A 105,395-nucleotide genomic window follows, 5' to 3' on the forward strand; every position below is an offset into this window, starting at 1 on the left:
TGGACTGCGGGGGCAGCGGTGGATTTCCCTCCGATGGCTGCCATCAGCGCCGGCAGTTCGGATGCCGGCAGCGAGAACGCGGCATCAGCAGCGGAGGGGAGCAGGGCTTCATTACTAATCCCCTGATAGCTCAGGCCGGACAGTGCAAGTGTTGCGGCACTGGTATGGGCGGAGGTGCTGCCTTCCACCTTGAAATGTGCGGTGCTGCTGGACACGCGGTTAGAGCCGTGCGTCAGAACCGCATTGTTCCATGTGATGTCATACCCACCGCCGGCTTTCAGGGTTGCTGCGGCAGTTTGCCCCTGCTGGGCCAGCCAGTCTGAGCACGCGGCGTTGTGGCGGCCGGTGATGGCGGACATCAGCAGCAGCGAGGCCGCGTCAGCCTGATCATGTGCGGCATCGGCCGAGCTGCCGGTGAAAGTCATCTTCCCGGCGGTCAGCCCGCTGCTGCCATCAGGTGTGCGCACGACCACGTTCTCATACGTCACGCCATGCGCGCTGTCCTGTGCGGAACCGTGGGTAATCACGGCGCAGGCGGCGGGAGGAGCTGCGGCGTGTGTTGCCCGTAACGGAACAACGGCGGCGCAAAGACCAAGGCTCATAAGCATGAGCCCAGCGGGGGAAGGAATGGTGTTGTGTTTCATTTGATCGTAAAGGTGGCGTATGCGGGTTCCGGGTGCAATCCGGATCTTAAAAATAATACAGATTTCACGCGTCCGATCCAAAAGCGCGTGTCACATTAAAAAGAGCGCAGCAGATGTTCAGACTGGACCCTTTCCTCATTGGCCTGCTCTGCACCATTTTTCTGGCGACGGTCTTGCCGTGCCATGGTGCAGCCGTGCCGGTTTTTCAGTGGCTTGCCATTCTTGTCATTGCCCTGATGTTTTTCCTGCAAGGCGCGCGCCTGTCCCGCAAGGCGGTCGTTGATGGCGTAATGGCCTGGCGGCTGCACCTGATTATTCTGGCCTGCACATTTGTTCTGTTCCCGCTGCTGGGGCTGGCCGCACATGCTCTGATGCCGGGGCTGTTGCAGAATGATGTCTGGCTCGGGGTGCTGTTCCTGTGCTGCCTGCCGTCCACTGTGCAGTCTTCCATTGCGTTTACCTCTATTGGCGGGGGCAATGTGCCAGCGGCTGTCTGTGCGGCCACGGCGTCCAATATTGCAGGGATTTTTATCACGCCATTTCTGGTGGGACTGGTGCTCAGCAAGCATGGCGGGGCCTCTGGCAATGTGATGAATATCGTTTTCCAGCTACTCCTGCCGTTTCTTCTCGGGCAGCTGCCCCAGCCATGGATCGGCAAGTGGGCGCACCGGAACAAGAAGCTGCTTTCCCTCACGGATCGCGGGTCTATCCTGATTGTGGTCTACACGGCCTTCAGTGAGGCCGTGATGCAGGGCTTGTGGCACCGCCTGCCGCTGAGCCAGCTTGCTCTGATCGCACTGGTGGATTTCCTGCTGCTGGTCTGCGTGCTGGTAATTACGGCTTATGGCAGCCGTCTGGCAGGCGTGCCGCTGCGTGATGAGATTGCCATTGTGTTCTGTGGTTCCAAAAAAACGCTGGCGTCTGGCGTGCCGATGGCCAACGTGCTGTTCCCCGCAGCCTCTGTCGGGCTTATCGTCCTGCCGCTGATGATCTATCACCAGATCCAGTTGTTCGTCTGTGCGGTGCTGGCCAGAAAATTTGCCCGCATGACGCAGGAAAACGCGGAAGGCCTGCAGGCGGCAGGAGGGCCGCAAAAGGAGTAAAACGTGGCGGGGCTTGATCCGGAAAACTGGGACGCATTACGGGCGCTGGGGCACCGCATGCTGGATGAAATGCTGGACAACGTGCAGAACGTGGGCTCCGGCCCGGTCTGGCAGCCCATGCCAGATACCGTCCGGCAGGGCTTTCGGGATGCAGCGCTGCCCACGCAGGAAACCTCTCTGACAGCACTTTATGACCAGTTTTCTCAGTCTGTGACGCCCTACGCGACTGGCAACCGCCATCCGCGCTTTATGGGATGGGTGCATGGCGGCGGTACGGCACAGGGAATGCTGGCCGAGCTTCTGGCCGCTGGTCTGAACGCCAACCTTGGTGGCCGGGACCATGCGCCGATTGAAGTGGAGCGCATGGTCATTCGCTGGGCCGCGACCATGCTGGGCTTTCCGGAAACCGCGACGGGTGTGCTGGTCACGGGTTCTTCCATGGCCAATTTTATCGCCATGATTACGGCAAGTCGCGCTGTGAATGGTGGTCTTGAGATGAGGAGCGCGGGGCTGGCAGGCCGCAAGCTGGTTGGCTACGCGGCTCAAACGGCCCACGGTTGCATTGCCCGCGCCTTTGATATGGCAGGCCTTGGCACGCAGGCGCTGCGCCGGGTACCGGTCGATGCAGATTTCCGGATGGATATGGCGGCCCTGCGGCAGATGGTGGCGGCAGACCGGGCTGCCGGGCTGGAACCGTTTGTGGTGGTGGGCACGGCAGGGACGGTTGATACTGGCTCGATTGATCCGCTCACGGCTCTGGCGGGTTTTGCTGAGGCCGAGAACCTCTGGTTCCATGTGGATGGGGCATTCGGTGCTATGGCACGACTTTCTCCAGACTACGCTCCGGCGCTGGCTGGCATGGAGCGGGCCAACAGCATTGCGTTCGATTTCCATAAATGGGCGCAGACCCCTTACGATGCCGGGTGCGTTCTGGTGCGCGAGCCGGGGCGTCAGGCTGCGGCCTTTGCGCAGTCTCTGGCTTATCTGTCGCGGGAAGATCGTGGGCTGGCTGCGGGAGCACCGTGGTTTTGTGATCTGGGTCCGGATTTGTCCCGTGGTTTCCGGGCTCTGAAGGTCTGGTTCACGCTGGCCTCGTTCGGAACCGAACGGCTGGGCGGTGTGGTGTCGCAGTGCTGTGCGGCGGCGCAGCATCTGGCCAAACGGGTTCAGGCAACGCCCTGCCTCGAATTGTTGGCGCCTGTTACGCTCAACATCGTCTGCTTCCGGGTTATTGCATCAGACACGGATGAAGACAGCCTGAACGGCGAACTGGTGAAAGACCTGCAGGAAAGTGGCGTGGCTGCGCCTTCTACCACAATCGTGCATGGCAAGCGTGCCATTCGGGCTGCGATCGTCAACCACCGCACGGTGGAAGCCGATGCAGACCTTATGCTTGAGACCCTGCTGGATCTGGCGGAAAAACGGCTTGGCCAGAAGCTGGAGCGTCAGACAGCCTGAGTGATTTTCTTAAGGCAGCCCGAGGGGGCAGCTTCACCCTTCAGCGCAGATGCTGGTATTTGTGTCTGCGCTGAAGTCTGACTGCACAAAAGCGGGGTTTTACCGCCGTCTGGCTTTGCCGGGGCGGCCGGGGCGGTTTTGTTTTTCATCAAACAGACCAGAGAGGGCTTGCAGCATGGTGCCGCCCAGTTCTTCCGCATCGGTGAGGGTCACAGCGCGCTGGTAATACCGGCCCACGTCATGCCCAATCCCGATGGCGGTCAGTTCGACCGGGCTGCGTTCTTCAATCTGATGAATAACGGCGCGGAGATGGTCTTCCAGATAGGAGGCCGGATTGACGGAGAGCGTGCTGTCATCCACCGGCGCGCCATCTGAAATCACCATCAGGATTTTGCGGGATTCAGGCCGGCCCTTCAGGCGTTTCCATGCCCAGAGCAGGGCTTCACCGTCGATGTTTTCTTTTAAAAGCCCTTCACGCAGCATCAGGCCGAGATTGGGGCGAGCGCGCCGCCAGGGCATATCGGCAGCTTTGTAGATGATGTGGCGCAGATCGTTCAGGCGTCCGGGTTCTGCCGGTTTGCCGTCTTTGACCCATTGCTCGCGGCTTTGGCCACCTTTCCACGCACGGGTGGTAAAGCCGAGGATTTCCACTTTCACGCCACAGCGTTCCAGCGTGCGGGCCAGAATATCCCCGCAGGATGCCGCCACAGAAATGGGACGGCCCCGCATGGAGCCGGAATTATCAATCAGCAGCGTGACAACCGTATCGCGGAATTCCGTCTCCTGCTCACGCTTGTAGGAGAGGGAAAGCATGGGGTTGACCACAATGCGGGAAAGACGCCCGGCATCCAGAATGCCTTCTTCAAGGTCAAACTCCCACGCGCGCGTCTGCTGTGCCATCAGGCGGCGTTGCAGCTTGTTGGCCAGACGGGAGACGACCCCCTGCAAGGTTGCCAGCTGCAGATCCAGTTGATGCCGCAGGCGGTTCAGTTCTTCCGGGTCACACAGTTCTTCCGCTTTGATTTCTTCATCAAAGGCGGTGGTGTAGGCGTGGTAACCGCCAGCGGTTTCTCCCGGTTCGTGCTCAGGGGGAGCACTGGGGCCTGCAGCTTCACCCGTGCCATCTGCACCGCTGCCCTCGCGGTCTTCTTCCATCGCTTCCGGGGAGGATTCACCGCCACCACCCATCAGTTCCGGCTGCGGGACCGGGTCGGAAGACGAGTCCGGCTCAGGCGGAACATCTTCTTCCTGCGCTTCCGGTGGCGGGGCGTTGCTTTCGTCTTCGTCGGCGGCAGAATCGGAGCCGTTATCATCGGCTTCCATCTCGTCAGATGGAGAGTCATCTTCCGTCAGAGAGCACGCTGCCAGAAGTTTCCGGGTCGCTTTGGCGTAGGCCGCCTGATCATCCTGACTGAGAGCCAGATTTTCCAGAGCCGTTTGCGCCTGCGGGGACAGGGCAGCCTGCCATTTGCGCAAGATAGATTGAGCAGAGTCCGGGGCTGGTTCGCCCGTCAGGCGTTCCCGTGCCAGCAGTTCCAGCGCGACGGCTGGAGAAAGGTCATCAGGATCAGTCATCCGGTCCAGACCGGCAGCCTGACAGTCCTTTTCCAGTCTGTGGCGCAGGTTTGCCGCCACGCCACGCATATGCCGTGCCCCAACGGCCTCAATGCGGGCCTGTTCCAGAGCGTCATACACGTCCCGTGCCACGGTATCGTCTGGCTGGCGGGCGCGGTGCAGGTCAAAGTCATGGTGTTTCAGCCGGAGCGCCTGAGCATCCGCGACCCCACGGATACGCTCAATTTCTTCCTCATCCATATGGCGGGAAGGCTGGGGAAGGCGGATTTTTCCAGCAAGGCTGATTGGCCCCACAGGCATGTTGCCTGTGTGGAATGAAACCTCTGCCTCCCGCTGGCCGCCGATAGCCCGCAATGTTGCCGCGGTGGCCTGCTTGAAGGCGTCAACCCGGTTGGTCTGCTCGGACTCGCTGGCTGGCCGGTTATGGCCAGACGGTGGAGCGTGCGCTCCCTTCCTGCTGTCAGCCATTGATAAAGCCGCTCTCCGTTTGTGCTTCAGGCGCCCTTATTTGGACAGGGGACTTTTGTTGAAGCAGCGCTGATAATATTCGGCCACCATGCCGCGTTCGGCCTCATCACACTTGTTGAGGAAGGTCACGCGGAAGGCGAAGGCCGTATCCTTGAAAATCTTCTCGTTTTCAGCCCAGGCGATCACGGAGCGCGGGGACATCACGGTGGACAGGTCGCCCGCCATAAAGCCGGCACGGGTAAGTTCCGCCAGTGCGACCATGCTCTCAATGGTGCGGCGGGCTTCTCTGTCATCCGGGCTGATACCCATGCGGGAGAGCACAATGCCCACTTCCTGCGCATGCGGCAGATAGTTCAGGGAGGTTACGATGTTCCAGCGGTCCATCTGGCCCTGATTGATCTGCTGCGTGCCGTGATACAGGCCCGTGGTGTCACCCAGACCAATGGTGTTGGCTGTGGCGAACAGGCGGAACCACGGGTGCGGTTTGATCACGCGGTTCTGATCCAGCAGCGTCAGCTGGCCTTCCACTTCCAGCACGCGCTGGATGACGAACATCACATCCGGGCGGCCTGCATCATATTCATCAAATACCAGCGCGCAGGGGTGCTGGAGGCACCAGGGCAGCAGGCCTTCCTGAAATTCCGTAATCTGCTGGCCGTCCCGCACCACAATGGCGTCCTTGCCGATCAGGTCGATACGGGAGACGTGGCTGTCCAGATTGATGCGCACGCACGGCCAGTTCAGGCGGGCAGAAATCTGCTCGATGTGGGAAGACTTCCCGGTGCCGTGGAAGCCCTGCACCATCACGCGGCGGTTGAACGCAAAGCCTGCCAGAATGGCCAATGTGGTATCGTGGTCAAACAGATAGGCTGGGTCGATCTCCGGCACATGCTCGGTGCGGATGGAGAAGGCCGGAACCGTCAGGTCAGAATCGATACCAAACACCTCGCGCACAGAAACCTGAAGATCAGGCGCAGAAAGAGCTGAAATCGGGGGAAGATCGCCTGGGGTGGTCAGGCTGGCAGAATCAGTCATTCTTTATCCGTCTGGTAGGTGGGCATTCCGAAAGGACAGTCAGACACGCGCCGGTGTCAGGGCTGCCTCTTTATAATGCAGGCAGCATGGCATGGTTACCCGGCTTTTTCGAGGCCTTCTGCCATAAGATGTGCCCTGAGAGCCGTGAACGCAACATTGATGCTTTTCAGCCGCTCTTCCGAGCGCCGGTCACCATTGTTGGCATCCGGGTGATGCTTGCGGGCCAGCGAGCGGTAACGCGCTTTTGCATCGTCCAGTGTTACGGGCCAGGGCAGGCCGAGTGTTGCCAGAGGTTCACGCAGGGCTTCCGGTGCGCCGGGGGTGGCTCGACTTTTCGCGCGTTCCGCACGGGAGCGCCGGTTCTGGCCAAGGATATCAAGCGGGTCCAGCACGTCTTCTTCATGAAACGTCTGTTTGCCGGGCTTCCCACTCTGGCCAAACGCCCAGGATGGCCGATCCCATGCGATATCGGCACGCAGATGCGCTTCAATCTGGCCGGGTGACATCCCTTTGTAGTAATCCCAGCGTGCGTTATACTCCCGCACATGCTCGAGACAGAACCAGTAATACTGGTTAAGGGTCTCGCGTGAGCGGGGGGCACGATAGCCTGCCGGCTTTTCACAATCAGGCATGTCACAGCAGCGCTGGGGCGCATCCGGATCCGGATCGAACGCCCGGTGACGGGTATTCCTTCGCTTCATCATCAGGGTTATGTGCGTGCTGGTGTGTTCTGTGCAAGAGGGAACGTAGGATGACGCAACGCAATTCAGCTTCCACGCCTGAGGCAGACGGCATCCGTGCCCGCCGGGTGAGAGATGCTCTGACTGCTGCCTTCAAGCCGACACGGCTTGAAATTCTGGATGAAAGCAGCCGTCATGCCCATCATGTGGCTATGACGCGTGGCCCGGAAGCCGGGGCGACAGAAACGCATTTTCGCGTTTATCTGGTCAGTCCTCTTTTTGAGGGTGTGAACCGGGTGAATCGCTCCCGCATGGTGCATGATGCGCTGAGCTATGAATTCGGTAGCGGTTTGCACGCACTGGCGCTGACGCTCCGCACGCCGGAAGAAGAGAGCGCTCTGGCATGACACAGCTGGGAAGACCTCCGCGGTATCAAGCGGCCTCAGGTCTGACGCGCCGCAGTCTGGTGCTGCTGGCACCGGTTTTTCTGGCAGCCTGCGCCACCGGGCAGGGTAATCAGACGGCCCCGCAGGCCAGTGATACGGGCCGTGTTGAAGCATGGCTGCGGGCCGCAAAGCTGGAAAATGTGCCCTTTACCCAGACATGGCCGAATGGATCCACCGGTGGCGGGGTACTGACCTATCACGCTGGCTATCTGCACCTGAATTATACCGTGCCGCATAGTATGGACCTCGAGGCCTCAGGCACGCATGCCGTGTTCAAGGACAGCCAAACCGGGTCTGAAACACGGATGGGGCTCGCGCATAATCCGCTGGGTGTGCTGATGGGCAATCCCATTACGCTCTCCGGGCCGGTGACAGTGACCGATATTCAGAAACCGTCGGGGATCCTGCAGATTTCGCTGGCCCGTACGGAAAATCCGTCACAGGGGCTGGTGACGCTGATTTTCCGGGATGGCGGGCGTATTCTGGACCTTTATGAAATCCGCATTCTGGATGAACGGCAACGCACGTTGTTCATTCGTCTGGGAGGGGTGTGAGCGCAGAGGGTGTGCTGCCAAAAACAGCCTGCCAGCTTTCCGCGAGCGCGGCATCCAGCTGCGCCATCGTGACATTCAGCCCCAGCTTTTCAAAGCTGGTGACGCCGAATTCCCGAATGCCGCAGGGCACAATGCCCTCAAAATCGGACAGGCGGGGATTGAGATTGATGGACACTCCGTGCCAGCTCACCCAACGTGAGACGCGAACGCCGATGGCCGCAATTTTTTCTTCCTGACCGGTGCTGGGGTCAATGACCCATACGCCGACACGTCCCTCGCGACATTCTCCTTTCAGTCCGAATATTGCGAGGGTGCGAATCACCCATTTTTCCAGCCCATGCACGTAAGACCGCACATCACGCGCCCGGACCTCGCCGTGAGCATTGTGCAGATCCAGCATCACATAAGCGATTCTCTGCCCCGGTCCGTGGTAAGTCCATTGCCCGCCACGGCCTGCGTCATAGGTAGGGTAATGGTGGGGGTTGAATAAATCTTCCGCTTTTGCGGATGTGCCTGCGGTAAAAAGAGGTGGGTGTTCCAGCAGCCAGACCCGCTCTGCGGCCTCATTGGCCCGGATTTCCCGCGCCAAAGTTTGCATGCGCGCCAGTGCGGCAGGGTAGGGAACGGGCTTTTTGCTAATTTCCCATAAAAAACGTGCGTTGGTCATTGCCGCGTGATCCCGGTTCGGTTATAGGGCTTCTCACCAAACGGTATCGCCTTTCAGATGCTGGTTGTCACGTGCGGTCGTGGCGGAATGGTAGACGCGCAAGCTTGAGGTGCTTGTGGGGGAATACCCCGTGGAAGTTCGAGTCTTCTCGACCGCACCATTTTTTCAGCTCTCACAAAAATCAGTTTTAAAATTGTTCTGGTTTCTGTGAGAGCTGCTTTTTCTCAAAATATTAAATTTTTAACGGCTTATGGCTGCAAATTGGCTCATTTGGCCATATTCAGGCCCAGCTTTCCCGGTTTAAAAGCAAATAGAGCTAGTGTTGCCGTATGGGTCACACTTTTCTGCGTGTTTGCGCAAAGCACTCTGTTGTTTTGCCGGTGGGCAGGATTGATTTGACGAACGGGCGTCCCCGCGATTACGAGCGACAGAGTTCACTTTTGTTGTAACTTTTTTAAGGTGTCGTATTCGTGTCCAAGCCCAAGCCTTTACGTAAAGCAGTCCTGCCGGTTGCAGGGCTAGGTACACGCTTCCTGCCGGCGACCAAAGCCATGCCGAAGGAAATGCTGACAGTCGTCGACAGACCTCTGATTCAGTACGCGATTGATGAAGCGCGTGAAGCTGGGATTGAAGAATTCTGTCTGATTACGGGCCGTGGCAAAGATTCCCTGATCGACTACTTTGATATTGCCTATGAACTCGAAGCGACACTGCGTGAACGCAACAAACTGGACACTCTGAAGGCGCTTGAACCGACCAGCATTGAAGCAGGTTCGCTGGTGGCCGTGCGTCAGCAGGAACCGCTGGGGCTTGGTCATGCCATCTGGTGCGCCCGCAGCTTTATTGGTGATGACCCGTTCGCCATCCTGCTGCCGGATGATATCGTGAAGTCTGGCACCTCCTGTGTGAAGCAGCTGGTTGATGCCTATAACCAGACAGGCGGAAATGTTCTGGCGGTAACAGAAGTGCCGCGTGAACAGACCAACCGTTACGGTATTCTGGACATCGGCAAGGACGATGGCCGTCTGGTGGAAGTGAAGGGCCTTGTTGAAAAGCCCAAGCCGGAAGATGCTCCGTCCAACCTGTCCATCATTGGCCGTTATGTGCTGACCCCGGATGTGATGACGCATCTGTCCAAGCTGGAAAAAGGCGCGGGCGGTGAAGTGCAGCTGACGGACGCCATGGCAAAAACCATTGGTCATGTGCCGTTCCATGGCCTGCGCTATGAAGGTGAGCGTTTTGACTGCGGGAATAAGATCGGCTTCCTGGAAGCACAGATTGCATTCTCTCTCGAGCGCCCCGATCTTGCCGACGATGTGAAAGCATTCCTGAAAAAATATACGTCTCAGATCTGATGACGTTTACGCACACGTTCAACCCGACCAGTCTCCGCGAATATGATATTCGCGGGATTGTCGGGAAAAGCCTCACGTCTGAAGATGCCTTTGCCATTGGGCGGACGTTTGGATCTGTTGTCGTTCGTCATGGCGGCAAAACTGTTGTGACCGGTTATGATGGCCGCCTGTCTTCCCCGGATCTGGAAGATGCGCTGGTTAAAGGGCTGGTTGCCTGCGGGTTGAATGTTGTGCGGGTGCGCTGTGGCCCGACCCCAATGCTGTATTTTGCGTCTGTCTCCCTGCAGGCTGATGGCGCAGTAATGGTAACGGGGAGCCATAACCCGGCAGATTATAACGGCTTCAAGATGATGCTGGCCGGGAAGCCTTTTTTCGGGCCTCAGATTCAGGAGCTTGGCGTTCTTGCTAAAACCGGCGATGTCGTGCCCTCTGCACACGGGGCGATACGCGGGCTTGATTTACGTACCGACTACGTGCGCCGTTTGCTCAAAGACTGGGATGGGGGCGAGAAACCTCTTAAGGTTGTCTGGGACAACGGGAACAGTGCTGCAGGAGATGTCCTGCAGAAACTGGTTGCCGGGTTGCCCGGTGAACATACCGTTCTGAATGGCGCGATTGACGGCCATTTCCCCGCCCATCATCCAGACCCGACCGTTGCGAAAAACCTTGAACAGCTGATTGCGGAAGTTCGCAGGCAGAAGGCGGATGTTGGTCTGGCCTTTGATGGCGATGCAGACCGGGTTGGCGTGGTGGATGATCAGGGGGAAATCCTCTGGGGGGATCAGATCCTGATTCTGCTGGCGCGGGATGTTCTGAAAACGCATCCCGGTGCGACAATTATTGCTGACGTTAAAGCCAGTCAGGTTCTGTTCGATGAAGTCCGCAAGGCCGGGGGCAAGCCGCTGATGTGGCGAACCGGACATTCTCTCATCAAAACCAAAATGGCAGAAACAGGGTCTCCGCTGGCCGGTGAAATGTCAGGCCATATTTTCTTTGCCGATAAATGGTACGGGTTTGATGATGCCCTGTATGCCGCAGTGCGGCTGCTTGGTATTCTGGCGCGCCAGGACAAGCCCCTTTCCGCCATCAGAGAGGCGTTACCCCGCACCGTTTCAACTCCTGAAGTGCGCTTTGATTGCGATGATACGCGCAAGTTCAAAGTGATTGAGGAGGTTGCGGCTCGTTTGCGGCATGAGGGCGCGGATGTCTCCGAAATTGATGGTGTGCGCGTCAATACGCCTGATGGCTGGTGGCTACTACGGGCATCCAACACACAGGCTGTTCTGGTCGTACGTGCGGAAGGGCCGGATGAGGCTGCTCTTGAGCGCCTGAAGCAGGCTGTGGTGGCGCAACTGGCGCAGTCTGGCCTGTCCGCACCAGATTTTTCCGGGAATAACGCCGGGCATTAAGAAAACCCTGCCGGCTTGAAGTTTATGGCCGGCATGACCACTTTGGGTTTCGACAAAACGTTTCCTTCCGACTATATAGAGGACCTATGTTGTCCGGTTTAGTGGACCCCGCGGGGCGCCGCATCTCCTATCTTCGTGTTTCGGTCACAGATCGCTGTGACATGCGGTGTACGTACTGCATGTCCGAACGCATGACGTTTTTACCGCGCGCAGATGTTCTGGATTTTGAGGAGTTGCTGCGGCTGTGCCAGGTTTTTGTGAAGCATGGCGTCAAACGGTTGCGGATTACCGGGGGCGAGCCTCTGGTGCGACGGGATATTGGTCCGTTTTTTGAAACGCTGGGCCAATGGCTGCACCATCCCGAACAGGCGGGATCTCTCGACGAATTAACCCTGACGACCAATGGCAGCAGACTGGCGTTGTATGCCGAGACGTTGTTTCGCGCCGGGGTGCGGCGGGTCAATGTCAGTCTGGATACGCTGGATGAAGAGCGTTTTGCCAGCATAACGCGGCGGGGAAAACTGGCTGCCACGCTGGACGGCATCAAGGCTGCACGAGATGTCGGTCTGGCGGTGCGGGTCAATGCCGTGGCGATGGCTGGCGTGAATGATGATGAATTTGACGCCATGCTCGCATGGTGTGGAGAAATTGGCGCTGATCTCTGTCTGATTGAAACCATGCCAATGGGGGATACGGGGGAAGATCGCACAGCCCGCTATCTGCCGTTATCAGAGGTCAAGGCTGATCTTGCCAGACGGTGGACGCTGGAGCCGGTGGCAGATCGCTCAGGTGGGCCCGCGCGCTATATGCGTGTTGCGGAAACCGGGCAGCGCATTGGTTTTATCACCCCGATGAGCCATAATTTCTGTGCGACCTGCAACCGTGTGCGTCTGTCCTGCACCGGACAGCTTTATACCTGCCTCGGGCATGAGGATGGCGTAGATTTGAGGGCTATTCTGCGGTCTGGCGGGGATGACGCTGCTATTCTGGCCGGCATACAGGCAGCTATTGATCGCAAGCCGACGGGGCATGATTTCATGCTGGGAGCAAAGCCAGGAGAAGTCTCCGGGCCTGTGCGTCACATGAGTGTAACAGGCGGCTAAGAACGCTTGCTATCGGTGGGTGATTCAGTCTGAGCAGCGTCAAGAACACTCTCCAGCGTATGTGTAAAGGCACCGGGTTTTAAAGGCTGCTGCTGGGTAGGTGAGGGAGCCCAAGCCGTCAGAATAGCCATATGCAGCGGCATGGCGAACGTATCCGCTTCATTCTGATTCAGTTCAGCCGCAGCGGCGGGGAAGAGGAGGCGCGGCGGCACAGTCCTGCTCCGCAGAGCCAGAGCGTTTGTCTCTCCTGCTGCGCGTAAATCCCGCAAAAGCGCCATGAGAGAGCGGTAACGTAAATCCAGCTTTTCCGTATCCACAACCGGCAGGGCAAAGCCTGCACGCTGGAGCAGGTGCGCGCAGCTTTGTTGCGTTGGCAGCGGCGAGACACGCGGCGAGATCCCGTCAGATAATGCCAGCTCGGCATCATCCAGAGCCTGCCTGAGCGGGCGCAGGGTTGGCAGGATTGGCATGCTGGCGAGGAACAGACCGTCCTGCTTCAAAATGCGGCAAATCTGGCTGAATGTGCCGGGGAGGTCATTAATCCAGTGCAGGGAGAGGCTGGCGGTCACCAGATCAAAGCTGTGCGGGGCAAAAGGGAGCGTTTCTTCATCCGCGCAGATGGCGTGTTTGGGAGCGCACGCCGCCATGGCGGGAGAAAGATCGGATGAGATGACAGGAATGCCGCGTGCCGTCAGCCGTTGCGCCATAACTCCGCGACCGCCCAGATCAAGCGCACAGGTAAAATGCCGGGTGACATCATCAAGCCGGTCCATCAGAATATCCGCAGCGGCATCCAGAATAGGCATGACTGAGGTTTGCAGTCTTGCTGAGCGGGTTCTGTGGGCTTTGACCGCCTTGCGATCAAAAATGACGGGGGCATCCATAACGGGAGACGCTGCGCGTTTCAGGTTGGTTTGCCAAGGGGAGGCGTGGCCAAAACATATGCTGCACGAGGCTTTGTGATGGTGGGGAAATATGCCCGGAAAATAGGGACGGCAGCGCTGGACGTGCTGTTCCCGCCCACGTGCCTGTTATGCAATGCGGATGTCGCGCAGGCAGGACTGGTCTGCACAGACTGTTTCGGGCGACTGCATCCTGTTGTGGCCCCCTGTTGTGATGCGTGTGCCACGCCACAAACTGCTCAGGCTTATATTGGGGTAGATGGGTTATGTCCGGCCTGTGAACGCCATCATCCGCTCTGGGCGCATGCTCGTGCGGCATTTTTATATGATCAGGCAAGTCGGGACCTGATCCTGCAACTGAAATATGCGGACCGGCTCGAAAATGCCCGCTTTCTGGCAAACCGTATGGTGCAGGCCGGACAGGATCTTTTGGTCTCGGACGCCGTGCTGGTGCCTGTGCCGGTGCATCGCTGGCGCCTGATAGGGCGGCGTTACAATCAGGCTGCGATTCTTGCCTGGGCGCTGGCGCGAAGAACCGGATTGCGCTGTGTGCCAGATGCTCTGGTGCGCAGAAAAGCAACGTCACGTCTGGCAAGCTTTTCGCCGCAGGAGCGAAAGGCTGAAATGGTGGATGCCATAGCCGTGCATGGGGGACGCCTTTCAGAGTTTGCAGGACGATCCGTAGTGTTAGTGGATGATGTGCTGACGACTGGGGCAACAGCAACGGTCTGCACGCAGGTCTTGCTGGATGCCGGTGCGGCCTCGGTTAGCCTGCTGGTGGCGGGGCGGGTGCCTGCGCAAAAAGAAGTTGATCTTGATTTTCCAGTCATGGAAACGACTATGTGAAGAGAAGTGTAGGCATGCCGGATTTGGCTGCCCTATAAAAATGAGGAAAACGGCAGGATGCCAGCAATAGAAATTTATACGCAGCCCGGTTGCCCATATTGCGTGCGCGCTGTGCGGCTTCTTGAGAGCAAGAATGTGTCGTTCAAGGAAATTAATGCTCCCCCAGGCACGCCGGAACGGGAACAGGCATATGAGCGCTCAGGCGGCAGCTCCACTGTGCCACAGACATTTGTGGATGGGCGGCCTCTGGGGGGCTGTGATGATCTGATGCGTCTGGAACGGCAGGGGCAGCTGAACGCCGCTCTTGGGCTGGCGGACTGATCCGGGAAGGCGAGGAATGATCTGCTACCGTTTGCGCTGTGCTGCCGGGCATGAATTTGAAGGCTGGTACCGTGACAGCGCAACTTTTGCGCAGTTACAGGCTGGTGGCTTTCTGTCCTGCCCTGAATGCGGCCACGCGGACGTGCAGCAGGCGCTGATGGCCCCCGCCATTTCCAAAAAATGCTCAGACAGCCCCGCCCCTCGTCAGAGTCCTGAGAGCTCGGTTGAAGGTGCTACGGAAAAGGCTGCCAGTGCAGTTTTGCCCGACCAGATGGTCGCAGCCTTTCAGAAAATCAGGCAGGCCGTGGAAACCGGGTGTGAAAATGTGGGAGATCGCTTTGCTGAGGAAGCCTTGCGGATGCACCACAAGGAAGCCCCGGAACGCGGGATCTACGGTCAGGCCTCGGAAGAGGATCGTTCCATGCTGGCGGACGAAGGCGTGGATGTTTTGAGTATTCCATGGGTGCGCCGTGCTGATGGCTGAATGTTGAAGGGCTGGCTGTAACGTGGCATGACCACCAGCTGGTTCCAGCCCGTACCGCCCTTCTGCTGGCGTGTCTGAAAAGGGAGAAGAGCAGCGTGATTCTCAAAAACGCGTGGATGACGGCGTTTCTCAGCTCGTTTCTGCTCTGTGCCGCAGTGATAGCGCCAGCTTATGCGCAGGCAGCTGAAGCGCCGGAAAGCGTCTTTATGGGCTACTGGCTCAGCCAGGGGCATGACGGCGTTTTTAAAATTGGGATGTGTGGCGATACCGTCTGCGGTCAGCTCGTCGGGCTGAGCTATCAGGGTGACGATGTGCCCAAAGACCATAAGGGGCAGTCCGAATGTGGCCTTCAGATGCTGACGGACTTCCGTCAGTCGTCCGACGATAAAAAGCGCTGGAACGGCAAGATCCTCGATCCGGATAGCGGGCATGTCTATCAGGCTCAGATCTGGTCTCCTCAGAAAGATGTTCTGAAGTTGCGCGGCTATATAGGCCTGCCACTTTTTGGTGAAACACAGACCTGGACGCGGTATGAGGGGACACTGGGGCCAGTTTGCAAAATGCCCTGAAATAAAAATAATAAGGCGATAACAGTATGACACACTCCTTTTCCCGACGTATTTTTGGTCTGGGTAGTTTTGCGGGTGCTTTGACTGTCGCCCTGCCTGCGAAGGCGGCGGATGATACAGCAAAAGCGCCTTCGCAGGATGAAAAACCAACCCGGCGGACCATCTGTTACATTGGCGGCTACACGAAGCACGGGCCGCCCGGTGGGAATGGAGAAGGCATCAGCGTTTTCGAGATGAATCAGAAAACGGGTGCGCTGACTAACCTGACAACCTTTACTGATATCGCCAGCCCTTCTTACATCACGCTCTCACCCGACCGGCGTTTTCTGTATGCGCTGAGCGAGATTAATGACTTTGACACCTCGCACAGCGGGTCCGTAACGGCTTTTCTGGTTGATCAGGAAACGGGTGGGCTGAAAAAGCTGAATACGGTTGCCTCTGGTGGGGCTGATCCTGCCCATCTGAGCGTTCATCCCTCAGGCCGGTTTGTCATGGTGGCGAATTACACCGGTGGCACCATTGGCATTCTGCATGTGCTGGCTGATGGGTCTCTGGGGCGCATGACGGACCTTATCCATAATTCCGGTCCCCGGATGCCCGACCGCGCTGCCGATAACCCACCCGGTAACTTTGCCGTGAGCGACCATTCCTCCGCGCATCCGCACATGATCAAGACCGATCCGAGCGGCAAATTCGTGCTGGTTATGGATGCCGGGCTGGACCGTGTGTACGTCTGGACCATCAATCTGGAGACTGGCAAGCTTTCTCCCGCTGCCGTTCCCTTTACGACCATGACTCCCGGTTCCGCACCACGCCACTATGTCTTTGGCTCTGAAGGTAAGAAGATTTATCTGCTGTGTGAGCAGGATTCCAAGGTGGTGGTGGCGGATTTTGACCCGCAAACGGGCAAAATTTCCCCGCAGCAGACTGTCAGTTCTGTCACAGCCCACTTTCGGGGTAGCACACTGGCGGCTGGTATTCTGCTCTCCCCGGATGAGCGCTTTTTGTATGTTTCAAATCGTCTGGGGGATTCGCTGGCAGTCTTTCAGGTGTCCAAAGATGGCAGCCTGACTCTGGTCGATGAAATCTGGACCCACGCCGATTATGGCCGGTCTCTGATGTTCGATCCGTCTGGCAGCTATTTGTATGTTGCAAACCAGAGGAGTGATTCCATCACGTCATTCCGCGTGGATAAGACAACCGGCAAGATCAGCTTCACGTGGGACTTCACACCAGTTGGAAGCCCCACATGTTTTGAGTTTATGACAATCGCAGCAGACCCGACGGACGTCAGCCCTTCCTGAAGGCTGCGATGTAATTCACGCTCAGGTCCCGGCTCTCTTTCCACCCGGAAAGAGAGGGGGACATGCCGGCAAGAGCCTGAATGCGCAGGTCGGCCTCCCGGCCAAAACGCCCCAGCTCTGCCGGGGTAAGAAATTTGCGCCATTCATGCGTGCCGATAGGCAGCAAACGCAGCACATATTCCGCGCCGATTTTGCCCACCGCCAGAGAGCGCAGGGTCCGGTTCATGGTGGAAACAATCACAATCCCACCCGGCTCAACCAGATCAGACAGCATCTTCATAAATGCTTCAGGATCAGTGACATGCTCGATGATTTCTAAGGCGACGACGGCGTCAAATTTCGCCTTTTCTTCCACCAGTTCTTCCGCACTGCCAACCCGGTAGTCCAGCGTGCCGGAGCCTTCTGGTAGGGGGTGGGCTTCCAGATGCGCACGGGCGGCGGCAATGCCGTCTGCCGAGGCATCCAGCCCCAGAACATCGTGGCCGGCTTTGGCCAGAGCCTCACTGGCAAGACCCGCGCCGCAACCAATATCCAGCACCCGCACATGGCGCGTGGTGCGGCCCCGCATAGGGAAGTGGCGGCAGGCCCAGCTAATGCGCAGGGCGTTCATGGCGTGCAGTGGCCTCATGGGGCCGGTCGGGTCCCACCACTGGCTGGCCAGTGCGCTGAAGCGGGCGATTTCCTCAGGAGAAACGGAAGAGGCAGCGTCTCGGCTGGAGGGATGCATGGAACAAAATTCCTTTCCTGCTGATCTCCCCCGCTGGACGAGAGGGGGCCGGGAAGGGTATGTGACGCGCCTTGTGAAGCTTCGCAACCATTTGCAGCCCGTCTGGTGGAGAAAAAAATTATGCCCGGTTCCGTCCCTCGGATCGTCATGAAGTTCGGTGGAACATCCGTGGGGGATCTTGAGCGCATTAAGGCCGTGGCCGAGCGTGTCAAAAAACAAAAGGAAGCCGGCTGTGATGTGCTGGTGGTTGTCTCGGCCATGGCCGGGGAAACCAACAAGCTTGTCGGCTACTGTCAGAACCTGTCTGACCTGCATGATGCCCGGGAATATGATTCCATTGTGGCAACAGGTGAGCAGGTGACAAGCGGCCTGCTGGCCATTGCACTGCAAAAGCTGGGCGTGCCCTCACGCTCCTTTGCTGGCTGGCAGGTGCCTATCCGCACCGACTCGGCACATGGCAAAGCCAGTCTGGACACGATTGATGGTGAGCGCCTGCTGGGCTGCATGGCCGAAGGCATGGTGCCGGTTGTCGCAGGCTTTCAGGGCGTGGGGCCTGATGGGCGCGTGACGACGCTGGGGCGCGGTGGGTCCGATACGTCCGCTGTGGCTCTGGCTGCTGCCATCAAGGCGGACCGATGTGATATTTATACCGATGTGGACGGGATTTACACGACAGACCCGCGCATTGTGGCCAAAGCCCGTAAGCTTGAAAAAATCACCTATGAAGAAATGCTGGAACTCGCCTCGGTAGGGGCCAAGGTTCTGCAGACGCGCAGCGTGGGGCTTGCCATGCGTGAGCAGGTGCGTGTTCAGGTGCTTTCAAGCTTTGTGGATGGCCCGGCGATGGTTGAAGGTAAACTGCCCGGCTCTCTTGTGGTGGATGAGGACGAAATCGTGGAAAAGAAACTGGTAACCGGCATTGCGTATTCCCGTGATGAAGCAAAGCTGTCGGTCAGGCGTATTCCTGATCGTCCGGGTATTGCCGCGGCCATTTTCGGCCCGCTGAGCGAAGCCAACGTGAATGTGGACATGATTGTGCAGAGCACGGGTGCTGATGGCACAACGAACATGACATTCACCACCAGCAAGACCGATCTGCCGCGTGCTATCAGCACGCTGGAATCTGTGCGGGATGCCGTGCAGTATGAAGAGCTGGCAACAGACGATGATGTGGTGAAAATCAGCGTTGTCGGCACAGGCATGCGCTCGCATGCTGGCGTAGCTGCCACCATGTTCCGCACGCTGTCTGAACGGTCTATCAATATTCAGGTGATCTCTACCAGCGAGATCAAGGTGTCCGTCCTGCTGTCTGCCGAATATGCAGAGCTGGCCGTGCGCGCCCTGCACACAGCCTATGGACTGGACAATGTCTGACATGCTCGCTCTCGACCTGAACGCCCCGCCGACCGAGGCTGAAAAAGCCCGCGCCCGGAAGCGCTTTGACCATTTGTGTCGGCGCGGCACGGAGTTTCTCGGCACGGACTACGCCATTCTTGGCGGTGCGATGTCCTGGGTGAGTGAGCGGAATCTGGTTTCAGCCATTTCCAACGCAGGCGGGTTTGGCGTGATTGCCTGCGGTGCGATGCAGCCCGAACGGCTGGCGGAAGAAATTGCCGCCACCCGTGCGATGACGGATCGCCCGTTTGGCGTGAACCTCATCACCATGCATCCGCAGCTGGATGAGCTGGTGCAGGTCTGCCTGAACGCTGGCGTGGGCCATATCGTTCTGGCCGGGGGCATTCCGCCGGGTGCTGCCATTAAGGCGGCGAAGGAAGGTGGTGCAAAGGTTGTGGCCTTTGCTCCGGCACTGGTTCTGGCCAAACGTCTGATTAAAATGGGTGTTGATGCGCTGGTGATTGAAGGCGCAGAAGCAGGCGGCCATGTCGGCCCTGTTTCTCTGACCGTGCTGGCGCAGGAAATCCTGCCGCATATCGACCAGGTTCCGGTGTTTGTGGCTGGCGGTCTGGGCCGTGGGGATGCGCTTGTGTCCTATCTGGAGCAGGGGGCATCCGGTGGCCAGCTGGGCACGCGTTTTGCCGCTGCGGCAGAAAGCATTGCGCATGAGAAATTCAAGAAAGCCTTTGTGCGTTCCAATGCGCGTGACGCCATTACGTCTGTGCAGCTGGACGAGCGCTTTCCGGTTATCCCGGTGCGCGGCCTCGTGAATGAAGGGAGCCGCCGCTTCCTTGCGCATCAGGCAGACGTCATCAACCGCTTTCAGAGCGGTGAACTGACGCGTGAGGAAGCTCAGCTTGATATCGAACATTTCTGGGCTGGTGCGTTGCGCCGTGCTGTGATTGATGGTGATGTTGAAAACGGATCTGTCATGGCCGGGCAGTCTGTGGGTATGGTAAAGGCCGTTCAGCCCGTGGCTGAAATTATCTCTGACCTTGTTGAGCAGGCTGTTGTGGCGCTCGTCCGCCAGCAGCGGCGCATGGATTGTAATGGCTGAATCCGGTTCTGTTCCAGAGCAGGAACTTCCTGCTTTCTCCCCCCCATTGCCTGATGTTGAAAGCCTCGGGGTGGGGGCGGCGTTGCGTACGCGGCGGGAACAGCTTGGATGGTCTTTGCCGGATGTTGCAGCGTGGCTGCGGATCCGTGAATCTTATCTGGAAGCGCTGGAAAGCGGGCGGGCTGGTGTTTTCCCGGCTGAAGCCTATGCGCTTGGCTTTTTACGTACCTATGGGGCCGCTTTAGGGTTTGATGCTTCAGCTCTGGTCGTGCGTTACAAGCGGGAAGGGAAAGGGGGTGGCCGAAAGCCTGACCTGACCTTCCCCGCACCGCCGCCTGACAGGCGTATCCCGCCCGGTGTCAGCGTTTCTCTGGGGCTTGCTGTTATCCTTGCAAGTTATATCGGGTGGTATCACTTCATCGGGCATGCTCCGCCCTTGCCAGAGCATGTACCGCCGGTTGCCACCATTATTCCCGGTGCACAGACCAATAACGCGCCGTCTCCGCAGGTTGCCTCCATTCTGCCGGGGCCGGGTGCCGTGCCATCTCGCAGGCCAGAGGATCAGGCTTCTTCCGGGGTAAATGGTGCCAGTGTTCCTCAGGCGCAGGCTGGCAGCCAGCCGTCTCTGGATCAGAACGGCAATCCGGATTTCTCAAAGCCGTCATTTCCTGCGACGCAGGGTGAAGCGACGCCTGATGCCGGGGCGGTTGCTGCCGTAACCGGAGAGACTGCTACCGGAAACAGTGGGGCGGCAGGGGGCACGCAACCTGTGTCAGATCAGCCGGGCACCATTGCTCCCGCAGCTCTGCCGGATAATCAGGTTGTCCTCAAGGCCATTGCTCCCAGTTGGGTGCAGGTGAAGGACGCCAGCGGCAAGGTTGCGTACGATCACATCATGCAGGTGGATGATCAGTGGACCGTGCCCGCAGAAGGCGGCCCGTATAGCCTCACTGTAGGCAATGCTGGCGGTATTGTGCTGAGCTCAGGGACCGTGACGACGCAGCCGCTGGGGCGGAACGGGTCCGTGCGCAGAAAATTGGTGCTGACGCCTGAGGCTGTAAAAGACGGCTCTCTGGCCGCTGCACAGTCTGCGTCGTCAGCTGGTGTGTCTGGCCCGAGCCCGAGCGTAAGCCCCGCGGCACAAATGGGTAACGGTGTGCCTGCCGTGCCAGAGAGCAGGAGGCCTGCCGGAGTGAGCGGTGAGGGTCCTGCACCGGCTGTCGGGGCGGATGGACAGCCGCTGTCACCCCCGCCAGTTGCGGATGCACCGCCACAAGAGCCGCCCAAACCCCGGCCTCGGCATCGCCCTGTAGAAAAGCCTGAACCCAGTGCGGATGATCTGAATGCTCGTCAGCTTCAGGGGATAAGCGGGCACTGAAGGACTGTTTTTCGTGCTTTCATGTAGCCAACGCGCATTGATTTTGGCAGGAAGGCATCAAACGTAATAGGCAGGCGCGTGACGGAACGCGGTTTGCCTGACAACTGTCGTCGCGACAAAAGGATGTAACATGAGTGGCTACCGGCCTTACCAGCATATCGAGCGTCGGAAATCACGGAAAATCCATGTCGGCAAAGTTGCCGTCGGTGGGGATGCGCCGATTTCCGTCCAGACCATGACCAACACCCTGACCAGCGATGCGCAGGCTACGATCGAACAGATCCGCCGTGCAGAACTGGCTGGCGTGGATATTGTGCGTGTGTCCTGCCCGGATGAAGACAGCACCAAGGCGCTGGAAGAAATCGTGCGCGAAGTGAATGTGCCCATCGTGGCCGATATTCACTTCCACTACAAACGTGCGATTGAAGCCGCCAAAGCCGGTGCTGCCTGCCTGCGCATTAACCCCGGCAATATCGGCAGCCCCGACCGCGTGCGTGAAGTCGTGCAGGCCGCCAAAGACTATGGCTGTTCCATCCGTATTGGTGTGAATGCCGGCTCTCTGGAAAAGCACCTGCTGGAAAAATATGGTGAGCCGAACCCCGAAGCGCTGGTGGAAAGCGCTCTGGAACACGCCAAAATTCTGGAAGATCATGACTTCCGTGAATTCAAGATCAGCGTGAAGGCTTCTGACGTGTTCATGGCCGTTGCAGCCTATCAGCAGCTGGCTGATGCCTGTGACTATCCGCTCCATATCGGCATTACGGAAGCGGGCAGCAAACGTGCTGGCACCGTGAAGTCTTCTATCGGTCTGGGCAATCTGCTGTGGGCCGGTGTGGGTGACACCATGCGTGTGTCTCTCTCCGCAGCACCTGAAGAAGAAGTGCTGGTAGGCTGGGATATTCTGAAATCCCTCGGTCTGCGTCATCGTGGCGTGAAAATCATTTCCTGCCCGTCCTGTGCGCGTCAGGGCTTCAACGTGGTTGAGACGGTGCAGACGCTGGAAGATCGTCTGGCCCACATCAAAACCCCGCTGACCCTTTCCATCATCGGGTGCGTGGTGAATGGACCGGGTGAAGCGCTGATGACTGACCTCGGCGTGACCGGCGGTGGCTCTGGCCGCCACATGGTCTATTCCGCTGGCAAGCAGGACCATACCGTGCCGGGTGGCGACATGATTGAGCATGTTGTGGAACTGGTGGAAGCCCGCGTGGCGGCCATTCAGGCAGAAGAAGCTAAGGAAAAGGCTGAAGGCGTAGTGCCGGAACTGCCGGAAATGTCTTCCGCCAAATAAGGTCTCGGACAGGTGCGTGCGCGGGCTTTCTGCCTGCCACGCCCCCGAGAGATTTTTCCTTTTTTATTACAGATCAGGACACGATCTCCGGCGGTCTGAACCGCGCGGATGTCAGGTCGGGAGTCATTCGTGAGCAGCATTCAGCCCGTTAGAGGAACGCACGACCTTATTGGGGAGCAGCAGCGCCGACACGCCCATGTGGTGTCTGTCGCCCGCCATATTGCTGGCCTTTACGGGTTTGATGAATGGGCGACCCCGATCTTTGAGGAAACCCGCGTGTTCTCCCGCTCTCTGGGCGATACGTCGGACGTGGTTTCCAAGGAAATGTATTCCTTCAATGACCGCGACGGGGAAAGCCTGACCCTCCGGCCGGAAGGGACGGCAGCGATCTGCCGCGCACTGGTGACCAATGGCCTGACCCAGTCTCTGCCGCAGAAGGTTTTTTATGCCGGGCCGATGTTCCGGTATGAGCGCCCGCAGAAAGGCCGGTATCGCCAGTTTCACCAGATTGGTGCGGAGCTTCTTGGCGCAGCGGAGCCGCTGGCTGATGCAGAAGCCATTGCTCTGGCGCATCAGCTCCTGACAGCACTTGGCGTTGCGGATGACGTGACGCTGGAACTGAACACACTAGGCGATACAGCCAGCCGTGACGCCTGGCGGGCGGCGCTGGTGGCGTATTTCTCCGGCCATAAAGACAAGCTTTCCGAAGACAGCCTGAATCGTCTGGAAAAGAACCCGCTGCGTATTCTGGACAGCAAGAACGCCGGGGATCGCGTTCTGGTAGCCGATGCGCCGATGATGGAAGAATTCCTGACACCGGAAGCGCGCGCGTTCTGGGATGGCCTGCGGCGTACGTTGGACGGGTTCGGGATCGCCTACAAGGTCAACCCGAGCATTGTGCGCGGGCTGGATTACTACAACCACACGACGTTTGAGTTCGTCACCCGTCGCCTTGGCTCTCAGGGCACGGTGCTGGCTGGTGGGCGTTATGACGGGCTTGTGCAGCAGATGGGTGGCCCGGAAGTGCCGTCTATCGGGTGGGCTGCCGGGGTAGAGCGCCTTGCCATGCTGCTTGAGGAGGCGCCTGCTGCACCGCGTTCTGTGGTGATTGTACCGGTTGGATCGCCGGATGAAGGGGCTGTGCTGAGCATCCTGCAAACGCTGCGTCAGCAGGGCGTGCGGGTAGAAATCGGCTATCGTGGCTCCCTGCGTAAGCGGATGGAGCGGGCTGGCAAGCAGAACGCCAGCCACGTGCTGTTCCTGGGTGATGACGAGCTGGCGCGGGGCAGCTTCCGTGTGAAAAACATGGAAACGGGCGAAGAAGCAGAAGTCTCGCGCGACACGCTGTTTTCCAACGCTGCCAGCGTGTTTGCCAAAGCAGGTGAGTCTGCCGCGCAATGACTTTAGACGAACGGCTGGACAGAATTGTTGGCCGGGCGCTGGAGCTTGAAGCCCTGCTGGCAAGCGGTGTGAGCGGTGAGGCCTTTACACAGGCCTCACGGGAGTACGGGGAAATAGAACCCGTCGTCTCCCGCATTAACGCCCTGCGGGCGGCGGAGCAGGAAGCCCGTCAGGCGGAAGCCCTGCTGGCTGATCCTGAAATGAAGGAACTGGCCGAAGCCGAGCTCTCCGAACTGCATGAAACGCTCCCGCAACTGCGGCAGGATGTCCGTCTGGCCATGCTGCCGCGTGATGCGGCGGATGAGCGCAGCGCCATTCTGGAAGTCCGTCCTGCGGCGGGGGGTGATGAGGCCGCTTTATTTGCCTCAGAACTGTTCGATCTCTATCGCCGGTATGCGGACCTTCGGGGCTGGCGCTTTTCCGTCATGGATTATGATGAAAGCGAGCTTGGCGGCCTGCGCTGCGGCATTGCAGAAATTACCGGCAAAGGCGTGTTCGCGCGCCTGAAATATGAATCCGGCGTGCATCGGGTGCAGCGTGTGCCCGCTACGGAAAGTCAGGGTCGTATCCATACCTCAACCGTGACGGTGGCTGTGCTGCCGGAAGCGGAAGAGGTGGATGTCACCATTGATGAAACCGATTTGCGCATTGATGTCTATCGCGCCTCTGGTGCTGGTGGGCAGCACGTGAACAAAACGGAAAGTGCGGTGCGTATCACCCATATGCCCAGCGGCATTGTGGTGGCCATGCAGGAAGAAAAAAGCCAGCATAAGAACAAGGCTAAGGCCATGAAGATCCTGCGGGCACGGCTATACGAGCGGGAGCGTGCGCAGGCGCATGAATCCCGAGCAGCAGACAGGCGCTCTCAGGTTGGCACGGGCGACCGATCAGAGCGTATTCGCACTTACAATTTCCCGCAGGGGCGGGTGACGGACCATCGCGTGAACCTCACCCTCTACAAAATTGATCGCATCATGCTGGGTGAGATTGATGACTTTGTGGATGCGCTGACGCAAGAGGAGCAGGCGGCTCTGCTGGCCGCTGAAGGGCTGTAAGGCTTCCAGTCTTTCAGCTGACCGGCGTTGCGCAGACATTGGACTGGCCGGGGTGATGTTCCGCCGCGTCCAGATCATCCGGGTCCTGCAGGAAAAACTCGGTAAAGTTATCTGACCCTAAAGCGTAGAAATGATGGTGGTCAGGGTTATGCAGCGTGCCGTCGCTATTCACCTCATGTGTTTCCACACGGCATTCCGGCGTGCGGATCGTAATTTCACCACACAGGGTATAGGTGTGCTCAAGGCGGCCTGCGGGCGTTGTCACCCGAATGGTTTTTTCCGGGATCTGGTCATTTAGCCGGATGGTGGCTGCGAGTGTGCCATCAATATAAATGCGGGAGACTTCCGAGATTTCAGCACTGGCCTTGCCATCCGTCACGGTGAATTCGCCAGCCAGCGCAGGGGCTGCGGCAAGTGGCTCTGTGACAAGAGCGGCACAAACCGTTAAGGCCGTGCGGGAGATGGGGAGAATGCTGAAAAAACGCGTCATGGAACCCGAATCGCTGACAGGAAAGTAATCTTGTGACTAGAGCAGAAAACAACCAGACCGGCCAGACTCTGGAGCAACTGCTCGCTCTGGGCACGCAGCAGTTGGCCAAAGCCGGAATTGAGTCGCCCCGGCGTGAAGCCCGACTGTTGCTGACCTATGCTCTGGGGCTCACGCCGGAACAAATGCTTTCTCGTTCCCCGCGTGATCTGGTGCCGGAACAGCCCTTTCTTGCGTATCTGGCACGACGGGCGGCGCGGGAGCCTATGGCCTTTATTACCGGTAGCAAAGGCTTCTGGACGCTGGATCTGGCGGTTTCCCCCGCCACTCTGGTACCGCGTGGCGATAGTGAAACGCTGCTGTCCTGCCTGCTGGATTATTGCCCGGAGACACAAAGCCCGAAAGCCATGCTGGATCTGGGAACGGGCACTGGTTGCCTGTTGCTGGCCGCACTGGCGGAATATCCGCACTCCTGGGGAATTGGGGTGGATATCAACCCGGATGCGGCCGTGCTGGCGCAGGGGAATGCCCGGCGCTGCGGTCTGGCGGACAGAGCTCTTTTCATGGCCGGGGTCTGGGACAACGCCTTGGAGGGGCAGCGCTTTGACGTGGTGCTGAGCAACCCGCCCTATATCCCTACAGCTGATCTGGCGGAACTGATGCCGGAAGTGCGTCTGCATGAGCCTCTGGCCGCGCTGGATGGCGGAGATGACGGGATGGCAGCCTATCGGGTGCTCTGTGCCCGCATGCCCCATGTGCTGGCGCCAGATGGTGTGGCGATTTTTGAAATCGGGATCGGGCAGGGGGAGGACCTGCGGGCTGTGGCGGCTGAGGCAGGTCTTGAGGTGCTGGAAATCCGTTCCGACTTTGGAGATGTGTCTAGAGCCGCAGTTTTGCGGGTCTGTCGTGAAATGAGCGCATAAAAAACAGGTTGGCTTTATGGCTGCTGATTGATAATATGCCGAAAGCTTATCCTTTTGGTAGCGATGGTCTTCTTTTAGCCGCTACCCGGATAAGCCATGGGGCTTTTTTACTCAGCAGCGGTTTTCTCTGCGCTGGACTAAGCCCGTTCCGAAAGACAATTCGGCCTTCAGTCAGGAAACGCGTCTTAACACAATAGTCTTGGACTGTTTCTTCATGCAGAACGCCATGAACAGGAAAGTGCTGCGATAGCTCATGAATGTAAAACGGATGCGAACCAGAAATCATCGCTCCAGCGGTGGGAGTGGTGGTACTTCCCGGCATCTGAATGGTCAGATCCCGATGAACCGGAACCATGTTTTTGACAGCCATGGACCGGATGTCCGTGTGCGTGGGACAGCCCAGCAGCTTTTTGAAAAATATCTCCAGCATGGTCGCGACGCGACAGGCGCGGGTGACCGTGTTGCCGCTGAAGCCTATTTTCAGCATGCCGAACATTATTTCCGTATCATGAACGCCATGGCGCAGGCTGCTCAGCAGAGCCAGCAGGAGCGTGCGGAACGTCAGGCAGCGCGTCAGAGCCGCCCGCAGATGAATGCAGGCGACGAGAACAACGACAGCCGTCAGGATGGTGATGACGCTCAGCCGCCACACGGCGAAGCCGAGCCTCAGCCGGAATTTTCTGAGCACTGAGAAAAAAGACCATGTGCTTCAGCCCGCTTTGATGATGGGCTGAAGGGCAGGGCGTGATGTGTTCCATGCTGTTTTTGCGGCGTGGAAACAGCATTACGGCAGCGACTGCGCGCAATGTGCAGTGGTTGCCAGATCAGCTATTTTTAAAAAAGAAAAGACCGAACCCTTTAAAATCAGTCTGGCATATCGCGGGTAAGTATAAAACTTACTGCGCCTAAACGCCTGATTTTTAAGGAAAGATGGTAGCGGCGGACGGATTTGAACCGCCGACCAAGGGATTATGATTCCCCTGCTCTACCGCTGAGCTACGCCGCCATCGTTCGGTGGAGGTGATCTACTATCGTGAGGGGGAGGCCGTCAAGACGTGAAGTCTGAATTTGTTACAAAAAATGTGCAGCCTCGTCTTACTGGCCGAGATTTCCACCGCCAAAGATATAATTGCTGACCTGCTGCTCCAGGCTGGATGGCTCGATCGTGTGGGTCATCATGGTGCCGGGGGCGACGGGGGTGTGAGATTTGCCTGGTTCGATAATCAGAGCGTTATCGGATGAGAGCGTGCTGCTGCCGATTGTCAGCGTGCTGTCTTCCGGCAGTTTCAGTTCCGAATTCAGGCGGAAGCGCACAATGGCCATCTGGGAGACCGGGTCCAGCGCGACGGAAGAAACGCGGCCAACATTCACGCCGGCAAGATCTACATCTGCACCACGGTTCAGGCCATTGGCGGAGACAAAGCGGGCGGAGAGGTCATACCGATCCTGCCCCGGTGCTGTCTGGGTGGCGCGGGCATAGAGCGCAAACGCCAGAGTGCCAGCCAATACTGCGCCGCTAAAAATGCTCGCGCCTGCGCGGCCACGTCCAATCATGAGTGTAATCTCTCCATTTATCCTGCCGTGGCGTGGTGCGCCTGAGCCCATCAATGCTTGCAGCACGTACGCACATGGTGCAAGGACAACCTTCCTTCTTTGATACGGCCAAATCAGGGTTTGTTACGGATGTCTTTCATTCAGGCGATGATCATAGCGCTCCTGCAAGGCGCGACGGAGCTTTTTCCAGTCAGTAGTCTGGGGCATGCCGTCATTCTGCCTGCGCTGCTGCACTGGTCTTTTGACCAGCATGCTCCGGCGTTCCTGCCGTTTCTGGTCATGCTGCATCTTGGTACCTCCGTCGCATTGCTGATCTTTTTCTGGAAAGACTGGGCCGCTCTGGTCAAAGGGGCGCTGGGGCAGGCGGGGCAAAGTTTGCAAATGCAGAGCCTGCATATCCTGAGTCTTCTGGTGGTTGCGACCATTCCGGCAGTGATTATCGGCGGCCTGTTTGAGCATATGTTGCGCAGCCTGTTCGGCTCCGCCTCTGCCGCCGCAATTTTCCTGTTCCTGAACGGTTTCATGCTGCTTCTGGCGGAAAGACTGCGCGGTATTTCCGGACGGACAGACGTGCGCACCGTGGCGGATATGACCTATAAAGATGCGGTGATTATTGGCCTGTTCCAGTGTATTGCATTCTTCCCCGGTTTCTCCCGCTCAGGGGCGACAATCTGCGGTGGCCTGCTGCGTGGCCTGCGGCATGATACAGCAGCCCGCTTTTCTTTTCTGATGGCAGAGCCCGTCATTATCGCTGCGACGGTGCGTGAGGCTTTCAAGCTGCGCTCCGAGCCGTTTGATCCGGCCCAGATGCATCTGGCGATGATCGCCGCTGTCGTGTCCGGCATCACTGCGCTGGCCAGCACGGCTTTCCTGATGCGGTATTTCCGTGACCATGATCGGTGGGCGCTGTCCCCATTTGCCTATTATTGTATGGCGGCTGGCGCGATTGCGACCGTGATTTTTCATTTCTCTTCGTGAACGAATAACCTACGCTGTGCCGGGCGTAGGATAATACTGTAGTGGCAAGCCGGGCTGGATGATCAGGCCCGGTTTTTGGTTGGAGGTTACACAGGCTCTCATGGGGTTTTCATCCTGCCCGGATACAGGGCGGTCTCGTCGCAAATCACTTGAGAGAATTGAGCAGGAAAACGGTGCTCAACGGCTGAAGAGAACGCTGGGACCTGTGCAGCTCACCATGCTCGGGGTTGGTTCGACCATCGGGGCTGGCATTTATGTCATGACCGGTACGGCGGCTGCCAACTATGCCGGGCCTTCCATTCTGCTCTCCTTTATTGTGGCAGGGCTGGCGTGTCTGTTTACCGCCCTGTCTTACGGTGAGCTGGCATCGGCCATGCCGGTTTCAGGCTCAGCTTACACCTATGCTTACGTGTCCATGGGCGAGGCCTGCGCATGGGGTGTCGGGTGGCTGCTGCTGCTGGAATACGGTATTTCCTGCGCTGGCGTTGCGGCAGGCTTTTCCGGCTATGCTGTCAGTCTGCTTCAGGATTTTGGTATCCAGATCCCGCATGCTCTCACCACCACGACCTTACAGGTCATCTTTGATAGTGCCGGTCGGCATATTTCCGGCGGCGGTCAGCTGGATTTGGTGGGAGCCTTTTCCATTCTTGTGGTGACAGGCCTGTTGATTTTGGGGGTTAAGGAATCCCTGCGGATCAATACTGCCATTGTCTTCCTGAAGGTTGGGGTGCTGGCGGTCTTTGTAGGGGTTGGCCTCTGGCAAATTCATCCCGCTTACTGGACGCCCTTTATCCCGCCGCATGAAGGCGGCTTCCGCTACGGTATTCCGGGGATCTTCCGGGCAGCGTCTATTATCTTTTTTGCCTATGTGGGGTTTGAGGCGGTTTCAACAGCCTCTTCCGAAGCGCGGAATCCCCGGCGGGATATTCCGGTCGGGATTATCCTCTCGCTGCTGATCTGCACAGCGGTCTACATGATTGTAGCGGCTGTGCTGATTGGGGTCGTGCCCTGGAAGCTGCTGGACGTAGCGGACCCGCTGGCGGTAGCGGTGAATGCCATGCATCAGCCATGGCTGGCGTTTTTTGTAAAAATCGGCGCGGTGATTGGTCTGTGCTCAGTGCTGTTCGGGCTGCTGTATGCGCAGAGCCGCATCTTTTTTGCCATGGCAGAAGACGGCTTACTGATGCCGCTTTTCTGCAAGCTGCACCCGCGTTACTGCACGCCGTGGATCGGTACCATTCTGCTGGGTGTGGTGGTAGCCATTGCGACCGCGACGCTGCCGATTGATATCATTGGGGATCTTGTCAGTCTGGGCACAGCCACAGCCTTTGGGATTGTCTGTTTTACGGTGATCTGGATCCGCAATACGGCCCCGGACTTCCCGCGCACGTTCAGTGTGCCGGGAGGCGGCTTCATTGTGAAGGGGATCTGGATTGGCTATGCGCCGCTACTGGGTATTCTGTTCTGCCTGATCATGGCAGCGCCCCTATTTGTCGATATGATTTTTGCGCTGTTTTCAGGGGACCCGGTGCCCGCTACTCTGCTGGCGGTTTATTGCGGGATCGGCTGGGCCAGTTACCGGTTTTATGGTCGTAAACATTCCCGGCTTGGGCGGGAACTGGCAGACTAAAGCTGTGGAGAGGCTGCTTAAAGCAGCCTCTTAGTCGTTCATGGGGTAGGAAGCCAGCAGGCGCTTCTGCCGCCGCCACAGGCGGACACCGTGCCACAGGCCGCTGGATTTCCAGCCTTCCTTTTTCTTCTTGGCGCCAATGCGGAATGTTTCCCGGTAATGGTGGAACTGGGCCGCATAGGCCTCACGCAGGGTCGTGCTGGAATCCCAGATATGGGTCGCTTCCGAGCCGACGCCGTTGATTTCGATAATCTCGAATTTTTCGCCCTGTTTCAGCGCCTCAACGGACTCGAATTTCACATCTACCCGGCCAAAATGGAAGTCGGGGATGTCCTGCATGATCTCATCCAGCCGGTTAACCAGAGCCGGGGTGATATCCGCAGCGCCATTATGGAAAATGGCGCCTTTGCAGTGGTTGCCGGCAAAAACGAGGTCGAGCGTTTCCCCTTGCTCCAGCACGTCGTTCAGGCGGGCTTGCAGGCGAGGGGTGTAGATATGCAGCAACAGGCTGGTGCGCGGGTCCTGCTTGAGCAGGTCCAGCACCGTGGAACGGCCATCTCCGACCAGCACCGGGATATCTTTGTAGGTGAGAGAAGAAATCTCACCGCGTGGGCTATCCGGATGGCGGATGTAGAACAGGCCAGCTTCATGCTTGTAGGGAATAAGCCGCTGGAGGACGAGTTTGATACGGCGTGGGAAGGCCGCCAGAGCCGCCGCCAGTTCCGCTTCCGTGCGGGCCAGTTTTACGCCGGTGCCGTTACAGCCAACGTCGGGTTTAACCACAACAGGAACACTCAGCCCTTTGTCTGCTAAGGCTGCCAGTGCACGCTTCGTATCGTCCGTGCCGGTGATGAGCGTGGTGTAGGGCGCAATCCAGCGGGAGGCAACGCTACCCGCCATATCCAGAATGCCGCTTTTGCTCTCACCGCACAGGCCGCCGGTTTCAATCCGCGGGTTGGCGGCCGTCGGGGTGCTGAAGTCTCCGTAACGGATACCCAGCAGGATCCAGTAAATGACAACGGGCGTATAGAACGCCCAGCCCGGCCAGAACTCAAAGCTGGACAGTGGAGAGCTGGGTTTGCTCCGGGCCTGTCCTGATGGAGTGGAAGCCTGATGAGGCTGAGACGATGTGGACAGCTGGGTCATTTTCCCTGCTTCTGAATGCGGGCGGCAATGCGACCCATAATGATAATGACCAGCACAAAGCCGAAGATACCGACCCAGCGCCAGGTTCCGAGATGGGCCAGCAGAAACCCACCGATGCGCAGCGATAGCGCAAAAAGGGCAGATGTCCAGATCATGGTGGCGAGAATGGTGGCTAGAGTGAAGGTGCGCAGACCTGCATTGAAAAACCCGCAGGCCGTATAGAGCGGCAGACGGGTGCCCGGCACAAAGCGACTGATAAACACCACCTTGAACAGTTTTTGGGTCAGCCACTGCCGCTGCACGTCCCGCTCCGGGGTTTCAATCCATCTGCGGGCAGGGGGCCAGCGCGCGGCCAGATAGCCCAGCCCGTATAGTCCGACATCTCCTGCAACAATTCCGACATAAAGCGCGATTAAAGCTGTGCCCGGTGCCAGTGTATGGAGCTTGACCTGTATGGCGGTAAGAACTGTGGCAGCATCTTCAAGAATAAAAGTAGCGATGATGACAATGAGAACCTGAAAAAGCGGCTGTGTTGTTGTCAGCTCAAGAAAATGGTCCAGAGATCCGGGCATACAGAAAAAGGGTCCACAGGTCGGAGTGCGGGAGTGTCACAGGATGCGGGGAGAGAAGGAGTCTCCACACGCCCGAATGTCAAGCAATACAGCAGATACAAAGGCGCACGGAGTGCGAAACATGCCGTATGGGTGTATCTGAGAGACAGACAAGATGTGGGAGGATAAAGTGACGTCCTGTCCCGCTGGTTTATGCGTGTAACAACAGGGCTGATACGGAATGCTGAGAAGACGATTTCTTGTGGGCGGGGCTGTGTCCGCCGCTGTGGCGACCCCGGCTTTTGCAAAAAGCAAAGTGACGCACGCCTCCTCTTCTGCCGCTGAGCAGGGGAGCTATGCCGCGTTTCTTGCCGGTGTGCGGCGGGAAGCCATTAGCAAAGGCCTTTCCGCTTCTGTGGTGGACGACGCGCTGGCGTTAACGTCCGAACCCAACGCGAAGGTTTTGAAGGCAGACCGGCATCAGCCGGAATTCACCCTGACATGGGCGCAATACAAGGCGCGGGTGATTACCGATAAAAAGATTTCAGACGGGCAGGCGGCTGTTAACAAACGCGAGGCGCTGTTGGGCAAGGTGAGCCAGCTTTATGGCGTGGATCGCGGTGTGATTGCCGGCATCTGGGGGCTCGAATCTGCTTACGGCACCAAAATGGGCACGTTCCATGTGGTCGATGCGCTTGCGACTCTGGCATATGACGGACGCCGGGCCGCCTTTTTCCGCACGGAACTGTTCAAGGCGCTGACTATTCTGGGGCAGGGCGATATTACGCCTGCGGGCATGCTGGGGAGCTACGCCGGGGCTATGGGGCAGCCGCAGTTCATGCCCAGTGCGTATGAGCAGTATGCGGCCAGTTTCCCCGCCGGTGGCCGGCGCGATATCTGGACCAATGAAGGCGATGTGTTTGCCTCTATTGCCAACTATCTGGCCAAATGCCACTGGATTGCCGGTCAGCCGTGGGGCGAGGCTGTCGATGTGCCGGATTCCATTGATCAGGGGCAGATCGGGCGGACAATCGTGCGTCCGGTTTCCTACTGGGCAACGCAGGGTGTGCGACCGCAAGCGGGCGGTGACTTTACCCATATGGGGCTGAGCGGCGCCATTATCCGGCCTGATGGCGTTGGGGGTGAAGCCTATATGGTGTACCACAATTTCAATGTCATCCGGCGGTATAACCCGTCTGATTTTTATGCTCTTGGTGTTGGTCTTCTGGGTAGTGCCGTGGCGTGAAAAAAGCCGTTCTTCTCTGTTGCGTTGGTATGGCGGCCTGTTCCAGACCGCAGCAGCCAGCGGTAAAGCCTGATGTGCATTATGTGGTCGGTCCTGCCTGGCAGGCTGGAGGCGCATGGGTGTATCCCCGAGAGGATTTTTCCTATCAGGCTAAGGGGCTGGCCGTGCGTCAGGTGGCATCCAACCAGCCGCTGACAACGGATGGAGAAGTGCGGAATCTGCTTTCCATGACGGGAAGCCATCCTACTCTGCAACTGCCTGCAGTTGTGACGGTCATCAATCTGGACAATGGGCGGGAAATTACCATCCGCGTGAATGATCGTGGTCCTGCGGAAGCCGGTCGCGTTCTGGGGCTTTCACCCAAAGCGGCTGATCTGCTTGGGGTGGGGGCAGAGCCTGCCCGGGTCCGGGTGGTGGAGGATGAAGTCACCAGTCGCCGGCTGGCGGAAGTGCTGCCGGGTGGCCCGATGTTGCAGATTAACACCGCCCCGCGGGAAGCCGTGAAGCAGACGGACCTTAATGGTTCGGCTGCGACCCTTCAAAATGCAGGTGTGTCCGCTCAGGCAGAGCCGCAGACTGCACCCGCAGGACAGATGACGACCCCAGCAGCCGTCCAGTTGCCGGAGCTTCCCGCGCAATGGCGGCAAGGGCAGCCTGAGGCGACGCAGCTCTGGGTTGAGACGGCAGATTTTACAGCGCGCGGGGCAGCAGCAAGGCTGGCCGCGCAGGATGGAGGCTCGGTCTGGCCTTCTTTCACACCACAAGGCAAGATGTGGGCTGTCCGACAAGGACCTTTTACGACTATAAGCGACGCGGATGCGGCCTTGAAGCGTGCACTCGCTGATGGCTTGACCGGATCTCATATCGTCGTCGAATAGGAAAGAACGTGCAAACTCGACGGTTTCTTCTCGCAGGGGGCGCAGCCCTCCTCTCAGGTAGTTATTCTCTGACTGCTTTTGCCCGTAAGCCAAAGGGAGCGCACCCGCATGCGGTTGCTCCTGCCGCTGCGGCGCCTCAGCCTGATGGAGTAGCGCAAACACCTGCGACCACGCCTGTCGGCCCGCTGGATACACTGGCGCGCTGGGCGTGTATTATTGACTATAAGAGTGGCGCGACCCTGCTTGAAAAAGCAGCGGACGAACGCATGCCTCCGTCTTCTCTGACCAAGATGATGACGGCTTATGTCACGTTCAGCATGCTTAAGGCTGGCCGCCTGCGCTTGGATCAGGCTCTGCCGGTGAGCGAACGCGCCTGGCGGATGCAGGGTTCCCGCATGTTCGTGCCGTTGGGGCAGAGCATCCCGGTGCAGGACCTTATTCAGGGCATGGTCATTCAGTCCGGCAACGATGCCTGCATCGTACTGGCGGAAGGGATTTCCGGGTCTGAAGAACAGTTTGTCACGCTGATGAATGACATGGCCGGCAAGCTGGGGCTGACCAATTCCCACTTTATGAACGCGACGGGCTGGCCTGCGGAAAACCACTACATGACGGCCCGTGACGTCGCCTATCTGGCTCTGCGGCTGATCCATGATTTCCCGGAATATTACCATTATTTCTCGGAAAAAGAGTTCTTCTTCAACAAGATCCATCAGACAAACCGCAACGCGCTGGTTGTTAAAGGGCTGGCTGACGGCCTGAAGACCGGCCACACGGATGCTGGCGGATTTGGTCTGTGTGCGTCGTCTGAGCGTGACGGTCACCGCGTCATCATGGCCATTAACGGTCTGCCGACGGATGGTGCCCGTGCGCGTGAGGGTGAACGCCTGATGGGCTGGGCCTTTGCAAACTTCGAGTCTGCGACCATCGTCTCCAAAGGCGATGTTCTGGAACAGGCTCCCGTCTGGATGGGCACAAGCCAGACCGTACCGCTGGTGGCTGCGCAGGACTTCACCATGATGCTGCCGCACGGCTGGCGGAACGGGACCCATCTGTCTCTGGATTATCAGGGGCCGCTGGCGGCTCCTATTCAGCAGGGGCAGCCAGTGGGGCAGTTGACCGTTATGCTGCCGGGTGGCCGACAGGCGCTGGTGCCGGTGGTAGCCGGTCAGAGTGTGCCGGCTCTGGGTGTTTTGGGGCGTGCAGCGCGCCGTCTGCACCTCTGAGCCATGGCAAAGGGTCTGTTTGTTACACTGGAAGGCAGCGAGGGGGTGGGGAAATCCACCCAGCTCCGCCTGCTGCACTCCGCTCTGGCTTCTCTGGGGCATGATGTTCTGACCACGCGGGAGCCGGGAGGCTCTCCCGGGGCGGAAGATTTGCGGCAGCTTTTGCTGTTTGGCAAAAATCCGCTTTCCCTGCGGGCTGAAATCCTGACGCATTTTGCGGCCCGTGCCGACCATCTGGATCAGATGATCACCCCGGCACTGGCCGAAGGGCAGATTGTGATCTGTGACCGGTTTACAGATTCCACCATGGCTTATCAGGGTTATGGGCGGGCGGAAGGTGAGCCGGATGTGCTGGATATGATCTCCCGCCTGCAAAGCCAGTTGGGGCGTGACCCGGACGTGACCTTTCTTCTGGAAGCGCCACGGGACGTAGCCCGGTTGCGGCTTGCTGCGCGTGGTGCCCCGGTGGACCGATATGAGCAGTCCGACGAGGCGTTTCATGCGCGGGTCAGCGCCGGGTTCCGGGAAATTGCCCGGCAGAATACCGGGCGGATCCGCAGGCTGCAGACGGATGCGCATTCAGCTGAAGAGATTAACAGTCTGATTGTGAAAGATATTCTTTCTCATATTGCGCAGGCTTAAGCCGGTGCAGAGTGACCCGCGTCAGGCCTCCTTGCACCTACATGGGCATGCAGAGCCTCTGCAGGCGTTTCGCAAGATTTTTGAAAGCGGGCGTCTGCCGCATGCCTGGCTGATTACTGGGGCGCCCGGGATTGGTAAGGCGACTTTTGCTTTCCGTCTCGCCCGGATGATTCTGGGGGGAGAAGAGCCGGAAAGTCCGGCAGGGCGGCGGATTTCTGCTGCCACGCATGCGGACCTTCTGGTCGTCAGCCGCAGTTTTGATGAAAAAAAGCAGCGCTATCGCGGTGAGATCGTCGCGGATGAGGTGCGGCCCATTAATGCCTTTCTGCGTCGTACGGCAGCAGAAGGGGGCTGGCGCGTTGTAATTGTGGATGGCGCAGAATGGCTCAACCGCAGTGCGGCTAACGCGCTGCTGAAAATTCTGGAAGAACCGCCCCCAGCGGCGGTGCTGCTGCTGACATGCTCTGCACCGGGGCGTCTGTTGCCGACCATTCGGAGCCGGTGCCGCAGGCTGGAACTGGAGCCGCTGGACAGCATGGACATGATGGCCGTGTTGCGGGCGATCCAGCCCGAGGCTTCTGCTGAGGAAATCAGCCGCGTGCAGGCGGCAGCCCACGGTGCACCAGGGCGCGCTGCGGCGTTTCTGGCTGATCAGAATGGTCAGATTGCCAGTCTGGTGGAAGAAACCCTTAACGGGACTTCGGCCAGCCGAGGCTATGAAATTGCCGAAATCGTTCTCCGTAAGGATGGCGGTTTTAATTTATTTTTCAGTCTGTTATCAGATTTTCTTCAGGAACGTGCACGTCAGGCGGCCCGGCAGGGAAATGCCGCGTGCGTTGCACTGGCAGACGCATGGGAAGCGATCATGCGTCTTCAAAGCGAGACGGAACGCTTTAATCTCGATAAACAGGAAACACTTCTCGAAGCCATGACTATTGCGAGCATTGCATGACCCGCCCTTTCTACGTCACGACCCCGATTTATTATGTGAACGGCGCGCCGCACATTGGCCATGCCTACACCTCCATTGCTGCGGATGTGCTGGCACGGTTCCATCGTCTGGCCGGAGATGATGTGTTTTTTCTGACCGGCACTGATGAGCATGGCCAGAAAGTGGAGCAGGCTGCGCAGGCTGCGGGCGTGGAACCCAAGGCCTTTGCCGACCGGGTGTCTGATGACTTCCGCAGCATGGCGGACGCCATGGCCATTTCCTACGATGATTATATCCGCACCACGGAGCCGCGCCACATCAAGGGTGCGCAGGCGCTGTGGCAGAAAGTGGCAGAGAATGACGCCATTTATCTGGGGGCGTATGAGGGCTGGTATGCCCTGCGCGATGAATGCTTCTACGGGGAAGACGAACTGATTGACGGGCCGAATGGCCAGAAAGTCGCCCCGACCGGCGCGCCTGTCGAGTGGGTGAAGGAGCCGTCTTACTTCTTCCGCCTGTCTGATTTTCAGGACCGTCTGCTGGCCTATTATGAGGCAAACCCGGACTTCCTTGGCCCGCATGGCATGAAGCGGGAGATCGTCAGCTTTGTGAAGCAGGGGCTGCGGGATCTGTCTATCAGCCGCACCAGCTTTAACTGGGGCATCCCGGTGCCGGGTGACGACAAGCATGTGATGTATGTGTGGTTCGACGCGCTGGCCAACTATCTCAGCGCACTGGACTATCCTGATACATCAGCCCCGCGGGCCCGTTTCTGGCCTGCCAGCCAGCACCTGGTGGGGAAAGATATCGCGCGCTTCCATGCTATTTACTGGCCGGCTTTCCTGATGGCTGCCGGGATTGAACTGCCGAAGAAGATTTTTGCAAACGGCTGGTGGACTGTTGAAGGCCAGAAGATGAGCAAATCTCTGGGTAATGTGGTCGATCCGCGTGATCTGGTGAAAGAGTTCGGGCTGGATGCCGTGCGCTTCTTCCTGCTGCGGGAAGTGCCCTTTGGTGGTGACAGCGATCTCTCTCGCAAGTCTCTGATTATGCGGAATAATATCGAGCTGGCGAATGATCTGGGCAATCTGGCCCAGCGCACGCTGTCTCTGGTGGCCCGCAACTGTGGGGGCGTTCTGCCGGAACGCCGCACGCTGATAGAAGAGGACACACAGCTTCTGAACCATGTGGCGGTGCTGCCGGAACTGATGGCCAGCCAGATGGACCGGTGTGCCCTGACGGACGCGCTGGAAGATGTGTGGAAAGTCATCCGCGCCTGTAATGCCTATATCGACCATCAGGCTCCGTGGGCGCTCAAAAAGACAGACCCGGAACGGATGAGCGACGTGCTGCGCGTGCTGGTGGATGCCCTGCGCGGAATTGCCGCCGTGCTTCAGCCTTACATGCCGCAGAGCATGGACCGGATGCTGACCCAGCTTGGTGTGACGGAAGAGGAACGCACATTCGCGGCTCTGGAAACGCCGTTGCCGGGAGGCCGTCAACTGCCAGCGCCGCAGGGAATTTTCCCACGTTATGTTGAAGCCGCTGACCCTGCGTGAATGAGACGAGTATGACTGGCCTAATCGACTCCCATTGTCATCTGGATCACTACACGGATGAAGAACTGCCCGCTCTGCTGACGGCGGCCAAAGAGGCCGGCGTTGCCGGGATGGTAACCATCGGCACCCGTTTGGCTCGGGCCGATGAGCAGAAACGTTTGACGACGTTCAATACGCCGGATGTGCGGGTATGGTGCACGGTTGGCACGCATCCGGACCATGTTGAAGAAGTGCCGGTGCCATCCGTGGAAGAGATTGTCGCAATCGCAGATGCGCCGAATGTCGTTGGGATTGGCGAGAGTGGTCTGGATTATTTCCACGGAGCGGAAGAAGTCAGGCCGCTTCAGCAGGAGAGCTTCCGGCAGCATATTGGCGCCGCCCGTGCGCTGAATGTGCCCATTATTATCCACGCCCGGCAGGCCGATGAGGATGTGGCGCAGATTCTGCGGGACGAATCAGCCAAAGGCGCCTTTCCCATCCTGCTGCACTGCTTTGCTTCCAGTGTCGATCTGGCCCGGTGTGTGGTGGAGCTCGGCGGCTATGTCAGCTTTTCCGGGATTGCGACCTTCCCGAAATGCGGTGAATACCGCGAGGTTGCGCGGGACCTGCCGGCGGACCGTATTCTTGTAGAAACCGACTCCCCCTATCTGGCTCCTGTGCCGCGCCGTGGAAAGCGGAATGAACCGGCCTATGTGGCCTATACGGCAGCCTGCCTTGCGCAGGAGCGTGGGCAGGATCTGGCTGAGTTCACACAGATGACGACCGATAATTTTTTCCGTCTCTTCCGTAAGGCGGTCTGAGCAGAAAGACAGACGGTATGAAGGTGACAATTCTTGGGTGCGGCGGCTCCGCCGGTGTGCCCATGCTTGGCGGTGAAGACGGCCACGGCATCTGGGGGCAGTGTGACCCGAAGGAACCCCGGAATATCCGTACCCGCGCTTCGATTTTCATTCAGATGGAAGATGGGGAAGGAATTCTGGTGGATACCGGGCCGGATATCCGTGCCCAGTTGCTGACGCACGGGATTAGCGCCTTCAAATCCATTTTCTACACCCACGCTCATGCCGACCATATTGCGGGGTTAGATGAGGTGCGGGGCATCAACCGCGTGGTGAAGCAGCCGATTACGGCCTATGCCACGCCCTCCGTGCTGGAGGAAATCCAGACGCGCTTTAACTATGTGTTCCAGCCCTGGACCCCGCCCCATTTCTTTCGTGCCGTGGTTGAAGCACATCCGGTGCCGTTGCATGGGGAGGTGGTGATGGGGGGCTACAAGGTCTCGCTGTTTGAGCAGAGCCACGGGCGTATCCCGTCATCGGGGCTGCGCTGCGGGGGTTTTGCTTACAGCACAGATGTTGTGGAATTGCCTGAAGCCTCGTTCGAGGTGCTGGCCGGGGTCGATACGTGGATTGTCGATTGCTTCCAGAAGGAGCCGCATAGCGCCCACGCCTGGCTGGACCGGGTGCTGGAATGGAAAGATCGTATCCAGCCGCGCCGCCTGATTCTGACCCATCTGGGGCCGGATATGGACTGGGCGTGGATGCAGGCCAATCTGCCGGACGGGGTAGAGGCTGCCTGCGACGGCCTGTGCTTTACGCTGCCTGACCCGGAAAAAGCCTGAGGACCGTTTGCGGTCGGCGTTCTGTAAGGGGACTGGCTGCTATAAAATGGTAACGCTGAATAAAAATATCCCCCGGACTCTTATGCAGTCCGGGGGATATTTTTTTATCTACTGTAGCTGTGAAGCCTGCTGAAATGCCGATTTTACCGGCTCATCAGCACCGTCAGATCGGCATGTTCCAGAATATAACGCGTCACGCCGCCCAGAATGAGCTGACGGAGGCGGGAGTGGGAATAAGCCCCCATGGCCAGCATATCCGCATCAAAATCGTGGCAGGCTGCCAGCAGGCCCTTGCCGACATCCCGGTCTACCGGCGGGAAATCGACAGAGTCGGCTTTAATACCGTGAAAAGAAAGATAGTCGATCACATCGCGCGCCTTGGGGCCGCGACGCTGATAATCCTCACAATGCAGAACCCGCACCGCTTCTGCCGTCTGAGCCCATGCCAGAGCGCCACGCAGGGCTGAAGAGGATTCAGCCGTGCCGTTCCAGCCAATGCAGACGCGCTTAATCATGCCTTTGGGGGGCGTGCGGGGCGCGATGACAACAGGGCGGCCACTATCAAACAGAACCGCATGCAGCGTTTCGGAAGACGAGGCTTCCGCGCCTGAATCCGGATGCGGCACCAGTGTGAAGTCCGACAGACGGGCGTGAGAGGGGACAATCTCACTTTCCGCACCATTGATGATGTTGAAGCTGATGCTCGGCTTGTCCCACGGGAAAACCGAGTGAGGAGAAATCACTTCAATATCCGGGTGCGCCGCCACAAAGCGTTCAAACAGCGCACGCACTTCATGCGCATGGCGTGAGCTTTCATGCTCGGCGGTGCGCATCAGATCTTCCACCATCGCGCCGGACAGGCCTTCGCCGGCCAGCGGTGCAATGTCCCGGCCATCCGGGCGGACATGCAACACAGCCAGATGCGCCCCAAAGCGGCGGGCAAAATTGTAGCCCCGAATCAGCGCGGCTTCCCCATTGGAGGTGCTGACCATGGGGAGCAGGATTTTACGGACATCTTTCATTGTTCTTGTTCTCCGCGTTGATAAGAATCGGGCTGGCCGACCGGTTGACCTGTTCCGTAAGAGTTATGGATATAAACGCGTGACATTCCAGTGGTTTCCGTCCCGCGTCCATGTTGCGCGATCATGCAGGCGGTAGGGTCTTTCCTGCCAGAACTCAAAACAGGTCGGTGTCACCCGGTAGCCAGACCAGTTTTCCGGACGCGGAATGAGATCCTGCCCCTCGTAACGGGCTTCCACATCTTTCAGGCGCTGCTCAAAAATGGCGCGGTCCGCCAGCGGGCGGGACTGATCAGACGCAACAGCCCCCATGCGGGAGATACGGCTCCGACTCGCAAAATAGGCATCGGCTTCTTCCGCGGTAACCGGGGTTACCGTGCCTTCAATCCGGATCTGCCGACGCAGGCTCTTCCAGTGAAACAGCAAGGCGACATGCGGATTTTCCGCCAGTTCATTCCCCTTGCGGCTGTCGTGATTGGTGTAGAAAACAAACCCACGACGATCCATGCCCTTCAGTAGCACAATCCGGGCTGAAGGGTGGCCATTCGGCGTGCTGGTGGCAACGACCATGGCGTTTGGATCTGAGGGTTCGGTTTTTTCAGCCTCCTGCATCCATTCGGAAAACAGAGTGAACGGATCGGCCGCAAGGTCAATCAACGCTGGCGAGGAGGCCGGGGAGGGAGTGGAGGTCGATTCAGTCATACCCTGTTCTTTCAGCATCGAATAAAGCCGCTCTTCACGCTTTGTATCGAAAGGCAAGAATGGTTTGAAGCGTTACGCAAGCGCTTTGGTCTTGTTTAGCAGGCTGTGGTATGCGACCAACCGCTACAGTTTTTAGAGCACACTCAACAGACAGGTCGAGGTCACAGCATGTCTTCCAACAACACCACATTGCCCGCCCAGGGAACATTGATGCAGGGCAAAAAAGGTCTGGTAATGGGTGTTGCCAATGATCGTTCCATTGCCTGGGGGATTGCACAGGCGGTTGCGGCTCAGGGTGGTGAGATGGCGTTCACCTATCAGGGTGAAGCGCTGGGCAAGCGCGTCAAGCCGCTGGCTGAAAGCATTGGGGCCTCTCTGGTTCTGCCGTGTGACGTGACGGATGAGGCCGCTCTGGATGAGCTGTTTGCCACGCTGGAGAAAAAGTGGGGCAAGCTGGACTTTGTGGTGCATGCTATTGGCTGGGCCGATAAGCAGTTCCTGCGTGGGCGGTATGTCGATACCCCGCGTGAGGCCTTCCTGACGGCCATGGATATTTCCTGCTTCTCCTTTACCGCAGTGGCCCAGCGCGCCTCTGCCCTGATGAAGGATGGCGGTTCTCTGCTGACCCTGACCTATCTGGGCGCTGAACGCGTAATGCCGCATTACAATGTGATGGGTGTTGCCAAGGCTGCTCTGGAAGCATCTGTTCGTTACATGGCGGCAGATCTGGGGCGTGATGGTATTCGCGTCAACGGTATTTCTGCTGGCCCCATCAAGACGCTGGCTGCCAGCGGCATTGGCGATTTCCGCTACATTCTGAAGTGGAACCAGTATAACGCACCGCTGGAACGCAACGTGGCGTTGGAAGAAGTGGGTGGGGCAGGGCTTTATATGCTCTCTGACCTGTCTTCCGGCGTGACGGGTGAAATTCATCACGTGGATTGCGGCTATAACATTGTGGGCATGAAAAACCCCACGGCTCCGGATATCTCTGTAGCAGGCGACTGAGGTTTACTGTGTCCTACAACAGCTTTGGCCATCTTTTTCGCGTCACCACCTGGGGTGAAAGCCATGGACCGGCCATTGGCTGTGTAGTGGATGGTTGTCCGCCCCGCCTGCCTCTGACAGAGGCTGATATTCAGCCGTTTCTGGATCAGCGCCGGCCCGGTCAGTCTGCCTTTACCACCCAGCGTAAGGAGCCGGATGCCGTGCGCATCCTCTCTGGTGTATTTGAAGGGCAGACAACGGGCACCCCGATTTCCCTGCTGATCGAAAACACGGACCAGCGGTCCCGTGACTACGGCGATATTGCTCAGACTTATCGCCCCGGTCATGCGGATCTGACGTATGACCTGAAATACGGCATCCGTGATTATCGTGGTGGCGGACGCTCTTCGGCGCGTGAGACGGCGTGCAGGGTGGCGGCAGGTGCTGTGGCGCGGCAGGTGCTGGGGCAGGGCGTGCGTATTCGCGGTGCTCTGGTGCAGCTTGGTCCGCACAAAATCGACCGTTCCCGCTGGAACTGGGATGAAGTGACCCGTAATCCGTTCTTCTGCCCGGACGCGGCCTGCGTGCCGGAATGGGAAGAGTATCTGGCTGGTATCCGTAAGGCGGGGCTGTCCATCGGTGCGGTGATTGAAGTTGTTGCGGAAGGCGTTCCGCCCGGTCTTGGCGCGCCGGTTTACGGCAAGCTGGATTCTGATCTGGCTGCTGCGCTGATGAGCATCAATGCCGTCAAAGGTGTGGAAATTGGGGATGGGTTTGCGTCTGCCGCTCTGACCGGCCTTGAGAATGCCGATCCGCTGTCCATGCAGGATGGCCAGATTGCTTTTGGTGCAAACCATGCTGGCGGCATTCTGGGTGGTATTTCCAGTGGTCAGCCGGTTGTAGCGCGGTTTGCGGTCAAGCCGACCAGCTCAATGCTCGCACCGGTGCCGTCTGTGACGCGTGATGGTCAGAATAAAGACGTCATTACCAAAGGACGGCACGACCCGTGTGTTGGGATTCGTGCAGTGCCCGTAGGAGAAGCCATGATGGCCTGCGTGTTGGCAGACCATCTTTTGCGGCATCGCGGACAGGTTGGCTAAAGCTTAGCCAACCAGTTTGGCGTCCAGCGTAATGTTGGCTTTGAAGAGTTTGGAAACCGGGCAGCCAGTCTTGGCTTTGTTCGCCAGTTCCTGAAACTGTTCGGGTGTTGCGCCCGGCACTTCGGCTTCCAGCTTGAGGGCTACCGCATCAATCTCAAATCCATCAGCGGCCTTGTTCAGGCTTACTTCGGCTGTGGTGTCGATGGATTTTGCTGTCAGACCGGCATCTCCCAGAATGAGGGAGAGCGCCATGGAAAAACAGGCTGCGTGCGCAGCACCCAGCAGCTCTTCCGGGTTGGTGCCCGGCTTACCCTCAAAGCGCGTATTAAAACCGTAAGGCTGGTTTTCAAGGGCATGGCTTTCCGTGGAAATAGTGCCGCGCCCTTCTTTGATGGTGCCTTCCCAGTGGGCAAAGCCATGTTTTTTGATAGCCATGATATCATCCTTTTCTTCGTCGGGCGGAGAGTGCACAGAACGCGGCCTCAGCCGTTAAGTTCACGCAATGCTGCTCCGCTCTCGCAGAGATGAGAACCGTGGCGGACTGAAAATGTGGCATAGGATATGCGCATAACCACACGGGTTACCTCACGCCCGCTCTTGCACCGGAGCGGGAACCACGGCATGCGGGAAAGACCTTCTGCCCGTCTCCTGCTTCCGATGGGAAGAAATGGGCTGATAATGCGGAGACCATGATGAGTTCCACCACGACCGATCCTTCTTCATCCGTTGATGTCGCCCTGATTGGTGGGGGCGTGATGAGCGCCACCCTTGGGGTGTTTCTCCGGCAGTTACAGCCGGACTGGCGCATCAGCATTTTTGAGCGTCTGGATAGTGTGGCGGAAGAAAGTTCGGATGCGTGGAATAATGCCGGTACCGGCCATTCAGCACTGTGTGAGCTGAATTATACGCCGCAGAAAGCCGATGGCAGCGTGGATATCAGCAAAGCTGTTGCGGTGAATGAGGCGTTCCAGATCTCCCGCCAGTTCTGGTCCCATCTGGTTGAGAACGACATTATCGCCTCTCCGCGTGATTTTATTACGCCTGTGCCGCACATGAGCTTTGTCTGGGGGGAAGCGAATGTTGCCTTCCTGCGTAAGCGCCATGAGGCCCTGAACGCCCACCCGCTGTTCTCGGGCATGGAATATTCTGAAGATCCCGCGCAGATGGCGCAGTGGATGCCGCTTGTTATGCAGGCGCGGCCACCGGGCCAGCCTCTGGCTGTAACGCGGAGCCTGAACGGGACGGATGTGAACTATGGCGCACTGACGCGCCTGCTGTTCAGCTATCTGACAGAAACAGGCGGCTGCACCCTGCATACCAAACATGATGTGCTGAATATCAAGCGCGGACCGGATGGGCGGTGGCAGATTCTGGTGCAGGATCTTCGTCTCAATACGCAGCGTACGGTCAATGCTCGCTTTGTCTTTATTGGGGCAGGGGGCGGTGCGCTGTCTCTGCTTCAGAAGACGGGTATCCCGGAAGCCAAAGGGGTCGGCGGGTTCCCGGTCAGTGGCCAGTTCCTGCGCTGCACGAACCCGGAGATTGTGGCGCAGCATCGGGCCAAGGTGTACGGGAAGGCTTCTGTTGGTGCGCCGCCCATGTCCGTGCCGCATCTGGACACTCGCATGATTGACGGCAAGCCCGCGTTGCTGTTTGGGCCGTATGCGGGCTTCTCAACCCGTTTCCTCAAACATGGGTCTCTGATGGATCTGCCCCGCTCCATCCGTCCTGATAACATCAAGGCTATTCTGTCCGTTGCGCGGGATAACTGGCCGCTGACCAAATATCTGATTGAGCAGGTCATGCAGTCCAATAGTGAACGGATGAATGCCCTGCGGGACTTTGTCCCCACCGCGCGGTCCAAGGACTGGGAACTGGTGGTGGCTGGCCAGCGCGTGCAGATTATCAAGAAAGACGCTCAGAAGGGCGGGGTTCTGCAGTTTGGGACGGAAGTGATTTCCAGTCAGGATGGTTCAATCGCCGCTCTACTTGGGGCGTCTCCGGGGGCTTCCACCGCAGCACCCATCATGCTGACCGTGCTGAAAAAATGTTTTGCCGAGAAGCTGCCGGAATGGGACGCAAAACTGAAAGCCATGATCCCGTCTTATGGTCAGACGCTGGCGAATAACCCGGACCTGTGTGCTGAGCTGCGGGATAAAACCACGAAGGTTCTGGAACTGGCAGACGTCTGAAGTTTTGTAACCCTTCGCTGCGGGCCATGAAGCACAAGTTCGCAGCGAGGGAGGCCTCAAAAAATTTCGATGTGGCTTTTAAAGCCAAGCATGGCAGCGTCAGGCAAATTGCCTTGTCCATTGGGCCGGAAATAATATTCAAAAACCGGCTGGAAGATGACGCCGCGCATGACATGGATGGCGTAATTCACTTCCAGAACGCTGGTATGCCGCTGGATGCCGGTGGCGTGGTTGATCATGGTCTGATTTTGGCTCTGTAAAAGTGCCTCGGTTTTCTGCACATTTTTGGCAATATGCGTGTAGCTGAACGCAATCCCGATGGTGTCATAAGGGCGGTTGCGCCAGAAACCCCGGTTAATCAGCGCGCCGTAAATTTCATAATCTCGCAGAGCTGTGTGCGGGTCATTATAGATCAGCCCACCAAGAGCCGTGATCCCTGAGTTTTTCTGGCTTTTACGATAGCGCAGAAGCTGCTGGTACAGCATGAGCCAGCTTGACCAGCTATATTGGCGTCGTGCCGGTTGGGCACCCGTCAACACATAGGGTTTTCCACTCGTGTCCCGGTAGGTGTCCGCAACCGATACATCCTGCAAGGCGGCACCAATTTTATAGTGGCCGGGCAGGCTATGGCTCCGTCCTGCTCTTGGTTCCCACCCGACTTCAACCGGCACAACATGGCCGACGATATTGGCTCCGTTGAATTTGAAGCCTGTGCGGTGCTGCGCCACCTGATAAATGCCGTCTTCCGCAAAATAGATGCCCGTTTGCACGTAGACATCACGGGTCGGTCTCCCGCGTACGCGGAAGGCCCACGTGGCTGCGGGATAGCCTGGATAGTAAGAACTGTCTGAAATTCCTTGGGGCGTCCGCAGATGCTGCCGTTCATGAAGTTGCAGAACAGCTCACTGGCGGCAAAATCTGAAAGCTCGGCCATGCGGCCGCCCGCTATGGCAAGGCGGTTACCAAACAGGTTTTCTTCCGCATAGAGCATGACGAGATGCACGGCCACGTTCCCAGCCCCGCCATAATCTTCTGAGCTATGGTTGAGCCAGTCTCCAAACATGCGGTTTGCCGTGGTGCCATAACGCCCGGTCGTAATCATATGCGTGGCCAGCCCTTTCAGGCCGGCCAGCATTTCCCAGTCGATATTCAGGGAGGCTGCATATTGCCCGGCATTACTGGCCCCTTGCCGATAGGTGCGAAATTTCTCGCCGCGGGCCGGTTTGGTGATGGCTCCTGCAAATTCATTAGTGTTGGCGAACAGAAAGGCAATGCCGCGCCGTCGTAACCAGCTTGTCATGCCACCCGGGTCTGAGAATACGGCTTCTGGCCGGGCAAAGGGAGGTACGGTTGAGGGGGGAGAGCCTTTATCCGGCAAAGGCGTATCAACCCGGATAGCGGGTTCGTTCCTCAGCTCCTGATCATCTGTCTGGGCATAGGCCGGAGTCAAAACGAGAAAAGAGAAGAAAAAGACGAAAAAAAGCGTAAGGGCTGACGACCATTTTTTGACGTGTTGAGACCAGATCACATCGAAAAACGGGATTTTATGAAGAAAACTCCAGAAGGAGTATGCGAGTTTTTCCAAAAATCAGCCTATTTATTTTGTTTTTATGGGTTTTCTTAATTATTCATGCAATTTTTTTGGAATTGAAGGAAGAAAGGTAAGGGTCAAGAAAATGTGTTCATCCGTCCGGCCTACGCCGTGGATGACTGCAATTTGTGGGAAGGGTTTGGATGCCCCCGATACTGGTTAACAAAAACCATGCGGCACGACGGCTCAGTCGTCAGTCGGAAATCGACATATCCGCACGGTGCCACCAGCAGGCCTCACGCGGGCGAACGGCCGGGATCATGTCATCCGGGTTGCCGCTGAAGGTCACGGTATTGGTCGGCGTTTCCTGCAGCGAGACCTCCGTGCAACGGAGCACGTCGCCATCTGCACGCAAAAAGGCGCTGAGTTTCGCCATCATCAGGCAGACCATCAGTTCCGTTGTCGGGTCACCCGGTGTGATGACAATGCGCTGCGCCCGGGCAGGCTCGTTGGACTGGAACCATGCCAGCAAGGGATCATCTTCCGCCAGTTGCAAGGCGTGATCCAGTTTTTCATCCACAAAGCGATGCCATGTGCTTTTTGCCCGCTGGAACGAGACCGGCATATTGCCTTTTCCATCCAGCCGTGCGCGGGTCGTGGGGCTGAGGCGTACAGTTACAAATTCATTGTGCCCGTGGGGCAGGGCACAGGATTCACTAGCTCCGTGGATCAGCCGGTGGCCCATGGAAAAGCGACGGGTAAAAACCAGATCAGGCATTGGTCTTCTCCGCTACATACTCTTCCCACCCGGCGCGGCGCAGGGCGCAGGCGGGACATTCTCCACAGCCATGCCCCCACGGGTGCAGGGTGCCGCGGTCTCCCAGATAACAGGTGTGGCTTGCCTCATTGATCAGGGACACAAGCGGAGCCCCGCCCAGGTCTTCAGCCAGTTTCCAGGTTTCGGCTTTATCAATCCACATCAGCGGTGTGTGCAGCACGTAGCGTGAGTCCATGCCAAGGTTCAGTGCGACCTGCACGGCTTTAATGGTGTCATCCCGGCAGTCGGGATAGCCGGAATAATCTGTCTCGCACACGCCGGTGACAATGTGGCGAATACCGCGGCGGGCGGCGAGGGCTGCGGCAAAGGTCAGGAAAATGATGTTGCGACCGGGCACGAAGGTATTGGGCAGACCATCTTTTTCCATGGCGATTTCTGCATTGCGGGTCAGGGCTGTGTCAGAAATATCGCCCAGTGCTCCCAGAGCAAGGGTGTGGTCCATGCCCAGCCGTTCTTTCCAGAGCGGATTTTGGGCGCGCAGGCCGTCTCGCAGGGTCTCACGACATTCCAGTTCCACCGCATGGCGCTGCCCGTAATCGAACCCCAGCGTTTCCACTCGTCCAAAGCGGGCGAGGGCCCATGCCAGACAGGTGGCGGAATCCTGGCCGCCGGAAAACAGGACCAGAGCAGCTTCATCAGAGGCACGTGCGGGAGTGGACATGGGTCAGGGGATACCGGTCAGCTTGTGGGTCTGTAAAGAAAGGCCCCATTTGGGGTGGGCCAGACAATAACGGATGGCAGCCTGTATATTGTCGTTCTGGTTCGGCCCGTCCATGGGTTGGAGCCAGAAATGCTTGAAATCAAGATGTTCCAGTGTGGCCGGATCAAGCCCCGGCTGCGGATAGACCAGCTTGAGTTCTGTGCCGCTCGTCTGTGCCAGTGCCGCGCCCTCTTTGGGGCTGATGCATAGCCAGTCGATGCCCTCCGGTGCGTGCAGCGTGCCATTGCTTTCCACCGCAATGGTGAAATTGCGGGCATGCATGGCGTCAATCAGAGCCGCATCCAGCTGAAGTAGCGGTTCACCACCGGTAAAAACCACCAGCCCCGGCACCGTCATGGCGTTGCCAGACACGGGCCAGAGGCCGGCAATGGTCTCGGCCAGCTTCTCGGCAGTTTCAAACTTGCCGCCGCCATCACCATCCGTGCCGACAAAATCGGTATCACAGAACTGACAGATGGCCTCGGCCCGGTCAGATTCCCGACCAGACCACAGGTTACATCCTGCAAAACGACAGAAGACGGCCGGTCGCCCAGCCTGTCCACCCTCACCCTGCAGGGTGAGAAACATTTCCTTGATCATATAAGACATGCGACAGCTCCTGACGCAGATCAGGCAAGGAATGCAAGAGACATTTTAGACAGAAATGCCAGTTGTATGCATGCCCAGCTTATCCAGCAGCTTGCGATCCCGCGAAGCCTGCGGGTTTGGCGTGGTCAGCAGGCGCTCACCGTAGAAAATGGAATTTGCACCGGCAAGGAAGCACAGGGTCTGTGTTTCATCGCTCATATCTTCACGGCCAGCGGCCAGACGGACGCGGCTTTTGGGCATGCTGATACGGGCCGTCGCAATCATACGGACAAAATCCAGCGGATCGACTTCTTCAGACTCACCCAGCGGGGTGCCCTTTACGCGCACCAGCAGGTTGATCGGAACGCTTTCCGGGTGCGCGGGCAGAGAGGCGAGGGCGGCGATCAGCCCGGCGCGATCTGTCTCATTTTCACCCATGCCGACAATGCCGCCACAGCAGACATTAATGCCCGCATCCCGCACGTTGGACAGGGTATCCAGCCGGTCCTGATAGGTGCGGGTGGTGATGATGTCGCCATAATAATCGGGCGAGGTATCCAGGTTGTGGTTGTAGTAATCCAGTCCGGCTTCACGCAGCTTGCCAGCCTGTCCGGCATCCAGCATGCCTAGTGTCACGCAGGTTTCCAGACCAAGGTCTTTGACGCCTTCAATCATGGCGCAAACGGTTTCCAGATCATGCTCCTTGGGGGAGCGCCATGCGGCACCCATGCAGAAGCGGCTGGCCCCAGCTTCCTTCGCCTTGCGGGCTTCTGTCAGCACGGCATCGACGGCCATCAGGCGCTCGGCCTTTACGCTTTTTTCGTGCAGCGCGCTCTGCGGGCAATAGGCACAATCTTCCGGGCAGCCGCCGGTTTTAATGGAGAGCAGCGTGGAAATCTGCATTTCCGTGGGGTCAAAATGCGCCCGGTGTGTTGCCTGAGCACGGAACATCAGCTCCGGAAGCGGAAGGTCCAGCAGAGCCTGAATTTCCGGCACCGTCCAGTCATGACGGACTTCCGGCAAAGGGGCTGAGGGAGAACGCGTTACAGGAGAAGAACCGTCAGGCATGCGCAAAGAACCAGATTTTAAGTGGAAAGTAGGACTGAATATATCCGGTTTGCCCCGGCAAGACCAGCCTGCAGAACGTCGGGGATGGCCCGGATTGAGATTTCATTTCGGGCCATAGGGAAAAGGAATATCCGGCTAGAGGGCTGCATGCAGGCTTTTAATATCCGCTGCCAGCGCATCGACCTGAGTAAGATCCGCATCCCACGCGAACATGAAGCGCGCGCCACCGCCAATAAAGGTGTAAAAGCGCCAGCCTTTCTCTCGCAGGCCCTCCAGCAGAGTTGCCGGGGCTTTCAGGAAGACAGCATTGGCTTCTGGGGGGAACATCAGTTCCAGCCCGTCAAGCGGGGTAATCTGTTTGGCCAGATGCGCAGCCGCAGCGTTGGCACTTATAGCATTGCGGAGCCATGCCCCGCTTTCCAGAACGCCAACCCACGGGGCGGCCAGAAAGCGCATTTTGGACGCGAGTTGCCCGGCCTGTTTGCAGCGGTAATCGAACCCTTCCGCCAGATCGCGATCAAAAAACAGAATGGCTTCCCCAACGGCCATGCCGTTTTTTGTGCCGCCAAAACACAGCACATCTACGCCGGATTGCCATGTCATCTCCGCCGGCGAGCACCCAAGGGCAGCGCAGGCATTGGCAAAACGGGCACCGTCCATATGCAAACGCAGGCCCAGATCACGGCAGACAGCGGAAATGGCCTGTATTTCAGCCAGCGTATAAACCTGCCCGGTTTCGGTCGGTTGGGTAATGGTAACGGCGCGGGGTTTGGGGAAGTGAATGTCCGTTCGTTCTGTTGCCAGCGTGCGGATGGCGTCAGGCGTCAGCTTGTCGCCCTCTGTGGAGGCAGGCAGCAGTTTGGAGCCGTTGGAAAAGAACTCCGGTGCGCCGCATTCATCGGTTTCCACATGCGCCAGAGCGGAGCAGATCACACTGTTATAGGACTGACACAGGGACGCCAGCGCTAGCGCATTGGCCGCTGTGCCATTGAAGGCAAAAAAGACATCACAGTCTTTTTCAAAGAGGGTGCGGAAGGCGTCCGCCGCGCGGGTGGTCCAGATATCCTCGCCATAGGCTGGCACGTAGCCCTGATTGGCCTCCTGCATGGCGGCAAGAGCCTCCGGGCAGATTCCGGCATAGTTATCGCTGGCAAACTGTTGGGTAATCTGTGTCATGTTTGATCTCTTCAAAACGGTACGAGATCAAAAGACAAAGCGACGACGCGCGTGGCATGGGTCCGTTATTGCCGGTCTTCTGGCCACATCCCTTCACTGCAACGCAGGGAAGGCACCACCTTGCACGGACGCAGGTTGGTGTCAGGCGTCGGCCTGACTCTTGATGCTTCTGACCCTACTCATAAATATTCGATGAAAAAACACAACAATTTGTTGGAAAGGCGTGGGGGAAGGAGCGGTACGTGCGCTCCTTCCCAAAAAGGCCGGGTTATTTAGTGGTGTAACCGCCATTGACCAGAATGGTCTGGCCCGTCATCCACCAGCCTTCCGAGACCAGAAAACGGACGAACGGTGCAATATCTTCAATGTCCGTCAGCCCCGTTTTGCTGAAGGCAGACAGGGCGGCGGCGGTTTTATGATACGCTACGGCCTCCGGTGCTTCCTGACCGTAAAAGAACGGCGTGTCCATCGGTCCCGGACCAATGGCGTTCACCGAAATGCCGCGTGCGCCAAACTCCTTGGAGGCTGCCCGCGTGAAATGTTCAACCGGAGCCTTGGCACCTGCGTAGGTGGAATAGAATGGGGTGTAAGCCCCCAGCAGGGACGTGACGAGGGTCAGTAGTTTGCCGTTGTCATTCAGGTGCAGTCCGGCTTCCTTAATGAAGAAATAGGCCGCCTTGGAATTGATGGCGAACATCTCGTCAAACTCGGCTTCCGAGGTTTCCACAATCGGCTTTTTCAGCACTTTGCCGACGGTATTGATGGCAATATCGGGCTTACCGATGGCGGCAATGGTGTCCGCAAACAGTTTGCTGTTAGCGGCTGCGGTCGTCAGGTCTGCCTGCAGGGCAACGGCCTGCACACCGGCGGCTTTCAGGTCGGCCAGAGTTTTTTCGGCCTCGGGTCGGCTCGCGTCACTATTATAGTGAATGGCAATGGCTTTGACGCCATGCGCAGCGAGATCGCGGGCAATCAAGCCGCCAAGGTTCTTGGCGCCGCCCGTAATCAGAGCGGTTTTTCCTTTGAGACTGTGGTCTGCCATATCCGGTTGTCCTTTCGTTGAAAGACACCGCAGGATGCGGACTTTCATGAGGGAAACAGTATCATCTCGTTTTCATCAATAAATAGGTGTCTTTAGACAACACTTGTCGTATGATACGAACAATGGGGCGTGCTACCCGAGGGTGTTGTGGACCGGATTGATCTTTTTCGTATTTTCCTGCGCGTTGTGGATTCTGGCAGTTTTTCAAGGGCTGCGGATACTCTCAACATGCCCCGGTCTTCCGTTTCGACCGCTATTCAGGCGCTGGAAAGCCGGGTAGGGGCGCGCCTGCTGTCCCGCACAACGCGCACAGTTTCCACCACGGCGGATGGTCGGGCTTTTTACGATGTCTGCCTCCGGCTGGTGGCGGATGTGGAAGAGGCGGAAGGTCTGTTCCGGCGGGATAAAGCGACACCGCGCGGCGTTTTGCGCGTGGATATGCCGGGGCGGATCGGCCGGTTGATCGTGGCCCCGGCCTTACCGGAATTTCTGGAGCGCTATCCTGAGATTGATATTGAACTGGGGGTAACGGACAGGCCTGTCAATCTGGTGGAAGATGGGATTGATTGCGTGCTGCGCATCGGGCCTTTGCAGGATTCCGGGCTGATTGCCCGCAAGGTGGGCGAACTGGCGTTGATTAACGTTGCAAGCCCTGTCTACCTCGCTCGTTACGGCATGCCCGGCACTCCCCAGGATCTGCCGAATCATCTTGCTATCGGCTATGCGTCTGCCTTCAGTGGGCGCGTAGAAGAATGGGAGTGGCAGGAAGGCGGGCAGCTACACACCTGTGCCATGGCTAGCCGTGTGACCGTCAACAGTGCGGAAGCCCTGATAGCCTGCTGTCTGGCCGGATTAGGACTGATTCAGGTGCCAGCCTATGATGTGCAGCACCACTTGAAGACAGGGGAGTTGGTGGAAGTCCTGCCTGCGTGGCGGGGAGAGCCTATGCCGATGACGTTACTCTACCAGCACCGTCGACATTTTTCTCATCGCTTGCAGGTCTTTGCGGACTGGCTGTGCGCGTTGCTGGAGCCATGTCTGCATGATGCAGGTGAGGGGCGATCTGCGTGAAAAACGTGGAAAAGGTGCGCAGAGGGCTGTGCAGGGCGTGACAAATCCCGACCCATACGAGAGACTGTCTTTCAGATAATCAAAACAGGACGCACTGCCATGACCCTTACGTTTTCTCGTCTGACCCGAGCCGCACTGGCGGTTTGTGCCGCAGGGATGCTGGCAGGGTGTGAGCATAATACGCAAGACCAGAGCCGCAACAGCGTTCGGCCGCTCCGTATTCCCAATCCGGCAGCGCTTTATTGTACCAAAAAAGGTGGCACGCTGAGCATGCAGCAGGACGCGACCAAAGGACAGGTTGGCTACTGCCATCTGCCGGACGGCACAGTGATGGACGAATGGGAACTGTTCCGCCGGGATAATCCCAAGCCGACAAAATAACAGCGGATCGCAGAGAACGTCCGCCAGGTCTGATCGGTCTGCTACGGCAGGACTGGTTGTCTGGCGGGTGTTGATTCTGTGATTTATTGAGAAATTAAGGGTAGGGCACGTATCAGGGCTTTTGCTTTGAATGGTTTCTTAGCGTGGAGCTGTTTCTGGAGATCCGTTCAGTGCACTAAGCCTGAGAGACATTCGACAGATCCGCTTAACAAAGGCGCATGAGAAAGCGTGGTTTTGCGAGTGTCGGTAGTTCAGGCGTGTCCTGAGGCGCTACGACCTCATTAGAAACACTCGCTGTGCGCAGGCCAAGTGATGATGAACAACCGGTCCTGTGCTACGTCTGGTGCGCCGATCCAACAGGATCATCGGAGCTGATCAGACTGAGAACCGTGGGACCTTCAGCTTCTAATTACTGGCGTGGAGCACATGCATCACCATACAGAAAGCCCACAGCAGATCATGACAGTTGAGGGGAATGGATCTGGCGGGATTTTTGATGCCTGACCCGCCAGGACATAAATCGCATAAGGTATATTATGCCAACTAAATGATATCCGAGGGCGGATGTGGTGGCGGGTTATGGCGGATGTGGTGGCGGGTTATGCCGGATCTGTCGACCGCCACACAACGGGATTGCTGGGCCTGCCGGCTTCTTTAGATGTTTGAGGAGCTCTGCAGACCGGCTGCACGGAAATTATCCTAATGCATTGTTTTGGAATAATTTTTCTGGAGCAAAGCGATTTCAGATGCATGTGAGGCGCGTATAAAGCGTCAGAGAGTGCTCTGAAGCGTTTTCCGCGATGAATAGTCTCGGTGACGTTGTTTGGCTCTGTGAGCCTCTTTGACGGGACTCTCCTACTCGCCGTCGTGCGTGCGTCTCTTCCGCCTTCTGCATGAACGCGCAGTTCCGTACCATCCCAGGAGACAACGCTGGCTCCGACATTCGATCCGCTTGTTTTTTCAGTGACTTATGCCGATCAGATTGTTTCAAAAATGACAAATAACATTTCGGCAAAAGACATAGCGTGCTTTTCAGGCTAGAAAACATCATCTGTGTATGTGGAATACCTTACCTGCAAAATACGAAATTCTTTCGTGGAGAATGGGCTTGAAGCGGCATCTATTTACGTGCAATATCCTGTAAATACTATTTCACGTAGTTGTTATTGGAATTCCCGAATGTCTGTTGCCCGGTCAGTTCTGACAGTCTTGCGCTCCCAGGCCCAGGATCCTGTCAGACTTCTCAGCACAGCATCTGCTCAGCTTGGCAAAAAGGTGGGCGTGCTGTCCTCCTTTGGCGCGGAATCAGCCCTTTTGCTGGCTTTTGTGGCGGAAGTAGATCCGGATATGCCTGTGCTGTTTCTGGAAACGGGTAAGCATTTTCCAGAAACTCTGGCTTATCGGGCGGAACTGGCCCGCTTTCTTGGTCTGAAAAACGTGATTGATGTTCGGCCCGCACAGGCCGAGGTGCAGGAACGTGACCCAACCGGCGAACTCTGGGCGTTTGACCCGGATGCCTGCTGCCGTCTGCGGAAAGTTGAACCGCTGGATCTGGCAACGTTGCCTTATGAGGCACTCATAACCGGTCGCAAGCGCTCTCAGGCTTCCACCCGTGCCGCTCTGCCAGTGGTGGAAGAAAAGGAGGATGGCGCAATCCGCCTGAACCCGCTGGCGCTCTGGGAGGCTGAAGACATTACGCGGGAAATGGCCCGCCGCGGCCTGCCCCCGCATCCACTGGTGGCGGAAGGCTACCTCTCTATCGGCTGTGCACCCTGCACGCGCCCTGTTGGTCAGACTGCAGACCCGCGCGCCGGGCGCTGGGCCGGACTGGCTAAGACAGAGTGCGGCATTCACACGGCTTCCTGAACGTTCAGGACACCTTAATCTCTCTTCTCAAAACAGGTTTGACCAGACAAATGGACCATCTTGATCAGCTCGAGGCACAGAGTGTCTTCATCCTTCGGGAAGCCTATCGCAAGCTTAAGCCTCTCGCCATGTTGTGGTCTTTGGGTAAAGATTCCAACGTCATGGTCTGGCTGGCCAAAAAGGCTTTTCTGGGCCGCGTGCCCTTCCCCGTCATGCATGTAGATACCGGCAAAAAATTCCCGGAAATGTATAAATTCCGGGATGAATATGCCAAAAAGTGGGATCTGGACCTGCTGCTGGGCACCTGTCCGCCGGTTGAAGAGATGGACCCGTCCCTGCCGCCAGCCGCTCGTTCCGCTGCGCGCAAGACGGCTGGTCTGGCCGCGATGATTGAAAAGCATAAGCTGCAGGGCGTGATTGCCGGCATCCGTCGTGATGAGCAGGGTACACGCGCCAAGGAACGCGTTTTCAGCCCGCGTGGTGCCAGCCACAAGTGGGATATCCGCAACCAGCCGCCAGAATTCTGGGACCAGTATGCCACCCCGCATGAGGAAGGCATGCACATCCGTGTGCATCCTCTGCTGTCATGGCGGGAGATTGATATCTGGCGCTACATCGAGCGCGAAGGTATCCCGCTGGTGGATCTGTATTTTGCCAAAAACGGCAAGCGGTATCGCTCTCTGGGCGATCAGGACATTACCAACCCTGTTGAAAGCAATGCCAGCACGCTGGCTGAGGTTATTGCTGAGCTGGAAACCACCCGTACGTCCGAACGGTCTGGCCGGGCCATGGATCATGAATCCGAAGATGCCTTCGAGCGGCTGCGCGTCGCCGGTTATCTCTGAGCCTTAGCGGACTGGAATAGAATTATGACGAATACGCTTTCCCCCTCTGTGGCTCAGTCTCAGGAGCCCGCGACGCCGATCGTTATCGTCGGTCACGTTGACCACGGTAAATCCACCCTGATTGGCCGCCTGCTGCATGACACGGATAATCTGCAGGACGGTAAGGTCGCCCAGATTATTGCCTCGTCCAAAAAGCGCGGACTGAAGGTTGAGTGGAGCTTCCTGCTCGACTCCCTTCAGATCGAGCGCGATCAGGGTGTGACGGTTGATTCCACCCGCATCCCCTTCCTGCTGAATAAGCGGGAATTTGTGATTGTGGATGCGCCGGGTCATCGCCAGTTCCTGCGTAACATGATCACCGGCGCTGCGGATGCGGAAGCTGCTGTGCTGGTGGTGGATGCGGCTGAAGGTGCTCGGGAACAGACCCGTCGTCACGCCATGCTGCTGCACCTTATCGGCATCCGGCATGTGATTGTTCTGTTGAACAAGGTCGATCTGCTGGACTTCGATCAGGCCAAGATTGAAGCCGCAGAAAAATCCGTCTCCGAACTCCTCACAAAGCTGGATCTGGAAGCCGCTCTCTTTATTCCGGCCTCTGCGCGTGATGGTGATAACATTGCCAGCCGTTCCGACCGGATGCCCTGGTATAGCGGCCCGACCCTGACGGAAGCTCTGGCACAGGTCCCCTCGCCTGCGTCTCGCGCGGAACTGCCGCTGCGCCTGCCGGTGCAGGATGTCTACCGCTTTGACGACAAACGGTATGTGGCAGGTCGCATTGAGCGTGGCCGGGTGCGCGTAGGCGATACAGTGATTATCGGCACGCAGAAAACCCCTGCGAAGATTTCTTCCATCGCAAGCTGGCACACTGCGCCGCAGATTTCTGCTGCTGCGGGTCAGTCCGTCGCTGTTACGCTGGAGCCGGATGTGATCCCGGACCGTGGGGATCTGCTCCACAAATCAGAAACTCCGCCGGTTGCGGCCTCCCGCATCCGTACGCGCCTGTTCTGGCTGCGTCAGGAGCCACTGCGTGTGGGGGAAAGCTTCCACCTGCGTCTGGCGACAGCGGAACATGCCGTGACGGTGACGTCCATTGATTCCGTCGTGAATCTGGACGACCTGCAGAAATATGCGGGCGAGGAAGTCCCGGCAGAAGGCTTTGCAGAAATCACGCTTTCTGCTGCAGAAACCATCCTGTTTGACCCCTTCGTGCCGGGCACGGCAGACGGGCGCGGCGTTCTGGTGGACCGTCAGCAGCGTATTGTGGGTGGTGCGCCGCTTCTGGGGCCTGCTGCTATCGCTGATGGTGAAAAGGTTATTCACCCCACAGGAAGCACCGTCACGACGCAGGACCGTACGCGGGCCAAGGGGCATCGTGGCGGCGTGTTCTGGCTGACGGGCCTTTCCGGCTCTGGCAAAAGCACTCTGGCACGGGCAACGGAAGCAGCCCTTTTTGCTGATGGTGTGGACGTTACCGTTCTGGACGGCGACACTCTGCGTGCCGGCCTGTGCAAGGATCTGGGCTTCTCTGAAGCTGACCGGACTGAAAATGTCCGTAGGGCAGCGGAAGTTGCCCGAATTCTGCGCGATGCCGGTCAGGTTGTGCTGGTCGCACTGATCTCCCCCCTGCTCTCTGACCGCGCTTTGGCTCGTCAGATTCTCGGGGAAGAGTTTGCTGAAGTCTTTGTGGATGCAGACCTTGCAACCTGTGAGCAGCGTGACCCCAAAGGGCTGTATGCTGCGGCACGGTCTGGCAAGATCAGCGGCTTTACGGGCATTGATGCGCCTTACGGAGCACCGGTCAGCCCTGCCCTGCACCTGAAAACCAGCGCAGGAAGTGTTGAATCCGAAACGAAAACACTTGCATCCTTCATCAAAGACACCGTCAGATTGTCAGGTGCGCTGAAAGCCCGCTCTTAATCAGGGCGAAGCACGGGTCAGAATAGAGTGTTGCCATCCGCAACCTGTGTTCTGGCTCGTGCGCTTTCAGGGCTGTGCCTGAGGATGGTGGCAGGAGAAGGATGAAGATGAGTTCCGGTCAGGCTTTTAACGCGGCATGAAGCAGGCTGTTTTGTCCTTTTTGCGGGGTGGCGGGTCTGCCCTGCCCGGTTATCGGCTGGCGCTAGGGGTAACCCTTCTCTGGACGGGCTTTTTTATCGTCCTTCCCCTGTGCGCGCTGATCATCCGCCCCTGGCAGGATGGTGTGGGCGCTATGGTCGCGGCAACGCATGACACGCGTATGTTTGCCGCTCTGTGGACCAGTTTTTCCAGTGCCTTTCTGGCAGCCTTACTGAATGTGCCCCTTGGGATGCTGCTGGCGTGGGCGCTTGTGCGCGGGGATTTGCCGGGTCGCAAGATTGCGGATGCGCTGATTGATCTGCCTCTTGCCCTGCCGACCGCCGTATCAGGCATTACACTCGCCACGCTTTACGGCCCGCAGGGCTGGCTTGGCGCCCCCCTCGCAAAGCTTGGTCTGGTGCTGGCTTATAGTCGGACCGGCATTGTGCTGGCTCTGATGTTTGTCGGCCTCCCCTTTGTGGTGCGCACGGTTGAGCCTGTGCTGAAAAACCTGCCGCGCGATATGGAAGAAGCCGCCGTTCTGCTGGGGGCCAGACCCTGGCAGGTGGTCACGCGCGTCGTCATTGCCCCTCTGCTTCCAGCTTTGGTGACAGGCTTTGGTCTGGCCTTTGCGCGGGGCGTTGGGGAATACGGCTCTGTGATCTTCATTGCAGGCAATCAACCCTTCAAGAGTGAAATTGCCCCGCTACTGATTGTCGTCCGCCTTCAGGAATTTGATTACGCGGGAGCCACGGCTATAGCGCTGATCCTGTTGCTCACTTCCCTGCTCGCGCTGGTTCTGGTCAGTCTGGTGCGCAGGCGGTTGTCTGTGTGGGGGGAGCAGAGATGAGAAAATATTCTCTCTGGGTTCTCACATGGGGATTGATTGTTCTGGTGCTGCTTATGCCTCCTGCGGTGGTGGTGGCGGAGGCTCTGAAGAACGGTCTGGCTCCGGCGCTCGCTTCTTTGTCTGACCCCGACGGTCTGGCGGCCATCTGGCTGACGCTGGAGGTTACGGTTGTCTCCGTGCTGGCAAATACCGTTTTTGGGGTGATGGCCGCCTGGGTGCTGACAAAATATCGCTTCCCCGGCCGGTCTGCTCTGCTGGTGCTGGTTGAATTGCCGCTGAGCATTTCCCCGGTTGTGTCGGGCCTTGTCTGGCTCCTGCTGTTTGGTGCTCAGGGCTGGTGGGGGCCTGCGCTGGAGCAGGCAGGTATTCATATCGCCTTTGCCGTGCCCGGTATCATGCTGGCCACCATCTTTGTCACCTTGCCTTATGTGGTCCGCACCCTTGTGCCGCTGATGGAGCAACAGGGGCGCGATGCGGAAGAGGCTGCCATGCTGGCCGGAGCCGGGTTCTGGAATATTCTCTGGCGGGTCACGCTGCCCGGTGCGCGGGTTGCCCTGTTTTCCGGCATTTTGCTCACCACGGCGCGGGCTATGGGGGAGTTTGGCGCGGTTTCCGTCGTGTCCGGCCATATTCCGGGCATGACCGAGACTATGCCGCTGCATATTGAAAGTCTTTATAATGGATACCAGACCGTTGCGGCCTTTAGCATGGCTGCGCTGCTGGCTGGCATGGCGATGATGGCCGTCTTGCTCCGCTCCGCGCCGGAGTGGCTGGCCCGCTGGAAGGAGAAGCAGGCATGAGTGTGCAGGTTGAGCATCTGGTGCGCTATGCACCGGGCAGCACGCGGCGTCTGCTGAATGATGTCTCTCTGGATGTACCAACAGGGGCGTTTGTGGCGCTGGTTGGCCCCTCAGGTGCCGGGAAAACAACCCTGCTCCGGGCTATTGCGGGCTTGGATACGTTTGAGCAGGGCACCTTGCTGCTGGATGGGCAGACGATGGGCAGTATGCGGGACCGTGCCCGCAAGATTGGCTTCGTTTTTCAGAATTACGCCCTGTTCCCGCACATGACGGTGGCAAAAAACATTGCCTTCGGACTGGATGTGCTGCCCCGTTCCGAGCGCCCTTCCCGCTCCGCTATTGCGGCGCGCGTGCAGGAGCTGCTGGACCTTATGCAGATCCCGGACGCCGGAGCGTCCTACCCGGCGCGGCTTTCCGGCGGGCAGCGGCAGCGTGTGGCGCTTGCCCGTGCATTGGCAACGGGGCCTAAGCTTCTGCTGCTGGATGAGCCTTTCGGGGCGCTCGACCCTATTGTGCGGCGCTCCATCCGGACATGGCTGAAAGCCCTGCATGAGCGTCTGGGGCTGACCACCATTCTGGTCACGCATGATCAGGATGAAGCCGTAGAAATAGCAGACCGCATTGTCGTGATGCAGCATGGACAGATTGTGCAGGATGCCACACCGGAAGAACTGAACCGTAACCCGCAGACAGCGTTTGTTATGGAGTTCCTCGGGGAAGCACCGTCTTTTAACGGCATCGTGCAGGATGGTCTGATGGTGCCGGATGAAGCGGGCCTTCTTCCCTTTGCGGTCGATGCGTCTGTTTCCCCCGGCCCGGTCACAGCCATGCTGCGACCTTATGAAATTCAGGTATGCAGTCCTGACGAGCGTTCAGCGCAGGAACCCAGCCTCTCTCTCATTCCGGAGGGAGCGCGGAACGGTTATCGGCATTATAGAGCGCAGCTGGCTGAGCGTTCTGTACCGTTCAGCATTCCTGATTGCACAGAAAATACTGTGGAAATTCAGGCCTCTGGCTTTCTTGATATCAGCCGGGCCCGACTGTTTCGGGATGGAGAACGGTGCAGATAAACGGGGCTCGCTGAACCACAACGTTATTTTATCACGAAATGTCGTGCTTCATTTATGATCACTCAAAACGGCGCGTGGTATATTGATAATATATCACGCATGATGTAATTTCTTTTCCCAAGGATCGTTCCGGAAAGGGATATGCTGTGGATCGCAGAAACAGTCGCCGGGATGCTGAAGGCACCAGCGTCATCACCGCCAATCGTCTTCTGGATGGCCGCATCGTCTGGCTGGCTGCCGATGGCCAGTGGACGACGCTGATTCAGGACGCAAAACTCTATCCCAACAGTGCAGTTGAGGAGGCCTTGAAAGCCCGCAATGCCCGCGCGCAGGAAGAGGCTCTGGTTGGAATTTATGGCGTTCAGGTTACCGAGACGGCGTCTGGCCCGCTCCCTGTCACCAGTCGTGAGCGCATCCGCGCTGCGGGTCCCAGCGTGCATCCTGACTTTACGCCAGACTGGCACGCGCCTCACCCTGCTCCGTACGCCTGAACAGACGATCAAGATTGGCTTTTTCCATGTCTCATTCTCCATCTGCCGCACTGCCCGTCGGGCATTATGCTTACGATGACGTTGACCGCACGTTTCTGAAGCAACGCGTTGCTCAGTTTAAAGATCAGGTTGAACGGCGTCTGTCCGGTGCTCTGACGGAAGAAGAATTCAAGCCGCTCCGGCTGATGAACGGCCTTTATCTTCAGCTGCATGCCTACATGCTGCGGGTCGCCATTCCTTATGGCGTGCTGGATGCGAAGCAGATGCGCACGCTCGCGCATATTGCCCGCACGTATGACCGTGATTACGGGCATTTCACCACCCGCCAGAATATTCAGTTCAACTGGATCCGGCTGGAAGACACGCCGGAAATTCTGAACGTGCTGGCCGATACGGACATGCATGCCATTCAGACCAGCGGGAACTGCATCCGCAACGTGACGGCAGATCAGTTTGCCGGCGCTGCTGCGGATGAAGTGCTGGACCCGCGTGTCTATGCGGAAATTCTGCGGCAGTGGTCTACGCTGCATCCGGAATTTACGTTCCTGCCCCGTAAATTCAAAATCGCTATTTCCGGCAGCCAGCAGGACCGTGTTGCCGCGCGCTTCCACGATATCGGTCTGATTTCGCGTGAGGGCGAAAATGGTCGTCCGGTGTTTGAAGTCTTTGTCGGCGGCGGTCTGGGCCGTACGCCAATTATTGGCGTCAGACTGCGGGATGACCTGCCGGAAGAAGATCTGATTGCGTATCTGGAAGCCGTTCTGCGCGTCTATAACGCGCATGGCCGGCGCGACAACATCTATAAGGCGCGCATCAAGATTCTGGTTCAGGCTCTGGGCACGGAAGAATTCCTTAATCAGGTGAATGCAGAATTTGCCGCCATGGACCGGGCTCGCTACCGGCTACCCGAATCGACCGTTGAGGCAATCCGCGCCCGGTTTGGCGCGCCGGATTTTGCCCCGGCAGGCAATGCGGCGGAAAAACTGGCCGCCCAGCGCAAGGCCGACCGGGCGTTTGATGCATGGGTCCATACCAACACTCATCCGCACAAGCAGTCTGGCTATTGCTCGATTACGATCTCCTGCAAACCGGCTGGCGGTATCCCGGGGGATGTGACCTCGGCGCAGATGGACCTTCTGGCTGATCTGGCGGAACGCTACAGCTTTGGGGAGCTCCGCATCACGCACCTGCAAAATGTAGTGTTGGGCCATGTGCGGCAGGATGCGCTGTATGATGTCTGGCAGGCGCTAGAGAAAAACGGGCTTGGGGAAGCGAACATCGGTTTCATCACTGATATCGTCGCCTGTCCCGGTCTTGATTACTGCGCGCTGGCCAACGCCCGCTCCATCCCCATCGCCCAGAAGCTGAGCTCCCGTTTTGCCAATGCTGATCTCCAGCGGGAAATCGGACCGCTGCGACTGAATATTTCCGGCTGCATCAACGCCTGCGGGCATCATCATGCCGGGCATATTGGCATTCTGGGTGTTGATAAACGCGGCGAGGAAGCCTTCCAGATTACGCTGGGTGGCTCCGCTGGAGATGGCGATGCCTCCATCGGACAAATTCTCGGCTCTGCCATGTCGGAAGATGAAACGGTTGATGCAATCGCCCGGATCATTGATACGTATCTTTCCAGACGAACGGCGGGGGAGCGGTTTATTGAAACGTGCCGCCGTTTAGGCACAGCACCATTCAAGGACGCCGCATATGCCACTGCTTGAGAACGGCCAGATTATTCAGGACACATGGCAGATTGCCGTTGAGGGAGTCTCTCTTCCGGCAGGCGATGTGCTGGTGCCGCTGGCTCGCCTTTCTGAAGGGCTGGGCCGGAATAGCGATGGGCGGCTTGGTGTGGTGCTGAGCTCTGCTGACGAAGTCGAGACTCTGCGGGACGCCCTGCCCCGGCTGGATGTTGTGGCGCTGACCTTCCCGGTGTTCCGGGATGGCCGCCCGTTTACGCAGGCGCGGGCCTTGCGTGAACATCTGCACTTCAAGGGTGAAATTCGGGCTGGCGGGCATGTCCTGCCGGACCAGTATGAATTTCTGCTCCGGTGCGGGGTCACGGCAATAGATTTACCTGGAAGCTCTGATCCCGCTGTCTGGCAGCGGGCGCATGAAGCCTTCACGGTGGCCTATCAGCCTTCCATTCTGAAAGAACAGGCAGAGGGGTTTGCCTTTAGGCGGAGGCTGGCCTAGCGCGGGAGATCTGGCACTGTGGCGCGTCTTCCGCATTCCGCTGGATCTTTCGTTCGAAAAATTCTTGTCAGCACAATCCGGGGCTATCTGGGGCTGACCCTGCGCACTACGCGCTGGACATTTAGTATCGACCCGGAAGCCCGCGAGGTTCTCACCTGTCAGGATGGCCGCACGGCAGTTGTGGCTTTCTGGCATGAGGTTCTGCCGCTCACCCCTGCCTTGTGGTGGTGGGCGGAACCGCAAAACCCTGCCATGCGACTGCACGTGCTTATCAGCCGTAATCGGGATGGGCGCCTGATTGCCGATATTGTTGGAAAATGGCGCATCTGGTCCATTGCGGGCTCTTCCGACACACGGGGTAAAAACAAAGGCGGTGCCGCCGCCCTGCGCCGCATGCGAGCCAGATTGCGGCATGGCGGCATTGTTGCCATTACGCCGGACGGCCCACGCGGCCCACGCAGGCAGGCCCAGCAAGGGGCAACGGCACTGGCTGCTCTTGTCAGAAAGCCGATTGTGCCCGTTGGTGCGACGTGCCGGGGCATCCGCCTGAACTCCTGGGATAAAATGATTTTGCCGCTGCCTTTTGGGCGCGGTCATTTTGTGTGCGGCGCTCCGCTTATTCTCCCGCGTGAGAAAGAGGCGCAGGCCGAACATAGTGCAGACCGGCTGCTGGCCGAGGCGATTACGCAGGTCACGCTGGAAGCTGAGCGGCCATGGGTGGACCATCCGGGCCGCCAGAAGGAAAAAGTCTGGCTTGCTCCGCTATCTCTCCAGCCGTCACGGGTTTGGGGCTGGGTGGCTACGGGGCTTGCCCCTGCCCTGCCTTTCCTGCTGCGCTGGCGGCAGACACGCGGGAAGGAACTGCCGGACCGGGTGCGGGAGAAGATGGGCTTTGCCTCGCACGAGCGCCCGGCAGGCTCACTGGTCTGGTTCCATGCGGCCAGTGTGGGTGAGCTGGTGTCGATTCTGCCGCTCGTGCAGCTCTGTCTGGAGAAAAAACAGGCTCTTACAGTGCTGGTCACAACCGGAACCGTCACGGCGGCACGCTTGTTGCAGCAACGTCTGACGCATCCCCGGCTTATCCATCAGTTTGTGCCGCTGGATGTGCCGCGCTGGGGGCAGCGTTTTCTGGCGCACTGGCGGCCACAGGCTGTGGTTTTTACAGAAAGTGAACTCTGGCCAAACCTGATTGGCCTGTGCCACCGGCAGAATGTGCCTGTGGCCCTCGTCAATGGGCGGATGTCGGAACGCTCTTTCAAAAACTGGGGTAAATTACGCCCTGTTGCCCGGCGGATGCTGGAACGGTTTGCATGGATTGCGGCCCGCTCCCAGGAGGATGCCGAGCGGTTCCGTCAGCTTGGTGCCCGGTCTCTGACGAAAGCAGGCGATCTCAAGACAGCTGCTCCACCTTTGCCGGTGGATCAGGCTGAGTTGCTTGCAGTTCAGCAGCAGCTTGGCGGGCGGCCGGTGTTTTTGGCAGCGTCCACGCATGATGGAGAAGAAGACGCACTCCGGCAGACGGTCCAAACCTTGCGGGCACGTTTTCCGTTCCTTCTCACCATTATCGTGCCGCGTCATCCGGAACGCGGTGCTGCCGTTAGCGCTCTTTTTGGCGGTGCGCCCAGAAGGACTTTGGGGCAAGTTCCTGCGCCGACCGATACCGTATGGGTGTGCGATACACTGGGCGAACTGGGGCTATTTTATCGGCTGGCTGGCATTGTCTTTATCGGCAACAGTCTGCCGGAGGTGCGAACAGGTGGCGGCGGCCATAATCCGTTTGAACCCGCTCGTCTGGACTGTGCGCTCGCGACCGGCCCGCGTGTTCAGAATTTTCAGGAGGCCTTTGCCGTTCTGGGGCAGAGTGTTGCGACCGTTCAAACTGCGGCGGAACTGGCTGAGTGGGTGGGCGCTATGCTGAACGATCCGCGGCGTCGGCAAACCTGTGCAGCACAGGCGCAGGCCGTAGCAACCGCCAATATGGCTCTGCCAGAGCAGTTGTCGGATAAAATTCTGGCGCTTCTGTCATCATGATCCGCCCTCCCCGTTTCTGGTCAGATCCGCAGGCCAGAGTGTTCCCATGGCTGCTTTCCCCGTTGTCGGCGCTGGTGGCAGCCTGTGCGGTGAAGAGGCAGAAGAAACCCGGCTGGAAAGCTCCCGTACCGGTCTTGTGCTGTGGCAACCTCACCACTGGTGGCACAGGGAAAACAACCGTGGTGCTGGATCTCGTGGCCCGGCTGAAAAAGCGGAAGATTGCTGTGCATGCGCTCACACGCGGTTATGGGGGGCGTATCAAAACGACCACACAGGTGGACCTTGCTTGCCATTCAGCCCGAGATGTCGGGGATGAAGCCCTGTTGCTGGCCCAGCAGTGCCCCACATGGGTTGGAGGAGACCGGGCCGCATCCGCTCGCGCAGCCGTAGCGGCAGGTGCCACATGTCTGATTATGGACGATGGCTTTCAGAATCCTGTCCTGCACAAGGATGTGTCTTTTTTGGTGGTGGATGGTGTGGTCGGGCTTGGCAACGGTCATGTTCTGCCTGCCGGACCTCTGCGTGAGTCCCCGGCGGGTGCGTTTGCGCGGGCCTCGGCGGTTTTGCTGATTGGGCCGGATAACACTGGTTTTCTTGAACGCTATGCGGGTGCATTGCCGGATGTTATGCGGGCTGATCTGCAAACCGGAGCGGAAGTGCAAGGGCTCAAAGGCGCGCGGTGCATTGCTTTTGCCGGACTGGGCCGCCCCTCCAAGTTTTTTGACGGATTACGGCAGGCTGGGGTGAACCCGGAGCAGTGTCTCGCTTTTCCAGATCATTATTTTTATAAAGATCGGGATATGACGCATCTTGCTACACAGGCCCGGCAGGCAGACGCACAACTCGTGACGACCCCTAAGGATACGGTCCGGTTTCCTCCCGCTTTCAGAAAACAGCTCAAGACCGTTGATGTCGGACTTGTCTGGCAGAATGAGGCTGCGCCCGAGGCCTTGCTGGACCAGCTTTTAAGCCAGAGGCCCGCATGAGCGCCGCGCGCATAACGCGCCTGATGCGTCTGGAGGCGCGGATTGCTCAGGCGTTGCTGAACCTGTTTTTACGGATGGGGCCTGCGCGGGCATCCAATTTCGCGGGACGGTTCTGTCGGTTCATCGGGCCACTTCTGCCGGTTTCCAAAATAGCAGACAAAAATCTGCAACTGGCCATGCCGGAGCTGAACGCCCCGGAGCGCACCCGGATTGTGCGCGGCGTGTGGGAAAATCTGGGCCGCACGGTGGGCGAACTTCCACATTTATCTCGCTTGCAGGAAAATACCCCCAGCGGGCCGGGTTTTGAGGTTCAGGGGGCTGGGTATCTGGAAGAACAGGCCCGGCGCGGCGGCGCGGTTCTGTTTGTGTCCGGCCATATCGGCAACTGGGAAATGTTGCCGCCCGGCGTCGCCCGGCATGGTACGCCCTTTGCGTCCTTTTATCGGGCAGCAGGTAACCCCCTCATTGATGCCATGATCCGCAACTTGCGGGATACCGCTATGGCCCCCACCCCCATGCCCCTTTTTGCCAAGGGCGCGCGCGGGGCGCGGGAGGCTCTGGCCTATGTCTCCAAAGGGGGCCGGCTGGGCATGCTGGTGGACCAGAAAATGAATGATGGTGTTGAAGCCACATTTTTTGGTCGCCCCGCCATGACAGCACCGGCACTGGCGGCCATGGCCTTGCGCTATCGCTGCGCGGTCATCCCCGGCTATGTGGAGCGGCTTGGCCCGGCCCGTTTGCGGATTGTGGTCGAACCCCCGATGGAACTGCCGGATACGGGCGATAAGAAGCAGGACCTGAGCCTATTGGTGCAGGCAGTGAATGATCGGCTGGAAAGCTGGATCAGGCGAAAGCCGGAAAGTTGGCTCTGGCTGCATCGTCGCTGGCCGAAAGACCTCTACAAAAAGAAAAAATAAACCGATCTGGAGCAGGTGGTGTTTATTTCCTGCGTCGGACATGCTGCACATTCGGCGGGGAGAAAGGCGGTCGCTTCTGCACGGACTTCGGGCTATGATATTATTTTATAATATTTCTTAATCTGGAGCCTGTTGCCCATGTCTTCACCCAGCCCCGCCCTCGCCTATCGTCTTGAAGCTGCTCGGGCTGTGGTGCAGGACGCCGCGCGTCTTGCCATGTCCATGCGTCCCGCCCCCGGTGGCCCGGAAGGCAAGCAGAAGTCGGCGCAGGACTGGCTGACTGAAGCCGATGGTGCCGTGGAAAGCTTTATTGCCCAGCGGATGCAGGCTCTGTTCCCTGATGACGGCTTTCAGGGTGAAGAAGGCGGCGTTGCCCGCGCAGGCAGTCTGCGTTGGGTGGTGGACCCGATTGACGGCACATCCAACTATGCCCGCGGCCGGAACCGCTGGTGTGTGTCTCTTGGCCTTCTGGATGGGGATGAGCCGGTGGCCGGGGTGATCGAGGCGCCTGCTCTGGGCGAGGTTTACACGGCTCTGCGTGGTCAGGGCGCGTTCCTCAACGGCAAACGCATTCAGGCCTCGCCGGTCAAAGACCCGGCCAGCGCCATGATTGAGATGGGCTGGAGCAACCGGGTCCCTAAGCCGGTATTTATGGAAAAAATCGACGCCATCATGGATTTGGGGGCTATGCCCCGCTCCGGTGGGTCGGGCGCACTGGCGCTGGCGGATGTCGCATGCGGGCGGCTGGATGGCTATATCGAAATTGTCATCAATCTGTGGGATGTGGCCGCGGCTCTTCCTCTGCTGGCAGAAGCCGGGGCCTGTGTCTCGCCTTTCCTGAAGGAAGGCGGCCTGACAGGGCCTGCGACAATTTTAGCGGCAAACCCGCATATTGCGCAGGCTCTGTCCTCTGCCGTAGGAATTTCTCTGGATTAAAAGCGGTGGGGTCTGGCCTTCGGGCCATTCTGCCGCCACAAACGAGACGTAAGGCTAGGCCAGTAATTTAGGCCCATAATGGAGACCACCAGAATGCGGTCAGTTTACCGTTTTTCCTCCTTTTCTCTTGCTCTGGGGATGGCAACCGCTCTGAGCTGTGCGCCGCTGCAGGCACGCGCGGCTGACAGTGGGCAGACGCTTGTCGATAAAGCTGCGCTGACGGTGCAGGACATTTTTGTGGGGGCTACGGCGCAAAGCACCGTGGCCGTTAACCTGGGGAAGGCCCGCGCCGTCATGGTGTGTCCTTCCATTTTCCGTATGTCCATTGCCTTTGGTGGGGCTGGAGGCGGCTGTCTGCTGCTGGCCCGAGACGCTCGCGGATCATGGTCAGACCCGGCTTTCTATACGCTCAGCACGGCATCCTTTGGGATTCAGCTGGGTGTGCAGAATTCTCAGGCGATGTTCTTTGTCATGACGGACCGGGGACTACAGGCACTGCTGGATAGCCAGTTCCAGTTTGGGGCCAACGCCGGTGTGTCCTTTGCGACCCTCAGCAGCAATGCCGAGCGCGGCAATGCCGGGGCCAGAAATACGGACATTCTTGTTGCGCAGAAGTCTCAGGGTCTCTTCGCTGGCGCAGCTCTTGGTGGGACCAAACTTACCGTCAACAGCGACGCCAATCGGGCCTATTACAGCCAGAGCGTTGGGCCTGAAGACATTGTTGTTTCCATGCGCGTGAACAACCCGGGTGCTGATCCGCTGCGGAGCGTGCTGACCCGCTACGGAAAAATGGCTCCGGCGACTACCACACCGACAAGCAAGACGGCGGGCGCAGTTCAGCATGCTGCGACAACCGGTGCCGATACGCTCGGGAGTGATGCTATCAGCACGACGGGATCTGGGAGTGTGGGGAGCATCCAGCATGAAAATCTGGCCCCGGTAAAGTAATCACAAGGCGCGGGTAAAACCGCGCCTTTATAACTCCATGCCTCTATTGCTGTGCTGTAGAGGTATGGTCCGCTTGTTTCTTCTGCCGAAAAATCTGCACATTTTTATTGTGCTCTGTCAGGCTGGCCGCAAAGCTATGGCCCCCCTGCCCGTTTGCCACAAAATACAGCATATTTCCTGTAGCCGGATGCGCTGCGGCTTCCAGAGAAGATAAGCCCGGCGAGCAAATTGGCCCCGGAGGCAGGCCTGCGACCATATAGGTATTGTATGGGCTGCTGACCTGAAGATCCGTATGCGTCAACGCTCTGCCCAGAGGAGGTGTGCCATTGGTCAGGGCGTAAATTACGGTCGGGTCCGTTTGCAGCTTCATGCCCTGTTGCAGCCGGTTGATGAAGACGCGTGCCACAAGGGGGCGCTCGGCAGGAAGAGCAGTTTCCTTTTCCACCAGAGACGCCAAAGTCACCAAAGTCTGCTCATCGGGAATTTCCGCCACCGGCGTGCGTTTGTTCCAGACGGTCTGGACAGCTTTGCTCATGGTTGTTTGGGTGCGTTCCAGCAGTATTTTGCGGCTGGTATTGCGCAAATACCCGTAGGTTTCCGGCATGACGCTGCCTTCGGCGGGCAAAGGTGCGTCGTCTTCCAGAAAGGGAGCTGACTGAAGCAGCGCCTGAATCTGATGCGCTGTAAGGCCTTCCGGAATGGTCAGCTTGTGCAGAACCGGATGGGCGTGTCGGATGATATGTAATGCCTCCTGCATGGAGACAAAGGCCGGAAAACGCAATTCAGCCGCGTGAAGCTGTCCGTCTTTCCGCGTGAGTAGAACAGCGGTTAGACAGAGCCGTTCTGTCCAGTATCCGGACTGAAGAACGCCAGCCTGCTGCAATGTATGGATTGTGCTGAGATAGTCGCCATGTGGGATGACAACGTCAGTTTCGTGAGCTAATGGCCCCGGATTTTTATAATCGAGCCATGCTTTAAAGGCTGTTCCCCCTGCCCCTATGAGGAGCAGAAGGAACAAAACCGATAATAACCTGCGCATATCGTCCTTTATCAGACGCGGCGGACAACCAGACTGGCGTTTGTGCCGCCAAAGCCGAAGCTGTTGGACAGAGCAACATTAATCTGCCTCTGCTGCGCCGTATGCGCGACCCGGTCAATTACGCTCTCGCGTGACGGGTTATCAAGGTTAAGCGTGGGAGGAGCCACGTTATCACGCATCGCCAGGATGCAGAAGATGGCTTCAATCGCACCCGCCGCACCAAGCAGATGCCCGGTGGAGGATTTGGTAGAAGACATGGCCAGCGTACGGGCATCATCCCCGAACAGACGTTCGACCGCTTCAAGCTCAAGGTCATCCGCCATGGTGGAGGTGCCGTGTGCGTTGACGTAGCCAACATCAGCGGGTGTAACGCCTGCACTCTTCAGAGCCGAGCGCATGGCGCGGAAAGCCCCATAATGCCCTTCTGATGGTGCCGTAATGTGATAGGCGTCCCCGGACATGCCATAGCCTACGATTTCCGCGTAGATCTTGGCACCTCGGGCCTTGGCGTGTTCGTACTCTTCCAGCACAACCACACCCGAGCCTTCACCCATTACAAAACCGTCGCGGTCTTTATCCCACGGGCGGGAGGCTTTCTGCGGTGTTTCATTAAACCCGGTAGAAAGCGCTCTTGCTGAGCAGAACCCGGCAATGCCCAGCGGGCAGACCGTTGCTTCTGCACCACCTGCGACCATCACATCGGCATCGCCAAACATGATGAGCCGTGCGGCGTCACCAATGGCATGCACACCGGTTGCACAGGCTGTCACCACAGAGTGGTTTGGCCCCTGGAACCCGTATTTGATGGACACATGTCCTGAGACAAGGTTGATGAGGGCTGATGGAATGAAGAAGGGAGAAAGACGCTTGGCGCGGCCTTCATGCACCGTGATGGAGGCGTCATAGATGGTCTGAAGGCCACCAATGCCTGAGCCAATCATCACGCCTGTGGCGCATTTATCTTCTTCAGTCTGAGGCTTCCAGCCGGAATCCTCCACAGCTTCAGTCGCTGCGACCAGTCCCATGTGAATGAAACGGTCCATCTTGCGCTGGTCTTTGACCGAGATCCAGTCAGAAAGCGTCAGCTTTCCTTCAGAAGTCGGTCCTTCCGGCACCTGTCCGGCAACCTGCGCCGGCAGATCGCTGGGGTCAAAATGCGTGATTCTTTCAATCCCGCTTTCCCCTGCGATCAGACGTGACCATACGTTTTCGACACCGAGGCCCAGAGGACCCACCATGCCCATACCGGTGACGACGACGCGTCTCCGGCCCGAATTTGCTCCGGCCGACTGCAACAAACCAGCCCGCTCCCCGCTTGAATCTGTCTGGCCCCTCAAGGAGTGAGGGACCTTATATTAGTCTGCAAAAAGAAGACGGCCTAAATTAGGCAGCTTTCTGCTTCTCGATGTAGTCAATCGCGTCTTTAACCGTGGCGATCTTCTCAGCAGCGTCTTCCGGAATCTCGACGTTGAAAGCTTCTTCGAAAGCCATCACGAGTTCAACGGTATCAAGGCTGTCTGCGCCCAGGTCGTCGATGAACGACGCTTCCGGCGTGACCTTGCTTTCCTCGACGCCGAGATGCTCGACCACAATTTTCTTAACCTTGTCAGCGATTTCGCTCATCTGTCTCTGCTTCCTATGTGCCCTGGAAAAGCGGGCAAGTTATCTAGGCGCTTAAGTCTGCCAGTTTGCCTGTTGCAGGTAAGGCTGAGCATGTCGCTCTTTCCTCTCCCACGCAACAGGGTTGCGGGCGCTTAGCACGTTTTTCCGGTTCACGCCAACATGAACCGGTTAACTGTGTTCCGGACAGGTGCATCCAGACCATTTACGGAGCCTGTCTGCCACATCCGGAAACAATTTGCACGACCTGTTGAAGCAATAGCTTCCCGGACGTGTTTATACCATAGCCATACCGCCATTAACATGCAGTGTGGAGCCTGTAACCCACCCGGCTTCTTCCGAGCACAGATACAGCACAGCAGAGGCCACATCTTCCGGTTTGCCAAGGCGGCCCAGCGGGATGGCGCTGGTCAGTTTTTCTTTCTGCGCGTCAGGCAGCACATCAGTCATCGGGGTGACAATAAAGCCCGGTGCCACAACATTGACTGTGACACCGCGAGAACCCGCTTCCTGTGCCAGAGATTTGCTCATGCCCACCATCCCCGCTTTGGCTGCGGAATAGTTAGCCTGCCCGGCATTGCCGGTTGTGCCGACGACGGAAGCAATATTCACAATGCGGCCGGCACGGCGACGCAGCATGCCTTTCAGGGCGGCGCGGCACAGGCGGAACGGGGAAGAGAGGTCCACATTCAGAACCTGATCCCAGTCCTGATCTTTCATGCGCAGGGCGAGCGTATCACGCGTCAGGCCAGCATTGTTGATCAGAATATCCAGTGGGGCTCCGGCAACGTCTTCGGCCTTGCCGACCAGCGCATCAGCTTCAGCTGCTTCGGACAGGTTGGCCGTGACATAAAATGCCCGTTCGCCGCCCAGCTCCTTGACCTGCTCCTGCAGCACGGCTTCCCGCGTGCCGGACAAGATGACTGTAGCCCCCTGAGCATGCAGGGTAGCGGCAATCGCCCGCCCGATGCCACCGGAAGCACCCGTGACCAGAGCAGTTTTTCCATCAAGCCTGAACATAGTCTTTTATTCCGTTGTTTTTAAAAAGATTTCAGGAGAGTTTCGATATCTGCTGGTGTGCCAACAGAGCTAGTGGAAACTTCGGGATCAATGCGACGAACGAGGCCTGACAGCACTTTGCCTGCACCGATTTCCACAAACGTATCGACACCCATGCTCGTCATGGCTTCCACGCTTTCGCGCCAGCGGACACGGCCTGTCACCTGTTTTGTCAGGGCCTGACGAATCGCATCCGGGTCGCTCACCTTCTCAGCGGTTACGTTGGCAATAACCGGCACGATCGGAGACGCGATGTCTGCGTTGGCCAGCGCTTCGGCCATCACATCTTCTGCCGGGCGCATCAGTGAGGAATGGAACGGAGCAGACACCGGCAGTTTGACGGCGCGCTTGATCTTCATTTCCTTGGCGAGCGCAATGGCGTTGTCAATTGCTGCCATGGTACCGGAAATAACAATCTGGCCACCACCGTTATCGTTGGCGATTTCCAGAACACCGCCCTGTGCGGCTTTTTCACAGATTTCCTGCGTCTGAGCGAGCGTTGCGCCAATCAGAGCGGCCATGCTGCCCTCACCTGCCGGCACAGCTTTCTGCATGGCCAGACCGCGTGTGCGCAGTAAACGAGCAGCTTCTGTTACACCAAAGGCACGGCCTGCGGCCAGAGCGGCATATTCCCCAAGGGAATGCCCGGCCAGCAGTGTCACTTTCCCGGCCAGATCCAGACCGCCCTGCTCTTCCAGAACGCACAGCACAGCCATGGAAACAGCCATCAGAGCCGGTTGCGCATTTTCCGTGCTGGTCAGAGCCTCCATCGGCCCTTCAAAAATGGTTTTGGAGAGCTTTTCGCCCAGTGCTTCGTCGACTTCTTCAAACACGGCGCGTGCTGAAGGAAAGGCAGCGGCGAGGTCAGCCCCCATGCCAACGGACTGGCTACCCTGCCCCGGAAAAATAAAAGCGTAAACAGCCATAATACCTACTGTTTCAAGAGGTTCTTCAAGCCTGTCAGGCTGAAATCAGATCAAACGCAGTTCATGGAGTGCTGTTTGAAAGGAGAGGCATGAAAGATACGCTGCCCGTGCTCAGCGCACAATACGCCAGCACAAGACCAGAAAAGCATCCCACAGGCTGGCAAGAACTTCATGCCCGATGCGCAGGCCAGTTCGAAACACGCTCTTCCGCCCGGTTGCCGGGAATGGAAACGGCACGGCCTGCACGGACCATCCAGCCAGACGCATCAGCAAAAGGCAGCGCGGCATGTGGTATGTGCTTGTGGCCAATGCGAGAGTTTGATCTGCAAGGCCCTGTTTTTTCAGGATTTTTGTGCAGTTTACAACGGAGTCAAATGTATCCGTCGCAGCATGGTCTTCAAGGATAGCCTCAGGGGAAGCGCCGGCCTCCAGAAGCAATCTGCGCATGACGGTCGCTTCCGTCAAACCCTTGCGGGGCACGCCACCGGTTACAAGGTAGAGCGGCGCGTTCTGCTTCACTCCAAACTGCACAGCGGCCAGCACCCTATGCTGTAAGGCTGGCGATGGCGTGCCGTCAGCCCGGAGTGCCGCTCCGAAAATGAGAATTGGCGTCACCGCCTGCCTATGGGTCTTGCTTGCCGATGTTTCAGGCGTACGCATCATGCGGGCGGCAGCAGAAGCACGCGGTTCAGGCGTTCCAGCGTATGAAAGGTTTCCTGCCAGACTGTGCGGAATTTGTTTTCCGGCACACCGCGTGCTGCGAGAATGGCGGCCAGATCGCCCACGGTGCGCTCCCCATCAATAAGCGGCAGAAGGCCACGCGCCTGCGGCGGCAAAGGAATGGGCACAACCAGCGTCCCGAATGCGAACGGCAGCGTGTGGTCCGGTCGCATCTGTTTAGCCAGCTCAATGCCTGGAATTTCCCGCATGATCGGCACCGCATCAAATGAGGATGCATCGGCTCGCGTGACGCTCGTGCCTTTGCGCACAACATACGCCACATGGGTTGCCATGTTCCCTGTCAGAGATTCCGCAACCATGGCCTGCTCCCGTGCGGGGAGCTGCGCAATGCGTGCCCGCACCTTCGGGTCCGGCAGAAACAGAGCCGGATCATAGCGCGCTGGTTCCATCAGGCAGGAAGCTTCGAGCCCGGCCCCGTCAAGCAGATCCAGAAAGGCGCCGACCGTGTAAGCGCGATCTCTGGGGTTGAGGAGCAGGTCATAGAGGCCAGCATCCCCACCGCTCAGATGGTCTCCAAAATTTCCATTTTGTCGCAGCCATGCCGTGGCCGGCAGGTGACGCATCACGCGCTTGGCCATATCCAGCCGGGTGGCTGGTTTTTCATCAAAAGGAGCAAGCTCTTCCAGAGCATCCTGCAACATATAAACGCCGGTGCGGCCATATGGGGCATAGACCATTAGCCCCATGCCGCCACCGGGCGCGAGGGCGGCTTCCAGTCCGGCAAGGGCTGCATCTGGATCAGGTAAATGATGCAGAACACCGCAGCAATCGATGTAATCGAACAGCCCGAGATCAAGCGTATTCAATGCGGTCAGAGAGCCTTCCACAAAGCGGATATTGTTCAGGTCGCGCACTTGGGCGCGGGCTTGCGCAATGGACAGAGCGTGGCGGGAACGATCGACGCAGACGACTTCTCCCGGCCTGCCTGCCCGCGCCATCTGGGTGGCCAGCATAATGGCCCCGTCCCCTGTGCCGCATCCGGCAATCAGGGCGCGGAGTGGCTGGCTGCGGGGGCGTTGCGCCCCGAACACCCAGTAATCAATTTCGCGCAGATGGCTCGGGCTGCCAATCAGCAGCCGTTTGGCCTCATCCTGGGGATTTCGCTCGGGGTAAGGATACGCTTCATACTGCGCCGCCAGTTCAGTATCCCGCGTGTCGGTGCTGGTGTGGTCTGTCATGCGCAGTCTCCCCTTTAGCGCGGCAACAGTTTACCTCGCTGCCAGGACTCGGCAGCTTCATCCGCTGTCAGGCCTTCTGTGCGCATGGCGAAATCCATGGCACTGATCACTTTCACACTCAGCATCAGTTCATCCAGTTCATCCTGCAAATCCTGATCCATGTCGTCAGCAAGACCGGGACGCATCAGCATGCGGGCTTCCTGCTCTTTTCCCATGCTGCCCTTAGGGTCGGACAGGATGCGGAAGCCGCCCTGATGAAACAGGAAGCAAGGCTGGATGAGCGGCATGAGGATGCACTCTTTACTGTTCAATGCTGCCGTAATGGAGGCCAGAGCTTCCTCATCTGGAAGGACGTTAAGGGTAAATCCTGCGTCTGCCAGCGCGTAATCTGCAAGCATCTGCTCAACATGCTTTTGGAGAGATGCCGGGGTGATGATGGTGCGGGAAAGTTCTGGCCCGCCCTGCGCGACGTCGCTCAGAGAGACAACAGGCCCCTCCTCGCGCGAGATGCAGCAGCATGCGCTGGGCTGGAACAGCTTTCCAAGGGGGGTGACGCCCGGTGCCAGCAGGTCAGATTCTTCCGGCAACCATGCTGAAACGTAAAGATCGACTTCACCATTTTTGAGCATGTCTGCCAGAGCAGCTTTCGGGCCGATGACAATCTCCGGCTCCACATCATTCGCTTCCAGAACCCGGATGATAGCCGCCGCTGTCGCCTCATGAACTGTTGAGTCTGGGTGGGCGAGAGTTATCGTCGTCATATCATCTTCCTTAAGGTCAGGCTTGCAGGTCTTGCTGAGACCTTGCAGCAGGAGAAGAGCGGATGTGCAATCCCTGAAATCGCTTTACTGCTCTTCTTGTGGCACGCAGCGCCACCCTGATGCCATGTTGCGACAAGGAGAGACGCCAATAAAAAACACCCTGATGCGGGCGCATCAGAGTGTTACAGAAAAAGACCGTGTTTGAGGAGAAAGCGCGGCGGTATGGGGCCACTTTTTATGTCATGCCGCCACAATTTTCTCCGGGCGGGGCAGTACCGGGCGCACCATGTGCAGGGCGTCCGCAAAAGAGCGGAACTGGCCCAGAACGTTTTCCCGAATAGCGTCCATCACCACCCAGCTGTTCCCGCGGGAGTAGATTTTGTAGGCAGGGTCTGCAGTTTCCCGCACCCAGATCAGAACGTAGCCAGAAGATACGCCAGCCTGCCGCTGCTCGACGGAAAAGATGTCGGCATCACAGACGCCCATCGGGTGTCCGGCATGAACCCAGCGGGACAGGTATTCCCGGTGGCCCGACAAGATTTCCATCTGGAACGGGATAACATTGCTGACAGATGAGGCATCATTCTTACGCGGCATCAGAATTTCCATTTCCATCGAACACCAGAGGGTCTTTCTGTGTTCAAATGTAAAAGGACGGTTTCCTTAACGCCAAGCTAAAACGTGGATCTGCGCCTCAGAATGAGGCAGAAACTTCATAAAGTTGCGCAAAAACCACAAAAAAAGAACAATTACAGAAAATTAATGCCTATTTTTTAAGCAATTGTTCTTTTTGTGATCACTCTCCTTAGAATTTCGCTGAAACCATGAGCGACCCGTAGTTGAAGAGGCCTGATTTTGCGCCATCAAACTGCTGAGTCTGCCAGACCTGGCTGTAGGACACGCGGAGGCCATAGAACATGACCGCAAGGCCTGCGTGAATTTCGCCCACATCCCATTTCTTGTTCACGTGCAGGGAATTGCCGCGCATGGTGTTGCCTTCGAGGGACGCATCATACGCCACGGCCTCACCAGTCACCCCGCCAAAGAAGTACCAGGCAACGGGGCGTGTCGCCTTATAGGCATCTGTACCATCGGTGCCGGCGGCCTGAATGGTCGGCACACCAAAGTCACTATCAAGCCCCTGCCCGAAGCGGATCATGTCGCTGATTTTGCCGTAGATCTGGTAATCACCAATCGCGGCGGCAGCTGAGGGCAGCGTATCAAACTGGACCGGGCCAAGGTTGACCAGCGGCAGACGCCAGGTCCGCCCACCCTGCACCTGAAAAATAGGCTGGTTTTGGAGCTGATGCTTCCAGCCCTGATTTTTGGTGTCCCCAATGGCGCCATGGAAGCCATTCTGAAGCTGACGCCCCAGGCCAGCTGGCCCCATCACACCGCCCTGAATGCCAAACACGCTGCGTGTCGTGTCTGTATCATTAATCAGGTTGATGGTGCCCAGCAGAAGGCTGGAATACGGACGGTCCCGCAGAAGGCTTGATTGCTGCTGCCCGGGGGCCCACGGGCTGCCGGACTGCGTATCACGCGGGGTGAAGATCATCTGTTGCAGGCCCATGCTGATGCGCTGCACCCCATTGCCCCAGATTGCCTTGTTGATGGCGGCAATGGGTGTGGGGAGCGTATCGGTGCCAGACGTCCAGTTCAGCCGCAGGCCACTGGTATAGTACTGGTCAGACGTGCCTTTCAGGGTGGAAACGGCGTCGTTTTCTCCCTGCAGAGTCCAAGTGCCCTGCTTGTCCTGCAAGGGCGTTGCATGCGCAGAGCGAGAAGCAAGAGCGCTACCAGCCAGCATAAGGGTTGCGGCAGCAATATACCTCACGTGGGGTAATTTCATGACGGCGGACATAGCTTTCCTCTCGTTCTGCCAATGCAGAGTCAGTTTTATTTTCTTTAGTTGATTACGCTGCAACAAGAAACCCTGATTCCCAGCTATCCGCTTTGCAGGATGTTCAGTCAGCCTCTATTTACGCTTTGATTGTCACAAAAATGTTATAGCTTGGAAAAGAGATGAAACCCGGCCCGATTTCATGCTTTTCTATAGCGACGCCACACCCGGTATGGTAAGCCATGATTGGGTGTGGTTGCAGACCACTCTGCCCATTTTTCAATATCTGGAGAAGCAAATGCCTTCTCCATGCTCCAGGATCAAGACCGTTGAGAAGTAACAGGACCGACCGCAGCTCTCGTTCTCCGCGCCGCGGCGGATTTGACGATGATTTTATGTCAACGCCTTCCTATGGCGAACGCCCCGCTTTTGGCGGTGGTGACCGTGGCGGATACGCTCCGCGCAGACCCGCAGGAGGTGGCGGCCCGCAGGTTATCGCTTCCGGTCCGGAAATCGGAGCGACTGTTAAATGGTTCAACAGCGAAAAAGGCTTCGGCTTTGTTGAACTGTCTGATGGTTCCGGCGATGTCTTCCTGCATGCCAATGCCCTGTCCCAGGCTGGTCACGACGGCGTAAGCCCCGGTGCCACTCTGTCCGTGCGCATCGGTCAGGGTCCGAAGGGCCGTCAGGTTGCAGAAGTCATTTCCGTTGACGAAAGCACAGCTCAGCCGGAACGCCCGCGTGCTCCCGGTGGCTTTGGTGGTGCACCGCGCGCTGGTGGTTTTGGTGGTCGCGCTCCGCGTCCGGCCGCGGATCTTTCCTCTGCTGAAGAAGTGCGCGGTACCGTAAAATGGTACAATGCGACCAAAGGCTTCGGCTTCATCACGCCTGATGGCGGCGGCAAGGACATCTTTGTTCACGCCTCTGCTCTGGAGCGCTCTGGTCTGGCTAGCCTCAACGAAGGTCAGGTCACGAATGTAAAGGTTGTTCAGGGTCAGAAAGGCCCGGAAGCCGCTGCAATCGACGCAGACTAAGTTTTATACAAACCGTATAAAACGAGAAAACCCCGCCTTGTGCGGGGTTTTTTTATGCCTGCCTCTTGGGTAGGTGGAGCTTGCTGCTTCCCAAGGAGAGAGGCGCGGGGCTTAGTAGTCTCCGCGCCCTTTGTTGCGTAGCAGTCTGGCCTTGTCTCTCTGCCAGTCCCGATCCGCAATCGCATGGCGCTTGTCCACGCTCTTTTTGCCTTCACCCAAGCCGAGTGTCACTTTCGCACAGCCACGAGCGTTGAAGTGAATGTCCAGCGGAACCAGCGTCGCCCCTTCCCGCGCAACAGCACCAAGAAATTTCTCAATCTGCTTGCGGTGCAGGAGCAGCTTGCGCGGTGCGCGTGTATCGAAGCGAGACAGAACGCCCCCTTGATATTCCGGGATATAGCTATTGAGCAGCCATAACTCCCCATCGCGTTCCGCAGCAAAGGCTTCAGCAATCGTCGCCCGGCCCATACGCAGGCTTTTGACCTCAGCCCCTTTCAGGACCAGACCTGCCTCAATGGTTTCCGTAATGGTGTAGTTGAAGCGCGCCTTGCGGTTTTGTGCGGCAATACCATGAGAAATCATGGTCGCCTTTGCTGGTTTCTTTGCCATGGCTTAGTTCAGCAGCCCGACATCAATCAGCGCCGCTTTGACCAGTCGGCGTGAAGGTTCGGTGAGCGGTGCCAGCGGCAGGCGGCAGGTTTCTCCGGCCAGACCCAGAAGGCTGGCTGCATATTTAACCGGTGCCGGATTGCTTTCACAGAACAGAGCGTCATGCAGCGGCAGGAGCTTATCTTGTGTGGCGATGGCGTCTGCTACGCGACCTGCCTGCCAGTCGGCCTGAACACGAGCGCAGAGAGCTGGAGCGACGTTGGAGGTTACGCTGATGCAGCCGTCACCCCCTGCTGCGAGGAAGGAGACGGCCGTCCCATCTTCACCAGAAAGCTGATTGAAAGGCTTGCTGATGGCGCGGCGCACCTGCAGTGGGCGCAGCAGATTGGCCGTGGCATCTTTCACACCAATAATATTGGTATGGCGTGCCAGTCGGGCCATCGTTTCCACGCTGATATCAATCACCGAGCGGCCCGGAATGTTATACAGCACGACCGGAATGGAAATTGCGTCCGCAACGGCCATGAAGTGCCGATAAAGGCCTTCCTGTGTCGGCTTGTTATAGTACGGCGTGACGACCAGCACCGCAGAAGCCCCGGCTTTTTCAGCGTGACGCGCCAGATCAACCGCCTCACTCGTGCTGTTGGAGCCTGCGCCTGCAATCACGGGCGCGCGGCCAGCAGAAACCTTGATGGCGCGTTCGATAACTTCGTGATGCTCCTGATGCGACAGGGTCGGGCTTTCCCCCGTGGTCCCCATGGCGCAGAGGGCGGATGTGCCTTCTTCAATCTGCCAGTTCACCAGATGTTCAAAGGACGTGAAATCCAGACTGCCATCCCGGTTCATCGGGGTGATCAGAGCGGTAATGGAGCCTGTAAAGCGTGTGTCTGACATGAGCTGTCGTCTATCCCGAAATGGCGTCTGCGTGCCCTGAAGTCTGGTCTTCAGAGGGAGCGCCGGTCATGTGCCGCCGGAAAGGCGACTGCGTGTATACGCCCAGAATTTCGGCGTTCTCGGCAAAAAATTCAAGTTCTGACAAAGCTTTGCCCAGCCGGTCTTCTTCCGGATGGCCTTCTACGTCCATCAGGAAGCGTGTTGCGGCAAAGCTTCCGCCTGTCATGTAGCTTTCCAGCCGCGTCATGTTCAGGCCGTTGGTGGCAAAACCTCCCAGCACCTTATAGAGCGCACCGGGAATATTTTTGACGTTAAAAATCAACGTCGTCATCACATGCGGGGTGCCGCAGGCGGGGCGCTCCGCCGTGCGGGAGGCGATGTAGAAGCGCGTGGTGTTGTGCTTCGCATCTTCCACGTTTTTGAGCAGAATTTCCAGACCGTTCAGCTCTGCTGCCAGTTCGGAGGCGACTGCGGCTTCCTCTTTTTTGCCCCACAGTGCTACCAGCTCTGCCGCACCTGCCGTATCAAACTCCGTAACCGGCGTCAGGCCACGCTCACGCAACAGATTGCAGATCTGCCCCATGGCGACGGGATGCGTATGGACGCGCTTGATATCTTCCAGTCTGGCACCGGGAACGCCCAGCAGGCAGTGTTCAATGCGCTGAAAATGTTCCCCGACAATATGCAGGCCCGAGGCCGGCAGCAGTGTGTGAATATCCGGCACGCGCCCTGCCAGACTATTCTCACAGGCCAGCATGGCCAGATCCGCGCGGCCGGTATGAACAGCCTCTATGGCCCCGGCAAAAGTCTTGCAGGGTAGCGTGCGCCAGCCGGGTTTAACTGTGCGACATGCGAGGTCGGAATAGGCGCCCAGGGCCCCCTGAAAGGCGATGATCTTATCAGTCATTGCGTGTGTCATGCCTTGAAATGCTGCCGGGCCCGTTCCAGGTCCGCCGGGGTATCCACACCAAAGGGGGCTGCGTCAATGCGTGCACAGCCAATGCGCATCCCGGCTTCCAGAGCGCGAAGCTGCTCCAGTTTCTCGCGGCGTTCAAGGCCCGATTCCGGCAAGGATACAAAACGTTTCAGCGCTTCCCGTCGCCAGCCGTAAACACCGACATGGTGCCACAGCACCCCCTCGCCCCACGGAATCGGGGTGCGGGAGAAATACAGGGCCGGAGCGCAGGGTGTATCTGCGTCAAAATGGCAGGCAACCTTAACTACGGACGCAGCCAGTTTTTCGTCTTCCGAGAGGACCGGAGCTACCAGCGTGCCAATATCGAAGGCCGGGTTAGGCATCACGCGCATTACGGCACGGAGATCATCCGGGGAAAACGTCGGCAGATCTCCCTGCAAATTGATAATCACATCGTGCTCGCCCTCAGGGTCAAGCTCTTGTGCTGCCTGCCAGACTCTATCTGAGCCCGATGGAAGGTCCGGGTCTGTCAGCACGGCGCGACCGCCAGCCTGTGTCACCACATCACAAATTTCCTGATCCGCCGCAGCAACGGCAACGGGGCCGACATCCGCAGCAATCGCGGCATCCAGAACCCGCAGAACCATAGCGCGTCCGGCAATATCGGCCAGTGGTTTGCCGGGCAGGCGTGTGGAGGCAAGCCGGGCGGGGATGATGACAAGCGGGGAGATCATCAGCTTGCTCTGGAATACGGCACGGAATATAGCCTTGGAAACAGTGTGAAAACGCTGCCGAAACTGGCACAGCGCCCTGCATGACAGGAAGCGGCGCGCAGTCTAGAAAAGGCGTGAGCCAAACGCAACCGGAGGACCCGGCTTCTCGTATGGACAGCATGTTTCTCAACCGGCTGGGCGCAGCCTTTCTGCTTTCCGGCGTGTCCGTATGGATGTGTAGCGCTGTAGGCTCAGCCGTTGTGCCTGAGGCGGCCCCCGCAAAACCTGCGTTTTCTCTCCCCGGTCTGGACAATAAACCTATTGCCCCTTTCATGGCGCATGCGGATGCTGAAAAAGGCGATGCGCTTGTCCATCAGGTCTGCACAAGTTGCCATGCTGTGAATGAGGGTGCGTCCGATGGCGTTGGGCCTAATCTTTCCGGCGTAGCAGGTCGCCGAATTGCGGGGCTTTCCAACTATTCTTATTCTGCGGCGCTTAAAAGCCAGCATGGGCATGTCTGGTCCGATCAGGCTTTGTCGGACTGGCTCACGTCCCCTGCCCGGTTCGCACCCGGCACACGCATGTCTCTGGTCGGTCTGCCTGACCCGGCTCAGCGCGCGGATATTATCGCGTATCTGCACACATTGGGGGATGCCGAAGCCCCCGCTCCTTCTTCCGATCCCAAGGTGAACCCATGAGCGATGACGATCTGAGCCCCTTTCTGGACGTAGCCATCATGATGGCCGAGGCCGCCCGATGTGTGGTGCGGCCATGGTTTCGTCGGGGTGTCAGCGTTGTTGATAAAGCCGATGAAAGTCCCGTCACCATTGCAGACCGCACAGCCGAGCGCGTGATGCGTGCCATTCTGGCGGAGCGTCTGCCTGACCATGGGGTGTTTGGAGAGGAATTCGGTCTTGTGAATGACGCCGCCCGGTATCGGTGGCTGCTGGACCCGGTGGACGGGACGCGGGCTTTTGTGACGGGCCGGCCACTGTTTGGAACGCTGATCGCGCTCCTGCGGGACGGCCAGCCTGTGCTGGGGGTGATTGATCAGCCCGTTCTGCAGGAGCGCTGGATTGGTGTGACCGGGCAGCCGACCCGTTTCAGTTCCCCGCTGGGTGGTGCGCCGGTTACGCGCCCCTGCCCGCGTCTGGCAGATGCGGAACTCTCCTGCACATCGCCTGAAATGCTGGAAAGTGCGCCGCATGAAGGTTGGAAAACGCTGAAAGCCCGAGCCAAGCGCATGACATGGGGCGGTGATTGCTACGCCTATGGCCTGCTGGCGCTCGGGCAGGTTGATCTGATTGCAGAGTGCGACATGAACCCGTGGGACTGGGCCGCGCTGGTGCCGGTTATTGAAGGAGCTGGTGGCAAAATCACAGCTTGGGACGGCAGCCCGCTCAGAGCGGATGGAGACCGGACCGTGCTGGCGGCGGGCGACCCTGCTCTGCATGCCGAGGCCGTGCGCACTCTGGCCGGGCATGGCTGACAGGCTCGCTCATTTTAACGATTCACTGCGCCAGACCTATGAATTTACCGCATTTTGCGATAGGCCTGCGCTTCAGCACAACAGGTATGGTCATTCCTCATGAGCACGCAACTGTCCCTCCCCAAGGATAAGATCCGCATTCTGCTGCTTGAAGGCGTTCACGATAGTGCTGTCGCGCTACTGAAAGCCAGCGGCTACGAGAACGTGGTCCGCCACAAGGGAGCGCTGGAAGGCGATGCCCTGAAAAAAGCTCTGGAAGGCGTCCATGTTGTGGGGATCCGTTCCCGCACGCAGCTGACCAAAGAGGTAATTGAAGGCGCTGACCGTCTGATTGCCATTGGCTGTTTCTGCATCGGCACCAATCAGGTGGATCTGGAAGCCGCCCGGCTGAATGGGATTCCGGTCTTCAACGCGCCCTACAGCAATACCCGCTCTGTGGCCGAACTGGTCATGGGCGAGATTGTTATGCTCATGCGCCGCATTTTCCCCGGCTCCATTGGCTGTCATCAGGGCCTGTGGAACAAATCCGCCGCCAATAGCTGGGAAGTGCGCGGCAAGACGCTCGGAATTGTTGGCTACGGGTCCATTGGCTCACAGCTGTCCGTTCTGGCAGAAGCTTTCGGCATGCGTGTCATTTACTATGATGTGGTGGATAAGCTTGGCCATGGGAACGCTATGCCGGTTGATACGCTGGAAGACCTGCTGAGCCAGAGTGATGTGGTGAGCCTGCATGTGCCGCAGCTCCCGACAACCAAAAACATGATGGGCGCTGAACAGATCCGCGCCATGAAAAAAGGTTCGTTCCTGATCAATAACGCCCGCGGGAATGTTGTCGACCTTGATGCGCTGGCTGAGGCTCTGAAAGACAAGCATCTGCTGGGTGCGGCTATTGATGTGTTCCCCAAGGAACCCAAAGGCCCGAATGATCGTCTGGAAACGCCGCTCAAGGAGCTGGATAACGTCATTCTGACACCGCATATCGGCGGTTCCACGGCCGAAGCGCAGGAACGCATTGGGGTGGAAGTGGCCCGTAAGCTGGTCGAATATTCCGATGTGGGGTCAACCTTCGGCGCTGTTAATTTTCCCGGTGTGCAGCTCCCGCAGAGCCCGCGCGGCACCCGTTTTATGCACGTGCACCACAACGTGCCGGGCATGATGATGCGTCTGAACGAAATCTTCCTCAAGCAGACCTGCAACGTTACGGCGCAGTTCCTGCAGACGGATGGTGAGATCGGCTACGTGGTTGTGGAAGCCGATACCGGTAAAAACAAGGATACGGATGACACCATCCTGCACGCTCTGCGTGACCTTGAGGGCACCATTCGTGCCCGTCTGATCTATCAGGGTCATTGATCTGATGGCGATCCGGGGGCGGGAATGATCAATTCCCGCATCCGTAGTTTTGCCTTCGCCGGGATAGAGGCGCGGCCTGTCTGGGTAGAAGTCCAGATTTCGTCCGGCCTCCCGGCATTTCTGATTGTTGGTCTGCCTGACAAGGCTGTGGCTGAAGCCCGGGAACGCGTGCGCGCCTCTCTGACCTCCATGGGGATGGCGCTGCCCGCCAAGCGCATTGTTATCAATCTTGTCCCTGCCGATATCCCTAAAGAAGGGTCGCATTTTGACCTGCCCATAGCGCTTGCCCTGCTCTGCGCCATGGAAGTTCTGCCCTACGAAGAGGTGTCGCGTTTTGCGGCTTTGGGTGAACTTTCTCTGGATGGTCGGCTAAACCCGGTGGCTGGTGTGCTGTCTGCCTCCATTGAGGCATCCGCCATGTCTCTGGGGCTGATCTGTCCGGCCATGCAGGCGGAAGAGGCTCTCTGCGGCGGCGATATTGCCATTCTGGGCGCGCCCACTCTTCTGGCTCTTATTAATCATTTCACCGGTCTTCAGGTTCTCACGCCACCGGCTTTCTCCGAACGCGCGCCAGACTCATCCTCTGAACGTCTGCCGGATCTTTCTGAGATCAAGGGGATGGAAACCGGACGCCGGGCGCTGGAAATTGCTGCGGCTGGTGGCCATTCCATTCTTCTTTCCGGGCCACCCGGTGCCGGAAAATCCATGCTGGCTGCCCGCCTGCCCAGTCTGCTGCCAGACCTGACGCAGAGGGAAAGTCTGGACGTCTCGCGCATTTATAGTGCCGCCGGATTGTTGAAAGGCGGTCGTCCGATCCGACGCCCTCCATTCCGAGACCCGCATCATTCTGCAACCTTGCCAGCTCTGGTAGGTGGCGGAAGCAAGGCGCGTCCGGGTGAAATTAGTCTGGCCGACCACGGAATTCTGTTTCTCGATGAACTGCCGGAATTTTCCCGCGCAGCACTTGAAGCCCTGAGGCAACCTCTGGAAACGGGGCGTGTGAGTATTGCCCGTGCCGCGCTGCACGTAACCTACCCTGCCCGCTTCCAGCTTATTGCCGCCATGAACCCATGCCGGTGTGGGTATCTGGGGGATGCCAGCAAGGAATGTCGTAAGGCTCCCCGCTGCGGCGAGGATTACATGGCACGGCTTTCCGGGCCACTACTGGATCGTATTGATATTCATGTGGCGATGCAGCCGTTCGAGCCGCTGGATTATCTTTCCGGCCCGTCTGGTGAGGCGAGTGCACCTGTAGCGGAACGGGTGCAGGTCGCGCGCCAGCGGCAATATGCCCGACATGACGGCATGAAAAATGCGCAGGCCACTCTGGAACAGATGCCGATAACGGAGGCCGCGCAGGCTCTGGCGCAGAAAGTGGCAACACGCTTCCGTTTTTCAGCGCGCGGCTATACCCGCATGATACGCGTTGCCCGTGCCATTGCTGATCTGGCGGGAGAGACCGAAATTCAGTCTCCCCATGTGGCCGAAGCGGCGACCTTTCGTCTCCGCTCCGGGCAGGATTAAACAGCCAGCGCGCTGCTAGGCGTGGGCTTTTAAAACGCTCAGCCCCTGTTCCAGATCAGCAATCAGATCATCCGGGCTTTCCAGTCCAATCTGCAGGCGCATGGACGGCCCCTCGGTCTGGTCTGCCGGGAAATTCCGGGTAATGCCTTTGCTGGTTGGCAGCACGAGGCTTTCGTACCCACCCCATGACGCGCCGATGCCAAACAGCTTCAGCGAATCAATCATGGCTTCCATAGCGCTCTGGCTAAATGTGTCTTTCAGCACAAAACCGAACAGGCTCCCTGCCCCGGTAAAATCACGCTTCCAGATTTCGTGGCCCGGACATTCGGGGAAGGCCGGGTGCAGGATCCGGGCAACTTCCGGCCGGTCTTTTAGCCAGTGGGCAACCTGCATGGCGGAGCGCGCCTGATGAGACAGACGTACCCCCATGGTGTGCAGGCCGCGCAGGGTCAGCCAGCAATCATCCGGCCCGGCAAGCTGGCCCAACTGAATGGCGGTATCTCGCAGCAGATGCCAGTCTTCTGCCTTTGCAACCGTAACAGCCCCGGCGATCACATCAGAATGACCGGAGGGGTATTTGGTCAGCGCCTGAATAGAGACATCCACGCCATGCGTGAACGGTGCAAAAATGCCGAAGCCCCAGGTATTATCCATCATCAGTCGGGCCCCATGTGCGTGGGCAACGCGGGCCAGCATGGGGACATCCTGCACTTCAAAAGTATGGCTGCCCGGGCTTTCTGAAAACAATACCCGTGTGTTGGGCTGCATCAGACCGGTCAGTGTCTCAGCAGAGGCGCAGGGCGGGTAATAGGTTGTTTCCACGCCAAAGCGTTTGAGCACGTTCTCTGCAAACCGACGGGTCGGGCTATAGACAGAATCTGGTAGCAGGCAATGGTCCCCGGCATTCAGGAATGCCAGCAACGGCGTGGTGCAGGCCGCAAGCCCGGATGAGACAACCTGACAGTCTGACCCGCCCTCAATGACCGCAATCGCTTTTTCAAGCTCGTGCTGAATAGGTGTGCCCATGGCTCCGTAAATATAGGCGTGGTCAAAGCGTTTCTGCCCCTGGTGGCGCATATCGTTCAGCGTGGGAAACAGCACCGTGGAGCCGCGCGTGAGGGCCATGTTGACGGGCGTGCCTTCAGGTTGGGCTTCCGGTCTGCCCATGCGGGTAAGCATGGAGGAAAGCTTGTCCCAGCCGCGTGTCACGTTGGCGTCAGATGTCATTGTTCAAGATCCTTTCGTCACGGGTGCGCCTGGTGTTGCACCCCATTCTGCCCATGAGCCGTCATAAAGCGCGCCTTCGTCAAAGCCAGCCAGCGCAAGGCCCACACTCAGGACGGCTGCCGTCATGCCTGAGCCGCAGGTTGTCACAGCGGGTTTATCCACCGGCATTCCGGCTTCCAGCAAAATCTCCCGCACGCGGTTAGGGGCGAGAAACTGCCCATTGTCTGCAAGGAGCTTTTTGTAAGGAAGATTAATCGCGCCGGGCATGTGTCCAGAGGCCAGACCGGGGCGTGGTTCTGGTACTTCCCCATAAAAGCGGGCGGCGGAGCGGGCATCCAGAATGGGCTGCAAGGCACCGGAAACAATATCCAGCATATCTCCGAGCCCTTTCAGGCGCGCAAAACGGGTATGGCATGCGTAGGGCTGAGCCGTTGGCATAGGGGCAGCACCCTGCGCGATTGGCTGATTGTCGCGCAGCCATGCCGGAAGGCCACCATCCAATATAAAGGCCTGATCATGCCCAAACAATCTGGCCAGCCACCAGCCCCGACACGCCGAGGCGGTGTTGCCCTGATCATAAAACACCACACGCGTTGACCTGCTGATGCCCAGAGCGCCAAACAGGCGGCCAAAGCGCGCAGCAGACGGAACAGTATGAGGCTGCGTGCTTTCCGGGTCGGAGAAAAGGTCGATATCAAACCGCAGACTGTCGGGAATATGGGCTTTCAGAAAAGCCTCATCCGGGTTGCTGGTTTCTCCGGGCAAAAGCGCTGTTGCATCCAGAATACACAGCGGGCTTTCTCCCTGCCAACAGGCAAGGGTTTTTACGGTAATAAGGGGCAACATAGCTTTAATCCCGGACCAGCGACGAAGTATCGGTGAAGGTAAAGCAAGTCTGCCCAGAAGGGTATTGGTCAGAGTTTTAAAAAGCTGCCTTTTCAGACAGCTCCGTGATGTTCCACCAGTGTTTTGAGGCGATCAATGGCCTCTCGTCCCTTAAGGGATGTCTGCCAGAGTGTCTCCAGCATATGCTGATGTGTCGCTACGGCTTCCGGAGAAGAGGTGATCATGGCAATTCCGGCGGTGCTTTCTGCAGAGCAGTCAGTCCGGAACGGGTTGATGGCCACGGCCATCAGCTCACTGCGGCGCATGAAAATGCACGACGTTGTGGTGATGTTTTTGGGAATGACACTGAACTGAAGTCCCATAGGGACAGAGTCAATCAAGGTGATAATGTTGCGGATTTCCTGCACCGCAACCTGCCGCGCTTTATGCCGCAATGTTGGGGACATGGGAAAGCCAGCCCCCACGCCATGTACCAGAAAGTCGATAATCTGATTTTCAGGCAACATGGAAATGATGGACGGTTTGCGCTGGCTATACAGTGCGCGTCGCTTTGACTGCGCCAGGATGGCTGGCGCATCCATCAGAGCGCCCCCCTCTTTTCCCTGCTGACTGGCATGCGCTTCCAGCAGGACAGCATCGTAGGCGGGTGATGTGACCTGATAGCAGACCGGATCCGAGACCTGCAGGATCTGTTCAATATCACCTTCAATCTGTGTGATTTTTTGGAAAAAACTATCCGGGCAACTGTAATATTCAATGCCGACCCCCAGCAGGGTCAGAGGCGAGATATTGAGAAGTTCAGCAAGCCTCTGGACGGTATCCAGCTTAATGACTTCGCCTTTTTCATACCGGTATAGCGCTGCGCGGGAGACACCCAGACGGGCCGCAATTTCATCAGCCCGCATGCCGGATTCAAGGCGAAAAGCTCTGAGCTGCTGACCAATTTCACCAAGATGCATTGTGACAGCAGTCATAGTTTCCACCTTATGAATCAACACGTTATGAACAAAATGTTTTATCGAATAGTATTGTTAATAATACGTTAGTTAACAGATTGTAAAATCCCGTCAATGCTGCCTTAAGACAATTTCAGATACCGGGTGCCGGTATGTTCCCGTTGCGATGCTGAAAAGGCTTTAAGAGACCAGACAAAGTCCCGGATCCGTGGTTTACTACGCCCATGATGGATGGGCTGACTCTGACAACCGAACGGATCATGCTGGCTCTGCTGCTTGGCGGCATCGCCTATGGATGCGTCATTGTTCTTGCCCCTTTTTCCTCAGCTATTTTGTGGGCTGGCGTTCTGACATACGCAACATGGCCCGTGTTCCAGCACCTCAGACGCCGTATGAGCGCTCTGGCTGCGAGTCTGATCATGACGTTTCTCTGCGCTGTGGGATTTGTCATCCCGCTCGCTTTTCTGGCGTCCACGACAATCGCTGCCAGCCCGCGCTGGGCGTCGCAGTTGAATGCCCTTTTCAGTTTTTCCCATCATCTTCCCCCTCCTCCCGGCTGGCTGATAAATATTCCCATGGTCGGGCAGGATCTTGCCGGCCAGTGGCAACACTGGAGCCATGATGTTGACCATCTGGGGGCCAGCCTGAGGCCTTATGCGGGGGATATCATCCAGTCCCTGCTGGTGCTTTTCATGCAGGTGGCCAATGGCGCGCTGCATCTGGTGATGGCCTTGTTCATCGCCTTCTTTTTCTGGCTCAGCGGCTCTTCTCTGGGCGACACGTTGAAAGCGGTAATAACCCGTATTGCCGGCCCACATGCTGGTCGGCACCTGCATATTATTGGCGGGACCGTGCGCGGCACTGTGTATGGCATTCTGGGAACAGCGATCATTCAGGGTATTTTGACCGGCATTGGCTTCTGGCTGACCGGGCTTTCCGAACCTGTCATGTTTGGTGTGCTGGCCGCTTTTCTGGCCGTTCTGCCGATTGGGGCCCCGCTTGTCTGGGTGCCCGCGTCCCTCTGGCTTCTGGTCGACCACCACGTGGCCAAAGGTGTCCTGCTCCTTCTCTATGGGCTTTTACTGATTTCCGGGGCCGACCATGTCATCCGCCCGCTGTTTATTGCGCGGGGGAGCAAGCTGCCATATCTCCTGACCGTCTTGGGGGTTATTGGGGGCGTAATGGCTTTTGGGGGGCTGGGGATTTTTCTGGGGCCGATCCTGCTGGCTGTGGGCTTCACATTGACTGTGGAATTTGCCGCTCAGGAAGCGCCCTCTCATTCTTCTTCTGATGATCAAAGGAGACAGCCCTCATGAGGCGTCATTTTCTCCGTCTCATGGATGCGCACCGTCGCAAGAAACAGCTTCGCCCCCCTGTCTCCACAGAGCATGACAGCACCAAAATTATCAGCTGGAACCTGCTGAGAAGAACGGGTGCGACGGTGCATGATGTTGTCGCCCTGATTGAAGCGGAAAAGCCGGATATTCTTCTGATGCAGGAAGCGACGGCTGAAATTGACGTGCTGTCAGATATTCTGGGCGGCTACTATGCGCGCGCGCCCCTGCCTGGTCGTATTCATGGCCCGGCCTGCTGGAGCCGGACACCGTTTGCCCGCACGCCGCGTGCCTGCACTATTCCGTCAGGCGCGGTCGTCAAACGTCATGCGCAAATTATTGATTACGGCCCGTTCTCTCTGGCCAATGTGCACCTGTCCCATGGACAGTTACTGAACCGGCGGCAACTGCGGCGTATTGCCGCACTTCTGCCAGCACCGTGTGCCATTTTGGGGGACTTCAACCTTGTTGGTCCGACGCTGGTGCCGGGCTTCAGAGACGTGGGGCCAAAAGCACCGACGCATCGCATGGTGGATCTGGTTCCCATCCGTATTGACCGCTGTCTGGTAGAAGGCATGAGCTGCCTGAGTGCCAGAGTTCTCCCGGTGTTTGCCTCAGACCATCGGCCTATCGCTGTTCAGTTGCGGCCCGATATCAAAGTGCTGGCCTCTGTTGCGTCATAGATAAGGCATGAACAGGCGCGCTGCGGCATCACGGATCTGGATCAGCTTGTTCCGTTTATCCAGATCATGGTGGGTCAGACGCCGGTTTCTGTGATGGCAGATGAAATCATCCAGCATTTCCGCCATCAGGACATCATAGGTTTCCATATTGATCTCGAAATTCAGGCGCAGGCTGCGAATATCGAGGTTGGAACTTCCGACAAAAGACCACGCCCGGTCTACCACCATCAGCTTGGAATGGTTGAAAGGTGGATTGACCAGCCACACGCGAACACCGGCATTCAGCAGGGGCGCGATATTGGCGGAGCAGGCCCAGTCCAGAGGTGGATGATTACTGCAACGCGGAATGACCACATCCACCTGCACGCCACGCAAGGCCGCAAGTGCGAGTTCCGACATGACGCGTGACCCCGGCAGGAAATAGGGCGTCATCAGTCTGACCTGCCGCCGGGCCAGAGTGATGGCCTGCAGCATCGTGTATTCAATTTTTTCAAGGTCAGTATCCGGGCCAGCGGTCACAATTCGGGCGACGGACTCCCCGGTGCTGGTGTGTTCCTTGAAATAGATATCGCCTTCCAGCGTCTCCTGCGTCACAAAATACCAGTCCCACGCGATAGCTTCGGCCAGTTGTTTGACGACGGGTCCTTCCAGCATGAAGTGGGTATCGGACACCGGATGAGGCGGTTTTCTGGAAACCAGATTTTCATCGGCAATATTCAGGCCGCCCATGAAGCCTGTCTTGCCATCCACCACCAGAATTTTCCGGTGATTGCGCAGATTGATGAAGGGCATGCGCCAGGGCAGCATGGAATGCATGAAGCGCCCGCACGGCACCCCTGCCCGCCTCAACCGGCGATAAACGGGAGACAGAAAATATCCGCTCCCAATGCCGTCCACAAGAACGCGCACCTGCACACCGCGCTTCTGGGCTGCAATCAGCTTTTCGATAAACAGACCGCCAATCTGATCATTCCGAAAGATATAGGAGCACAGCAGAATGCTTTGCTCGGCCTCTTCAATGGCTTTCAACATGAAGGGGTAACCACCGTCTCCGTCATGCAGAGGGACGATTTTGTTTCCGCCGACCAAGGGGCGACTGGTCAGTTTACCGACCATCATGGCCAGAGGCGCAAACTGCCCGTCCAGTTCTCTGTTCCAGGATGAGCTATGGGACTCTTCAAACCGATGGGAGGATCGCCCACTCACCAGCTTTTTAGCCAGGCGGCGCACACGGTTGATCCCAAACATGACGTAGAGAACTGTGCCCAAAGCAGGCATAAGAACACAAATGCCAATCCAGCCGATGGCGGATGAGGTATTTCTTTTTGTCAGAAGGATATGCAACGCAACGCTTGTCACCAGCACAAAACGAATGATCGTGACTGTCACCAGAGAAAGATGCGGCAGAATATCAAACGTCATGGGGCAAAATGCATCCTGAAAGGAATCAAACGGTGGCAGTCAGGCCTGATATCATTGAACCAGAACAGAATCGACAAAGGTTACTCCGGCAGGCGCGAGGCTCAAGAGCCTATCAGGATGGCCTGAGCGCGGAAGAGGCCGTATGCTCTGCTTGCATGAAAGAAGGCTGGCTTATTCTCTTAAAAAGAGCCCGCACGCGCCGTGGTGAAATTGATATTGTTATGCGCAAGGGCAGCTTGATTTGCTTTGTAGAAGTAAAAAAGCGCAAAACACTCCGTGGTGCGACGGAATGTCTGGGTGTCTCTCAGCAAAGGCGGCTTTATCGGGCTGCGGAATGTTTGCTAGCAGCCCACCCGCACTGGGCTTACGAAGAATTGCGGTTTGACCTGATAGCGGTTGATGAGCAGAACGCGCTGCACTGGGTGAAAGACGTTATCCGCCAGATGTAGAAAAAGCGCGGTGCCAGAGGCAAGCCGCGCTTTTTAGAAGACGTTTAGAGGCGCAAACGTTCAGGTGCGATGGCGGCGCGTTGCTGCGTGAGCAACTGCACGCTTGGTGGGGTGATAGGACACCAGATGCACCATGTTGCGAGACGTTGCGCCACGCTGAGAGGCAACCTGCGTGTGGCTGGCCCGAACAACGTGGCTCACACGGCGCACATGAACAACCGGCGGGGGCGCAGCAGTCAAAGACGCGAACGTCAGCTTGCTGGCTTCCAGATCGGAAATGACACGTTCCGCGTGCGCTGAAGAGTTCACGGAGAAAACACCTGCGCTCAAACCAACAAAAGCGAAGGCGCAGCGCAAAAACGGAAGACGCATCATCAAAAAATATCCCACCTCTGTTTGTCTGTTTCCAGACTACACAGCCCTCTGATTGCCTGACAACTTAAAAAATCAGGAAGCTGCCTTAAGAGGGATATTTTTTTCTTTCAGCAGGGTCTGGAGTTCACCGGACTGGTACATTTCCGTCACGATATCACACCCGCCGATGAATTCCCCTTTGATGTAAAGCTGCGGAATGGTCGGCCAGTTTGAGAAATCCTTGATGCCCTGACGAATACCGGCGTCAGCCAGAACATTCACGGATTTGAACGGTACGCCCAGATGCTCAAGAATCTGCACTACACGTGCGGAGAAGCCGCACTGCGGGAAGTCGGCATCACCCTTCATGAACAGCGTGACAGGGTTGGTATCAATTACGTTCTGGATCTGCTGTTTGACAGTTTCCGACATTAACCTGGATCCTTGCTAAAAAAGCGGAAAAATACGCCGTTCAGGGCGCAGACGTCTGCAACGCGAGCGCGTGCAGCTTGCCGCCCATATGGCCCTGCAAGGCCTGATAGACAAGCTGATGCTGCTTCACGCGGTTGAGGCCTTTGAAGGCCTCGCTCACGATAGAGCAGGAATAATGGTCACCGTCCCCGGCCAGATCATCAATCCTGATCTGCGCATCGGGGAAAGCCTGACGAAGATACGTCTCAAGTTCAGTGGCGGACATCGCCATGGCTTACAGATCCCTTTCAGTTACTCAGCGGGTCATCAAGGCCGGAAAGAAGGCCTCATGCGCGGCAACAAGTCGTGCAGCAGATATTGTGACGCCACTCGGCAAAATCAAATCATTTCCGCCAGACAGGCCAATCAGACGAGCCGGAACACCGGCCTGCTCTGCACGGGCGCAGAATTCTCCGGCATTATCGACGCAGACCAGATAGCGGGCCTGATCTTCACCAAACCAGAAGGCTTCCGGACGGATGCCGCTGTCCGGGCTTTCCAGTTCACAGCCCACGCCGCTGGCCATCACCATTTCCGCAACCGCAACCATCAGGCCGCCATCGGAAAGGTCATGACAGGCGGAAACCGCGCCACTGAGGATTTCCTGACGGACGAAGTCGCCGTTCCGTTTTTCCGCAGCCAGATCAACCGGCGGCGGCGGCCCGTCTTCACGGCCCAGCACTTCACGCAGCCAGATGGACTGGCCCAGTTCTCCGCGGGTTTCACCCACCAGAACAACGGCCTTACCATCCTGCATCTCCAGGCCAACGGCTTTCTCCACGTCATCCAGCACCCCCAGTGCGCCAATGGCGGGGGTGGGCAGAATGGCCAGAGGAGAGCCGTCCGGCTGACGCGTCTCATTATACAGAGAGACGTTGCCACTCACGACCGGGAAGTCGAGAGCGCGACAGGCATCGCCCATCCCTTCAATCGCTGCGACAAACTGTCCCATGATTTCCGGTTTTTCCGGGTTACCGAAATTGAGGTTGTCCGTTACAGCCAGCGGGCGGGCACCGGTCGCGGTCAGGTTACGCCATGCTTCGGCCACAGCCTGTGCGCCCCCGGTTTTGGGGTCAGCATGGCAATAGCGCGGTGTGCAGTCTGTCGTGATAGCCAGTGCCAGTGACGTATCTTCAATTTTGACAATCGCGGCATCAGCAGCGCCCGGACGGCGGACCGTCTGGCCACCAACCGTGCTGTCATACTGGTTCCATACCCATGCGCGGGATGCGAGGTCCGGCGACCCCACCATCTTGAGCAGTGCGGCATCCAGAGAAAGCGGGGCATGCACAGCGCCGAGAGGTTCTGGCACAACCGGCGTGGTGGCCGGGCGATCATAGATCGGAGCCTGATCCGCCAGCGGGTCCAGCGGAATATCCGCTTCCACCTGCCCTTTGTGTTTAACCACAATATGGCCGGTTTCCGTCAGATGCCCGATAATGGCGAAGTCCAGTTCCCATTTCTCGAAGATCTTGCGGGCGACTTCCGTGCGATCGGGCTTGAGGACCATGAGCATGCGCTCCTGGCTCTCGGACAGCATCATCTCATAAGCCGTCATGTTCGGCTCACGCTGGGGCACTTCGTCCAGATCCAGCTCAATCCCAACGCCACCTTTGCCAGCCATTTCCACGGCGGATGAGGTCAGGCCAGCGGCACCCATGTCCTGAATGGCGACAATGGCATCCGTCGCCATCAGTTCCAGACAGGCTTCAATCAGCAGCTTTTCAATGAACGGGTCGCCAACCTGCACGGTCGGACGCTTCGCCATCGCGTTTTCGTCGAACTCGGCAGAGGACATGGTGGCGCCATGGATGCCATCACGTCCGGTGCGGGAGCCGACATACACAACCGGGTTACCCACCCCTGCGGCAGCAGAGAGGAAAATCCGGTCTTTACGCGCAAGGCCAACCGTCATGGCATTGACAAGCGGGTTGCCATCATAAGCCGGGTGGAAGTTAATCTCCCCGCCTACGGTCGGCACGCCCACACAGTTGCCGTAGCCGCCAATGCCACGCACGACGCCATCAATAATCTGGCGGGTACGGGGTGTTTCGGGATTGCCGAAGCGCAGGGCATTCAGGTTGGCAATCGGGCGGGCCCCCATGGTGAACACGTCACGCAGAATACCACCAACACCCGTGGCAGCGCCCTGATACGGCTCGATAAAGGACGGATGGTTATGGCTTTCCATCTTGAAGATGGCAGCATACCCCTGCCCGATATCCACCACGCCAGCATTCTCACCCGGACCATGGATAACCCACGGGGCTTTGGTGGGGAGCGTGCGCAGCCATTTGCGAGAGGATTTGTAAGAACAGTGCTCGGACCACATGACCGAGAACACACCCAGCTCAGTCAGGCTGGGTGTGCGGCCCATGATGGTGACAACGCGCGCGTATTCTTCAGCCGTCAGCCCGAATTCCTGGGCCAGAGATGCATCAACGGTCTTTTTCACCGGACAAGAGCCTCCACAAGACCTTCAAACAGCGGCAGACCGTCTACGCCGCCCATCAGCGGGTCAACAAGATCTTCCGGGTGAGGCATCATGCCGCAAATACGAGTGTTTTCGCTCAGAATGCCCGCAATGCTGTTCACGCTGCCGTTGGGGTTGCTGGCAACATCGTCAGCCTGCACGTGGCCATTCGGCGCGGCATAGCGGAAGGCAACAAGCCCCTCGCCTTCCAGCCGGTCCAGCGTGCTCTGGTCTGCCGTGTAGTTGCCGTCCCCATGCGCCAGAGGCGTGCGGAACACATCCCCTTTCTGCCATTTATGGGTGAAAGGCGTATCCGTCCGTTCCACACGCAGATGGCAGTCCTGAGACAGGAAGCGCAGGTTAGCGTTCCGCAGCAGGGCACCCGGCAGCAGGCCGGATTCCGTCAGAATCTGAAAGCCATTGCAGACCCCCAGAATATGACCACCCTTTTGCGCAAAGCTGCGGATTTCTGTCATGATGGGAGAATGGGCCGCCATGGCGCCACAACGCAGGTAATCCCCGTAGCTGAAGCCGCCCGGCAGAACCACAAGATCAATCCCGGTCAGGTCGGTATCACGATGCCAGACCATGCGGGGCTCATGTCCGGTTACACGCCGTAGTGCGATAGCCATATCGCGCTCACGGTTAGTGCCCGGAAAGACAACAATCGCTGCTTTCATTTTGCGCTGCTACACGGGTAAGAGTCATGCAGAGCCTTGAAGACGCTTTCGCCCACAGGCTTGGACATCGCTTCAGAATGCGCTTTCAGCCATGCCAGCACTTTAACGCGCATGGCAGCACCATTTTCTGACGTCGGGACGCAGAAGCCTGCCGGAGCGGAAGCGTCTCCTTCGTTGCGATCATTGATCTTGGAGAGAGCAACAGCATCTGCAACGCCGGTGATGTAGGCATCACACACGGTGGCACCTGCTGCACGGGTGCAGATGCGGGCAAAGTTGCCAGCCTGCATGGGGGAAATGCGCTGAGCATGGGCCAGCGTCGGCGCAAGCAGAGCTCCCCCAAGGGCGATCAGGGCGAGGCGTTTCATCCCAGCACCTCAACCGTGAAGTCTTCGATCACCAGATTGGCGAGAAGATCCCGCGCCATGTCTTCGGCCTGTTTCTGGACAGCGGCACGGTCCGTGCCCTCAACATCCAGATCAATAATCTTGCCGACCCGGACGTCATTCACGCCCGGGAAACCCAATGTGTGCAATGCGTGGCCGATGGCTTTCCCCTGCGGGTCAAGCACACCCTCCTTAAGCATGACGGTTACACGTACTTTCATGATAAAGCCCCCGTTGCTGTCGGCATGGTCACTGCATGGTCTCCGGACCCTTCATGTCTCCGCCATTGCCTGCTTCGGGCAGGATGCCCAGTCTGCGGGCAACTTCCTGATACGCTTCCCGGACATTGCCCAAGTCACGGCGGAAACGGTCCTTATCAAGCTTCTCGTTGGTCTGGTTGTCCCACAGGCGGCAGTTGTCGGGTGAAATTTCATCCGCCAGCACAATCCGCATGTCGTCCCCTTCCCAGGAGCGGCCAAATTCAAGTTTGAAGTCTACAAGCTGAATGCCAATGCCGCTGAACAGGCCGCACAGGAAATCATTCACCCGCATGGCCATGGAGGTCATGTCTTCAAGGTCGTGCGGGCACGCCCAGCCGAAGGCGATGATGTGGTCTTCAGAGACAAGCGGATCATTCAGCTCATCGTTCTTGTAGTAAAATTCTACAATGGTCCGTGGCAGGCGAGTGCCTTCCTCAATCCCAAAGCGCTTGGCAATGCTCCCCGCAGCAATATTGCGGATCACAACTTCAAGCGGAATAATCTCGACTTCCTTCACCAGCTGCTCTCGCATGTTGATGCGGCGGATGAAGTGCGTGGGAATGCCGATTTCCTGCAAACGCAGCATCAGATGCTCGCTGATGCGGTTATTCAGTACGCCCTTACCGGTAATGATGCCGCTTTTGGCACCGTTGCCAGCCGTGGCATCATCCTTGAAATACTGCACAAGGGTGCCGGGTTCCGGACCTTCAAAAAGGATTTTGGCTTTACCTTCGTAAAGCTGGCGGCGACGGGCCATGGTCATCCTTACCTGTCTTGAACGTTTAAAACCGATCCCTGCAACCGGTCCGGGGGAAGACTGAAACCAGCCTTCCCTTCTTCAGACGCGTCATAGCAGGCTTCGGGCATGGAAGATATAGGGACGCCCCTGCTCACAGAGCCGGGCCGGGTTCCCCAAATACTTTCTGATACAGGCCATCCAGCGCCTTCAGATGCTGGCGGCTGTCCATGGCGGCATCCAGCGTTTCTGCCGGGATACGCCCGGAAATTTCCGGATCGGCTGCCAGATTTTCACGGAACGTCCGGCCTTCCGGCGTGCCGAGTTTGGTCCAGGTTTCCATCGCGTTGCGCTGGACAATCCGATAGGCATCTTCACGCGAGAGACCGGCGCGGGCCAGAGCCAGCAGAACCTCACCGGAATGCACAACGCCGCCAAGGCTTTCGATGTTGGCAGCCATGCGGTCCGGATAGACCAGCAGCTTGCTCATCATGCCGGCGAGGCGTGCCAGCGCGAAGTCCAGACCAATGGTGGCATCCGGGCAGATATTCCGTTCAACGGAAGAATGGCTGATGTCGCGCTCATGCCACAGGGCCACGTTCTCCAGAGCCGGGATAACGGCAGACCGCACAAGGCGCGCCAGACCCGTCAGGTTTTCCGTCAGCACCGGGTTCCGCTTGTGCGGCATGGCGGAGGAGCCCTTCTGGCCCTTGTGGAAAAATTCTTCCGCTTCCCGCACTTCAGAACGCTGCAGATGGCGCACTTCAATAGCCAGACGTTCAATGCCGCTGGCAATCACCCCCAGCGCACAGAAGTAGGCTGCATGGCGGTCACGCGGGATGACCTGCGTGGAAACCGGTTCCGGCTTCAGGCCCAGACGTTCGGCAACGTAGGTTTCAACGCGCGGGTCCAGATGAGCGAAAGTGCCCACGGCACCGGAAATGGCACAGGTGGCAATTTCCGCACGAGCAGCTTCAAGGCGCGCCTTGTTGCGGACGAACTCGGCATAGTGCCCGGCCAGCTTCAAACCAAAAGAGGTCGGTTCGGCATGGATGCCGTGGCTGCGGCCAATGGTCAGGGTGTGCTTGTGTTCAAACGCACGGGTGCGCAGCGCATCCAGAACGTCGTCCAGATCTTTCAGCAGCAGGTCGGTCGCCTGCGTCAGCTGCACGGCAAGGCACGTATCCAGAATATCGGATGACGTCATGCCCAGATGCACAAAACGGCTTTCCGGGCCAACTTTCTCAGCAAGCCAGGTCAGGAAGGCAATCACATCGTGGCGTGTTTCAGCCTCGATTTCGTCAATGCGGGCCAGATCGGCATCGGAGAAAGCGGCCATTGCGGCATCGCCCTTCTCACGCACAACTTTTGCGGCTTCCTTTGGCACAGCGCCATATTCGGCCATGGCTTCGCAGGCCAGTGCTTCAATCTCAAACCAGATGCGGTAGCGATTTTCAGGCGACCAGATAGCGGCCATGACAGGGCGAGTATAGCGCGGCACCATAACGCGGTGTTCCTCCTGAGAACGGAATGATGCGGGCCTCTCTACCCGATTCCGGCCCCCGCGTCTGCCCGTGAAACAAAAAACTTTGACACTCCGGCTTCTTTCAGGATGTTCAGAGGCTTGTTTTGGCGCCCCCAGCCTCTCGAATCGGAGTTTTCGTGCACGGTTTTCTTGATGCTTTCAGCCTGAAAGCGCTTTTTGCCTTCCTTCAGGTCGTGATGATTGACGTCACGCTGGCGGGAGATAACGCTGTTGTGATCGGGCTGGTTGTGCGCTCTCTGCCAGTGAGCGAGCGGCGGAAGGCCATTTTTGTCGGGATCGCACTGGCAGCCCTCATCCGTATTCTGATGGCGCTGGTCGCCGTGCAGCTTCTCCAAATCATCGGTCTGACGCTGGCGGGCGGCCTGTTGCTGCTCTGGGTGTGCTGGAAGATGTACTCGGAGATGCGGGCCGGTCCGCATGACGATGCGGACGGTGCCTCTCCGCCCGGCAGCTTCGGCAAGGCCGTGCTGCGCATTCTTCTCGCTGACCTTTCCATGAGTCTGGACAATGTGCTGGCCGTTGCTGGTGCAGCGGCAGAGCATCCGGCTGTGATGGTGGCAGGTCTGGTTCTGTCTGTCTTGCTGATGGGGGTTGCCGCGTCCGTTATCGCCCGCCTTCTGGACAAGTACAAATGGATTTCTTGGGTTGGGTTGTTGATCGTTCTGGGTGTTGCAATTGAGCTGATTGTTAAAGGTGGTGGTGAGGTCTGGATACATTTGCCCTTCTCTCATTGATGGGCTGACCTCCCCTCTCCCGCGCCGATCATGACTTGCCAGCGCATGCGGGATCGCTGATCTTCCGGGAATGTCAGTTTTACATTCTTCCGCATGGCGTCGGCAGGCAGTTCTGCCGCTGGCTGTTCTACTTTTAAGTGCGTGTTCGGCTCCGCCGGAAACGGCAACGCCCACAGCCTCGTCTGCGCCCGCTGAGGCACTCCCCCAGCCCGTGGCTACGTCTCCCTCACAGGCTGGCGTTTCTGGCTCAGTCTCTGATCGTCTGACCGTCTGGCTCAGTCTGGTCGGCTCATCGCATGCCAGTGCACAAGAGTATGCGGACTTTCTGAAAACCCGCCCCGTCTGGCCGCGCTGGCAGCTTCTGCAGTCCCGTATGCAGCAGGCTCTGGCTAAGGAGACCGACCCTGCGGTTCTGGGGCGACTTTGTGCGCAAACACTGACTTACGGCCCAGCACTCGCGCAGTGTGCGATTCAGGTCGGCGCGTCGAATTCCGGGCTTTCAAGTCATCTTGCCGCAGAGGCAAAGCAAGCCTGGATGAATGGCAATGATGCTTCCACAGCGGCATCGGCCTTGTCTGGTACCTTCCCTCAGGCGCTGACGCAGGAAGCCTCCTGGCTGCGGTTTAACCGGGAAGAAAAAGCGGGACTGGTGGCCGCAGCACGCCAGACGGTGCCTTACCTTAGTGCTATCCGGCAGAAGCAGGCTCAGGCCCGGCGGGCCTTTCGGGCTAATGACGCCAGTGCCGAAGCATTAGCATCCGCCCTGCCCGTCTCTGAGGCTACAGATCCTTACCTTATTCTGGACCATCTCCGCTGGCTGCGGACCCAGAAGCGCGACACGGATGCCGCGGCACTCTGGAAGTCTGCGGGGGTGCAGGCTGAAGCCAGGGCGCGTCATCCAGCCTTCTGGCGGGAGCGCGATGCGCTGGCGCGTGAACTGGTGCAGGCCGGACAGAATGAGGACGCTCTATTTCTGGCGAATGATACCACCGTCACCGGAGCGACCCGTCTGGATGCAGAGTTTCTGAGTGGATGGATTGCGCTGCAAAAACTGCACAATCCGACGCAGGCGGATGTTTTTTTTAAGCCACTGGCTGACTCTTCTGCGCTTATCACCAAAAGTCGCGGGTTTTACTGGCTTGGGCGGGCCCGTCTGGCGGCACAGGATAACGCATCTGCGCAGGCCGACTGGCAGAAAGCTGCGAGCTATCCCGGAACGTTTTACGGTCAGATGGCAGCAGCCAAACTGGCTGGGAATGAAACCACGCTGCTGGCCCCCGACCATATCCCGCCTTCCATAGTCAAAGCTCTGACGGCGGAACGAGACCCTGCGGCATCAGCCAGCCGTCTTGCCGGGAGCGATCTGGTTCAGGCGGCCCAATTGCTTGTGTCTTGGGGTGATAAGCCGCATGCGCGGGACTTCCTGATGTTGCTCAGTCAGCAACTGGTGTCTCTGTCCGACCGGCTGGCCTTGTGTGATCTCGCTATGCGGCTGAATTTGCCTGATGTGGCGGTTTCGGTGTCGCGTCAGGTTGGTCGGGATGGACTGTTCCTGCTCCACTCTGGGTGGCCTGCTCCCTATACGCCCCCGGCCACAGGGCTTCCGTCCGGGCTGGTGCTGGGTCTGTCTCGTCAGGAAAGCAACTTCAATCCTGATGCAATCAGTTCATCCAATGCCATTGGCCTGATGCAGCTCAAGCCATCTACAGCGGGGGATATGGTGCGCAGAGCGGGTGTTCCGGCCTCTGACGCGACGGCATTAGGCTTGCATGATCCGGAAAATAATATGGCGCTGGGCGCAGCCTATCTGTCTTATTTGCAGGATAAATTCGGTAACGTCGTGCCTTACATGGCCGCCGCTTATAACGGTGGTCCCGGTCGCCTTTCACGCTGGCTGACGGCTGCCGGAGATCCGGCTCGCAGCGGTGCCTCGCAGGATGAGATGATTGACTGGATTGAGAGCATTCCCTTCTCTGAGACCCGAAATTACGTCCAGCGCGTGTGGGAAAATATGACGATTTATACTGCTATGGGGAAATAAGCATGACACCGTCTCGCTTTCTGGCAACGTTCGGCGGATGTGGTCTGGCACCACGCGCGCCGGGCACTGTGGGGTCTTTAGCGGCTTTGCTGTTGGGGCTTCCTCTCCTCAAA

The 105,395-nt window shown here is 58.0% G+C and carries 106 protein-coding genes, 2 tRNA genes, 2 pseudogenes and 1 riboswitch (1 of these 111 cut by a window edge); of the genes and pseudogenes, 61 read left to right on the top strand and 49 right to left on the bottom strand.

Features of this window, described 5'->3' with window-relative positions; translation table 11 throughout:
* Window positions 1-602, bottom strand: partial view of a hypothetical protein gene (locus AD928_RS13630; RefSeq protein ID WP_062251164.1) — the 5' portion only. 289 nt of this gene lie to the left of the window's left edge; only the first 602 of its 891 coding nucleotides appear in the window; its start codon is at window positions 600-602; its stop codon lies off the left edge, out of view.
* A 155-nt stretch (window positions 603-757) separates the two neighbouring features.
* Between AD928_RS13630 and AD928_RS13635 the strand changes: the two genes are divergently transcribed.
* Window positions 758-1,747 carry a bile acid:sodium symporter family protein gene (locus AD928_RS13635; protein ID WP_062251077.1) on the top strand — a complete coding sequence of 330 codons (990 nt, stop codon included), beginning with the start codon at window positions 758-760 and terminating at the stop codon, window positions 1,745-1,747.
* 3 nt (window positions 1,748-1,750) lie between these two features.
* Window positions 1,751-3,205, top strand: coding sequence for a pyridoxal phosphate-dependent decarboxylase family protein (locus tag AD928_RS13640; protein ID WP_062251078.1), 1,455 nt, complete (start codon window positions 1,751-1,753; stop codon window positions 3,203-3,205).
* A gap of 99 nt (window positions 3,206-3,304) precedes the next feature.
* Here AD928_RS13640 and cobT read toward each other — a convergent pair whose 3' ends face one another.
* The 3 genes from cobT to AD928_RS13655 form a co-directional block, all read right to left on the bottom strand.
* The gene (cobT, locus tag AD928_RS13645) at window positions 3,305-5,248 is read right to left on the bottom strand and encodes a cobaltochelatase subunit CobT (protein WP_062251079.1); all 1,944 of its coding nucleotides are present in this window, start codon (window positions 5,246-5,248) and stop codon (window positions 3,305-3,307) included.
* A 36-nt stretch (window positions 5,249-5,284) separates the two neighbouring features.
* Window positions 5,285-6,283 (bottom strand): AAA family ATPase, encoded by a 999-nt coding sequence (locus AD928_RS13650; protein ID WP_062251080.1) that lies wholly within the window; start codon window positions 6,281-6,283, stop codon window positions 5,285-5,287.
* Between the two features lie 95 nt (window positions 6,284-6,378).
* The gene (locus AD928_RS13655) at window positions 6,379-6,987 is read right to left on the bottom strand and encodes a DnaJ domain-containing protein (protein ID WP_082779909.1); all 609 of its coding nucleotides are present in this window, start codon (window positions 6,985-6,987) and stop codon (window positions 6,379-6,381) included.
* Window positions 6,988-7,034: 47 nt separating this feature from the next.
* Here AD928_RS13655 and AD928_RS13660 point away from each other — a divergent pair, with 47 nt between their 5' ends.
* Together AD928_RS13660 and AD928_RS13665 are read left to right on the top strand one after the other, a co-directional pair.
* Complete coding sequence (locus tag AD928_RS13660) at window positions 7,035-7,370, top strand: BolA family protein (RefSeq protein WP_062251081.1); 336 nt, start codon at window positions 7,035-7,037, stop codon at window positions 7,368-7,370.
* Window positions 7,367-7,963, top strand: coding sequence for a hypothetical protein (locus AD928_RS13665; RefSeq protein WP_062251082.1), 597 nt, complete (start codon window positions 7,367-7,369; stop codon window positions 7,961-7,963). Before AD928_RS13660 ends, AD928_RS13665 begins: the two co-directional genes overlap by 4 nt.
* Here AD928_RS13665 and lipB read toward each other — a convergent pair.
* Entirely contained in the window at window positions 7,941-8,630 is a 690-nt protein-coding gene (gene lipB / locus AD928_RS13670; protein ID WP_062251083.1) for a lipoyl(octanoyl) transferase LipB, read from the bottom strand. The genes AD928_RS13665 and lipB overlap by 23 nt on opposite strands.
* A 73-nt stretch (window positions 8,631-8,703) precedes the next feature.
* Here lipB and AD928_RS13675 point away from each other — a divergent pair.
* The 4 genes from AD928_RS13675 (at window position 8,704) to moaA (ending at window position 12,497) form a co-directional block, all read left to right on the top strand.
* Window positions 8,704-8,790, top strand: a tRNA-Leu gene (locus AD928_RS13675).
* A 310-nt stretch (window positions 8,791-9,100) separates the two neighbouring features.
* Window positions 9,101-9,985, top strand: coding sequence for a UTP--glucose-1-phosphate uridylyltransferase GalU (gene galU / locus AD928_RS13680; RefSeq protein ID WP_062251084.1), 885 nt, complete (start codon window positions 9,101-9,103; stop codon window positions 9,983-9,985).
* A complete protein-coding gene (gene pgmG / locus AD928_RS13685) occupies window positions 9,985-11,394 on the top strand; it encodes a phosphoglucomutase/phosphomannomutase PgmG (RefSeq protein ID WP_062251085.1) in 1,410 nt (469 codons plus the stop codon). Before galU ends, pgmG begins: the two co-directional genes overlap by 1 nt.
* A gap of 86 nt (window positions 11,395-11,480) precedes the next feature.
* Complete coding sequence (gene moaA, locus AD928_RS13690; RefSeq protein ID WP_062251086.1) at window positions 11,481-12,497, top strand: GTP 3',8-cyclase MoaA; 1,017 nt, start codon at window positions 11,481-11,483, stop codon at window positions 12,495-12,497.
* Here moaA and AD928_RS13695 read toward each other — a convergent pair.
* Entirely contained in the window at window positions 12,494-13,381 is an 888-nt protein-coding gene (locus tag AD928_RS13695; protein ID WP_062251087.1) for a methyltransferase domain-containing protein, read from the bottom strand. The two genes, moaA and AD928_RS13695, sit on opposite strands and share 4 nt — an antisense overlap.
* Window positions 13,382-13,459: 78 nt before the next feature.
* Here AD928_RS13695 and AD928_RS13700 point away from each other — a divergent pair, with 78 nt between their 5' ends.
* The 5 genes from AD928_RS13700 (at window position 13,460) to AD928_RS13720 (ending at window position 16,923) form a co-directional block, all read left to right on the top strand.
* Complete coding sequence (locus AD928_RS13700) at window positions 13,460-14,245, top strand: ComF family protein (protein WP_062140446.1); 786 nt, start codon at window positions 13,460-13,462, stop codon at window positions 14,243-14,245.
* A 57-nt stretch (window positions 14,246-14,302) separates the two neighbouring features.
* The gene (gene grxC / locus AD928_RS13705; protein ID WP_062251088.1) at window positions 14,303-14,566 is read left to right on the top strand and encodes a glutaredoxin 3; all 264 of its coding nucleotides are present in this window, start codon (window positions 14,303-14,305) and stop codon (window positions 14,564-14,566) included.
* Between the two features lie 16 nt (window positions 14,567-14,582).
* On the top strand, window positions 14,583-15,050 hold the full coding sequence (locus tag AD928_RS13710) for a DUF1178 family protein (RefSeq protein ID WP_062140139.1): 468 nt from the start codon (window positions 14,583-14,585) through the stop codon (window positions 15,048-15,050).
* A gap of 95 nt (window positions 15,051-15,145) precedes the next feature.
* Entirely contained in the window at window positions 15,146-15,619 is a 474-nt protein-coding gene (locus tag AD928_RS13715; RefSeq protein ID WP_231866167.1) for a DUF2147 domain-containing protein, read from the top strand.
* A 26-nt stretch (window positions 15,620-15,645) separates the two neighbouring features.
* Window positions 15,646-16,923 (top strand): lactonase family protein, encoded by a 1,278-nt coding sequence (locus AD928_RS13720; protein ID WP_062251089.1) that lies wholly within the window; start codon window positions 15,646-15,648, stop codon window positions 16,921-16,923.
* On the opposite strand, the gene ubiG is transcribed toward AD928_RS13720, so the two are convergent.
* Complete coding sequence (gene ubiG / locus AD928_RS13725) at window positions 16,910-17,650, bottom strand: bifunctional 2-polyprenyl-6-hydroxyphenol methylase/3-demethylubiquinol 3-O-methyltransferase UbiG (protein WP_043552523.1); 741 nt, start codon at window positions 17,648-17,650, stop codon at window positions 16,910-16,912. The genes AD928_RS13720 and ubiG overlap by 14 nt on opposite strands.
* Before the next feature lie 120 nt (window positions 17,651-17,770).
* Here ubiG and AD928_RS13730 point away from each other — a divergent pair, with 120 nt between their 5' ends.
* From AD928_RS13730 to prfA, 6 genes are all read left to right on the top strand, one after another.
* A complete protein-coding gene (locus AD928_RS13730; protein ID WP_062251090.1) occupies window positions 17,771-19,024 on the top strand; it encodes an aspartate kinase in 1,254 nt (417 codons plus the stop codon).
* The gene (locus tag AD928_RS13735; protein WP_062251166.1) at window positions 19,017-20,102 is read left to right on the top strand and encodes an NAD(P)H-dependent flavin oxidoreductase; all 1,086 of its coding nucleotides are present in this window, start codon (window positions 19,017-19,019) and stop codon (window positions 20,100-20,102) included. The genes AD928_RS13730 and AD928_RS13735 overlap by 8 nt, the downstream gene beginning before the upstream one ends.
* Window positions 20,095-21,480, top strand: coding sequence for a helix-turn-helix domain-containing protein (locus tag AD928_RS13740; protein WP_209436700.1), 1,386 nt, complete (start codon window positions 20,095-20,097; stop codon window positions 21,478-21,480). Before AD928_RS13735 ends, AD928_RS13740 begins: the two co-directional genes overlap by 8 nt.
* A gap of 130 nt (window positions 21,481-21,610) precedes the next feature.
* Window positions 21,611-22,771, top strand: a complete 1,161-nt coding sequence (gene ispG / locus AD928_RS13745) for a flavodoxin-dependent (E)-4-hydroxy-3-methylbut-2-enyl-diphosphate synthase (protein ID WP_062140149.1) — start codon at window positions 21,611-21,613, stop codon at window positions 22,769-22,771.
* A 129-nt stretch (window positions 22,772-22,900) separates the two neighbouring features.
* Window positions 22,901-24,172 (top strand): histidine--tRNA ligase, encoded by a 1,272-nt coding sequence (gene hisS, locus AD928_RS13750; RefSeq protein WP_156470208.1) that lies wholly within the window; start codon window positions 22,901-22,903, stop codon window positions 24,170-24,172.
* Window positions 24,169-25,227, top strand: coding sequence for a peptide chain release factor 1 (gene prfA, locus AD928_RS13755; protein ID WP_061504849.1), 1,059 nt, complete (start codon window positions 24,169-24,171; stop codon window positions 25,225-25,227). Before hisS ends, prfA begins: the two co-directional genes overlap by 4 nt.
* Before the next feature lie 13 nt (window positions 25,228-25,240).
* Here prfA and AD928_RS13760 read toward each other — a convergent pair whose 3' ends face one another.
* Window positions 25,241-25,717, bottom strand: coding sequence for a hypothetical protein (locus AD928_RS13760; protein WP_062251092.1), 477 nt, complete (start codon window positions 25,715-25,717; stop codon window positions 25,241-25,243).
* Between the two features lie 32 nt (window positions 25,718-25,749).
* Between AD928_RS13760 and prmC the strand changes: the two genes are divergently transcribed.
* Window positions 25,750-26,637, top strand: coding sequence for a peptide chain release factor N(5)-glutamine methyltransferase (gene prmC, locus AD928_RS13765; RefSeq protein ID WP_062251093.1), 888 nt, complete (start codon window positions 25,750-25,752; stop codon window positions 26,635-26,637).
* Window positions 26,638-26,890: 253 nt separating this feature from the next.
* Window positions 26,891-27,328: a DUF4167 domain-containing protein gene (locus AD928_RS13770; protein ID WP_062140160.1), complete on the top strand. Its 438-nt coding sequence runs from the start codon at window positions 26,891-26,893 to the stop codon at window positions 27,326-27,328.
* Window positions 27,329-27,568: 240 nt separating this feature from the next.
* Here AD928_RS13770 and AD928_RS13775 read toward each other — a convergent pair.
* Together AD928_RS13775 and AD928_RS13780 are read right to left on the bottom strand one after the other, a co-directional pair.
* Window positions 27,569-27,643, bottom strand: a tRNA-Met gene (locus AD928_RS13775).
* Window positions 27,644-27,732: 89 nt separating this feature from the next.
* Window positions 27,733-28,191, bottom strand: coding sequence for an MlaD family protein (locus AD928_RS13780; RefSeq protein ID WP_062140162.1), 459 nt, complete (start codon window positions 28,189-28,191; stop codon window positions 27,733-27,735).
* 129 nt (window positions 28,192-28,320) lie between these two features.
* Here AD928_RS13780 and AD928_RS13785 point away from each other — a divergent pair, with 129 nt between their 5' ends.
* Both AD928_RS13785 and AD928_RS13790 read left to right on the top strand, forming a co-directional pair.
* Window positions 28,321-29,169: an undecaprenyl-diphosphate phosphatase gene (locus AD928_RS13785; RefSeq protein ID WP_062140163.1), complete on the top strand. Its 849-nt coding sequence runs from the start codon at window positions 28,321-28,323 to the stop codon at window positions 29,167-29,169.
* A 100-nt stretch (window positions 29,170-29,269) separates the two neighbouring features.
* Complete coding sequence (locus tag AD928_RS13790) at window positions 29,270-30,799, top strand: amino acid permease (protein ID WP_062251094.1); 1,530 nt, start codon at window positions 29,270-29,272, stop codon at window positions 30,797-30,799.
* Between the two features lie 30 nt (window positions 30,800-30,829).
* On the opposite strand, the gene AD928_RS13795 is transcribed toward AD928_RS13790, so the two are convergent.
* Window positions 30,830-31,945, bottom strand: coding sequence for an ATP-grasp domain-containing protein (locus AD928_RS13795; RefSeq protein WP_062251095.1), 1,116 nt, complete (start codon window positions 31,943-31,945; stop codon window positions 30,830-30,832).
* Entirely contained in the window at window positions 31,942-32,517 is a 576-nt protein-coding gene (locus tag AD928_RS13800) for a DedA family protein (protein ID WP_062140169.1), read from the bottom strand. The genes AD928_RS13795 and AD928_RS13800 overlap by 4 nt, the downstream gene beginning before the upstream one ends.
* A 220-nt stretch (window positions 32,518-32,737) precedes the next feature.
* Here AD928_RS13800 and AD928_RS13805 point away from each other — a divergent pair, with 220 nt between their 5' ends.
* Genes AD928_RS13805 through AD928_RS13840 form a run of 8 tightly spaced genes read left to right on the top strand, consistent with a single transcriptional unit; the run spans window position 32,738 to window position 40,599 of the window.
* Entirely contained in the window at window positions 32,738-33,742 is a 1,005-nt protein-coding gene (locus tag AD928_RS13805; RefSeq protein WP_062251096.1) for a lytic murein transglycosylase, read from the top strand.
* Window positions 33,739-34,620, top strand: coding sequence for a septal ring lytic transglycosylase RlpA family protein (locus AD928_RS13810; protein ID WP_062251097.1), 882 nt, complete (start codon window positions 33,739-33,741; stop codon window positions 34,618-34,620). The genes AD928_RS13805 and AD928_RS13810 overlap by 4 nt, the downstream gene beginning before the upstream one ends.
* Before the next feature lie 8 nt (window positions 34,621-34,628).
* The gene (locus tag AD928_RS13815) at window positions 34,629-35,846 is read left to right on the top strand and encodes a D-alanyl-D-alanine carboxypeptidase family protein (protein ID WP_062251098.1); all 1,218 of its coding nucleotides are present in this window, start codon (window positions 34,629-34,631) and stop codon (window positions 35,844-35,846) included.
* 3 nt (window positions 35,847-35,849) lie between these two features.
* Window positions 35,850-36,488, top strand: a complete 639-nt coding sequence (gene tmk / locus AD928_RS13820; protein WP_061504854.1) for a dTMP kinase — start codon at window positions 35,850-35,852, stop codon at window positions 36,486-36,488.
* Window positions 36,475-37,440, top strand: a complete 966-nt coding sequence (locus tag AD928_RS13825) for a DNA polymerase III subunit delta' (RefSeq protein ID WP_156470209.1) — start codon at window positions 36,475-36,477, stop codon at window positions 37,438-37,440. Before tmk ends, AD928_RS13825 begins: the two co-directional genes overlap by 14 nt.
* Window positions 37,437-38,978 (top strand): methionine--tRNA ligase, encoded by a 1,542-nt coding sequence (gene metG, locus AD928_RS13830; RefSeq protein WP_062251100.1) that lies wholly within the window; start codon window positions 37,437-37,439, stop codon window positions 38,976-38,978. The genes AD928_RS13825 and metG overlap by 4 nt, the downstream gene beginning before the upstream one ends.
* 11 nt (window positions 38,979-38,989) lie before the next feature.
* A complete protein-coding gene (locus tag AD928_RS13835) occupies window positions 38,990-39,778 on the top strand; it encodes a TatD family hydrolase (protein WP_062251101.1) in 789 nt (262 codons plus the stop codon).
* A 17-nt stretch (window positions 39,779-39,795) separates the two neighbouring features.
* Window positions 39,796-40,599 carry an MBL fold metallo-hydrolase gene (locus tag AD928_RS13840; RefSeq protein WP_062251102.1) on the top strand — a complete coding sequence of 268 codons (804 nt, stop codon included), beginning with the start codon at window positions 39,796-39,798 and terminating at the stop codon, window positions 40,597-40,599.
* Between the two features lie 143 nt (window positions 40,600-40,742).
* Here the strand turns inward: AD928_RS13840 and AD928_RS13845 are convergent, their stop codons facing one another.
* Entirely contained in the window at window positions 40,743-41,621 is an 879-nt protein-coding gene (locus AD928_RS13845; RefSeq protein ID WP_062251103.1) for a universal stress protein, read from the bottom strand.
* 63 nt (window positions 41,622-41,684) lie between these two features.
* Window positions 41,685-42,320: a pyridoxamine 5'-phosphate oxidase gene (pdxH, locus tag AD928_RS13850; protein ID WP_062140451.1), complete on the bottom strand. Its 636-nt coding sequence runs from the start codon at window positions 42,318-42,320 to the stop codon at window positions 41,685-41,687.
* Between the two features lie 168 nt (window positions 42,321-42,488).
* On the opposite strand from pdxH, the gene fabI reads away from it, so the two are divergent.
* Entirely contained in the window at window positions 42,489-43,328 is an 840-nt protein-coding gene (fabI, locus tag AD928_RS13855) for an enoyl-ACP reductase FabI (protein WP_061509200.1), read from the top strand.
* An 8-nt stretch (window positions 43,329-43,336) separates the two neighbouring features.
* Window positions 43,337-44,407, top strand: a complete 1,071-nt coding sequence (gene aroC / locus AD928_RS13860; protein ID WP_062251104.1) for a chorismate synthase — start codon at window positions 43,337-43,339, stop codon at window positions 44,405-44,407.
* Between the two features lie 3 nt (window positions 44,408-44,410).
* On the opposite strand, the gene AD928_RS13865 is transcribed toward aroC, so the two are convergent.
* On the bottom strand, window positions 44,411-44,842 hold the full coding sequence (locus AD928_RS13865) for an OsmC family protein (protein WP_062140453.1): 432 nt from the start codon (window positions 44,840-44,842) through the stop codon (window positions 44,411-44,413).
* Window positions 44,843-45,096: 254 nt separating this feature from the next.
* On the opposite strand from AD928_RS13865, the gene AD928_RS13870 reads away from it, so the two are divergent.
* Complete coding sequence (locus tag AD928_RS13870; RefSeq protein ID WP_256441345.1) at window positions 45,097-46,599, top strand: malate:quinone oxidoreductase; 1,503 nt, start codon at window positions 45,097-45,099, stop codon at window positions 46,597-46,599.
* A 56-nt stretch (window positions 46,600-46,655) separates the two neighbouring features.
* Here AD928_RS13870 and AD928_RS15390 read toward each other — a convergent pair.
* The 7 genes and pseudogenes from AD928_RS15390 to AD928_RS13905 form a co-directional block, all read right to left on the bottom strand.
* Window positions 46,656-48,049: pseudogene (locus AD928_RS15390) on the bottom strand (carbohydrate porin).
* Between the two features lie 334 nt (window positions 48,050-48,383).
* A complete protein-coding gene (locus AD928_RS13880) occupies window positions 48,384-48,908 on the bottom strand; it encodes a 6-pyruvoyl trahydropterin synthase family protein (protein WP_062251105.1) in 525 nt (174 codons plus the stop codon).
* Window positions 48,901-49,629, bottom strand: coding sequence for a 7-cyano-7-deazaguanine synthase QueC (gene queC, locus AD928_RS14860; protein ID WP_062251106.1), 729 nt, complete (start codon window positions 49,627-49,629; stop codon window positions 48,901-48,903). The genes AD928_RS13880 and queC overlap by 8 nt, the downstream gene beginning before the upstream one ends.
* A 3-nt stretch (window positions 49,630-49,632) precedes the next feature.
* Window positions 49,633-50,277, bottom strand: a complete 645-nt coding sequence (gene queE, locus AD928_RS14865; RefSeq protein ID WP_062251107.1) for a 7-carboxy-7-deazaguanine synthase — start codon at window positions 50,275-50,277, stop codon at window positions 49,633-49,635.
* A gap of 45 nt (window positions 50,278-50,322) precedes the next feature.
* The gene (gene bioB, locus AD928_RS13895; protein WP_062251108.1) at window positions 50,323-51,324 is read right to left on the bottom strand and encodes a biotin synthase BioB; all 1,002 of its coding nucleotides are present in this window, start codon (window positions 51,322-51,324) and stop codon (window positions 50,323-50,325) included.
* A 135-nt stretch (window positions 51,325-51,459) separates the two neighbouring features.
* The gene (locus AD928_RS13900; RefSeq protein ID WP_062251109.1) at window positions 51,460-52,500 is read right to left on the bottom strand and encodes a threonine aldolase family protein; all 1,041 of its coding nucleotides are present in this window, start codon (window positions 52,498-52,500) and stop codon (window positions 51,460-51,462) included.
* A 55-nt stretch (window positions 52,501-52,555) separates the two neighbouring features.
* Window positions 52,556-52,672: riboswitch (SAM-I-IV-variant riboswitch) on the bottom strand.
* A gap of 96 nt (window positions 52,673-52,768) precedes the next feature.
* Window positions 52,769-53,542 carry an SDR family oxidoreductase gene (locus tag AD928_RS13905; protein ID WP_062140203.1) on the bottom strand — a complete coding sequence of 258 codons (774 nt, stop codon included), beginning with the start codon at window positions 53,540-53,542 and terminating at the stop codon, window positions 52,769-52,771.
* Window positions 53,543-53,689: 147 nt separating this feature from the next.
* Between AD928_RS13905 and AD928_RS13910 the strand changes: the two genes are divergently transcribed.
* The 16 genes from AD928_RS13910 (at window position 53,690) to AD928_RS13985 (ending at window position 70,985) form a co-directional block, all read left to right on the top strand.
* Window positions 53,690-54,613, top strand: a complete 924-nt coding sequence (locus AD928_RS13910; RefSeq protein ID WP_062251110.1) for a LysR family transcriptional regulator — start codon at window positions 53,690-53,692, stop codon at window positions 54,611-54,613.
* A gap of 99 nt (window positions 54,614-54,712) precedes the next feature.
* Window positions 54,713-54,994: a putative hemolysin gene (locus tag AD928_RS13915; protein WP_062140208.1), complete on the top strand. Its 282-nt coding sequence runs from the start codon at window positions 54,713-54,715 to the stop codon at window positions 54,992-54,994.
* Window positions 54,995-56,173: 1,179 nt separating this feature from the next.
* Window positions 56,174-56,860 (top strand): phosphoadenylyl-sulfate reductase, encoded by a 687-nt coding sequence (locus AD928_RS13920; protein WP_062251111.1) that lies wholly within the window; start codon window positions 56,174-56,176, stop codon window positions 56,858-56,860.
* Window positions 56,861-56,910: 50 nt separating this feature from the next.
* Window positions 56,911-57,705 (top strand): sulfate adenylyltransferase subunit CysD, encoded by a 795-nt coding sequence (gene cysD / locus AD928_RS13925; RefSeq protein WP_061491034.1) that lies wholly within the window; start codon window positions 56,911-56,913, stop codon window positions 57,703-57,705.
* 24 nt (window positions 57,706-57,729) lie between these two features.
* A complete protein-coding gene (gene cysC, locus AD928_RS13930; RefSeq protein WP_062251112.1) occupies window positions 57,730-59,622 on the top strand; it encodes an adenylyl-sulfate kinase in 1,893 nt (630 codons plus the stop codon).
* 136 nt (window positions 59,623-59,758) lie between these two features.
* A complete protein-coding gene (gene cysT, locus AD928_RS13935; RefSeq protein ID WP_062251113.1) occupies window positions 59,759-60,610 on the top strand; it encodes a sulfate ABC transporter permease subunit CysT in 852 nt (283 codons plus the stop codon).
* The gene (locus AD928_RS13940; protein WP_062251114.1) at window positions 60,607-61,410 is read left to right on the top strand and encodes a sulfate ABC transporter permease; all 804 of its coding nucleotides are present in this window, start codon (window positions 60,607-60,609) and stop codon (window positions 61,408-61,410) included. The genes cysT and AD928_RS13940 overlap by 4 nt, the downstream gene beginning before the upstream one ends.
* A complete protein-coding gene (locus AD928_RS13945; protein ID WP_062251115.1) occupies window positions 61,407-62,480 on the top strand; it encodes a sulfate/molybdate ABC transporter ATP-binding protein in 1,074 nt (357 codons plus the stop codon). The genes AD928_RS13940 and AD928_RS13945 overlap by 4 nt, the downstream gene beginning before the upstream one ends.
* 146 nt (window positions 62,481-62,626) lie before the next feature.
* On the top strand, window positions 62,627-62,971 hold the full coding sequence (locus AD928_RS13950; RefSeq protein WP_062251116.1) for a DUF2849 domain-containing protein: 345 nt from the start codon (window positions 62,627-62,629) through the stop codon (window positions 62,969-62,971).
* A 26-nt stretch (window positions 62,972-62,997) separates the two neighbouring features.
* Entirely contained in the window at window positions 62,998-64,692 is a 1,695-nt protein-coding gene (locus AD928_RS13955) for a nitrite/sulfite reductase (protein ID WP_062251117.1), read from the top strand.
* Window positions 64,679-65,167, top strand: a complete 489-nt coding sequence (locus AD928_RS13960) for a DUF934 domain-containing protein (protein WP_062251118.1) — start codon at window positions 64,679-64,681, stop codon at window positions 65,165-65,167. The genes AD928_RS13955 and AD928_RS13960 overlap by 14 nt, the downstream gene beginning before the upstream one ends.
* Before the next feature lie 18 nt (window positions 65,168-65,185).
* On the top strand, window positions 65,186-67,198 hold the full coding sequence (locus tag AD928_RS13965; protein ID WP_062251119.1) for a glycosyltransferase N-terminal domain-containing protein: 2,013 nt from the start codon (window positions 65,186-65,188) through the stop codon (window positions 67,196-67,198).
* The gene (lpxK, locus tag AD928_RS13970) at window positions 67,198-68,184 is read left to right on the top strand and encodes a tetraacyldisaccharide 4'-kinase (protein ID WP_373320551.1); all 987 of its coding nucleotides are present in this window, start codon (window positions 67,198-67,200) and stop codon (window positions 68,182-68,184) included. The genes AD928_RS13965 and lpxK overlap by 1 nt, the downstream gene beginning before the upstream one ends.
* Window positions 68,181-69,101 carry a lysophospholipid acyltransferase family protein gene (locus tag AD928_RS13975; protein WP_062251121.1) on the top strand — a complete coding sequence of 307 codons (921 nt, stop codon included), beginning with the start codon at window positions 68,181-68,183 and terminating at the stop codon, window positions 69,099-69,101. Before lpxK ends, AD928_RS13975 begins: the two co-directional genes overlap by 4 nt.
* Window positions 69,102-69,239: 138 nt before the next feature.
* The gene (locus AD928_RS13980; RefSeq protein ID WP_061503144.1) at window positions 69,240-70,037 is read left to right on the top strand and encodes an inositol monophosphatase family protein; all 798 of its coding nucleotides are present in this window, start codon (window positions 69,240-69,242) and stop codon (window positions 70,035-70,037) included.
* 93 nt (window positions 70,038-70,130) lie between these two features.
* On the top strand, window positions 70,131-70,985 hold the full coding sequence (locus AD928_RS13985; protein ID WP_082779913.1) for a lipid-binding SYLF domain-containing protein: 855 nt from the start codon (window positions 70,131-70,133) through the stop codon (window positions 70,983-70,985).
* Between the two features lie 43 nt (window positions 70,986-71,028).
* Here the strand turns inward: AD928_RS13985 and mltG are convergent, their stop codons facing one another.
* The 10 genes from mltG to AD928_RS14035 form a co-directional block, all read right to left on the bottom strand.
* Complete coding sequence (mltG, locus tag AD928_RS13990) at window positions 71,029-72,024, bottom strand: endolytic transglycosylase MltG (protein ID WP_062251123.1); 996 nt, start codon at window positions 72,022-72,024, stop codon at window positions 71,029-71,031.
* 11 nt (window positions 72,025-72,035) lie between these two features.
* Window positions 72,036-73,322 (bottom strand): beta-ketoacyl-ACP synthase II, encoded by a 1,287-nt coding sequence (fabF, locus tag AD928_RS13995; RefSeq protein ID WP_082779480.1) that lies wholly within the window; start codon window positions 73,320-73,322, stop codon window positions 72,036-72,038.
* A gap of 85 nt (window positions 73,323-73,407) precedes the next feature.
* Complete coding sequence (locus tag AD928_RS14000) at window positions 73,408-73,647, bottom strand: acyl carrier protein (RefSeq protein ID WP_006557907.1); 240 nt, start codon at window positions 73,645-73,647, stop codon at window positions 73,408-73,410.
* A 273-nt stretch (window positions 73,648-73,920) separates the two neighbouring features.
* Window positions 73,921-74,664, bottom strand: a complete 744-nt coding sequence (gene fabG / locus AD928_RS14005) for a 3-oxoacyl-[acyl-carrier-protein] reductase (RefSeq protein WP_062251124.1) — start codon at window positions 74,662-74,664, stop codon at window positions 73,921-73,923.
* 20 nt (window positions 74,665-74,684) lie between these two features.
* Window positions 74,685-75,629 carry an ACP S-malonyltransferase gene (gene fabD, locus AD928_RS14010; protein WP_062251125.1) on the bottom strand — a complete coding sequence of 315 codons (945 nt, stop codon included), beginning with the start codon at window positions 75,627-75,629 and terminating at the stop codon, window positions 74,685-74,687.
* Window positions 75,630-75,740: 111 nt separating this feature from the next.
* Complete coding sequence (locus AD928_RS14015) at window positions 75,741-76,292, bottom strand: YdcF family protein (RefSeq protein ID WP_233420079.1); 552 nt, start codon at window positions 76,290-76,292, stop codon at window positions 75,741-75,743.
* Window positions 76,289-77,548 (bottom strand): class I SAM-dependent methyltransferase, encoded by a 1,260-nt coding sequence (locus AD928_RS14020; RefSeq protein ID WP_062251127.1) that lies wholly within the window; start codon window positions 77,546-77,548, stop codon window positions 76,289-76,291. Before AD928_RS14020 ends, AD928_RS14015 begins: the two co-directional genes overlap by 4 nt.
* Before the next feature lie 14 nt (window positions 77,549-77,562).
* Complete coding sequence (locus tag AD928_RS14025) at window positions 77,563-78,309, bottom strand: glycine betaine ABC transporter substrate-binding protein (protein ID WP_062251128.1); 747 nt, start codon at window positions 78,307-78,309, stop codon at window positions 77,563-77,565.
* A 240-nt stretch (window positions 78,310-78,549) separates the two neighbouring features.
* Window positions 78,550-78,924: a hypothetical protein gene (locus tag AD928_RS14030; RefSeq protein WP_231866173.1), complete on the bottom strand. Its 375-nt coding sequence runs from the start codon at window positions 78,922-78,924 to the stop codon at window positions 78,550-78,552.
* 190 nt (window positions 78,925-79,114) lie between these two features.
* The gene (locus AD928_RS14035) at window positions 79,115-80,161 is read right to left on the bottom strand and encodes a lipid A deacylase LpxR family protein (protein WP_156470213.1); all 1,047 of its coding nucleotides are present in this window, start codon (window positions 80,159-80,161) and stop codon (window positions 79,115-79,117) included.
* 320 nt (window positions 80,162-80,481) lie between these two features.
* On the opposite strand from AD928_RS14035, the gene AD928_RS15325 reads away from it, so the two are divergent.
* Window positions 80,482-81,186, top strand: a complete 705-nt coding sequence (locus AD928_RS15325) for a cold-shock protein (RefSeq protein ID WP_082779910.1) — start codon at window positions 80,482-80,484, stop codon at window positions 81,184-81,186.
* 111 nt (window positions 81,187-81,297) lie between these two features.
* On the opposite strand, the gene smpB is transcribed toward AD928_RS15325, so the two are convergent.
* From smpB to AD928_RS14060, 4 genes are read right to left on the bottom strand one after another with little or no spacing between them, the layout of a single operon-like run.
* Window positions 81,298-81,795 (bottom strand): SsrA-binding protein SmpB, encoded by a 498-nt coding sequence (gene smpB / locus AD928_RS14045; protein WP_062140253.1) that lies wholly within the window; start codon window positions 81,793-81,795, stop codon window positions 81,298-81,300.
* Between the two features lie 3 nt (window positions 81,796-81,798).
* A complete protein-coding gene (dapA, locus tag AD928_RS14050) occupies window positions 81,799-82,689 on the bottom strand; it encodes a 4-hydroxy-tetrahydrodipicolinate synthase (protein ID WP_062251130.1) in 891 nt (296 codons plus the stop codon).
* 10 nt (window positions 82,690-82,699) lie between these two features.
* Window positions 82,700-83,596 carry a prephenate dehydratase gene (locus AD928_RS14055; protein WP_062251131.1) on the bottom strand — a complete coding sequence of 299 codons (897 nt, stop codon included), beginning with the start codon at window positions 83,594-83,596 and terminating at the stop codon, window positions 82,700-82,702.
* 8 nt (window positions 83,597-83,604) lie between these two features.
* The gene (locus tag AD928_RS14060; RefSeq protein WP_062251132.1) at window positions 83,605-84,339 is read right to left on the bottom strand and encodes a 3-deoxy-manno-octulosonate cytidylyltransferase; all 735 of its coding nucleotides are present in this window, start codon (window positions 84,337-84,339) and stop codon (window positions 83,605-83,607) included.
* Between the two features lie 149 nt (window positions 84,340-84,488).
* Here AD928_RS14060 and AD928_RS14065 point away from each other — a divergent pair, with 149 nt between their 5' ends.
* The 4 genes from AD928_RS14065 (at window position 84,489) to AD928_RS14080 (ending at window position 88,684) form a co-directional block, all read left to right on the top strand.
* Window positions 84,489-85,016 carry a c-type cytochrome gene (locus tag AD928_RS14065; RefSeq protein WP_062251133.1) on the top strand — a complete coding sequence of 176 codons (528 nt, stop codon included), beginning with the start codon at window positions 84,489-84,491 and terminating at the stop codon, window positions 85,014-85,016.
* Window positions 85,013-85,807, top strand: coding sequence for an inositol monophosphatase family protein (locus AD928_RS14070; protein ID WP_062251134.1), 795 nt, complete (start codon window positions 85,013-85,015; stop codon window positions 85,805-85,807). Before AD928_RS14065 ends, AD928_RS14070 begins: the two co-directional genes overlap by 4 nt.
* Before the next feature lie 99 nt (window positions 85,808-85,906).
* The gene (serA, locus tag AD928_RS14075) at window positions 85,907-87,160 is read left to right on the top strand and encodes a phosphoglycerate dehydrogenase (protein WP_062251135.1); all 1,254 of its coding nucleotides are present in this window, start codon (window positions 85,907-85,909) and stop codon (window positions 87,158-87,160) included.
* Window positions 87,161-87,184: 24 nt separating this feature from the next.
* Window positions 87,185-88,684 carry a YifB family Mg chelatase-like AAA ATPase gene (locus AD928_RS14080; RefSeq protein WP_062251136.1) on the top strand — a complete coding sequence of 500 codons (1,500 nt, stop codon included), beginning with the start codon at window positions 87,185-87,187 and terminating at the stop codon, window positions 88,682-88,684.
* A 15-nt stretch (window positions 88,685-88,699) separates the two neighbouring features.
* Here the strand turns inward: AD928_RS14080 and metC are convergent, their stop codons facing one another.
* From metC to AD928_RS14095, 3 genes are all read right to left on the bottom strand, one after another.
* Window positions 88,700-89,911: a cystathionine beta-lyase gene (gene metC / locus AD928_RS14085; protein ID WP_062251137.1), complete on the bottom strand. Its 1,212-nt coding sequence runs from the start codon at window positions 89,909-89,911 to the stop codon at window positions 88,700-88,702.
* Window positions 89,912-89,914: 3 nt separating this feature from the next.
* Window positions 89,915-90,757 (bottom strand): sulfurtransferase, encoded by an 843-nt coding sequence (locus AD928_RS14090; protein WP_062251138.1) that lies wholly within the window; start codon window positions 90,755-90,757, stop codon window positions 89,915-89,917.
* A 92-nt stretch (window positions 90,758-90,849) separates the two neighbouring features.
* Window positions 90,850-91,731, bottom strand: a complete 882-nt coding sequence (locus AD928_RS14095) for a helix-turn-helix domain-containing protein (RefSeq protein ID WP_062251139.1) — start codon at window positions 91,729-91,731, stop codon at window positions 90,850-90,852.
* Window positions 91,732-91,937: 206 nt separating this feature from the next.
* On the opposite strand from AD928_RS14095, the gene AD928_RS14100 reads away from it, so the two are divergent.
* Window positions 91,938-93,029 (top strand): AI-2E family transporter, encoded by a 1,092-nt coding sequence (locus AD928_RS14100; protein WP_062251140.1) that lies wholly within the window; start codon window positions 91,938-91,940, stop codon window positions 93,027-93,029.
* Window positions 93,026-93,730, top strand: a complete 705-nt coding sequence (locus AD928_RS14105; RefSeq protein WP_062251141.1) for an endonuclease/exonuclease/phosphatase family protein — start codon at window positions 93,026-93,028, stop codon at window positions 93,728-93,730. Before AD928_RS14100 ends, AD928_RS14105 begins: the two co-directional genes overlap by 4 nt.
* On the opposite strand, the gene cls is transcribed toward AD928_RS14105, so the two are convergent.
* On the bottom strand, window positions 93,725-95,140 hold the full coding sequence (cls, locus tag AD928_RS14110; RefSeq protein ID WP_082779914.1) for a cardiolipin synthase: 1,416 nt from the start codon (window positions 95,138-95,140) through the stop codon (window positions 93,725-93,727). The genes AD928_RS14105 and cls overlap by 6 nt on opposite strands.
* Before the next feature lie 44 nt (window positions 95,141-95,184).
* Here cls and AD928_RS14115 point away from each other — a divergent pair, with 44 nt between their 5' ends.
* The gene (locus AD928_RS14115; protein WP_209436701.1) at window positions 95,185-95,601 is read left to right on the top strand and encodes a YraN family protein; all 417 of its coding nucleotides are present in this window, start codon (window positions 95,185-95,187) and stop codon (window positions 95,599-95,601) included.
* A gap of 60 nt (window positions 95,602-95,661) precedes the next feature.
* Here AD928_RS14115 and AD928_RS14120 read toward each other — a convergent pair whose 3' ends face one another.
* From AD928_RS14120 to purB, 9 genes are all read right to left on the bottom strand, one after another.
* Window positions 95,662-95,910 (bottom strand): hypothetical protein, encoded by a 249-nt coding sequence (locus AD928_RS14120; protein ID WP_231866176.1) that lies wholly within the window; start codon window positions 95,908-95,910, stop codon window positions 95,662-95,664.
* Window positions 95,911-96,048: 138 nt separating this feature from the next.
* A complete protein-coding gene (gene grxD, locus AD928_RS14125; protein ID WP_062140289.1) occupies window positions 96,049-96,387 on the bottom strand; it encodes a Grx4 family monothiol glutaredoxin in 339 nt (112 codons plus the stop codon).
* A 40-nt stretch (window positions 96,388-96,427) separates the two neighbouring features.
* Entirely contained in the window at window positions 96,428-96,658 is a 231-nt protein-coding gene (locus AD928_RS14130) for a BolA/IbaG family iron-sulfur metabolism protein (RefSeq protein WP_043552646.1), read from the bottom strand.
* A gap of 24 nt (window positions 96,659-96,682) precedes the next feature.
* Window positions 96,683-98,881: a phosphoribosylformylglycinamidine synthase subunit PurL gene (purL, locus tag AD928_RS14135; RefSeq protein WP_062251144.1), complete on the bottom strand. Its 2,199-nt coding sequence runs from the start codon at window positions 98,879-98,881 to the stop codon at window positions 96,683-96,685.
* Window positions 98,878-99,579 carry a phosphoribosylformylglycinamidine synthase subunit PurQ gene (gene purQ, locus AD928_RS14140; RefSeq protein WP_062251145.1) on the bottom strand — a complete coding sequence of 234 codons (702 nt, stop codon included), beginning with the start codon at window positions 99,577-99,579 and terminating at the stop codon, window positions 98,878-98,880. The genes purL and purQ overlap by 4 nt, the downstream gene beginning before the upstream one ends.
* Entirely contained in the window at window positions 99,576-99,947 is a 372-nt protein-coding gene (locus AD928_RS14145) for a Rap1a/Tai family immunity protein (RefSeq protein ID WP_062251146.1), read from the bottom strand. Before AD928_RS14145 ends, purQ begins: the two co-directional genes overlap by 4 nt.
* On the bottom strand, window positions 99,944-100,186 hold the full coding sequence (gene purS / locus AD928_RS14150; protein ID WP_043552652.1) for a phosphoribosylformylglycinamidine synthase subunit PurS: 243 nt from the start codon (window positions 100,184-100,186) through the stop codon (window positions 99,944-99,946). Before purS ends, AD928_RS14145 begins: the two co-directional genes overlap by 4 nt.
* 28 nt (window positions 100,187-100,214) lie before the next feature.
* On the bottom strand, window positions 100,215-100,982 hold the full coding sequence (gene purC, locus AD928_RS14155) for a phosphoribosylaminoimidazolesuccinocarboxamide synthase (RefSeq protein WP_061503322.1): 768 nt from the start codon (window positions 100,980-100,982) through the stop codon (window positions 100,215-100,217).
* A gap of 133 nt (window positions 100,983-101,115) precedes the next feature.
* The gene (gene purB, locus AD928_RS14160; protein WP_062140297.1) at window positions 101,116-102,465 is read right to left on the bottom strand and encodes an adenylosuccinate lyase; all 1,350 of its coding nucleotides are present in this window, start codon (window positions 102,463-102,465) and stop codon (window positions 101,116-101,118) included.
* Window positions 102,466-102,623: 158 nt separating this feature from the next.
* Here purB and AD928_RS14165 point away from each other — a divergent pair, with 158 nt between their 5' ends.
* From AD928_RS14165 to AD928_RS15265, 3 genes and pseudogenes are all read left to right on the top strand, one after another.
* The gene (locus AD928_RS14165; protein ID WP_082779915.1) at window positions 102,624-103,241 is read left to right on the top strand and encodes a YjbE family putative metal transport protein; all 618 of its coding nucleotides are present in this window, start codon (window positions 102,624-102,626) and stop codon (window positions 103,239-103,241) included.
* 70 nt (window positions 103,242-103,311) lie between these two features.
* A complete protein-coding gene (locus AD928_RS14170; protein ID WP_062251147.1) occupies window positions 103,312-105,282 on the top strand; it encodes a lytic transglycosylase domain-containing protein in 1,971 nt (656 codons plus the stop codon).
* Between the two features lie 2 nt (window positions 105,283-105,284).
* Window positions 105,285-105,395 (top strand): annotated as a pseudogene (locus AD928_RS15265) (phosphatidylglycerophosphatase A family protein); the annotation flags it as partial.

It is taken from the genome of Acetobacter cerevisiae, assembly GCF_001580535.1.
In the GTDB taxonomy this organism is placed as follows: Bacteria; Pseudomonadota; Alphaproteobacteria; order Acetobacterales; family Acetobacteraceae; genus Acetobacter; species Acetobacter cerevisiae.

Excerpts from the sequence above, each read along its gene's own strand:
- AD928_RS13955 (WP_062251117.1), top strand. The coding sequence starts at position 62,998 with ATGTCTCATTCTCCATCTGCCGCACTGCCCGTCGGGCATTATGCTTAC.
- cysC (WP_062251112.1), top strand. The coding sequence starts at position 57,730 with ATGACGAATACGCTTTCCCCCTCTGTGGCTCAGTCTCAGGAGCCCGCG.
- cobT (WP_062251079.1), bottom strand. The coding sequence starts at position 5,248 with ATGGCTGACAGCAGGAAGGGAGCGCACGCTCCACCGTCTGGCCATAAC.
- purS (WP_043552652.1), bottom strand. The coding sequence starts at position 100,186 with ATGAAAGTACGTGTAACCGTCATGCTTAAGGAGGGTGTGCTTGACCCG.
- AD928_RS13740 (WP_209436700.1), top strand. The coding sequence starts at position 20,095 with ATGGCTGAATCCGGTTCTGTTCCAGAGCAGGAACTTCCTGCTTTCTCC.
- queE (WP_062251107.1), bottom strand. The coding sequence starts at position 50,277 with ATGTCTTATATGATCAAGGAAATGTTTCTCACCCTGCAGGGTGAGGGT.
- AD928_RS14000 (WP_006557907.1), bottom strand. The coding sequence starts at position 73,647 with ATGAGCGAAATCGCTGACAAGGTTAAGAAAATTGTGGTCGAGCATCTC.
- purC (WP_061503322.1), bottom strand. The coding sequence starts at position 100,982 with ATGGCCCGTCGCCGCCAGCTTTACGAAGGTAAAGCCAAAATCCTTTTT.
- AD928_RS13840 (WP_062251102.1), top strand. The coding sequence starts at position 39,796 with ATGAAGGTGACAATTCTTGGGTGCGGCGGCTCCGCCGGTGTGCCCATG.
- AD928_RS13845 (WP_062251103.1), bottom strand. The coding sequence starts at position 41,621 with ATGAAAGATGTCCGTAAAATCCTGCTCCCCATGGTCAGCACCTCCAAT.
- mltG (WP_062251123.1), bottom strand. The coding sequence starts at position 72,024 with ATGCGCAGGTTATTATCGGTTTTGTTCCTTCTGCTCCTCATAGGGGCA.
- ubiG (WP_043552523.1), bottom strand. The coding sequence starts at position 17,650 with ATGCATCCCTCCAGCCGAGACGCTGCCTCTTCCGTTTCTCCTGAGGAA.
- AD928_RS13940 (WP_062251114.1), top strand. The coding sequence starts at position 60,607 with ATGAGAAAATATTCTCTCTGGGTTCTCACATGGGGATTGATTGTTCTG.
- AD928_RS13980 (WP_061503144.1), top strand. The coding sequence starts at position 69,240 with ATGTCTTCACCCAGCCCCGCCCTCGCCTATCGTCTTGAAGCTGCTCGG.
- AD928_RS13770 (WP_062140160.1), top strand. The coding sequence starts at position 26,891 with ATGAATGTAAAACGGATGCGAACCAGAAATCATCGCTCCAGCGGTGGG.
- AD928_RS14105 (WP_062251141.1), top strand. The coding sequence starts at position 93,026 with ATGAGGCGTCATTTTCTCCGTCTCATGGATGCGCACCGTCGCAAGAAA.
- metG (WP_062251100.1), top strand. The coding sequence starts at position 37,437 with ATGACCCGCCCTTTCTACGTCACGACCCCGATTTATTATGTGAACGGC.
- AD928_RS13655 (WP_082779909.1), bottom strand. The coding sequence starts at position 6,987 with ATGATGAAGCGAAGGAATACCCGTCACCGGGCGTTCGATCCGGATCCG.
- AD928_RS13975 (WP_062251121.1), top strand. The coding sequence starts at position 68,181 with ATGAGCGCCGCGCGCATAACGCGCCTGATGCGTCTGGAGGCGCGGATT.
- dapA (WP_062251130.1), bottom strand. The coding sequence starts at position 82,689 with ATGTCAGACACACGCTTTACAGGCTCCATTACCGCTCTGATCACCCCG.
- AD928_RS13780 (WP_062140162.1), bottom strand. The coding sequence starts at position 28,191 with ATGATTGGACGTGGCCGCGCAGGCGCGAGCATTTTTAGCGGCGCAGTA.
- AD928_RS14090 (WP_062251138.1), bottom strand. The coding sequence starts at position 90,757 with ATGTTGCCCCTTATTACCGTAAAAACCCTTGCCTGTTGGCAGGGAGAA.
- AD928_RS13865 (WP_062140453.1), bottom strand. The coding sequence starts at position 44,842 with ATGGCTATCAAAAAACATGGCTTTGCCCACTGGGAAGGCACCATCAAA.
- AD928_RS13795 (WP_062251095.1), bottom strand. The coding sequence starts at position 31,945 with ATGACCCAGCTGTCCACATCGTCTCAGCCTCATCAGGCTTCCACTCCA.
- AD928_RS14130 (WP_043552646.1), bottom strand. The coding sequence starts at position 96,658 with ATGGCGATGTCCGCCACTGAACTTGAGACGTATCTTCGTCAGGCTTTC.
- AD928_RS14100 (WP_062251140.1), top strand. The coding sequence starts at position 91,938 with ATGATGGATGGGCTGACTCTGACAACCGAACGGATCATGCTGGCTCTG.
- cysT (WP_062251113.1), top strand. The coding sequence starts at position 59,759 with ATGAAGCAGGCTGTTTTGTCCTTTTTGCGGGGTGGCGGGTCTGCCCTG.
- pdxH (WP_062140451.1), bottom strand. The coding sequence starts at position 42,320 with ATGACTGAATCGACCTCCACTCCCTCCCCGGCCTCCTCGCCAGCGTTG.
- purB (WP_062140297.1), bottom strand. The coding sequence starts at position 102,465 with ATGGTGCCGCGCTATACTCGCCCTGTCATGGCCGCTATCTGGTCGCCT.
- pgmG (WP_062251085.1), top strand. The coding sequence starts at position 9,985 with ATGACGTTTACGCACACGTTCAACCCGACCAGTCTCCGCGAATATGAT.
- tmk (WP_061504854.1), top strand. The coding sequence starts at position 35,850 with ATGGCAAAGGGTCTGTTTGTTACACTGGAAGGCAGCGAGGGGGTGGGG.
- grxD (WP_062140289.1), bottom strand. The coding sequence starts at position 96,387 with ATGTCGGAAACTGTCAAACAGCAGATCCAGAACGTAATTGATACCAAC.
- grxC (WP_062251088.1), top strand. The coding sequence starts at position 14,303 with ATGCCAGCAATAGAAATTTATACGCAGCCCGGTTGCCCATATTGCGTG.
- AD928_RS13790 (WP_062251094.1), top strand. The coding sequence starts at position 29,270 with ATGGGGTTTTCATCCTGCCCGGATACAGGGCGGTCTCGTCGCAAATCA.
- fabG (WP_062251124.1), bottom strand. The coding sequence starts at position 74,664 with ATGTTCAGGCTTGATGGAAAAACTGCTCTGGTCACGGGTGCTTCCGGT.
- ispG (WP_062140149.1), top strand. The coding sequence starts at position 21,611 with ATGAGTGGCTACCGGCCTTACCAGCATATCGAGCGTCGGAAATCACGG.
- AD928_RS14025 (WP_062251128.1), bottom strand. The coding sequence starts at position 78,309 with ATGACGACGATAACTCTCGCCCACCCAGACTCAACAGTTCATGAGGCG.
- AD928_RS13985 (WP_082779913.1), top strand. The coding sequence starts at position 70,131 with ATGCGGTCAGTTTACCGTTTTTCCTCCTTTTCTCTTGCTCTGGGGATG.
- fabD (WP_062251125.1), bottom strand. The coding sequence starts at position 75,629 with ATGGCTGTTTACGCTTTTATTTTTCCGGGGCAGGGTAGCCAGTCCGTT.
- AD928_RS13730 (WP_062251090.1), top strand. The coding sequence starts at position 17,771 with ATGCCCGGTTCCGTCCCTCGGATCGTCATGAAGTTCGGTGGAACATCC.
- AD928_RS13805 (WP_062251096.1), top strand. The coding sequence starts at position 32,738 with ATGCTGAGAAGACGATTTCTTGTGGGCGGGGCTGTGTCCGCCGCTGTG.
- lipB (WP_062251083.1), bottom strand. The coding sequence starts at position 8,630 with ATGACCAACGCACGTTTTTTATGGGAAATTAGCAAAAAGCCCGTTCCC.
- purQ (WP_062251145.1), bottom strand. The coding sequence starts at position 99,579 with ATGAAAGCAGCGATTGTTGTCTTTCCGGGCACTAACCGTGAGCGCGAT.
- AD928_RS14145 (WP_062251146.1), bottom strand. The coding sequence starts at position 99,947 with ATGAAACGCCTCGCCCTGATCGCCCTTGGGGGAGCTCTGCTTGCGCCG.
- smpB (WP_062140253.1), bottom strand. The coding sequence starts at position 81,795 with ATGGCAAAGAAACCAGCAAAGGCGACCATGATTTCTCATGGTATTGCC.
- AD928_RS13880 (WP_062251105.1), bottom strand. The coding sequence starts at position 48,908 with ATGCCTGATCTGGTTTTTACCCGTCGCTTTTCCATGGGCCACCGGCTG.
- AD928_RS13635 (WP_062251077.1), top strand. The coding sequence starts at position 758 with ATGTTCAGACTGGACCCTTTCCTCATTGGCCTGCTCTGCACCATTTTT.
- AD928_RS13665 (WP_062251082.1), top strand. The coding sequence starts at position 7,367 with ATGACACAGCTGGGAAGACCTCCGCGGTATCAAGCGGCCTCAGGTCTG.
- AD928_RS14015 (WP_233420079.1), bottom strand. The coding sequence starts at position 76,292 with ATGATGCGTACGCCTGAAACATCGGCAAGCAAGACCCATAGGCAGGCG.
- AD928_RS14030 (WP_231866173.1), bottom strand. The coding sequence starts at position 78,924 with ATGGAAATGGAAATTCTGATGCCGCGTAAGAATGATGCCTCATCTGTC.
- metC (WP_062251137.1), bottom strand. The coding sequence starts at position 89,911 with ATGACATCTGACGCCAACGTGACACGCGGCTGGGACAAGCTTTCCTCC.
- queC (WP_062251106.1), bottom strand. The coding sequence starts at position 49,629 with ATGTCCACTCCCGCACGTGCCTCTGATGAAGCTGCTCTGGTCCTGTTT.
- AD928_RS13960 (WP_062251118.1), top strand. The coding sequence starts at position 64,679 with ATGCCACTGCTTGAGAACGGCCAGATTATTCAGGACACATGGCAGATT.
- AD928_RS13870 (WP_256441345.1), top strand. The coding sequence starts at position 45,097 with ATGATGAGTTCCACCACGACCGATCCTTCTTCATCCGTTGATGTCGCC.
- AD928_RS14055 (WP_062251131.1), bottom strand. The coding sequence starts at position 83,596 with ATGACTGATAAGATCATCGCCTTTCAGGGGGCCCTGGGCGCCTATTCC.
- AD928_RS14035 (WP_156470213.1), bottom strand. The coding sequence starts at position 80,161 with ATGAAATTACCCCACGTGAGGTATATTGCTGCCGCAACCCTTATGCTG.
- AD928_RS13920 (WP_062251111.1), top strand. The coding sequence starts at position 56,174 with ATGTCTGTTGCCCGGTCAGTTCTGACAGTCTTGCGCTCCCAGGCCCAG.
- AD928_RS13785 (WP_062140163.1), top strand. The coding sequence starts at position 28,321 with ATGTCTTTCATTCAGGCGATGATCATAGCGCTCCTGCAAGGCGCGACG.
- AD928_RS13650 (WP_062251080.1), bottom strand. The coding sequence starts at position 6,283 with ATGACTGATTCTGCCAGCCTGACCACCCCAGGCGATCTTCCCCCGATT.
- AD928_RS13945 (WP_062251115.1), top strand. The coding sequence starts at position 61,407 with ATGAGTGTGCAGGTTGAGCATCTGGTGCGCTATGCACCGGGCAGCACG.
- AD928_RS13695 (WP_062251087.1), bottom strand. The coding sequence starts at position 13,381 with ATGGATGCCCCCGTCATTTTTGATCGCAAGGCGGTCAAAGCCCACAGA.
- AD928_RS14080 (WP_062251136.1), top strand. The coding sequence starts at position 87,185 with ATGATCAATTCCCGCATCCGTAGTTTTGCCTTCGCCGGGATAGAGGCG.
- AD928_RS13800 (WP_062140169.1), bottom strand. The coding sequence starts at position 32,517 with ATGCCCGGATCTCTGGACCATTTTCTTGAGCTGACAACAACACAGCCG.
- serA (WP_062251135.1), top strand. The coding sequence starts at position 85,907 with ATGAGCACGCAACTGTCCCTCCCCAAGGATAAGATCCGCATTCTGCTG.
- AD928_RS14170 (WP_062251147.1), top strand. The coding sequence starts at position 103,312 with ATGTCAGTTTTACATTCTTCCGCATGGCGTCGGCAGGCAGTTCTGCCG.
- AD928_RS13900 (WP_062251109.1), bottom strand. The coding sequence starts at position 52,500 with ATGACACAGATTACCCAACAGTTTGCCAGCGATAACTATGCCGGAATC.
- bioB (WP_062251108.1), bottom strand. The coding sequence starts at position 51,324 with ATGCCTGACGGTTCTTCTCCTGTAACGCGTTCTCCCTCAGCCCCTTTG.
- AD928_RS13915 (WP_062140208.1), top strand. The coding sequence starts at position 54,713 with ATGACCCTTACGTTTTCTCGTCTGACCCGAGCCGCACTGGCGGTTTGT.
- AD928_RS14095 (WP_062251139.1), bottom strand. The coding sequence starts at position 91,731 with ATGACTGCTGTCACAATGCATCTTGGTGAAATTGGTCAGCAGCTCAGA.
- AD928_RS13700 (WP_062140446.1), top strand. The coding sequence starts at position 13,460 with ATGGTGGGGAAATATGCCCGGAAAATAGGGACGGCAGCGCTGGACGTG.
- AD928_RS14070 (WP_062251134.1), top strand. The coding sequence starts at position 85,013 with ATGAGCGATGACGATCTGAGCCCCTTTCTGGACGTAGCCATCATGATG.
- cysD (WP_061491034.1), top strand. The coding sequence starts at position 56,911 with ATGGACCATCTTGATCAGCTCGAGGCACAGAGTGTCTTCATCCTTCGG.
- moaA (WP_062251086.1), top strand. The coding sequence starts at position 11,481 with ATGTTGTCCGGTTTAGTGGACCCCGCGGGGCGCCGCATCTCCTATCTT.
- AD928_RS13760 (WP_062251092.1), bottom strand. The coding sequence starts at position 25,717 with ATGACGCGTTTTTTCAGCATTCTCCCCATCTCCCGCACGGCCTTAACG.
- prfA (WP_061504849.1), top strand. The coding sequence starts at position 24,169 with ATGACTTTAGACGAACGGCTGGACAGAATTGTTGGCCGGGCGCTGGAG.
- AD928_RS13720 (WP_062251089.1), top strand. The coding sequence starts at position 15,646 with ATGACACACTCCTTTTCCCGACGTATTTTTGGTCTGGGTAGTTTTGCG.
- AD928_RS14020 (WP_062251127.1), bottom strand. The coding sequence starts at position 77,548 with ATGACAGACCACACCAGCACCGACACGCGGGATACTGAACTGGCGGCG.
- AD928_RS13660 (WP_062251081.1), top strand. The coding sequence starts at position 7,035 with ATGACGCAACGCAATTCAGCTTCCACGCCTGAGGCAGACGGCATCCGT.
- AD928_RS13735 (WP_062251166.1), top strand. The coding sequence starts at position 19,017 with ATGTCTGACATGCTCGCTCTCGACCTGAACGCCCCGCCGACCGAGGCT.
- fabI (WP_061509200.1), top strand. The coding sequence starts at position 42,489 with ATGTCTTCCAACAACACCACATTGCCCGCCCAGGGAACATTGATGCAG.
- AD928_RS13710 (WP_062140139.1), top strand. The coding sequence starts at position 14,583 with ATGATCTGCTACCGTTTGCGCTGTGCTGCCGGGCATGAATTTGAAGGC.
- AD928_RS14060 (WP_062251132.1), bottom strand. The coding sequence starts at position 84,339 with ATGATCTCCCCGCTTGTCATCATCCCCGCCCGGCTTGCCTCCACACGC.
- AD928_RS13835 (WP_062251101.1), top strand. The coding sequence starts at position 38,990 with ATGACTGGCCTAATCGACTCCCATTGTCATCTGGATCACTACACGGAT.
- AD928_RS14065 (WP_062251133.1), top strand. The coding sequence starts at position 84,489 with ATGGACAGCATGTTTCTCAACCGGCTGGGCGCAGCCTTTCTGCTTTCC.
- AD928_RS13905 (WP_062140203.1), bottom strand. The coding sequence starts at position 53,542 with ATGGCAGACCACAGTCTCAAAGGAAAAACCGCTCTGATTACGGGCGGC.